This is a genomic window from Sphingobacterium siyangense (assembly GCF_023277505.1).
GTDB lineage: Bacteria > Bacteroidota > Bacteroidia > Sphingobacteriales > Sphingobacteriaceae > Sphingobacterium > Sphingobacterium siyangense.
Genome location: NZ_CP080574.1, coordinates 3,514,616 through 3,629,958 on the forward strand (window position 1 = coordinate 3,514,616; position 115,343 = coordinate 3,629,958).

99 protein-coding genes and 1 tRNA gene (2 of these 100 running past the window's edge) are annotated in these 115,343 nt (G+C 39.4%); 52 read left to right on the forward strand and 48 right to left on the reverse strand.

Features of this window, described 5'->3' with window-relative positions; translation table 11 throughout:
• Positions 1-452, reverse strand: the 5' end (the start) of a protein-coding gene (locus K2F45_RS14500) for an aminotransferase-like domain-containing protein (protein ID WP_248931748.1). Its footprint begins 967 nt before the window's first position; the window shows 452 of its 1,419 coding nt (coding positions 1-452); it begins with the start codon at positions 450-452; the stop codon falls past the left edge of the window.
• 73 nt (positions 453-525) lie between these two features.
• On the opposite strand from K2F45_RS14500, the gene dxs reads away from it, so the two are divergent.
• Both dxs and msrB read left to right on the forward strand, forming a co-directional pair.
• A complete protein-coding gene (dxs, locus tag K2F45_RS14505; RefSeq protein ID WP_248931749.1) occupies positions 526-2,478 on the forward strand; it encodes a 1-deoxy-D-xylulose-5-phosphate synthase in 1,953 nt (650 codons plus the stop codon).
• 401 nt (positions 2,479-2,879) lie between these two features.
• Complete coding sequence (msrB, locus tag K2F45_RS27565; RefSeq protein ID WP_232475538.1) at positions 2,880-3,875, forward strand: peptide-methionine (R)-S-oxide reductase MsrB; 996 nt, start codon at positions 2,880-2,882, stop codon at positions 3,873-3,875.
• Positions 3,876-3,934: 59 nt separating this feature from the next.
• Here the strand turns inward: msrB and K2F45_RS14515 are convergent, their stop codons facing one another.
• A complete protein-coding gene (locus tag K2F45_RS14515) occupies positions 3,935-4,690 on the reverse strand; it encodes a response regulator transcription factor (protein WP_075992811.1) in 756 nt (251 codons plus the stop codon).
• Positions 4,691-4,839: 149 nt separating this feature from the next.
• Here K2F45_RS14515 and K2F45_RS14520 point away from each other — a divergent pair, with 149 nt between their 5' ends.
• Positions 4,840-5,646 (forward strand): DUF5694 domain-containing protein, encoded by an 807-nt coding sequence (locus tag K2F45_RS14520; RefSeq protein ID WP_198385912.1) that lies wholly within the window; start codon positions 4,840-4,842, stop codon positions 5,644-5,646.
• 84 nt (positions 5,647-5,730) lie between these two features.
• Positions 5,731-6,462: a DUF3667 domain-containing protein gene (locus K2F45_RS14525; protein ID WP_083663647.1), complete on the forward strand. Its 732-nt coding sequence runs from the start codon at positions 5,731-5,733 to the stop codon at positions 6,460-6,462.
• Between the two features lie 45 nt (positions 6,463-6,507).
• On the opposite strand, the gene K2F45_RS14530 is transcribed toward K2F45_RS14525, so the two are convergent.
• Both K2F45_RS14530 and K2F45_RS14535 read right to left on the reverse strand, forming a co-directional pair.
• Positions 6,508-8,223, reverse strand: a complete 1,716-nt coding sequence (locus K2F45_RS14530; RefSeq protein ID WP_075992812.1) for a M14 family metallopeptidase — start codon at positions 8,221-8,223, stop codon at positions 6,508-6,510.
• A gap of 139 nt (positions 8,224-8,362) precedes the next feature.
• On the reverse strand, positions 8,363-9,307 hold the full coding sequence (locus K2F45_RS14535) for an aldo/keto reductase (protein ID WP_248931750.1): 945 nt from the start codon (positions 9,305-9,307) through the stop codon (positions 8,363-8,365).
• A 322-nt stretch (positions 9,308-9,629) separates the two neighbouring features.
• Between K2F45_RS14535 and K2F45_RS14540 the strand changes: the two genes are divergently transcribed.
• On the forward strand, positions 9,630-10,097 hold the full coding sequence (locus K2F45_RS14540) for a GNAT family N-acetyltransferase (protein WP_216640363.1): 468 nt from the start codon (positions 9,630-9,632) through the stop codon (positions 10,095-10,097).
• Between the two features lie 16 nt (positions 10,098-10,113).
• On the opposite strand, the gene K2F45_RS14545 is transcribed toward K2F45_RS14540, so the two are convergent.
• Complete coding sequence (locus K2F45_RS14545; RefSeq protein WP_075992814.1) at positions 10,114-11,169, reverse strand: NAD(P)-dependent alcohol dehydrogenase; 1,056 nt, start codon at positions 11,167-11,169, stop codon at positions 10,114-10,116.
• A gap of 199 nt (positions 11,170-11,368) precedes the next feature.
• Here K2F45_RS14545 and K2F45_RS14550 point away from each other — a divergent pair, with 199 nt between their 5' ends.
• Together K2F45_RS14550 and K2F45_RS14555 are read left to right on the forward strand one after the other, a co-directional pair.
• Positions 11,369-11,935: a YceI family protein gene (locus tag K2F45_RS14550; RefSeq protein ID WP_075992815.1), complete on the forward strand. Its 567-nt coding sequence runs from the start codon at positions 11,369-11,371 to the stop codon at positions 11,933-11,935.
• A gap of 324 nt (positions 11,936-12,259) precedes the next feature.
• Positions 12,260-12,844, forward strand: a complete 585-nt coding sequence (locus tag K2F45_RS14555) for a hypothetical protein (protein ID WP_075992816.1) — start codon at positions 12,260-12,262, stop codon at positions 12,842-12,844.
• Positions 12,845-12,876: 32 nt separating this feature from the next.
• On the opposite strand, the gene arr is transcribed toward K2F45_RS14555, so the two are convergent.
• The gene (arr, locus tag K2F45_RS14560) at positions 12,877-13,620 is read right to left on the reverse strand and encodes an NAD(+)--rifampin ADP-ribosyltransferase (protein WP_075992817.1); all 744 of its coding nucleotides are present in this window, start codon (positions 13,618-13,620) and stop codon (positions 12,877-12,879) included.
• A 225-nt stretch (positions 13,621-13,845) separates the two neighbouring features.
• Positions 13,846-15,057 carry an amidohydrolase gene (locus K2F45_RS14565; RefSeq protein WP_075992818.1) on the reverse strand — a complete coding sequence of 404 codons (1,212 nt, stop codon included), beginning with the start codon at positions 15,055-15,057 and terminating at the stop codon, positions 13,846-13,848.
• A 407-nt stretch (positions 15,058-15,464) separates the two neighbouring features.
• Between K2F45_RS14565 and K2F45_RS14570 the strand changes: the two genes are divergently transcribed.
• Together K2F45_RS14570 and K2F45_RS14575 are read left to right on the forward strand one after the other, a co-directional pair.
• Positions 15,465-16,115 (forward strand): ankyrin repeat domain-containing protein, encoded by a 651-nt coding sequence (locus K2F45_RS14570; protein WP_198385914.1) that lies wholly within the window; start codon positions 15,465-15,467, stop codon positions 16,113-16,115.
• Between the two features lie 99 nt (positions 16,116-16,214).
• Positions 16,215-16,619, forward strand: coding sequence for an NUDIX hydrolase (locus K2F45_RS14575; protein ID WP_075992819.1), 405 nt, complete (start codon positions 16,215-16,217; stop codon positions 16,617-16,619).
• Positions 16,620-16,654: 35 nt separating this feature from the next.
• Here the strand turns inward: K2F45_RS14575 and K2F45_RS14580 are convergent, their stop codons facing one another.
• A complete protein-coding gene (locus K2F45_RS14580) occupies positions 16,655-17,839 on the reverse strand; it encodes a metallophosphoesterase (RefSeq protein WP_088161732.1) in 1,185 nt (394 codons plus the stop codon).
• A gap of 209 nt (positions 17,840-18,048) precedes the next feature.
• A complete protein-coding gene (locus K2F45_RS14585) occupies positions 18,049-19,254 on the reverse strand; it encodes an aminotransferase class I/II-fold pyridoxal phosphate-dependent enzyme (protein WP_075992820.1) in 1,206 nt (401 codons plus the stop codon).
• A 144-nt stretch (positions 19,255-19,398) separates the two neighbouring features.
• Between K2F45_RS14585 and K2F45_RS14590 the strand changes: the two genes are divergently transcribed.
• Entirely contained in the window at positions 19,399-19,857 is a 459-nt protein-coding gene (locus tag K2F45_RS14590; RefSeq protein ID WP_201668223.1) for an Lrp/AsnC family transcriptional regulator, read from the forward strand.
• 6 nt (positions 19,858-19,863) lie between these two features.
• Here the strand turns inward: K2F45_RS14590 and K2F45_RS14595 are convergent, their stop codons facing one another.
• The gene (locus K2F45_RS14595) at positions 19,864-20,886 is read right to left on the reverse strand and encodes a bestrophin family protein (RefSeq protein ID WP_075992821.1); all 1,023 of its coding nucleotides are present in this window, start codon (positions 20,884-20,886) and stop codon (positions 19,864-19,866) included.
• A 247-nt stretch (positions 20,887-21,133) separates the two neighbouring features.
• On the opposite strand from K2F45_RS14595, the gene K2F45_RS14600 reads away from it, so the two are divergent.
• The 4 genes from K2F45_RS14600 to K2F45_RS14615 all read left to right on the forward strand — a co-directional run bounded on the left by K2F45_RS14600 (position 21,134) and on the right by K2F45_RS14615 (position 26,160).
• Positions 21,134-23,536, forward strand: a complete 2,403-nt coding sequence (locus K2F45_RS14600; RefSeq protein ID WP_075992822.1) for an outer membrane beta-barrel protein — start codon at positions 21,134-21,136, stop codon at positions 23,534-23,536.
• Between the two features lie 408 nt (positions 23,537-23,944).
• A complete protein-coding gene (locus K2F45_RS14605) occupies positions 23,945-24,775 on the forward strand; it encodes a sensor histidine kinase (RefSeq protein ID WP_172840697.1) in 831 nt (276 codons plus the stop codon).
• Complete coding sequence (locus K2F45_RS14610; protein WP_198385915.1) at positions 24,768-25,478, forward strand: LytR/AlgR family response regulator transcription factor; 711 nt, start codon at positions 24,768-24,770, stop codon at positions 25,476-25,478. The genes K2F45_RS14605 and K2F45_RS14610 overlap by 8 nt, the downstream gene beginning before the upstream one ends.
• Before the next feature lie 142 nt (positions 25,479-25,620).
• The gene (locus K2F45_RS14615; protein WP_145326854.1) at positions 25,621-26,160 is read left to right on the forward strand and encodes a hypothetical protein; all 540 of its coding nucleotides are present in this window, start codon (positions 25,621-25,623) and stop codon (positions 26,158-26,160) included.
• Positions 26,161-26,189: 29 nt separating this feature from the next.
• Here K2F45_RS14615 and K2F45_RS14620 read toward each other — a convergent pair whose 3' ends face one another.
• Together K2F45_RS14620 and K2F45_RS14625 are read right to left on the reverse strand one after the other, a co-directional pair.
• Positions 26,190-26,759, reverse strand: a complete 570-nt coding sequence (locus tag K2F45_RS14620) for a gluconate 2-dehydrogenase subunit 3 family protein (protein WP_075992825.1) — start codon at positions 26,757-26,759, stop codon at positions 26,190-26,192.
• A 20-nt stretch (positions 26,760-26,779) separates the two neighbouring features.
• Positions 26,780-28,468: a GMC oxidoreductase gene (locus K2F45_RS14625; protein WP_075992826.1), complete on the reverse strand. Its 1,689-nt coding sequence runs from the start codon at positions 28,466-28,468 to the stop codon at positions 26,780-26,782.
• Positions 28,469-28,815: 347 nt separating this feature from the next.
• Between K2F45_RS14625 and K2F45_RS14630 the strand changes: the two genes are divergently transcribed.
• Entirely contained in the window at positions 28,816-29,868 is a 1,053-nt protein-coding gene (locus tag K2F45_RS14630; protein WP_075992828.1) for a sugar phosphate isomerase/epimerase family protein, read from the forward strand.
• Positions 29,869-29,902: 34 nt separating this feature from the next.
• On the forward strand, positions 29,903-31,060 hold the full coding sequence (locus tag K2F45_RS14635; RefSeq protein WP_075992829.1) for a Gfo/Idh/MocA family protein: 1,158 nt from the start codon (positions 29,903-29,905) through the stop codon (positions 31,058-31,060).
• Positions 31,061-31,125: 65 nt separating this feature from the next.
• Here K2F45_RS14635 and K2F45_RS14640 read toward each other — a convergent pair whose 3' ends face one another.
• The 6 genes from K2F45_RS14640 to K2F45_RS14665 form a co-directional block, all read right to left on the reverse strand.
• Entirely contained in the window at positions 31,126-32,349 is a 1,224-nt protein-coding gene (locus K2F45_RS14640) for a retropepsin-like aspartic protease (protein ID WP_157626109.1), read from the reverse strand.
• Positions 32,350-32,455: 106 nt separating this feature from the next.
• Positions 32,456-32,995 carry a helix-turn-helix domain-containing protein gene (locus K2F45_RS14645; protein WP_075992830.1) on the reverse strand — a complete coding sequence of 180 codons (540 nt, stop codon included), beginning with the start codon at positions 32,993-32,995 and terminating at the stop codon, positions 32,456-32,458.
• Between the two features lie 67 nt (positions 32,996-33,062).
• Positions 33,063-34,067, reverse strand: coding sequence for a YihY/virulence factor BrkB family protein (locus K2F45_RS14650; RefSeq protein ID WP_075992831.1), 1,005 nt, complete (start codon positions 34,065-34,067; stop codon positions 33,063-33,065).
• A gap of 66 nt (positions 34,068-34,133) precedes the next feature.
• Entirely contained in the window at positions 34,134-35,414 is a 1,281-nt protein-coding gene (locus K2F45_RS14655; protein ID WP_157626110.1) for a hypothetical protein, read from the reverse strand.
• Positions 35,415-35,748: 334 nt separating this feature from the next.
• Entirely contained in the window at positions 35,749-36,381 is a 633-nt protein-coding gene (locus K2F45_RS14660) for a response regulator (RefSeq protein WP_075992833.1), read from the reverse strand.
• Between the two features lie 11 nt (positions 36,382-36,392).
• Positions 36,393-38,588, reverse strand: a complete 2,196-nt coding sequence (locus K2F45_RS14665; protein WP_172840698.1) for a sensor histidine kinase — start codon at positions 38,586-38,588, stop codon at positions 36,393-36,395.
• 203 nt (positions 38,589-38,791) lie between these two features.
• Here K2F45_RS14665 and K2F45_RS14670 point away from each other — a divergent pair, with 203 nt between their 5' ends.
• Together K2F45_RS14670 and K2F45_RS14675 are read left to right on the forward strand one after the other, a co-directional pair.
• Positions 38,792-39,121, forward strand: coding sequence for a DMT family transporter (locus K2F45_RS14670; protein ID WP_075992835.1), 330 nt, complete (start codon positions 38,792-38,794; stop codon positions 39,119-39,121).
• 53 nt (positions 39,122-39,174) lie between these two features.
• Positions 39,175-40,476, forward strand: a complete 1,302-nt coding sequence (locus K2F45_RS14675; RefSeq protein WP_248931751.1) for a DEAD/DEAH box helicase — start codon at positions 39,175-39,177, stop codon at positions 40,474-40,476.
• A gap of 158 nt (positions 40,477-40,634) precedes the next feature.
• Here the strand turns inward: K2F45_RS14675 and K2F45_RS14680 are convergent, their stop codons facing one another.
• The 3 genes from K2F45_RS14680 to recQ form a co-directional block, all read right to left on the reverse strand.
• Entirely contained in the window at positions 40,635-41,729 is a 1,095-nt protein-coding gene (locus K2F45_RS14680; RefSeq protein WP_075992837.1) for an SGNH/GDSL hydrolase family protein, read from the reverse strand.
• A gap of 84 nt (positions 41,730-41,813) precedes the next feature.
• Positions 41,814-42,629: a 3-deoxy-8-phosphooctulonate synthase gene (gene kdsA / locus K2F45_RS14685; protein ID WP_075992838.1), complete on the reverse strand. Its 816-nt coding sequence runs from the start codon at positions 42,627-42,629 to the stop codon at positions 41,814-41,816.
• Positions 42,630-42,644: 15 nt separating this feature from the next.
• A complete protein-coding gene (recQ, locus tag K2F45_RS14690; RefSeq protein ID WP_075992839.1) occupies positions 42,645-44,834 on the reverse strand; it encodes a DNA helicase RecQ in 2,190 nt (729 codons plus the stop codon).
• 101 nt (positions 44,835-44,935) lie between these two features.
• Between recQ and K2F45_RS14695 the strand changes: the two genes are divergently transcribed.
• From K2F45_RS14695 to K2F45_RS14710, 4 genes are all read left to right on the forward strand, one after another.
• Positions 44,936-45,901 (forward strand): KpsF/GutQ family sugar-phosphate isomerase, encoded by a 966-nt coding sequence (locus K2F45_RS14695; RefSeq protein WP_075992840.1) that lies wholly within the window; start codon positions 44,936-44,938, stop codon positions 45,899-45,901.
• 98 nt (positions 45,902-45,999) lie between these two features.
• Positions 46,000-46,374, forward strand: coding sequence for a DUF1573 domain-containing protein (locus tag K2F45_RS14700; RefSeq protein ID WP_075992841.1), 375 nt, complete (start codon positions 46,000-46,002; stop codon positions 46,372-46,374).
• Positions 46,375-46,471: 97 nt separating this feature from the next.
• Positions 46,472-47,671 (forward strand): pyridoxal phosphate-dependent aminotransferase, encoded by a 1,200-nt coding sequence (locus tag K2F45_RS14705; RefSeq protein ID WP_075992842.1) that lies wholly within the window; start codon positions 46,472-46,474, stop codon positions 47,669-47,671.
• 162 nt (positions 47,672-47,833) lie between these two features.
• Entirely contained in the window at positions 47,834-48,127 is a 294-nt protein-coding gene (locus tag K2F45_RS14710; protein ID WP_075992843.1) for a hypothetical protein, read from the forward strand.
• 43 nt (positions 48,128-48,170) lie between these two features.
• Here K2F45_RS14710 and cmk read toward each other — a convergent pair whose 3' ends face one another.
• The 3 genes from cmk to topA are packed head-to-tail and all read right to left on the reverse strand — an operon-like array spanning position 48,171 to position 51,681.
• The gene (cmk, locus tag K2F45_RS14715) at positions 48,171-48,866 is read right to left on the reverse strand and encodes a (d)CMP kinase (protein ID WP_075992844.1); all 696 of its coding nucleotides are present in this window, start codon (positions 48,864-48,866) and stop codon (positions 48,171-48,173) included.
• Complete coding sequence (locus K2F45_RS14720; RefSeq protein WP_046672862.1) at positions 48,866-49,279, reverse strand: hypothetical protein; 414 nt, start codon at positions 49,277-49,279, stop codon at positions 48,866-48,868. The genes cmk and K2F45_RS14720 overlap by 1 nt, the downstream gene beginning before the upstream one ends.
• A 2-nt stretch (positions 49,280-49,281) precedes the next feature.
• The gene (topA, locus tag K2F45_RS14725; protein WP_088161746.1) at positions 49,282-51,681 is read right to left on the reverse strand and encodes a type I DNA topoisomerase; all 2,400 of its coding nucleotides are present in this window, start codon (positions 51,679-51,681) and stop codon (positions 49,282-49,284) included.
• Between the two features lie 378 nt (positions 51,682-52,059).
• Here topA and K2F45_RS14730 point away from each other — a divergent pair, with 378 nt between their 5' ends.
• The gene (locus tag K2F45_RS14730) at positions 52,060-52,974 is read left to right on the forward strand and encodes a glycerophosphodiester phosphodiesterase family protein (protein WP_075992845.1); all 915 of its coding nucleotides are present in this window, start codon (positions 52,060-52,062) and stop codon (positions 52,972-52,974) included.
• Positions 52,975-53,084: 110 nt separating this feature from the next.
• On the opposite strand, the gene K2F45_RS14735 is transcribed toward K2F45_RS14730, so the two are convergent.
• A complete protein-coding gene (locus K2F45_RS14735; protein WP_075992846.1) occupies positions 53,085-53,900 on the reverse strand; it encodes a patatin-like phospholipase family protein in 816 nt (271 codons plus the stop codon).
• A gap of 110 nt (positions 53,901-54,010) precedes the next feature.
• Between K2F45_RS14735 and K2F45_RS14740 the strand changes: the two genes are divergently transcribed.
• Positions 54,011-54,715 (forward strand): DsbA family oxidoreductase, encoded by a 705-nt coding sequence (locus K2F45_RS14740; protein WP_075992847.1) that lies wholly within the window; start codon positions 54,011-54,013, stop codon positions 54,713-54,715.
• A gap of 69 nt (positions 54,716-54,784) precedes the next feature.
• Positions 54,785-58,327: a chromosome segregation protein SMC gene (gene smc / locus K2F45_RS14745; RefSeq protein WP_075992848.1), complete on the forward strand. Its 3,543-nt coding sequence runs from the start codon at positions 54,785-54,787 to the stop codon at positions 58,325-58,327.
• Between the two features lie 197 nt (positions 58,328-58,524).
• Here smc and K2F45_RS14750 read toward each other — a convergent pair whose 3' ends face one another.
• The gene (locus tag K2F45_RS14750) at positions 58,525-59,640 is read right to left on the reverse strand and encodes an MFS transporter (protein ID WP_075992849.1); all 1,116 of its coding nucleotides are present in this window, start codon (positions 59,638-59,640) and stop codon (positions 58,525-58,527) included.
• A gap of 555 nt (positions 59,641-60,195) precedes the next feature.
• Between K2F45_RS14750 and ppk2 the strand changes: the two genes are divergently transcribed.
• Positions 60,196-61,005, forward strand: a complete 810-nt coding sequence (gene ppk2, locus K2F45_RS14755) for a polyphosphate kinase 2 (protein ID WP_075992850.1) — start codon at positions 60,196-60,198, stop codon at positions 61,003-61,005.
• 82 nt (positions 61,006-61,087) lie between these two features.
• On the opposite strand, the gene pckA is transcribed toward ppk2, so the two are convergent.
• Positions 61,088-62,707, reverse strand: a complete 1,620-nt coding sequence (gene pckA, locus K2F45_RS14760) for a phosphoenolpyruvate carboxykinase (ATP) (RefSeq protein WP_075994830.1) — start codon at positions 62,705-62,707, stop codon at positions 61,088-61,090.
• A gap of 473 nt (positions 62,708-63,180) precedes the next feature.
• Here pckA and K2F45_RS14765 point away from each other — a divergent pair, with 473 nt between their 5' ends.
• The gene (locus K2F45_RS14765) at positions 63,181-64,017 is read left to right on the forward strand and encodes an MBL fold metallo-hydrolase (protein ID WP_075992851.1); all 837 of its coding nucleotides are present in this window, start codon (positions 63,181-63,183) and stop codon (positions 64,015-64,017) included.
• Positions 64,018-64,110: 93 nt separating this feature from the next.
• Here K2F45_RS14765 and K2F45_RS14770 read toward each other — a convergent pair whose 3' ends face one another.
• The 4 genes from K2F45_RS14770 to rpe form a co-directional block, all read right to left on the reverse strand.
• On the reverse strand, positions 64,111-64,983 hold the full coding sequence (locus tag K2F45_RS14770) for a hypothetical protein (protein ID WP_046672928.1): 873 nt from the start codon (positions 64,981-64,983) through the stop codon (positions 64,111-64,113).
• Between the two features lie 174 nt (positions 64,984-65,157).
• A complete protein-coding gene (locus K2F45_RS14775) occupies positions 65,158-67,422 on the reverse strand; it encodes an aconitate hydratase (RefSeq protein ID WP_075992852.1) in 2,265 nt (754 codons plus the stop codon).
• A 50-nt stretch (positions 67,423-67,472) separates the two neighbouring features.
• A complete protein-coding gene (locus K2F45_RS14780) occupies positions 67,473-70,235 on the reverse strand; it encodes a bifunctional aconitate hydratase 2/2-methylisocitrate dehydratase (protein ID WP_248931752.1) in 2,763 nt (920 codons plus the stop codon).
• A gap of 358 nt (positions 70,236-70,593) precedes the next feature.
• Positions 70,594-71,274 carry a ribulose-phosphate 3-epimerase gene (gene rpe / locus K2F45_RS14785; protein WP_075992854.1) on the reverse strand — a complete coding sequence of 227 codons (681 nt, stop codon included), beginning with the start codon at positions 71,272-71,274 and terminating at the stop codon, positions 70,594-70,596.
• Between the two features lie 148 nt (positions 71,275-71,422).
• Here rpe and K2F45_RS14790 point away from each other — a divergent pair, with 148 nt between their 5' ends.
• A complete protein-coding gene (locus K2F45_RS14790) occupies positions 71,423-73,540 on the forward strand; it encodes an HD family phosphohydrolase (protein ID WP_088161752.1) in 2,118 nt (705 codons plus the stop codon).
• A gap of 127 nt (positions 73,541-73,667) precedes the next feature.
• A tRNA-Ser gene (locus K2F45_RS14795) sits at positions 73,668-73,757 on the forward strand.
• 1,167 nt (positions 73,758-74,924) lie between these two features.
• Here K2F45_RS14795 and K2F45_RS14800 read toward each other — a convergent pair.
• The 3 genes from K2F45_RS14800 to K2F45_RS14810 all read right to left on the reverse strand — a co-directional run bounded on the left by K2F45_RS14800 (position 74,925) and on the right by K2F45_RS14810 (position 78,422).
• A complete protein-coding gene (locus K2F45_RS14800; RefSeq protein WP_088161753.1) occupies positions 74,925-75,278 on the reverse strand; it encodes a hypothetical protein in 354 nt (117 codons plus the stop codon).
• A gap of 435 nt (positions 75,279-75,713) precedes the next feature.
• Positions 75,714-77,498, reverse strand: a complete 1,785-nt coding sequence (locus K2F45_RS14805) for a DUF885 domain-containing protein (RefSeq protein ID WP_075994831.1) — start codon at positions 77,496-77,498, stop codon at positions 75,714-75,716.
• A 111-nt stretch (positions 77,499-77,609) separates the two neighbouring features.
• Entirely contained in the window at positions 77,610-78,422 is an 813-nt protein-coding gene (locus K2F45_RS14810) for a helix-turn-helix domain-containing protein (RefSeq protein ID WP_237241690.1), read from the reverse strand.
• A 268-nt stretch (positions 78,423-78,690) separates the two neighbouring features.
• On the opposite strand from K2F45_RS14810, the gene K2F45_RS14815 reads away from it, so the two are divergent.
• The 9 genes from K2F45_RS14815 (at position 78,691) to K2F45_RS14855 (ending at position 88,498) form a co-directional block, all read left to right on the forward strand.
• Positions 78,691-79,563, forward strand: coding sequence for an SH3 domain-containing protein (locus K2F45_RS14815; RefSeq protein WP_145326880.1), 873 nt, complete (start codon positions 78,691-78,693; stop codon positions 79,561-79,563).
• 47 nt (positions 79,564-79,610) lie between these two features.
• Positions 79,611-81,989 carry a hypothetical protein gene (locus K2F45_RS14820; protein ID WP_145326881.1) on the forward strand — a complete coding sequence of 793 codons (2,379 nt, stop codon included), beginning with the start codon at positions 79,611-79,613 and terminating at the stop codon, positions 81,987-81,989.
• 607 nt (positions 81,990-82,596) lie between these two features.
• Positions 82,597-83,430, forward strand: coding sequence for a DUF3347 domain-containing protein (locus K2F45_RS14825; protein ID WP_075992859.1), 834 nt, complete (start codon positions 82,597-82,599; stop codon positions 83,428-83,430).
• A 176-nt stretch (positions 83,431-83,606) separates the two neighbouring features.
• On the forward strand, positions 83,607-84,539 hold the full coding sequence (locus K2F45_RS14830; protein WP_075992860.1) for a TIGR01777 family oxidoreductase: 933 nt from the start codon (positions 83,607-83,609) through the stop codon (positions 84,537-84,539).
• 58 nt (positions 84,540-84,597) lie between these two features.
• Positions 84,598-85,458 (forward strand): fumarylacetoacetate hydrolase family protein, encoded by an 861-nt coding sequence (locus K2F45_RS14835; protein WP_075992861.1) that lies wholly within the window; start codon positions 84,598-84,600, stop codon positions 85,456-85,458.
• A gap of 149 nt (positions 85,459-85,607) precedes the next feature.
• A complete protein-coding gene (locus K2F45_RS14840) occupies positions 85,608-86,627 on the forward strand; it encodes a methionine ABC transporter ATP-binding protein (RefSeq protein WP_075992862.1) in 1,020 nt (339 codons plus the stop codon).
• Positions 86,620-87,273 (forward strand): methionine ABC transporter permease MetI, encoded by a 654-nt coding sequence (gene metI / locus K2F45_RS14845; RefSeq protein WP_075992863.1) that lies wholly within the window; start codon positions 86,620-86,622, stop codon positions 87,271-87,273. The genes K2F45_RS14840 and metI overlap by 8 nt, the downstream gene beginning before the upstream one ends.
• A 15-nt stretch (positions 87,274-87,288) precedes the next feature.
• Positions 87,289-88,101: a methionine ABC transporter substrate-binding lipoprotein MetQ gene (metQ, locus tag K2F45_RS14850; protein WP_075992864.1), complete on the forward strand. Its 813-nt coding sequence runs from the start codon at positions 87,289-87,291 to the stop codon at positions 88,099-88,101.
• On the forward strand, positions 88,079-88,498 hold the full coding sequence (locus K2F45_RS14855) for a YchJ family protein (RefSeq protein ID WP_075992865.1): 420 nt from the start codon (positions 88,079-88,081) through the stop codon (positions 88,496-88,498). Before metQ ends, K2F45_RS14855 begins: the two co-directional genes overlap by 23 nt.
• 70 nt (positions 88,499-88,568) lie before the next feature.
• On the opposite strand, the gene K2F45_RS14860 is transcribed toward K2F45_RS14855, so the two are convergent.
• The 3 genes from K2F45_RS14860 to K2F45_RS14870 all read right to left on the reverse strand — a co-directional run bounded on the left by K2F45_RS14860 (position 88,569) and on the right by K2F45_RS14870 (position 91,624).
• Positions 88,569-89,204 (reverse strand): alpha/beta fold hydrolase, encoded by a 636-nt coding sequence (locus K2F45_RS14860; RefSeq protein WP_257787028.1) that lies wholly within the window; start codon positions 89,202-89,204, stop codon positions 88,569-88,571.
• Positions 89,205-89,661: 457 nt separating this feature from the next.
• Positions 89,662-91,098: a dicarboxylate/amino acid:cation symporter gene (locus tag K2F45_RS14865; RefSeq protein ID WP_075992868.1), complete on the reverse strand. Its 1,437-nt coding sequence runs from the start codon at positions 91,096-91,098 to the stop codon at positions 89,662-89,664.
• 175 nt (positions 91,099-91,273) lie between these two features.
• Complete coding sequence (locus K2F45_RS14870; RefSeq protein ID WP_046672889.1) at positions 91,274-91,624, reverse strand: 4Fe-4S dicluster domain-containing protein; 351 nt, start codon at positions 91,622-91,624, stop codon at positions 91,274-91,276.
• Positions 91,625-91,780: 156 nt separating this feature from the next.
• Here K2F45_RS14870 and K2F45_RS14875 point away from each other — a divergent pair, with 156 nt between their 5' ends.
• The 6 genes from K2F45_RS14875 (at position 91,781) to K2F45_RS14900 (ending at position 96,508) form a co-directional block, all read left to right on the forward strand.
• Positions 91,781-92,794 carry an acyl-CoA reductase gene (locus K2F45_RS14875; RefSeq protein ID WP_075992869.1) on the forward strand — a complete coding sequence of 338 codons (1,014 nt, stop codon included), beginning with the start codon at positions 91,781-91,783 and terminating at the stop codon, positions 92,792-92,794.
• 55 nt (positions 92,795-92,849) lie between these two features.
• Positions 92,850-93,053: a fructose-6-phosphate aldolase gene (locus tag K2F45_RS14880; protein WP_070561119.1), complete on the forward strand. Its 204-nt coding sequence runs from the start codon at positions 92,850-92,852 to the stop codon at positions 93,051-93,053.
• Between the two features lie 5 nt (positions 93,054-93,058).
• Positions 93,059-93,739, forward strand: a complete 681-nt coding sequence (locus K2F45_RS14885; RefSeq protein ID WP_070561120.1) for a cell division ATP-binding protein FtsE — start codon at positions 93,059-93,061, stop codon at positions 93,737-93,739.
• Positions 93,740-93,891: 152 nt separating this feature from the next.
• Entirely contained in the window at positions 93,892-94,443 is a 552-nt protein-coding gene (locus tag K2F45_RS14890) for a nucleotide exchange factor GrpE (protein ID WP_075992870.1), read from the forward strand.
• Positions 94,444-94,453: 10 nt separating this feature from the next.
• A complete protein-coding gene (gene dnaJ, locus K2F45_RS14895) occupies positions 94,454-95,608 on the forward strand; it encodes a molecular chaperone DnaJ (RefSeq protein WP_046672894.1) in 1,155 nt (384 codons plus the stop codon).
• 312 nt (positions 95,609-95,920) lie between these two features.
• Complete coding sequence (locus K2F45_RS14900) at positions 95,921-96,508, forward strand: porin family protein (protein ID WP_075992871.1); 588 nt, start codon at positions 95,921-95,923, stop codon at positions 96,506-96,508.
• A gap of 68 nt (positions 96,509-96,576) precedes the next feature.
• Here the strand turns inward: K2F45_RS14900 and K2F45_RS14905 are convergent, their stop codons facing one another.
• Entirely contained in the window at positions 96,577-97,350 is a 774-nt protein-coding gene (locus K2F45_RS14905; protein WP_075992872.1) for a C40 family peptidase, read from the reverse strand.
• A gap of 73 nt (positions 97,351-97,423) precedes the next feature.
• Here K2F45_RS14905 and K2F45_RS14910 point away from each other — a divergent pair, with 73 nt between their 5' ends.
• Positions 97,424-97,897, forward strand: coding sequence for a universal stress protein (locus K2F45_RS14910; protein ID WP_075992873.1), 474 nt, complete (start codon positions 97,424-97,426; stop codon positions 97,895-97,897).
• A gap of 81 nt (positions 97,898-97,978) precedes the next feature.
• Here K2F45_RS14910 and K2F45_RS14915 read toward each other — a convergent pair whose 3' ends face one another.
• Genes K2F45_RS14915 through K2F45_RS14940 form a run of 6 tightly spaced genes read right to left on the reverse strand, consistent with a single transcriptional unit; the run spans position 97,979 to position 104,205 of the window.
• A complete protein-coding gene (locus tag K2F45_RS14915; protein WP_075992874.1) occupies positions 97,979-99,154 on the reverse strand; it encodes an RsmB/NOP family class I SAM-dependent RNA methyltransferase in 1,176 nt (391 codons plus the stop codon).
• A gap of 7 nt (positions 99,155-99,161) precedes the next feature.
• Positions 99,162-100,445: an ABC transporter substrate-binding protein gene (locus tag K2F45_RS14920; RefSeq protein ID WP_083663650.1), complete on the reverse strand. Its 1,284-nt coding sequence runs from the start codon at positions 100,443-100,445 to the stop codon at positions 99,162-99,164.
• Positions 100,402-101,952 carry a glutamine-hydrolyzing GMP synthase gene (guaA, locus tag K2F45_RS14925; protein ID WP_075992875.1) on the reverse strand — a complete coding sequence of 517 codons (1,551 nt, stop codon included), beginning with the start codon at positions 101,950-101,952 and terminating at the stop codon, positions 100,402-100,404. The genes K2F45_RS14920 and guaA overlap by 44 nt, the downstream gene beginning before the upstream one ends.
• Positions 101,953-101,994: 42 nt before the next feature.
• The gene (pyrF, locus tag K2F45_RS14930) at positions 101,995-102,831 is read right to left on the reverse strand and encodes an orotidine-5'-phosphate decarboxylase (RefSeq protein ID WP_088161767.1); all 837 of its coding nucleotides are present in this window, start codon (positions 102,829-102,831) and stop codon (positions 101,995-101,997) included.
• 22 nt (positions 102,832-102,853) lie between these two features.
• Positions 102,854-103,447, reverse strand: coding sequence for a TlpA family protein disulfide reductase (locus K2F45_RS14935; RefSeq protein WP_075992876.1), 594 nt, complete (start codon positions 103,445-103,447; stop codon positions 102,854-102,856).
• 14 nt (positions 103,448-103,461) lie between these two features.
• Positions 103,462-104,205 carry an RluA family pseudouridine synthase gene (locus K2F45_RS14940; RefSeq protein WP_088161769.1) on the reverse strand — a complete coding sequence of 248 codons (744 nt, stop codon included), beginning with the start codon at positions 104,203-104,205 and terminating at the stop codon, positions 103,462-103,464.
• An 83-nt stretch (positions 104,206-104,288) separates the two neighbouring features.
• Between K2F45_RS14940 and panB the strand changes: the two genes are divergently transcribed.
• The 6 genes from panB (at position 104,289) to K2F45_RS14970 (ending at position 111,600) form a co-directional block, all read left to right on the forward strand.
• Positions 104,289-105,104 (forward strand): 3-methyl-2-oxobutanoate hydroxymethyltransferase, encoded by an 816-nt coding sequence (gene panB / locus K2F45_RS14945; protein WP_088161770.1) that lies wholly within the window; start codon positions 104,289-104,291, stop codon positions 105,102-105,104.
• Between the two features lie 9 nt (positions 105,105-105,113).
• Entirely contained in the window at positions 105,114-105,716 is a 603-nt protein-coding gene (locus tag K2F45_RS14950) for a hypothetical protein (protein WP_157698466.1), read from the forward strand.
• Between the two features lie 83 nt (positions 105,717-105,799).
• A complete protein-coding gene (locus tag K2F45_RS14955) occupies positions 105,800-105,952 on the forward strand; it encodes a 30S ribosomal protein THX (RefSeq protein ID WP_075992880.1) in 153 nt (50 codons plus the stop codon).
• 187 nt (positions 105,953-106,139) lie between these two features.
• Entirely contained in the window at positions 106,140-107,201 is a 1,062-nt protein-coding gene (locus K2F45_RS14960) for an efflux RND transporter periplasmic adaptor subunit (protein ID WP_075992881.1), read from the forward strand.
• A gap of 6 nt (positions 107,202-107,207) precedes the next feature.
• A complete protein-coding gene (locus K2F45_RS14965; protein ID WP_075992882.1) occupies positions 107,208-110,291 on the forward strand; it encodes an efflux RND transporter permease subunit in 3,084 nt (1,027 codons plus the stop codon).
• Between the two features lie 7 nt (positions 110,292-110,298).
• The gene (locus tag K2F45_RS14970) at positions 110,299-111,600 is read left to right on the forward strand and encodes a TolC family protein (RefSeq protein ID WP_088161772.1); all 1,302 of its coding nucleotides are present in this window, start codon (positions 110,299-110,301) and stop codon (positions 111,598-111,600) included.
• Between the two features lie 121 nt (positions 111,601-111,721).
• On the opposite strand, the gene K2F45_RS14975 is transcribed toward K2F45_RS14970, so the two are convergent.
• On the reverse strand, positions 111,722-111,988 hold the full coding sequence (locus K2F45_RS14975; RefSeq protein WP_172840699.1) for a hypothetical protein: 267 nt from the start codon (positions 111,986-111,988) through the stop codon (positions 111,722-111,724).
• Positions 111,989-112,312: 324 nt separating this feature from the next.
• Between K2F45_RS14975 and K2F45_RS14980 the strand changes: the two genes are divergently transcribed.
• Positions 112,313-113,038: an acyl-[acyl-carrier-protein] thioesterase gene (locus K2F45_RS14980; RefSeq protein WP_075992885.1), complete on the forward strand. Its 726-nt coding sequence runs from the start codon at positions 112,313-112,315 to the stop codon at positions 113,036-113,038.
• Positions 113,039-113,083: 45 nt separating this feature from the next.
• Here the strand turns inward: K2F45_RS14980 and K2F45_RS14985 are convergent, their stop codons facing one another.
• The 3 genes in view from K2F45_RS14985 to K2F45_RS14995 are tightly spaced (at most 19 nt apart) and all read right to left on the reverse strand, a layout consistent with a single transcriptional unit that may run on beyond the window.
• Positions 113,084-113,713 (reverse strand): gluconate 2-dehydrogenase subunit 3 family protein, encoded by a 630-nt coding sequence (locus tag K2F45_RS14985; protein ID WP_075992886.1) that lies wholly within the window; start codon positions 113,711-113,713, stop codon positions 113,084-113,086.
• Between the two features lie 19 nt (positions 113,714-113,732).
• The gene (locus K2F45_RS14990) at positions 113,733-115,166 is read right to left on the reverse strand and encodes a Gfo/Idh/MocA family protein (RefSeq protein WP_075992887.1); all 1,434 of its coding nucleotides are present in this window, start codon (positions 115,164-115,166) and stop codon (positions 113,733-113,735) included.
• A gap of 19 nt (positions 115,167-115,185) precedes the next feature.
• On the reverse strand, positions 115,186-115,343 hold the 3' end of the coding sequence (locus tag K2F45_RS14995; RefSeq protein WP_075992888.1) for a GMC oxidoreductase. 1,528 nt of this gene lie beyond the right edge of the window; only the last 158 of its 1,686 coding nucleotides appear in the window; the start codon falls outside the window, past its right edge; the stop codon is at positions 115,186-115,188.

Genomic DNA, 115,343 nt, shown 5'->3' on the forward strand with positions numbered 1-115,343 from the left:
ACCGAACCGTTAGATGGATAATAGCGTAGTAACCCCGCCCCTTGTTCCCGAATGACCTGCTGCATGGTCCGAAGTAAAAGTTTTTGCGGAACAAGAAGGTCCCCCGGGGCAGCAACATTAAATTCCGAAAAACCCCGCCCCACAGGTGACGCTGTTGTCAGACCAAGCCCTTGCTCAAAGACAGCATCCCTTACTACCGGTGGACGTCGACGCCCTTCCGGTTCTGCCAGCATTTCATTCTTCGCACTGACATAATAGCCAGATTTCGGAACGCTCTCCACCAAACCAATAATCATAAGATACTCATAACCTGACTGAACAGTACTCATACTTAAACCGTAGTAATCTTTAAACTCGCGTACTGAAGGCAGCTTTTGCCCCGGTTTATAGACTCCTGATTTTATATTTTTCTCAATTGCTTGTGTAAAAATTTCAAATTTATAGCTCTTCATCTGTATTGATCACTTTTACCTATACTGTACCTGTATCGCAAATCTAATCAATCTAAATTTGTCTAAAAAAGAAATGACAGGTAATTATCAAATCAATAGCCCTAGCGAATTACGTGCTCTTCCACAGGAGGTATTACCCGAATTAAGTCAGGAACTAAGAAACTTCCTCATTGACCATATTGCTACACATGGCGGTCATTTTAGTTCAAGCCTTGGTGTTGTAGAACTTACTATAGCAGTTCATTATGTATTTAACACCCCTAAGGATAAATTGATCTGGGACGTTGGTCATCAGGCTTATATCCATAAACTACTCACAGGGAGAGCGGCTCGCTTCCATTCGAACAGACTTCTAGGCGGCATAAGCGGATTTCCTGTTATGGAAGAAAATAACTTTGACGCCTTTGGTACAGGTCATTCTTCCACATCCCTATCAGCAATTCTGGGTATGGCCTGCGCAGCCAGGTATAAGGGTGATAACAGCCGTCAACACATCGCTGTTATCGGCGACGGCGCCATGACTGCCGGTCTAGCATTCGAAGCTTTAAATAATATAGGTTTCGAACAGCCTAACCTATTGATTATATTAAATGATAACGATATGTCTATTGATGCCGGTACGGGAGCCCTACAAAACTATCTGACCGACCTGACCTCGGGGCAAGCCTATAATCAGTTCAAATCACAGATCAAAAAGCTGCTGTCATCCCATAAAGATCGGACACAATGGTCAATTGCTGCGATTAGAAAAATAGAGAAATTGATAAAAACAGGGCTATTTGCTTCGAGCAATATTTTCGAGGCCTTAGGAATACGTTATTTTGGACCACTGGATGGTCATAACCTCCACAAGCTTATCAAAATATTTGAACAGTTGAAGCATATCCCCGGGCCCAAAATAGTGCATTGTGTAACACAAAAAGGAAAAGGTTTTACACCAGCCATGTTAAACAAGGCGGAATGGCATGCCACAGGGAAATTCGACAAACTGACAGGTATACGGTTAGAAAACCAACTACCGCAACTCTACAAGGAAACTTTTCAGCAAGTGCTGGGCGAAACGCTGATACAGCTCGCCCAACATAATAGCCGTATTATCGCTATAAGCCCAGCTATGCTTTCCGGCAGCAGGCTGACGGCAATGAAACAGCAGATGCCTAACCGCGTTTTTGATGTTGGTATCTGCGAGCAGCATGCCATTACTTTCTCCGCAGGCCTTGCTGCTGATGGGCTACTTCCTTTCTGTGTGATCTATTCGACATTCTTACAACGCGCCTATGATCAACTAATCCACGACGTCGCTTTACAGAAATTACCGGTCGTGTTCTGTATCGACAGGGCCGGCGTTGTCGGCCCCGATGGCCCCACCCATCAGGGGGCATTCGACATTGCTTTTCTTCGCTGTATACCCAACATCGCAGGCGCTTCGCCCATGACGCTCACAGACTTTAAAAATTTGTTGTTCACGGCTCAGGACATCACTCTTGACGGACCGCTTGCAATCCGCTACCCAAAAGGCCCAGGTGGTCGAGAGAAGCAATCAGACAAATTTATAAGACTTGAAATTGGAAAAGGAAGAAGGCTTTGTTCAGGGCAAGACATTGCCATACTCTCTCTTGGGCCCGTTGGTCAATATGCACAGGACGCATGCAACGAACTGCTCCGGGAAGGCATGCAGGTTGGGCACTATGATCTACGGTTCTTTAAACCGCTCGACGAAGCGTTATTACATGAAGTATTCCAATCATATTCCTATATCATCACTGTTGAAGATGGATGTATAGCTGGTGGAGTAGGAACTGCAGTACTGGAATTTATGACCGAACATGGCTACTCAGCGACCTTGAAGCGACTTGGCTTGCCCGATACTTTTGCAGTACAGGGTACACAGCAACAGCTTCACCAACTTTATTACTACAATAAGCAGGCTATTATCGTCACGGTGAGACAGCTATACACGGGCCCGCTCGAATCGGCAGGCTCAGGGTGTAGCCTTAAGCCGAACGAGTCTTCCCCAAACAGTTAACTTAGTCACAATAGTAGTGCTTAAACAATATAGATTAAACTATCATTTGGTCTGATCATAGGATCTAAACAGCAAAGGGCCGACCCTGTCAGACATTCAGCTTGCGAAGCTTTCCTAAAAGGTCTTTTTGTCAGGACATGCCTTTCATAGATTTACTTCGTCTTTCAATTGTAAAAAGAATCTATAAGAACCAAAACTGCTTATATCTTCTAAGACAAACATCCAGAAAGGTACGGTGTTTGTGGCTTACATGAAAGAAACAATGTTGTTTCTTTCATGTAGCAATTCATACCATGAAACACTTATTCGTCCTCCTTGCTATAGCGACAGGCTTATTTCTGATCAGCAAGGTTTGCTTTTCACAAAAAGGGAAAGATTCAAAACCGTCAATACAAAATACTATGAATACTATAAATCAAAAAGATCATGTTGTCTATTTTGCCGGAGGATGCTTCTGGGGAACTGAGCATTTCTTTAAACAAGTCCGCGGGGTCACGGCAACCGAAGTTGGCTATGCCAATGGAAACCTTCAGCACCCTTCATACGCACAAGTTTCGACAGGAACCTCAGGTTTTGCCGAAACGGTAAAGGTAACCTTCGACCCGGAGCTTGTCGATCTAAAGCTTCTCGTAGACCTTTTCTTCAAAACAATTGATCCAACTTCATTAAATAAACAAGGCAACGATATCGGTACACAATACCGTACAGGAATCTATTATACCAATGCGGATGATGCCGCTGTTATCAAAGAACAGATAGCTGCTTTAGCAAGTCAATACAACAGCAAAATCGTGGTGGAAATAGAACCTTTACAGAATTATTATAATGCTGAAGCTTATCATCAAAAATACCTGGACAAAAACCCTGGCGGTTATTGCCATATAAGCCCTGATTTATTTAAACTTGCGCGAAATGCCAACCCCGAAAAAGCGAAAGCGGACGTTAAAAACACGTATAAAAAAGCAGATAAGGAGACCTTGAAGAAAGAGTTGACTACATTGCAATACGATGTTACACAAAACAGTGCAACGGAGCGCGCGTTTGACAATGCCTATAATGATGAATTTAGGGAAGGTATTTATGTCGATATCACAACCGGAGAACCCTTATTTGTTTCTACAGATAAATTTGAATCGGGATGTGGGTGGCCCAGTTTTTCCAAACCGATTAGCGATAGCCTGATTCAAGAACACTCCGACAATTCGTACGGGATGCGCAGAACGGAAGTACGCAGCAAAACTGGTGATGCACACCTTGGCCACGTTTTTAACGATGGACCGGCAGATAAAGGTGGTCTGCGCTATTGTATAAACAGTGCTTCACTTCGATTTATTCCAAAAGACAAGATGAAAGCACAGGGTTACGAAAAGTATTTGCCATTATTGGTAAAAAAATAGGCTGCAGCGCCTCATTGGAGGCGCTTGCTCTGAACATTTCAGAATCCTTCAGGCTACCCTTATAATAACCTATTATTCAATGCAAAAACCAATGCTTCATTCATGTTGCTTACCCCTAGCTTTTCAAATAATTTTCGCCGATGAAATTTCACCGTATCAATGGAAACGAAAATTTTCTCCGAAGTTTCATGAATGGTCAGACCTCGATGATAAAAACGTAAAATCTCTATTTCACGTTCGGTAAGATTAATCTTTTTTTGGGAGTTCCATTTCCCAGTCAACAGATCCAATTCCCATACTAAGTTGGAGTGCAACTTTTCGATAGTCACGTTACCTGAAGATATATTAGTGGATAAAGACACGATACAAATTGCTTTCCATATTTTCCCCTCTTCTGTCAAAAAAACAGGTGTCAGTTTATGATTAATTAAAATAAACTTGTTGTGTGCATTTTGTATCTGAAAATCATACGATATAACATAAAGCTTCCGTTCCTCAATGGGTATTTTTTCATAAAAGCTAAACCCCGCTTCGTTAATCGTAATGAGCATCTGGAAATCATCAGATGGAACATATTTTTGATAAAAGCCATAGCCCATTTCCATCACCTCTTTGGCTGTTAAACCAGCTAGAAACAGCGGGTTGTCTGAAACAAACTCAAAACTTTTAGCTTGGTAATCGATTAGGTAAATACTCTGATAAGTAATCCGTGAGAAGGCTTTGACGAGCTCAATATAGCCGTGGGTCTGCTGGATGTCCTTTTCTGAAAGACGATCAACAGTATTTTTTTGTGAAAATAGCGCGTTAAAATCCATAACGAAATTCTAAATGTCGAAGTTAATTAAAACTACACTCAAGTGTAGCTTTTATTTGGACAAACTGTAATACTTTTGGACAAAACAGCTAAGAAATATAGCTAACTGAACGAAAAGCCGGAAAAAACATAAAACCACTTCTTACACAAATGCTTATTAACACTATTCAAATTCGAAATATTGGAATCGCTATCGGGATCTTATTTTTTGGAAACAGCTATGCACAGCAGAAAATTGAGGTTCTAAATTTTGGGACATTTCACATGAGCTATACGCCTGATGCACATAAAGTGGAATTTGACGAAAAAGATCAAAAAAACAGAAAAGAAACATACCAAGTAGCCAAACTATTGGCAGACTTTAAACCAACTATCATCTGCGTGGAAATCATTCCTGAAAAAAACGAAGAATTGAACGGCGATTACAGCTCTTTTATTAAAGATAAAGGATATAAAGCTAAGTTCGGTGGTGAAATAGCCATAATTGCATATGAAGTTGGCAAACTTGCAGGGGTAAAAAAAATTTATGGAATTGATGAACAACAAACTGCTGCTTATAATTACAACATTGCAAATGAGTTGGAGAATCAGGTAGACAGTGTAACCTATAAAAGCTACATGGGAAAAATTATGCAGGAATTCACCCATATTGATAAACTCTCCATTTTAGAAAAATTAAAGGTATTTAATCAAAAAGAGACCTTGCAAAAGTTTATCAATGTAAACGCCGATATCTTAACCTACAGCAGTACAAAAGGTAATTTTGAAGGAGCAGATGAAGCCAGTAAATTCTACCGAAGAAATCTACGGATATTCTCCAATTTAAATCAGATCCCAGTCACTGGGCAGGATCGAATTTTGCTAATCACGGGCGCTACTCACGCAGCTTTCCTTGGTGAACTTTTGCAACGGAGCCCCAAATACAAACTCGTAGAGGTTGCCGAATACCTTCAATAAAACCATCGGTAAGCAAAGACTCTTTTGGCGACTTTCGAATGAAACAGATTAACAAACCTTAATTACTTAAAGAAACACTTCAACATGATAACATGCAGAAACTGTGGCACGGGCATTACATCAAAATTCTGTCCCGATTGTGGCCAACCTGCGACGCTAAAAAGGATAGACGCTCATTACATCACCCACGAAATAGAACATGTGCTTCACTTTGAACGCGGTATTCTCTATACCATTCGAGAATTGGTGACAGCTCCAGGTAAGAATGTGCAAAACTACATTTCTGAAAATCGCAGCCGACTGGTCAAACCTATTATTTTCGTTATTGTCACATCTTTAGTGTATTCTATTATTGCCCACTTTTTCCATACTGAAGAGCGCTATCTGCAATCAATCGACAGCCATGGTATTGAAAGTAAACTCGTCATCACAACTAACATCTTTCGATGGCTACAAGGTCATTATGGTTATGCTAACATTATTATGGGGTTCTTTATTGCCCTTTGGACTAAATTATTTTTTAAAAAATACGGTTATAATCTTTTTGAAATCATCATCTTATTATGTTTTATTATGGGGATGACAATGTTAATTTATGCACTTTTTGCAATAATTGACGGTATCACGCACCAAAGTTTAATCCTATATGCAACTTTAGTAATTTGTATATATTACTCCTGGGCCATAGGACAGTTTTTTGATAAAGCTAAAAAGATCAACTATTTTAAAGCATTTGCCGCTTCAATAATAGGTTTTTTCTCCTATTTGATCGTCATACTTTTCATTGGTATTACATTGGATGTACTTATAAAATAGCATTTTTTTGACTGATGCAGACATGTATCTATGAAGCCACCATCATCAATTGATGCGATAAATGGGATAAAGAAGATGTGACTCTTCATAATAAGGTGAATGTTTGTATATCCAATCCAGCTGCGCACTACTACTTGCAGCAAGTTTAGGGTTGTTCATCTTTTCGCGTTCAAAGGCAGATCTTAAATCTTTATTCTCTTTTAGAAGCTTGGCTGCTGTATCTTCAAAAACATAAGCTGAATAGTATTCTTTCTGTCCTAAGATCGCATCAAAGAAATTCCAATTAAAATAAGAGTCTATTGCTTCAGGTTCCAAGGTTTCCAGCAGAAACTTCACACCGTCCTGATTCAAAGGGACCAAAAAGTCACCGGCACTGAAGTTTACCTTGTTAGAGTCCCTAAGGAGGCTGGTGTCAAAATGTAAATAATGTCCTTCATATGGACTTGAAGTTGTCTTGAAATCCTTAATCCTATACTGTTCCACCGCAATAACAGAATCTTGTTTAAGCGGAATCATCTTGATTTGATTGAGTGTCAACAATTCAATAACTTTCCATTCAGACTGCGGAATGACATAATACGATGGAATCGTCACTTCTTTTGTCGGAACATATGTATTATATAACTTAACTTGTTTTGAAAACTTAGCGTTTCTATCATACCACAACCTATCTTTCGAAGAAACGTCACTTGGTTTATATTTTGCCTCGAAGCCCTTAAATTCCAGCGATTCATATTTTGATGAATCAAGCTTCCATGCTATGGCATATTTATCCCCTATTTGATATTGCTTTAGGTTTTCAGCTCTTTTTTGTTTAATCACCTTATAATTCTGTTCGATAAAATCCAGGTTACAACGCATATAGTCATAAGTCGCTTTGACACGTTCTTGATAAGGTTTCAACATATGTGTTTCCACAACAGTTCCGATTACATTAAATAGACTGGTGTAGCCTGTTGCGTATCTTGGCGAATCCATAAAGGTTGGAAAACCACCATCGGGCACATCGTTGTGGATGTTGACATAGGGAACAGACATAAATCCTTTCTTTTGGAGATCCTTGAGTAAGTTCTTTTGCATGTGGCTGTTAAAATAATTTCCCAAAAGGTTTCCTAAACGTTCTTTGTTTGTTGAGATATAGGTGAAGGTGTACTGATAATCGGCTCCATTGCTGACATGATTATCTATAAAAACATCTGGTTTGACCCATTGGAAAATCCGCTGAAAGCTCCGCGAGTTTTTAGTATCTGTCTTAATAAAATCCCTATTTAAGTCATAGTGTCTTGCATTTCCACGAAAACCATACTCTTCAGGGCCATTTTGATTAGCTCTGGAAAAGCTCCCACGATTTAACATCCCACTCACATTATAACTCGCCAGCGCAACAACAATAACATTTTGAGGTGCCTTTATCTTTCCTGTCGCCAAATCGCGCATCAGCATCATAGTCGCATCAATACCGTCTGGCTCTCCAGGATGAATACCATTGTTGACCAATAAAACGCACTTCTCTTCCCTAGCCACTTCCAGTGTCTTTCCAAACGGATTAAATACAACAACATCTATTGGTTTATTGTTATCGTCTTCTCCCCGTGTTTCATAGTGAATTGTTGTATATTTCCGTGCCAATTCCTGATAATATGCCCGCATTTCCTCAAAAGTTGCCGATTGATTGCCATTACCCCGTTCATAAGGTGTAAGTATTTGCGCATAACTTCTGCCAAAAAGCATGAAAGAAAATAATATCAGGAACTGTTTCATACGATCAATTTAGGCTCCAATTTACGATAAACTTGTTAAAATGCGTAAGCAATTTCTACCTTCTATTAGGAACGGCTTCCCAATAAAAACAAAATCCCTAAGAAATGTAGGGATTTTGTTTTTACGCTTTATCACTATTTCATTTGCTGACCTCATTTAATAATTCAATATCTTCCGTATCTAATTTAAGAGTCGGCGCCGCACATAGCGTATCCAATTGACTCTCACTTGTAGCACTTACAATGGGAGCGGTAATTAGCGGTTTAGCCAACAACCATGCTAATGCTACAGTAGCCTGTTTTGTCCCGTGTTTCTCGGAGATAACATCGAGCGCTTTTAGGACAGCTTTACCTTTAGCATCAAAATATTTTTTGATCCCACCCCCCCTAGCCGTTTTATCAAAGTCAGCTTCAGTACGGTATTTACCGGTCAAGAAACCTGCAGCAAGGGACCAATATGGAAATACACTCAAACCGTACTTCTCGACCAATCCCGCATAATCTGTTTCAAAACCTGCACGCTCTACCAAATTGTAATGCGGTTGCAATGCAATATATTTAGGAAGACCATTTTTCTCCGCAACATCAAAGCTTTCCGTTAACCGCATCGGCGATAGATTAGAAGCGGCAATATAACGTACCTTGCCTGCTTTTATTAAGTCAGCATAAGCCGACAATGTCTCTTCCACAGGTGTTACGTTATCGTCAAAGTGGGTATAGTATAAATCAATATGATCTACTCCCAATCGTCGCAACGATTCATCAGCAGATTTCAAAATATGTTTTCTTGAGATATCATACCCGTGCTCCTTAATCTCGGATCCAACTTTTGTTGCGATTACTATATTTTGACGGTTGCCACGGCTTTTTAACCATTTCCCAATAATTTCTTCGGACTGCCCGCCGGTTCCATTCACCCACCAAGAATACGTATCTGCCGTATCGATAAAATTAAATCCTGCTCCTACAAATTTATCTAGCATTTCAAACGATTTTTGCTCATCTAATGTCCAGCCAAAAACATTCCCGCCAAAATTAATTGGAGCTATCTGCAAATCTGTGTGTTGTATTTCTACCTTTTTCATTGAAATTATCTGTTTATTGTTCCTTTAAATAAAAAATCGCTATGCAAGTACAGCTATAAAGCTAAAGTTACGGTATTCATCTTGAGCCACGCCAGCATTCTTCACATCTAAATGTCAAAAAGAGTAAAGTACGCTATTGCAATTTAGTACGCAGTTACTATGATTATACTAAATTGCAGCCGACTTTCGATCAGATCATTGTGCTCATAGTTAAAAATCTTATCTTCGTACTCATGGCCCATATCAATCTGACCTTCTTTGAGCATGTCAGATAAAGCCTTCGATAGATTGAACAGATTACATTGATAAAACCCAATCATCTATGATCCCAATAGTATATAGACCAGCAATGGAAAGTGATTTGACTTTTCTTTTAGATCTACGATTAAAGACAATGACCCAACATTTTATAGCCGCTGCTTTACCCACAACGAGGGATTCACATCTACAAAGAATTAAATACAAATTTGAACATGCTGCTATCATTGAATACAACCATATCCCTATCGGACTTTTGAAAACCGAGAAAGGACGGGCTCATATCGAGTTGATTCAAATACAGATCGATCCCCGATACCAAGGGAAAGGGCTAGGAAAAAAGATATTAAAAGATCTTATAGATGAAGCAATTTACGAAGGGAAGTCGATTTCATTACATGTATTAAAAACCAATAAAGCGCAAAAGCTCTACTTTAGTCTTGGTTTCGAAATTATCGGAGAAGATGAGCATTCATATCATATGAAGTACTCAGACAAGGATAAGATTTTAAAAAACAGGTCGGCTCTTTAACCGACCTGTTTTTTCATTACTTTTCAATAGACGACATATCGATTACAAAACGATATTTCACATCACTATCCAATACTCTTTGATACGCCTCATTTACATAATCGATATCAATCATTTCTGTTTCGGGTAGAATATTATGTTCAGCACAAAAATCGAGCATATCCTGCGTTTCCTGTATTCCCCCGATGCTGGAAGCCGTTAGGATCTTATTTCCCCCCATGATTGAGCGTCCATTAATTTCCATGGGTGCAGCTGGAATCCCCACGCAAATATAAACTCCTTTTGTTTTCAATAATGCAAGATAGAGATTATAGTCATGTGGTGCCGATACGGTATCAATAATAAAATCAAAATACGAGGAGAATTCCTTTATTTCATCAGCCTCATGGGTGTTTAAGAATTTGTGTGCTCCAAGTAGCGCGGCATCGTCCTTTTTGCGTGGTGAATGGCTTATCATTGTGACTTCTGCCCCCATTGCCACTGCAATTTTAACAGCCATATGTCCCAATCCGCCTAAGCCCAACACGCCAACTTTATGCCCCTTACTAATATTCCATCTTTTTAATGGCGAATAGGTGGTGATTCCAGCACAGAGTAGCGGTGCCACCTTTTTAATATCCAAAGATTCAGGCACATGCAGAACAAAGTCTGCATCCGCAACAATATTATTGCTATAACCACCAAAAGTAAAGCTGTGATCATGCATCACATCTTTACTGTTGTACGTCCAGACGGTCTTTTTTTCTGAACAGAACTGTTGTTGGTCTGACTTACAGTTATCGCATTCGCCACAAGAAGCAACCATACAACCGACACCCGCCAGGTCACCTTTTTTGAACTTAGTCACCCCAGGACCAACTGCACTTATCCGACCAACAATTTCGTGCCCAGGAACAATTGGGTATTGTGTTCCACCCCACTCATCATGTACTTGATGAATATCAGAGTGACAGATCCCGCTGTACAAGATATCTATTAAAACATCGTTTGCACCAAGCTCTCTCCTTTCAAACTCCCAGTATTCAAGTGGAGAACTACTGTCTTTCGCCGCATAACCTTTCGACTTAATCATATTATCTTTTTTTATAGACCACAATTTGGATACGAAGATATCTTCGATCCCCTATTTACGCTGTACTAAGTTAGCGGGTATCGATGACGAATAAAGAAAGGCAGGCACAATATTGACACTGCGCAAACAAAAAAACAAGTTTAAACATAGAACTATCCGCACAAGACCATGTATATTTGAGTTCATATAAATCACTTCAATGAAAAGAACCAGTCTAACGCTAGCAATTATTTGCTTAACATCAATGGCCTTCGCCCAAAAGATAAGCTACAAAGTGAACACGCAAAATTCGACAATCAAATGGAATGCGAAAAAAGTTGTCGGGGGACATGTGGGAACAATCAATATACAAGATGGAACGGTACAGACAGAAAAGGGGAAAATTACCGGCGGTGGTTTTACCATAGATATGAATTCCATGGCTTGTACTGATGCTCCTAAATTGACCGGGCACCTAAAAAATGAAGATTTCTTCAATGTGCCTACCTACCCCAGCAGTAAATTTGTCATCAGTAAAGTTGATAATAGCAAAGGTAATCCAATCATAACGGGTAATCTGACGATTAAGAATAAAACAAAATCGATCTCCTTTCCAGCAAAAGTCACCACAACTGCAGACGGACTTTCTGCTGAAGCTATAGGAGTTAAGGTAAATCGACTGGACTTTGATATACAGTATCGTTCAGCAAGCTTTTTCTCCGACTTAGGCAATCGCGCCATCGATGATGAATTCACCTTAGATATCGTGCTTAAGGCTGTAAAATAAAAACCTCATAAGAGCCCTCTGTTAATACAGGCGGCTCTTCCTTCATTGAATAATCGCACCGAGAATCGACATAATTTACTCGAGCTGCTTTTACACACAGACTACTTAAGGCTGTGATGTCACCTCATACCGGCACGGAAAATCCAACAGTGTGGCACTTATTCTTCCTCAGAAATAGCGCATTAGCGCTGTGCTACAACACTAAACAAAGACTCTGTTAAATTAGATTTGATTCAAATTGCACTTAGCAAGCGATAAGATTGATGAAAGTAAAGTTTTAAAATTATCTTTAAACTCGCTAAAGTAAGGTTAGACAAATTATATATGGAGAAAATAAAAACTTTTCAACAACACGAGCTTAATAGAATTAGAAAAAATTGGAGTGAAAGTGACCTCGCATTTGAAAAGTTGGGAAGATCTTCTAATATATCCGATTATTCGGATCGGGAGATCAATGAAATGCTGCTCGGTGTATATAAAGACAGTAAACACCTTATGGTCGATGAAGGCTACTTTATTGATCTCTCGAAAGCGCATAAAGCCAGTTGTATTTTGGTTGATGTATCCTATTCAAGACGTATCAAACCTGCTCCAAATAGCATACTTAATCTTCAGGATATCCGTAATTTTTACATTGAAGATTATTTTATAGAGACGAAAGAAGCATTCTCCAACAAAAATAAACATAAGATAACGGGTTATCTCAAAAAGATCGGCGGTATCAGTTTGGGTAAAGGGCAATACAATTATCTGTATTCTATTCCGAACGATTTCAAAACGTTTTTCGGTGATACACCGTCCGATCTGTTCTATCCTATACAACGTTATATCAACGGGTTATTTTTTGACGACGATTATCGAATTTCAGATTTTGAAGTCATCAGTAAGATTGTTATCAGTAAGACATAATTCCAATTGCCGGAGCAACCGCTCCAGGTTTCTTAATTGATAATCTCGCCACCATTCTGATCTAGTTTATCACGAAATTTTTCAAGTTCCTGAACACCTGGTTTTACCCATTCAGCAACCTCACCTATAATTTTTAATGGAAATTCAGATCTATAGGAACGTGTCGGATTTCCGGGAAACTTCTGGTCCGTCAGATTAGGGTCATGCTCATAATCACCGGTAGGTTCAACAATAAATACCCGCTCGCTGCGCTCACCTTTTGCCAGGGCCGCTGCAAGTCCGGCCCCATTCATCATACCTGTAAAATAAATATGATTCATTTTGAAGCCGGCTTGATAGTTAGAATTGAAGCCTGGAACCAATAAGTCGCCGATTTGTGCATCTGCTTTTGTACCGTGATAAAAAGGTCCCTTATCAAAGGGAATGTTCTTATAAGAAGAGGCCAACCTAGCATATTCACTTGCCATTGCTTCTTCTCCTAAACTTGTGTAACAGGCACAAATCTTCAAATACATTCTGGGCAATGCACTGGTAGTCCGATCATCACTGATTACCAATGCGTGATCTAAGGCTATGTGCAGCCATTTCAGACGATCCGACACCGTTTTCTGCTGCCGGGATACAAAATAGGCTGCAATAAACTTCTCATGGTCATCGCTTGCCTCCCGATAACCCTCTGCAAAAAAGGACAGCGCTTCATCGTGTCTACCGTTTTCTTCCAATTGTATGCCTTTTAGGCAAAGTTTGACAACCCCGTTAAATGGTGAAAATTCCATCGTATAAATTATTATCTATTCAACCGAATATTATCCTCGCTGTAGTTATAAGTGAACACCCTTAGTAACATCAGGACTTAAGCAAGGCTATGTATGTAAAAAGCCAGTTATTAAGAATAACCGGCTCTTCAACAAAATTGTTCTCTTATTTTCAATATTTCTCGCTGGAATCCTGAAAACAGTTGGCCTCCAGAGAGCAGCTAAATTATCCGATAGATGGTCTCCTTAGAATACAATATTGCCTTTGTGTATCAAGGAAGTCACCGGTGAAATACGAGAAACTGCTTCAGCGGAACAACTTGCATCAACAAAAACCATGCTTGCTTCATCACCCACTTTCGGCCATTGTTGATTTCCATTATTGTCCAAAGGCAATTTGTAGCGTGTCGCGAAAGCAAGTGTTCTAGATAAGCCGAATTCTGTTCCATAACCATAAAGCTCAGCAATAAGATTCGCTTTCTGCAGCATGTTTCCCGAGCCAAACGTATTCCAGTGATCCTGAATATTGTCATTTCCAATCAAAACCTCCACCCCATATTTCCGAAGTGTCGGAATAGGCATAATCATATTGCCAAAGGGCACAGAGGACACGATTCCCACCCCCGCTTCTGCGAGACGTGCCGCAATTTTTTCAGCGTCGACATTTGTGAGACGACTAAGTGCAAAAGCATGGCTAACAAAAGCTTTCCCTTTTAATTGGGGGTTTTCCAATGTACGGTCGATCAAAAACTCGATTGTCTTCATACCACTTTCTCCCATTTCATGGAGGTGTATGTCAATTCCCTTATTGTTATCAAGCGCCAACTGTGTAATCTGCTCCATACTTTTTTCGATACTTCCGTCCAAAGAGTACGGATCTACTCCACCTATGAAACTAACAGCATCCAGTTTTGCAACATCCTTCAAAATGGGTAAAGTATCCGTATAATAGAGGCCATGCTGTGGAAAAGCAACCAGCTCCGCTTCTACCGTGTGTTTTTTCGATGCCAGTGCCTTTTCCAAATTTGTTAACGATTTTAGTCCAGATGTTGGATCAACATTGAAATGTGAACGAATAAAATCAGTTCCGTATGCCTGCAGAAAATTCAGCATTTTGCCCGTTCTTTCGACTGAGGTGCTTAACCATTCTGGGATCATCTTCTGCTCATACGCGATCATATCTTTTACGGTATGCCGTGTTGGCGATACAGCTTCCCATGGCAGACCAAACAACATTTTATCCAAATGGGCATGCATATCCTTAAAAGCCGGCAACATCAAATGTCCTTTTGCATCGATCGCATTAGCATTTGCAGTATTTGGTTTGATTCCTTTGATCTTACCCTCTTCAACTTCTACACAGAATAAAGCCGTATTTGTGCTTATAACTTCCTTTCCATCAAACTCGAATCCTGTCTCAAGCCGTACGTTTTTTAAAATATATGTTTTAGCTTTCATATTTATTTTGATAATATTCTTTTTCTCTAAAAATTACCGGACAATAGAAACGGTATTATTTTTCCACTTTTATTATTCAGTATCACCAAAACAAAGGTCGCAATGATTCTCCCAGATCTTTTGCAGAATACATCTCGATACTTGAACAATTTATCACAGCGCCGACTTTTGCTCAACAGTATGCATAAGGTGAAACTACAACGAATGTGCTTTCAGCCAGCATGAGACCAATGAGAACGACACTTAAAATACACTGTAGTAATAAATTGTCCAACAGATGGAATGAAAACCACATTGTAAAAACAGCCTTAGCTACTATTTTTGTATTAAACAGCGAAGCTTCTTCGGCTTTATCGAAAAAATTACAGCACAATAAAATGATGAAAACAACTTTAATACTCCTGATAATGATGAGCATAACAAATTCGTGCCGATCGGCATTAACAGAAAACTCATATACTGAAAATCCGTCCCAGGAAGAGATTATTAAATTGGTCACCAAAAATGACTTACAGGGAGTGAAAAAAGCGCTAGAAAATAATGCCAACGTGAATAGTGAAGATACGAATAAACGTTCTATTCTACTTATCGCGACAAACAACGGAAATATTGAAATGGCTAAATTATTGGTAGAGTATGGTGCCGATGTCAACCTTCAGGCCGACAATATGGACAGCCCATTTTTATACGCAGGAGCAAGTGGGCAAGTTGAACTCGTCAAACTTTTCTTATATCACGGCGCTCGCTTTGATTTATTTAATCGATATAATGGCACAGCTTTAATCCCGGCTTGTGAACGTGGATATGTAGAAACGGTAAGATTATTGGCCAATACCAAAAATTTCCCATTGGACCATGTCAATCGTTTAGGATGGACTGCTTTGATGGAAGCAGTTGTACTCGGTGACGGAAGTAAAAAATATCAGGAAATTATTCAGATTCTAAAAGATGCTGGGGCAAAATTGGATATTCCTGACTTCAATGGCACAAGCCCTTTGCAACACGCAAAACAAAGAGGCTTCAAAGAAATTGTTAAGATACTAACATCAGAAATATAAAGGTTCATCTTCCTTTAAATAACTTAAATTTGAATAAAATTTCAAGCAGTATCTCACTATGCTATCTGATTTTTCATTCTCAATGGCTAGTTTTGCAATATGCAGCATAAAATAATAGACAAAGTTGCTTTAATTAGCATTAAAGATAGGAAAATCCTGAGCACACGTTCCAAGACTAAAACAAAATTTTACTTTCCTGGTGGTAAACGAGAGAATAATGAATCCGATATTACCTGTTTAAAAAGAGAAATACTGGAGGAGCTTTCTGTGCACATCGTCGAAGAATCAATGCGCCTTTTGGGCACCTTTGAAGCAATCGCCGATGGACGAAATCAAGGTACGCTCGTAAGAATGATCTGCTACTTTTCTGATTTCGAAGGAGTATTGCATCCAGCGAATGAAATCGAGACATTTGAATGGTTAACCTATAAGGACAAACATAGGACTTCTGCCGTAGATCAGATTATCTTTAGCCGATTAAAGGAAATGAATCTTATCGATTGATAGAACAGATGAGCGTTGTTTCTCATACCAAAATATCAGACAACGCTTTTCCGTAATGTAATAACCGTAATTTCAGGCCAAACACCTATCCGACCTTTTAGGCCGTGAAAACCAAAACCGCGGTTGACATAAAGATATTTTCCTTGTTTTTGATAGAGTCCAGCCCACTGTTTATAAAAATATTGAATTGGACTCCATTTTAACCCAAATAGTTCTATCCCAAACTGCATACCATGCGTATGTCCTGCCAGCGTCAGATGGACATGTTGGTCATAGTCCAAAGTAACATGATCCCAATGTGAAGGATCATGAGACATCAAAATTTTGAAGGTATCCGCGTCCAATCCAAGGGTTGCTTTAGCAAGATCACCATATTGATGAAACCCTCCTTTCCCCCAATTCTCAACTCCAATTAACGAAATACGCTCACCTTGCTTTTCTATTGCTATCGATTCATTTAGCAGCAATTTAAATCCCATTTCATGATGAATTTCCTTAAGCCTATTCAAATTTAAGGCTTTTGATTCAACACTTTCCCATTGTACGTAGTCCCCATAATCGTGATTTCCAAGGACTGAAAACTTGCCCGAAGGAGCTTCTAATCGGTTGAAGTCCGAAACCCAGGGTTCCATTTCGGAAGCTTTATTATTGACTAAATCACCCGTAAACAATACCAGATCACTGTTTTGTGCATTTGCCAATTCGATACCTTTACGTACCCTTTTGATATCAGATAAACTACCAGAATGAATATCCGATAGCTGCGTAATTTTAAAACCGTCAAACGCCGTAGGTAGATCAGGAAAACTCAATACTTCCTCTCTCACTTTATAAAAATAACGACCTTTCGTTAAACCGAAAAAAATAACCAATAACATGGCCCCCGCCAAAAACAATACAATCTCACTCAAAAATATACTACGTGGAGGAAAGGAACGAAAAATACGCATCAGATCTTCAACAAATAAAAAGGGAACAGCAAGCAATTTTGGTATGAAAACAATTAAAAATGCTGTAATCAGACTTGTTGCTGTCTCCTGGACATCATAACCCGCTCTCCGCAAAAAAATTAATGTAAAAACACCAAAAAACAACAGGATATCAATCCCCCAATACATGTTCTGCCAAATCGAACCACGAATAACTGTACTGAAAGCCTGAAAAAAATAGATATCACCCAAAACAAATAAGAATAATATCAGTAAAAGTCTCTTTGCCATATTAACTAAAATATTGATTTTAAATTGCTAATGATATGCCAAAAGAGATTTTTGAGCAATTACAGCCCCTTTCATCGTAAATAGTGATGTCTATGTGACAATTGAAACTTTTTGCACTCCAATCAATCAGAAAACTATCCATAGTTTCCTCCAAAACATGTCAAGATGTCTGATTATCCCATAAATGAACCCAACCGAGATACTGCTTATTACTCCAAAATTCCAGTCTTTTGCATACATGCTCTCATTTTTTGGTAGGTACGCTCAATGTCTTGATCTAGACCAATGGAAAACCTGATCAATCCATCGGAAATACCCATCTTCAAACGATCTTCCTCAGGAATTTCTGACGACGTAGAGCTACCCGAACAGGAGAATAGGGTCTTATAGAATCCTAGGCTGACAGCTAAATACCCTAAATTTTCAGCCTGCATCAGTTCCATTAGTTCATTGGCTTTTTCGGTTGTTTCCACATCAACTGTCATTAAGCCACCAAAACCATAGGTTTCATGCATCATGTTTTTCATTAGTTCATGATCTCGATGCGACTGCAAGCCCGGATAAGATACCTTTAATCCATCTTTCTCAAACCGTTCGGCAAGATACATTGCATTATAACTATGTTGTTTCATCCGTATATGAAGTGTTCTTAAATTCTTCAATATACTTGCCGAACGTAAGCTGTCCATCGTTGGCCCCAATAACATACAGGCACCTGTGTTCACATTTTTCGTTTCATTAATAAACTCCTGACTTCCACAATAAACCCCACCGACTGTGTCACTGCTGCCATTGATAAATTTCGTTAAACTATGAATGACAATGTCCGCTCCCAAAAGTGTTGGTGAGATGGATAATGGAGAAAACGTATTGTCGACAATCAGTTTTAGCTTGTGTTTTTTACAGATGGCCGAAAGTTTTCTTAAATCTGCCACATGCAATAAAGGGTTGCTCACACTTTCACAATACAACACTTTTGTATTAGGTCTTATCGATTTTTCGAGTTCTTCGACATCATTAATATCCAAAAATGTCGTCTCAATCTGGAAAGGCGGGAGAAAATTTTTAAGAAAGGCATAAGTTCCACCGTAGATTGTCCTACTTGAAATGATATGGTCACCACTTTTACATAGTTGTAAAAGAACTGTTGTAATCGCTCCCATCCCCGAAGATGTTACATTGGCCGCAGCGGTATCCTCCATTTTTGCTAAGGCTTGTGCCAAATACAAATTCATCGGCGACGAATGCCTTGAATAGAGATAACAGCCTTCCGCATTCCCTTCAAATGTGTCGAACATTTTTTTAGCGGAAAGAAAAGTATAGGTAGAGCTATCTGAAATTGACGGGTTCACACCTCCAAACTCACCAAAGTATTGCAAATCTTGAATTTCATTTGCTGCATTAAAATTTTCCATGTTTTTATCTTTAAAATTGAGATATTTCAAATTATATTACAAGTAATTTTACTTATCTTAGAATATAAATCTATTATACAAACAATAATTAGTTAAAACATCTAGCTGATTTAAAACGAGCTAGTAAAAACCAAAAAAAAATCTATGCAATTTGACGAGATTGACCGTAAGCTATTGCGTTTTCTACAGGAAGATGCCAAACAAACGACCAAAGAACTCTCCTACAAACTGAGCTTGTCTGTAACAGCGGTCTATGAAAGAGTCCGTAAACTCGAAAATACTGGAATTATCGCGGGCTATGTCGCCATACTTGACAAAAAGAAAATAGCAAAAGACTTCCTTGTATTATGCCACGTAAAATTAACACAGCACAAAAAGGAGTATATTTTACAATTTGAAAAAGAGGTCATGAACCTTCAGGAGGTAACCGAGTGTTTCCACGTGAGTGGCGACTACGACTATATCCTAAAGATTTGTGTCCAGGATATGGCAGATTATCGCAGTTTTATGTTAACGAAATTAACGAGCTTACAGCATATTGCAAGCACCCATAGCTCATTTATGATCGCTGAGGTGAAAAATACGATTGCAATTGATCTGTAAGAAAATTTAAACCAAAACACCATTTTTTGATGCTATTGCTTCCGGAAGATCCTCATCTCCCACCATTTGCAACACATCAATTTCTATGGTTCGACAAATCGAAAGCATAGGCACATCAAACATGAGTCCTCCAAAAGGATTTTCGGTATAATCGCCGACCAATTCCATCACAATATAAATCCATCCAATTACCACACAAAAAGGAATACTCGTCCATATCCCCCAGTCGCCCAATTTCGCAAATTCATTTACTAGGCCCAATGGGAGCAGAATGATGAGAATAACATTAAAGACAAATGCTGTACTGGCAAACTGTCTCGGTGAAGGAAATTTTTTGATTCTTTCTGCCTGACCTTGATAGTCGTAAAATTGATTCAGGCAATTCTGCAGTTGCGTTTGGTTAAAATCCGAAATGATTTGATCATTTTTCAATGCATTAACTTCCTTTGCTTGTTTAGAAATCAAATACGTTGCAAAATTTTTATAGGTACTCTGCAACTTAAACTCATCTGTAGAAAGGTATTTGCGCAAAAAAATCGATGTTCTACTGTAATCAGGAAAGCCAGCCTTTATCAGCCTGTTCCGTTTAACATTCATTGAACCAAAGTGTTTTTTCAAACTGACATGCTCCCATTCTGTCGGGATCAACAACTGCTCACGAAAAGTATATAACCAAGCGATATGGCGATAGGCAATCCTTTTCCTCCGCTCCTCCAAATCGGTATGATCACCATCTTGAGTATCAAAGGCATATAACATTGCAGTGAAAGAGCGACTTGAATTGACAATCCCTCCCCAGATTTTCCGGGCTTCCCAAAGTCTATCATAGGCCTGATTATTCTTAAACCCGACATAAAAAGCCTCAGCGGTTCCAATCAAAGCCAATGGCACCCAAGGAATTATCATCCACTGCCAATTAAAAAAATAATAGATGACCGCCACCAGAGAGCACCAAAGCGTCAGCCATATTAAATGTGCGCCCGCTAAATTAAATATTTGTCGATGGTTAAAATACTTGGTTGTGATCATAAAAATTAAATATCTTCCTTTATTAAAAACGTTATGAAAGTACAATTTAAATTGTAACTGTCCAATACGCTAAATTGTTTTCGACACGATGATATTTTATTCCGCTCATTTTTATAACACTAAACCTCGTCGCTTTTAATGGCTTATCCTTAAATTTACGGCTTCCATCCCTAAAAGGTTTCCTTATATCCAAAAAAATTGAAATAAGCCACCAGCGAAACTAGTTTTGAATAATTATTCAAAATTTATGATCAAATTAATTACTTTCAGTCTCATCACCTTTCTTCTTAACAACTTCCTGTTCGCCCAAACCGCCATTGTTGGTAAAGTCTCGGATCAATATGGCGCGTCGATCCCCTATGCTTCATTAGCCTTTCGTGCACTAGATGTAAAGAAAGATTCTCTCATTGAAAAAATAACAGATGAACATGGAAATTTTCAGTTAACGCTTACCGAAAAAGGGACTTACCTCGTTTCGATTCGCGTGGAAAATGTACTCAAAATGCAACAAAAAATTGAAATTAACGACCTTAAAGCCCCGCTAGCGTTCATTGTCCCAAAATCACTACTATCCAACCTCATGTTAGATGAAGTAACAGTAAATAAGCGCAAACCAACAATACAGCGAAAAATTGACCGCATCATTATGAACGTAGCACAAACCGCCAATGCTTCTGGAAAATCAGCTTTGGAATTATTTAAAATGGCTCCCGGGGTATTCGTTAACAATGGTCAAATCTCCATTAATGGAGTTGTAGGAACACGTATTCTTGTCGATGGCAAAAGTATTAACCTCGCGGGAAATGATCTCAGGAACTACCTTCAAACCTTGCGTTCCAACGACATCCAATCCATTGAGATTATCGCACATCCCTCGGCAGAGTTCGATGCAGAAGGCAGTGGTGGTATCATCAATATTGTGCTAAAAAAGCAAGATAAACAGGGACTCAATGGTTATATTGGCAATGACTATGCAATTGGGCTTGGAAAATATGTAACGTACACTCCTTATGCAGGTTTGAATTATCAACTAGGTAAAGTTGGTTTAATGGCAAGTTATTCCCATAGTCGTGCAAAGTCATACGAGGAACTAAAACAACGACGAGATTTTCCAAATCAGGGATTATATCAGCAAGAAACGGAAAACACTCAGACCAACAAAAACGACCGTATACGGCTTGGTGCGACCTATGATTTCACGGGGAAACAATTTCTAGGCTTTTCCTACACCGGTCAATACAGCAGTTTCCTTGGACCATCCATGGCGCATTCGACAATTACCTATCCCGATGCGGCAAAAAACATCCGCTCGCAAGGTAGCTTCCCATCTGAATCAAAATCTAACTACCAAAATCTCGGTTTAAATTATGTTTTGGAAACAGACAGTTTACATTCGAAATTCAGCCTTGCCATCGATTATACACACAATCAACGAAGCGGAAATAGTATCAGCAATAGTGTCGATTTCGATGCGAATGGTAACATACGCAGTGATACTTTGTTCAGATTGGATTATCCCAGCGAAGCAAAAATTTTTACTGGCGACGCAAAGTATAATTGGATAACTAAATCTGGAAGCAATTTATCAATTGGTGTAAAAGCGACCGCAACGGATATCATGAATACCAATCGATACCAGGTCTTTCATCAGGCCTGGATGCCAATGCCTGCCCTTGATTTCCAGTTCGATTACAAAGAACGAATTTATGCTACCTATGCAAATTATACGGGAAAATGGGCCCAAATAGATTATCAATTGGGATTAAGAGGCGAGAAATCCAATATTCAAGGACAACTTTTGAGCGAGCAAAGGGACAAACTCGCACAAGGCTATTTCAATTTGTTCCCAAGTTTTTTTTTAAAGAAGAATTTAAACTCGCAGGGAAGCAATTATGTATCACTTACCTACAATAGAAGAATTAAACGGCCCTCATATTTTGATTTAAACCCTTATAAATATTATATAGATAATTATTCCGTACAGACAGGAAATCCCTTTCTGAAACCGCAGTTCACAAATTCGTTCGAAATTAGTGGATTATGGAAAGAAAAATATTATACTGCTTTGAACTATTCCCATACCAAAAATGCGATCTCGCAAATTATACGCAACCAGGCAGAAGAAGAACTGTTAACGATTATTAAAGACAACGTGGGGACTCAAGGAGTATGGACGGCCACTCTGAGCGCTCCCATTTCATTGCTACCCTGCTGGTCAAGTACGAACACGATTTTATTCACTCATACACGTTCAACTTCCCCCTATTTTAATCTAAAGAAAGCTTCTTTTATATTACAGACAGAACAAGAAATTTCCTTTGGCAAAGGATATAGTATAAATCTGAATGCTTTTTACACCCCCCAAATGTTACTTGGAAATATTGTAACTAAAGCCATCGGCTCCGTTGATCTAGGGATTCAGAAAAAATTAATCAAAGATCAATTGGTTGCCAAGGCAAATATTAGCGACATCTTTTTTACCAATAATTATCGGGCGACAAGTTATTTTAACAATACTAAAATCTGGATAATGCACAAGGAGCAATCGCGTGTATGCTCCATTTCTTTACTATATAACTTCAAAACCGGCACTACCTTTAAAGCAAAACGAATGGAATCAAGCAGTATGGAGGAGAAAGGAAGATTATAAATGTACCACTATTTTTTATCTTTGCGGCTCATTGAGCCGCAAAACTGAACTATCTAAGGATTTATGAAACAATCTCGACTTAATCAATACATCACTAAAGCAGATACATTTTTCAGGAAGCAAGATTTCGATACTTTTTATACAACGAATGTACGTATCCTACTTCATTTTGGAATGTGGTTTACATTTACCCTGCTCCTGTTCAGCAACTACTATTATGTAACTGGAATATCCTCAAACCAATCAATATTTTTGTCATCGCGTGTTTTATTGTCTTCTCTTGTTGTGTTTTACTTATTTTTCTACTTGGTTATACCTTACGCGAGGAACTTAAATTTATGGATATTACCTTTCTTAACTGCGCCAGTATGTATTTTTATTTGGTTATTTATCAATAATTTGTTTTATGTGCTAGCTTACAAATATGATTTTGATATTTCTAATTTGTATCCATTAATGGGTAAGGAAAAGGATTTCATTCCCAACCTGTGGTCCGTATTCAGCTTTAAAGCGGTGCTATTAAATGCATTGTCGGTTATCTATTCATTGTCTCCTTTTTTCTTTACCAAAATATTAATAGACATCAGAAGAATAAATAAAGACCGAATGCGAATCCTAGAGCAGAAGTCAAAATTGTTATTGGAAAATATTAGCGTAGAGAAGGCTTTTTTAAAAGCGCAACTCAATCCACATTTTTTGTTCAACACGCTCAACAACCTCTATCGTTTGACGCTAAAAAAAGACGACACAGCACCTGAGGTCGTATTAAATTTATCCGAAATTATGGGATATACACTATACGATTCGGATGCAGAATACGTCTCCTTAGCTAAAGAGCTGGATTTTATAGAGAATTACTTTTCATTGGAAAAAATGCGTTACCCAAAATCATATCAGATTGAACTAAATATAGAGGGGCGAGCGCATGCTCACGCCTTAACGATTGCTCCTTTATTGACCTTCACCCTTATCGAAAATGCATTTAAATATGGGCTAAAAAACGAAGAAGCATCCTTTGTCATACTTACTATTCACATCAGCAAAGATCAGGTTGCCTTTAAAATAAAAAATGACAAAGATGTATTCAATACCGTGAAAACACCTAGCTTTACGGGTATCGGTATTAAAAATTTACAAAAGCGTTTACAATTGATTTACCCAAACCAAAGCGACCTTCACATCATAGATAGCTCCAATGAATTTAGCGTTGCATTGAATATCGCATTACCACATGATTGAAAAATATAGTTGCATCATCATCGATGATGAACCTTTAGGCATTGAACTTATTACGGATTTCGTCGAACAAGTACCTTTTTTGGAATTAAAAAAGACCTTCAGTAAGCCACTGGAGGCAATGGCTTTCCTGCAGGAAAATCCGATCGATATTGTGTTTAGCGATATTGAGATGCCCCGCTTAACTGGTTTAGATCTGTTGGAAACGCTGGCCCAAAAACCTTACTTTATTTTTATAACTGCCCATCGACATTTCGCCATTGACGGATTTGAAAAAGGTGCCGTAGATTACCTTATTAAACCCATTCGATTTGAACGCTTTTTGAAAGCTGCAAATAGAGTAAAGGAACAAATATCACCCTTTAACAAACTAAATAACCACCCAATAAAAACAGAACGAATTTTTATAAAAAGTGAAAATAAATTTATAAAGATTATGCTTAATGATGTTCTATATATTGAAGCTCAGGGAAACTATTTGAATATTGTCACACATAACAGTGCACATCAAACCCTATCTACCCTTAAGGCGATGGAAGAAATTTTACATAACACCAGTTTCTTTCGAATTCATAGAGCATTCATTGTCAATACAGATAGCATACAATCTTTAAATGGAAATATAGTCCAGCTTTCAAATGGAAAAACTATCCCCATTGCGAGCAATAAAAAAGATCTCTTATATGCGCTTTTAGGATTAAATTAGATCGATTATAGGCGATACGCATGCTGAAAACTTTGGTTGATCCCGCTATCAAAACAAGTATAAAGCACTATTGTATATTGTTACTCGTTTGATTAATTTTAATCTAACGGACATAAACAACTGCCAAACATATAACAAGGATATGATGAAGATAAAAGCATTTACATTAAATATAGGCCTTTTCCTTTTTGCTGCAACGACTTTCGCGCAGAACAAAGCGGAGTTAAAATCATTGCTAAATAAAAACAGTGAATTTGTATTTCCCCAGACAATAGATAAAATAGCGGCTACATTAAACGTAAAAACAGTCTTCTATGAAGATGCCAACGAAGAAAAGTATGCAAAATGGATCACAAAATCCGGCTTGGAACTTTATAGCAATTATGGGGCTGATAAATCCGTCAATGAACTATTTTTTGATATCCCTGAAGACAAGTTTCTGGTTGTCGAAGGGTTGCCTTTTGATCTTGCGATCAATAAAACAACAGTCAAAGAGGCGCTCTCAAAATTCAGCCGACACAATGTTAAAAAGGAAAAACTTGATGCTGGAAGCTCTTTTCCGGGTGGTACCAGACTAACAATGAAAACAGGGACACATTTTACCACTTTACTTTTCGATAGCAAAAATCTTTTAAAGTTCATAGGCTTGACAACCTCTTTAATTGACCCCGCTGCCAATTAAAGACAAGGGGTCAATATACAATTTATTAGCTAGGTTGCCCAAGCATGATCACCCTTTTGATAAGGGAAATCGCCGTTATATTTCCCTGGGATTTTCACATAACGGAACACTTCCGTAGCGCCTAATTTTGAGCTAAAAAAAGTAAGCAGTGTAAGCTGTTTAAACAGCGTAAAAAAATGGGGCAGTTCATTAGCTGCTTTCTTTTCATCGTAATCTTGTGCTTCCTTGTCCAAAATATCAACAAAAGCAGTTTGGTCTTTTTTGTCGAGTTGCTGAAATTTACGTCCAAATTCTTTCTTGGCACGTTCGTCAATTCCGGCTGTTCCAGTCAAAAAAACCTGCTGTTCTTCAAGTTTATAGCAGTCTCGCACGAGAACAGGAATTTCAGAACCTACCCCAGCTTCTTTCGCCCCTGGGGTAGTAGTTTTAGGAAGAATCGCCTCCGCAAGATCTCCAAAAAAATCGATTGATTTTGGACCAAAGAGCATTTCTATATCTTTCGAAGCAGACCTCTGGCATCCTTCCAAAAATAACGAAGCACCAATAACTGTTCCTCCCATGAGCATGGCTACACGTTGTATTGCTTCTCGTCTATTCATAATTATTGCATCATAAAATATTAAAGATTCCCTTTTTTTAATTCATTAACAGCAAAATCTACGGCCCTTGCAGTAAATGCCATATAGGTAAGCGATGGATTCACACAGGAAGACGAAGTCATAAAGGCCCCATCTGTCACAAAAACATTTTTAGCATCCCATACTTGGTTAAATTTGTTTAATACCGAGGTTTTCGGATCATTGCCCATCCGTGCCGTGCCCATTTCATGAATTCCCTGTCCCATACTAAACCCGTTGTCGTAGGTTGTTACGTCTTTGACACCGATAGATTCCAACATTTCCTTCATTTCATTGCTTGCATCAACCCGTATTTTTCGCTCATTATCCTTAATCTCTGCATCTATAGCCAATACAGGAAGCCCCCACTTATCTTTTACAGATGAATCCAATACGACTTTATTTTCGTGATATGGAAGTATTTCGCCAAATGAAGTAAAACCTACTCCCCAGCTTCCGGGCTCAGCGATAGCATCTTTCCAAGCCCCACCCACGCTCTTATTATCGACCTTACCTGACCATTGTCCCCTTGAAGCTCCGCCCTGATAGCCAAAACCACGTATGTAATCTCTCTTCTTGGTATCGCCGGCAATATTGGCAAATCGGGGTACATATAATCCATTGGCGCGTCGCCCAAAAATATATTTATCCTCAAATCCTTCAACTCTTCCCCCAGCTCCACTATTTAACATGTGATCCATCAGATTATGTCCCAGTTCACCACTGCTGCTCCCAAGACCACCTTCCCATACATCAGTAGCTGAATTCATTAACACCCAGGTGGAATTTAAAGTCGAAGCACATACAAAAACAATCTTAGCAAAATACTCGTAGGTTTGATTCGTCTCCGCATCAACAATTTCGACTCCTTTAGCTTTCTGCGTATCGCGATTGTAAATAATGCTTTTTACAATTGAAAGTGGTCTTAGGGTAAGTTTTCCAGTCTTCACTGCTGCGGGCAATGTTGCAGACTGTGTGCTAAAATAAGCGCCGAAATTGCAACCCAGCCAGCATTTGTTCTGGTATTGGCAATTAACACGGCCGTGATGGGGCACTGTTATGTTGGCTACCCGGCCAATTATAAAGTGTCTTTTTCCCTGATAACGCGATTTCAAGCGCGCAGCAAGATCTTTTTCCACAATATTCATATCCATTGGCGGCATAAATTCGCCATCGGGCAGCACCGCTATACCGTCTCTATTACCTGAAATACCCGCAAATTTCTCAACGTGACTATACCAAGGTGCTATATCTTTATAACGTACCGGCCAGTCAATACCATGCCCGTCTTTGCTATTTGCCTCAAAATCAACATCCGACCATCGATAACTCTGCCGCCCCCACATAAGCGAGCGACCGCCAACGTGATAGCCCCTGAACCAATTAAAGGGCTTTATTTCCTTATATGGACTTTCTGTCTCATTAGTCCAAAAGTCGATGTTCCCTTCGTTCATCCATTGATTTTTAATTCCAAAAGGTAAGTAGTGCTGTGCTCGATCCAAAGGTACCCGACCCCGATGCGGAAATTCCCAAGGATCTTTGTTTGGTGATGGGTAATCTTTGATATGCTCAATATTGCGTCCTCTTTCTAACATGATGGTTTTCAATCCACGTTCCGTTAGTTCCTTGGCTGCCCAGCCACCTGTGATCCCAGACCCGATGACAATTGCATCATAAACATTATTTGCCATTTATTTATAATTGGTTTATTTGGTTATTACTCAAAGGGAAGTTTCCCTTTAAAATAAAGTCTCCTCCACAATCAAGCGCTGCAAAGATGCCTGACAGTTATACCTAGTTTAGACGCTCCATTCTTATATTTTGGAAAGTGTAAGCATGAATCGTCTAAACAAGTTTAAGGTTTTTTTTTGATTTTATTGCAACCGGTTGCAAATTTTTGTAATATTGTATTAAACAAGCAGGTAGCTTGGATAACCAAATTATAAAGTATAAACGACAGACTGAGCCATTTCTTCCATCGCATTGGAATATTGATCTGTTTTGTACGTAATATAGTCTTTTTCAAAACACAATACATATGACAACAATTAAAGGTCCTGCCATCTTTCTCGCACAGTTTATCGGTGATGAAGCTCCGTTCAACTCTTTGGACTCAATCTGCCAGTGGGCAGCAGCCCTTGGCTATAAGGGTATACAACTACCAACTTTGGATGCCCGTTTTATCGATCTAGAAAAAGCAGCGCTCGATAAAAGCTATGCACTTGATCTAAAAGCTAAAGTACAGTCATTTGGATTGGAAATCACCGAACTTTCAACCCATCTCCAAGGGCAATTGGTGGCTGTGAATCCAAGTTTCGATGATCTATTTGATGCCTTCGCACCACAGCATTTACATGGTAACCCTCAAGCAAGACAACAGTGGGCGATCCAGCAATTAAAATATGCCGTACAAGCTTCCAACAACCTCGGACTTAAAGCGCTAGCAACCTTTAGTGGCGCCTTTCTATGGCCATTTATATACCCTTGGCCACAAAGACCAGCTAACCTTATCGAAACGGGTTTTGCTGAACTTGCAAAATTATGGTTACCCATTCTCGATGAATGTGACTTGTATGATGTCGACCTATGTTATGAATTACACCCTGGAGAAGATCTCCATGACGGTGCTACTTTTGACTTATTTCTCGAAAATGTAAATTACCACAAGCGGGCAAACATTCTCTATGATCCCTCCCATTTTGTTCTTCAATGTCTTGACTATCTTCAATTCATCGACATTTACCATGAGCGAATTAAAATGTTTCATGTTAAAGACGCTGAGTTCAATCCTTCTGGTCGTCAGGGTGTCTATGGTGGCTTCCAGAGCTGGCAGTCAAGAGCCGGTCGTTTTAGATCAATTGGTGATGGCCAAGTGGATTTCAAATCTATATTTACCAAACTCACACAATATGATTATCAAGGCTGGGCTGTACTGGAATGGGAATGTGCATTCAAGAATGCTGAAGATGGTGCGCGGGAAGGCGCGCTGCATATTAAAGACTATATTATCCGTGTTACTGACAAGGCATTCGATAATTTTGCTGCCGTCGAAACCAATGATAGCCTTAACCGTAAACTATTGGGTTTATAATTACAAAAGATATCGGCATTAAAAATTCAACTTTATGCACAATACAAAACTAAAAATGGGCATGGTCGGCGGTGGAAAAAATGCATTTATTGGGGCTGTACATCGTATGGCTGCAGGAATTGATGGTCAGATTGAATTATGTTGCGGCGCACTGAGCGCTGATCCCCTCGTTGCAAAAGAATCCGCCGCGCTTTTAGGTCTTCCAGAGGAAAGGAGCTATGGAAGTTATCAGGAAATGATTGTCAAGGAAAGTAAGCGCCCAGCGGATGACCGCATGAACTTTGTCAGTATAGTCACGCCGAATTTTGCTCATTTTGAACCAGCAATGATGGCGCTGGAACATGGATTCCATGTCGTGCTTGAAAAGCCGATGACGCTGACAACAGAACAGGCCGTATTGCTCCAACAAAAGGTAGCTGAAACAGGATTGATACTCTGTGTTACATACACCTACTCGGCCTATCCGATGGTAAAACAAGCTCGTCATCTTGTCAAAGGGGGCCAATTAGGTTCGATTAGAAAGATTATGGTAGAATATCCGCAGGGTTGGCTCAGTAAGATGATCGAAAATGGTCTTTCTTTGGCCTTTTGGCGAACAGATCCCGAAAAGAGTGGGAAAAGTGGTTGTATGGGCGATATTGGAACACATGCTGCCCATCTAGCAGAATATATTTCAGGTTTAAAAATCACTAAAATGTGCGCCGATCTTCAAACATTTGTGACCGGAAGAAAACTTGAAGATGACGGCAATATATTACTTGGATTCGAAAATGGAGCCACAGGCGTACTATCGGCATCTCAAGTTGCCGCAGGAGAAGAAAACGCATTAAAAATTAGAGTATATGGTGAACTTGGGGGATTGGAATGGAACCAGCAGGATGCAAATACACTCATCTTTAAACAGCTCGATGCGCCGACCCAGCTATTTCGTGCAGGTCAACAGTACCTTTCACCAATCGCCAAACATAACATCCGTCTACCAGCCGGTCACCCCGAAGGATATATAGAAGCATTTGCCAATATTTATAGAAATTTTGCAGCCACGCTATTGGCATCTATGCAAGGTATAGAGCCGCGAGAAGAAGATACAGATTTTCCTACCGTAGCTGATGGTCTGCGTGGCATGAAGTTCCTAGAAACTGTGATTGCCTCGGGAAAATCAACACAAAAATGGACCGATTTTATTCGTTAGATATATACTTACCATAAGTGGCCAATGTCATTTGCTACCTGAACAAACGACATTGGCTGCACACTTTAATTTTTCTGTATTGACTGAGACATCTGGTTCAAATATCCCTCATAGTTTGAATAAGGTTCCTTGATCCTACCATTTGGTTTCAGATAAAGAAATCCTTCCTGATTATCCAAAATGACATTAAAATGGTTCAGAATCTGATTTCCAAATAAACTTGGTCTGCCATTACGCTTGGCCGGATCAGCGGCATTCGTCACAATATCTTTAAATTCAACACCAGCTATTGAAGCATTCAAACGGATAATCTTCCGGTTACTGATCATGGTAAGTGGCTCTAGATCGTCCCAATTGTGTCCTATACTGGTAAAATCTTCACCTAACAACATCGTGCCATCACGACCTGTATCAAAAAGGAACCAAAAATCAAATTGCCGTTGATTATGTCTAAAAGCAGCTTTAAACTTTGGTCGATTTTGTTCGTAAAATATCGGAAGCTTTGTATACTCCTTTGCTTTGGTGGGGAGATCGCGATGAATTACCAATTCCATTTTGTCATAATCGATTTCAATAATGTGATTTCGAAAGAAACTGTTACCTATAATAAGATCTTCAAAGGACTTCATATTGCCGACCTCTGTCATTGATACATTTTTCCATACCATAGACCCAATACGCAATTGATTGCCTAGGCTTGTCCGCTCGCTATTGACCCCGTCGGTATTCGAAACTGTCGTAAACGATGAAAATGATAAATCCAGCTGCTTCGAGTTATTTCTATTAACAACACCTGTTCCTGCTCCTAAATCAAACTGTATCGCGACATTTTTCTTGTTAATTGTTCCATTCAGGAAAATCCTTGAGCCAATAAGACGAAAAGGTATTGGCATAGGAAACGGATCATTTTGATCCAATACAGGTAGATCAGGTGGTAGTTGAGCATTTATACGAATGTGACAAGAATCCGTACCATTCAATAGTACGATGAAATCATACATTGCTCCAGGTTTAGTCATAACAGTTAATTCCTCCTGATCTGTTTTAAAAACGACTGTGCTTTCTTTCGTTGGAATATTCACGAAATAGACATCAGGGTTTGCTTTAGGATCTAATTTCCAGTCGACATGGCAATAGGCGCCGTCTTTAATACGGACTTTCTCAGATGAAGCTTTGATCAAAGGTATCTTATTTTGTGGAAAGACGTTCGTCATCGTAAAAAGAGAAAGAAAAATAACAAAGGTAGCCAAGGCCATATGGCTTTTCCTTTTTTCATAGTGTGTTTTCATAATTTTGTATTTTTTTCAAAATCAAAGAAAAAAAATACCAGACGAAGAGTACACTTTTGCATCCCGACAATGTCCCGACAGCTACCCGACAATTGTATAACAGTCGCTATAAAATACTAATATCGGGCAAAATCCGTGCATTCTCACCTTTATTTAATCCGATCGCATTTCGCAGTATAACGATAATATTCATAAGGATCCAACATAGCGGAATAAGCAATTTCACATTGCTTTTAACACCTAGCCAATCGTTGAGCATAAAAATAACAAGCATCAGTAACACCGCGATTAAGGTAGATACGATTTGTATTGAGATTAACTGACGAACCTTATACGAATGCTGTTTTTTTAACAGCATGATTGCAATGGGCACCAAAACATTTAATGGAGGCAATATAGAAAAGGGTAAGGAAGAAAGGTTGATAATCTTGATCCATGTGAGATTTTCGGATTCAGCAGGCATATCATATGCAGAAAACTCCGATTCGTCCACATTCAATGCCTGTGCAAGTGCACGAAGGGTGTAGCCCTTTGGTGGCTGCCCCGCTTCAATCCGCTGAATTGTTCTTACTGAAATACTTGATTTTTGTGCTAGTTCCTCTTGGGTTAAATTGAGTTTCTCACGTAATGATTGTAATTTGTTCATAAACAATAGATCGATCTTACGACCAAATTTACAGAATTTGGCCGTAAAAATTCATCAAATCTAACGTTTATGGTTTCTTGGGAAAGTTAGCATCCTCTTCGGTAACCGTCTGCTCCTCAAGCGTTAAAGGAGCTGGAGGTATTTCGGTTACATTACGCTCAATTTCCTGCGTTTCAACGTGCACAGCATATTGCGAGGGTTCAATAGGAATTCCCATTACAGTGGCATACTCCCTTGTGTAGATTGCACCAAAATATAAAATGGCTGCTGTGTAATAGACCCAGAGAAGGATCAGCACAAATGAACCTGCCGCTCCATACGTATCTTGGGTTGCAGAATGCTCCAGGTAGACTCCAATTAAATAACGTCCCAATACAAATAAAATTGAAGTAAATAAGGCGCCCGCACGTACTGTCCGCCAATGTATATTGACATCCGGAAGCGCTTTAAATATGACACTAAATAACAAGAATATAATTCCGAAGGACAATGCAAAGTTAATCCCATCCATTAACATCACCGTTATGTCCGGGAAATAATGCTGGAGCTGATCTGTCAATGCTAATATTACACCATTTACAATCAATGTAACAACTAACAAGAACCCCAATCCAATTACCAAAGATGAAGACAATAATCTATCCTGTATCAATTTTAACCAGCCTTTTTTCGGCTTCGCCCTTACATGCCAAATCTTATTGATCGAATTCTGTATATCCCCAAAAACAGTCGTTGCTCCTAAAATCAATGTAATACCACTGACAAGCAATGCCAGGTTTGATTTTCCAGAAAGTTGCAAATTCTGAATAACCTCTTGAATCTGTCTTGCGGCACTGCTTCCCACCAATCCACGGAGTTCCAAGAATACTTTCCCTTCAATTGCATCCTCACCATAAAAAATTCCGGCTAAGGCAATCATTAAAACCAATATTGGACCAATAGAGAAAACAGTATAATAGGATAATGAAGCACTATACTTCATCGAATCCTCATTCAAAAATCCCGAGACCGTACTTTTTAAAATTCGCCAATAGGTTTTCACCTTACTTCTACTTTTAGTTCGTTTATCCATGTTCTTGTACTTTGTACTCAAGAACAAAACCATTGAGAAGCGAAGAAAGTTTGTAATTAGTATGTTTTAATGCGAGTAGTCCGCTATAGTTCCCTGGAGAACCAAGCGATTGTGGTCTACAACTTTCAGACTCAGCGTAATATCTGAAGCGATGGTTTTCAATAATAGAATCGGTGATATTTTAGCTTCATTTGGCCAATCTACCAAATGAACTGCAACATGGGATAGCTCAGCTGTCTTATTGTAGGCCACATTAAGTTTATCAATATCCTTTGACGTGGTCAGCAAGCTAAACTCCTTATCTTGTTTTTGAAACCATTGATAAAATAATTTACTGGGGAGGAACCTGCGCATGTCGTTATCTCCACGCATGGCTAATCTTACTTCGGGAACTTTCGTTTCGTAGGGTGTTTTCTCTTCGATCGTTTCGAAATTTTCGTCAACCGCATAATTAATAATGGTATCTGTTTGAATGACCTTGTTTTTCAAAATTTCAATATCGACGTAATTTCCATCCAAATGTGCTATAATAGAATCAGCGGCTATAGGAAGTTCGCTAACTAATTGCTTTAGCTGATTTTTAAGTTGACTATTGGGGATATTGATCCAAGCTTTACCAATGTATTTTGAAGAAACAAGTTCTCTAACAAGATATTCCTTCGGAAAGCTCCAATCTGTTGAGAAAAATTCGCCAGACACATCGAGATGGTCTCCTTTCAAATCAAGCTCGATAAAATTATCCGTTGAAATATCACTATAACGCAGTGATTTACCTGTCAATGTACTTGGACGGTTGATAAATTGTTCGATGGTAACCCGGTCTTCTTTTGATTGAATTAACTGCAGCATTTCTTCTTTCTTTGTATCAAGATCAAAACCTAGACTTAGCAGCAGGTCATCCCCTTTCCAGATAAATGCGATTTTGCTCGGTTGATGATAGGCATAGCTCACATCAGGGGCTAGATTACTTTCCACTGCACCAACCTGTATCACATCTTTTAGAAAGGTCAAAAATTGTTGCTTATCCTTTAGCTGAAAAAAAGCATAAAAGTTTTTGGGGTGGGGCTCCAAAGCAAAAAGAAATACATTCGCTTTGATATCAATTCCATTGTCTTTGAGTTTACTTAGTTTTTGACCAAAATCTTGCCCCTCTTTCGGCGCTGACTGCCATTTATTAAAAAACTGATTCAAAAGAATATCATCTAATGATACGGTCAACAAAGCCTTACTTTTTTTATGGACCAATGATTTGTAGGATTCTTGCTGTCGTAGTATGTAACCGCCCCAGGCAACGATCGCCAAAAGTACGAGGACAGCTATCGTCCAAAGTATTATTTTTTTAATCATAACAATTGAATCATTAATTTTTGGTTGTTTATCTCCTAAAAGCTCCCCTGAAAGGTCCCTCAAGCTGAAAAAGTTATATTTTGCAGTATTAGGCGCTCTAAGAAAGACCTAGATTTGAAATTTTGTTCTGAAACAGATTCTATTTAAAATAAACCGATGAATCTTAAAATAGAGCAATGAATCGAAGACCGAAACAATGTCTTCTTTTGAAATAGCGCAAAATACTAGTTTTCAACAATGCACTTGATACCTCCTATTTTAAATCAGTAATAGCAAAAGTATCAAATGCCTGGAGATCTTTTCATCCCTGAAATCAGGGAATTGGGGAATTTAATTAGGTTTCCCGAATTAATCCGTATTCAATAGCCGATTTTACTGCAGCAGTAACACTTTTGGTTTGAAATTTCTCCATTAGATTCTTGCGATGGCTTTCTACCGTATGTGAACTGATAAACAATGAATCTGCAATTTGGTTTGTTGTCATTCCTTGCGCTACGAAAGTAAGCACTTCTTTCTCACGACGTGTTAATTTTGGCACTTGCTTAAGCCCCATTTCAACTTTCTTATTCAAGATAGCCTGAGTTTTTTCACAAAGATATCTTCTTCCAACAAGAACAGCGGAAATGGCAGCAAGTATTTCATCACCATTCGCATTTTTCTGTAAATAGGCATTTGCCCCCTCATTTAAAATGCTGTTGATCACTGCAAATTCATTGTGGACACTAAACGCAATAATTTTTAAATCCTTATTACTATCCTTCAGGTCTTTAACCAAATCGATACCGTTAGCATCTGGTAGATTGATATCAAGTAGCAATACCAATGGCATATCAGTGGCAATACGATGGAACAGTTCAGTTGCACTGGAATACATACCCACTACTTCAAAATCCTCATGCGCATTTATAATGTTTTTCAATCCCTCAAGTAGCAAAGGGTGATCGTCTGTAATCGCTATTTTTATCATTTTCCAAAAATTTAAATCATGGGTAATTCCAATTCAATGGTTGTACCCGCTCCATTCTCCGACATAACCTTCATTTCCCCGTTTAGAAACGAAAGTCTTGATCGCACATTATGCATTCCTGCAGAATGCTGCAAATCGACACTTTCCATATCAAAACCCTTGCCATCATCTTCAATTGTAATGTGTAAACGTTTATTATGTGAAGAAAGCTGTATTAAAATGTTGGTCGCATTGGCATGCTTCAACGCGTTATTCACCAATTCTTGAATAATTCTATACAAAGAAATCTCCTGTTCCGTACTTAGGCTTGATTCAAATTGTAAAAATTCACATTCAACTTGACATGTAGATTGACTCATTCGGCTTGCATAGTCTCTTAAAGTTTCTTTCAAACCATATTTTACAATTAAATCGGGCATAAGATTATGCGCAAGACGGCGAAGTTCATCGACAGCCCCGTCTAGCAAATCAATGCTTCGATCGATTCCTGCTTTCATGGTGTCTTGCTCCAAAGCATTTTTATTGATGGCTGATAATCCCAATTTGGTACTTGACAGTAAACCTCCCAATCCATCATGAAGGTCGCGAGCAAGACGGGTACGCTCTTTCTCTTCCCCAGCCAACATCGCAGTCAGGTTTTTAATGGCATGTTGTTGATTATTCTTTTCTATCTCAAGCTCATGCAAATGTTCCTTTTGTTTCAATGCCTTTGAACGCTGCCAATAGGCGTAAAATAACAATACGATCACAATCAAACAACTGATAAATAACCAGATATAGATCGAATTCATCCGTGATTTGAAAGCAATCTGTTTTTTGGAAACATCAAGCTCCTGTAAGCGTTGTTCATTTTCCAGCCGGCTTAATTGCAGATCCTGCTCCTTCTTATCCCGTTCGAGCTGCAATACTTTAAGTTGCTGGGTTCGATTCAGTTCATTTAATTTCAAATTCTCCACCAGTTGATGCTGCCTATCATTCAAGGCTTTCATCAACTTGATTTGCTGTTCCTTTTTCTCCCCTTCCAATCGAAGCCGCATTAACTTTTGGTTTTGCAGTTCACGCTCATACTTCAGCTCCAGTTGCTTCGTCTTATCGAGTTTATCCGAATTAAATGCTTTTTCAAATACATCTATGTAGCTTTTTTGATAATTGAAAGCCTCTTCATATTTACCTTCTTCAACACTTACTTCAGCCAGTCTACTAAATAGGCTTAGCCCCACTTGATAATCGTAATGGGCCTCTCTTTGAAGATTGTACAGTGCCTGCTGCAGATATTTTTTCCCTTCCTCGCGATGCCCCACTTTGAAAGACTCATCAGCGAGGATACCATAAGCAGGTATTGTAATGGCATATTGCCCCGTTTCAGCAGCAATATCTAAAGCCTGTTTGGCGTAGGATATCGCTTTCTTACCGCCATTATCAGGATAAAACTCATGGTACAGATTCGCTAGATTAACTGAAACATACGCTAGATCAGTCGGATTAACCAGATGCTTCTCATTGTTATTGATCAAATTATAAGCCTCAAGATAGTGTTGTTCAGCTTTCCTCAATAGATCACGATCTGCATTATTTGATCTATACTCCTCTTCAAATAGATAACCAGCCTGCATGTAGGCGTCAAATAGGCTATTGACATTCTTCCCTTCTTTAGCCGTTTCTAACAAAAGAGAGGTATACTTTTCTTGAAAATCATAATTGCGTTGGTTTGCATATATTGCTGTCAGTTCCTTATAGACGGCTAGTTTTCGAGCGATATTTGCGTCAGTCTGTGAAGCTTTCTCTAAAAATGAAATTGCTTTATGAAATTGAGAAACGGCTTCATCCTCCTTATTCTGCCGTGTCATAACCCATCCATCACAATAATATACATAGCCTTTAATTCCATTATCGCGGACAATCGGTAGCACAGATTTAGCATGTTCTAAATAATACCGTGATTTTTCATATGCATGATCGTTAAAGCTGTTCATTGCTGCAATACAATTCAAATAAGCATAATATTGCTTGTCAGGATAATTTCTTGCCAACTGAATATTATCATTAAGCAGTTGACTGGCCAGTACTTTTTCATTATTAAAATATAAGGCCTGCGCATATTTTCCAGTCAATACAAACCGCTCCTTGCTTCCTAAAGCAAGACTGTAATATGATTTCTTTAACTCTTGCAGCTGTTCTTGGGCAAGAATATCACTACAAAGGCACAAAAAAACAAAAAATATTAGTACCGATCTCCAAAAATTTTGAATATGCCCCATAAAAAAATAATTGTTCTAGCTATGTGAATTGGCCAAACTTAGATAAATTTGCCCTTATACGCAATTCATTCACTCGAAAAAAACTTAACTTCTCGCTGTTATTGACCTAATTAACCGAACCTTACCGAACAAAAAATTGTACCTTTGTAACAATGAAATACATTTATCTATTTCTTGCTATAGCCGCTGAGATATTTGCAACCACTTTTCTAAAGAAGTCTGCAGGTTTTACCCTTATAAAGCCTACTCTCATCTGTATTGTAGGTTATATCATTGCCTTCTATTTTTTAAGCATCACACTTAAATACCTACCCGTCGGGATATCCTATGCAATTTGGTCTGGGGTTGGTATTGTAGCCATTACGCTGATTGGTATGTTCTTATTCAAACAGATCCCCGATACAGCAGCCATTATCGGCATGGTCTTGATTGTCGTTGGAGTCATTATTATTAATCTCTTTTCAAAAATGGGCGCACATTAGCTGATCTAAGATCTAAATTTGTACTTTTGTAACTTACATAAATAAAAGGATACGTGTCGTTAGAGAAACTAAAACTTAGCAAAAGATTGACTGCTACGATGACCGAACTCGGTTACTTAGCTCCAAAGGAAATTCAAAGTAGATGCATTTCCAGAATTCTTGGTGGACAGGATGTGATTGCCATCGCTCCGGAAGGTGCTGGCAAAACCACAACTTATGTCTTATCTACCTTGATGAAGTTGAAATTCACAACAGATGAAGCTCCGAAGTTTTTGATCTTGGCGCCTAATGAAGAACGTATCGACGAAATTGTTGAGAGATTCTACCAATTAAGCAAAAATAAAGGTCTTCGCATCATTGGATTACGGGCTTCAGGTAGCATGGAAGAAGAAATCGAAGAACTGGTTGATGGAAAAGATATTGTTGTCGCTACTCCAAATCGTGCAAGAGCGATCTATCTTAAATTGGCCTTGAATCTCAACCGTATTCAGACACTAATTATTGATGATGCTGAAGAGATTATCAAACAAGGAATGCAAAATACAGTAAGGGAATTAGCCGAAAGCTGTGGAAAGGTACAACATTTGGTTTTCAGTACTGTTGAACACCAAAAACTTTATGACATGATCGACAATTTCATGAATGAAAATTGTGCCTCAGTCGAAATAGATGAACTTGAAAATGACACTGTCGACACCCTAGATCTATTATTATATCATGTTCCTAATTTCACAACAAAGATCAATTTATTAAATCTTCTGTTGCAGGATAAAGAAGTATTTCAAAAAATAGTCGTCTTTGTAAACTCGAAACTTACTGCCCAAAAGTTGGCCAGCAGTTTGTTCAGTAGCAATAAAGAAGAAATTGCTATCCTCAATCCATTGTTCTACGACGATTTCGGCTACGAAACCATGGAAGATTTCAAGGAAAATAATCAATCTCGTGTCTTGATTATTGCACGGGAAAATACAAACGATGTGGACCTTTCCGCTATTCCATTCATTTTTCAATTTGAGTTACCAAATGAAAAGGAGGAATTCTTAAATCATCTTGTTAAAAATGACGATAATGAAGAATCGGTCGTGTTGACTTTCACAACAGATCTGGAATTACCAATGGTCAAAAAAATAGAACAGGCCGTCGGTAAAAGAATGGATGTTTTGGAATTACCTGAGGATCTTGCAATCTATAATCCCATCACCGACAAAAAGAAAAAGTCGAGCAAGGAGGAAGATAATAAAGAAGATCTTTCCCGTGGCGGGGCTTTTCACCAAAAGAAAGAAAGCAATGCCAAGACCTTTAATTATGGAGGCGGCGAAAAGGCAAAAATGACGATGAAAATGAAAAAGAAATAAAAATAGAAAAGGGAAGTTTAAAACTTCCCTTTTCTATTTTTATTTCTTGTGCTGACGGATGTATGCTAATCCAATAAACCTGTTTCATATACGATGCCCTATTATTGATTCAGTGAATTCCGGACGCTGATACCGTGAAGTCGCTGTTAACTGTAAGCCTACTTTAGAATTTTCTTCAACAATTTAATATACGCATTTGCGATTCTTTCCATACCTTGATCATTTGGATGAGCATAGTCTACAGTCGAATTCAGATCCAGATTAAGCTCTTGGCTCGACAATAAGAAAAGCTGGCGAACTCCTTTCGATTGTAATTTTTCAAACGCAGCTTTCAATACCCGGCTGCTTTGCTGATACTCTGCATTTTTATCTTCATTAAAGACTTCTGCTATACTCCCCGAGCTATGCTGGGTCAAAATGATAGGCGTTGCGGGATGTTCTTTTCTTAAAAATGTCACCGCATGGACCAACAAAGAATCCAATTTTGTTTCTGTTAACGTTTTCGAAATAGCCAGATTGGGAATACAATCGAGAATATAGCAGGCGGCATCTTCTTGGTTCATCATATTTAAAATAGGTTGCTCGAGCCGGCCATTTCCAGAGAAACATAAATTGATCACCTCGTGATTAAATGCCCTTCCTACCTGACTGGTCCAAGCCAAACCAGGACGGCTTGTACAGGCCCCCTGTCCAATCGAAGTTCCATAGACAACAATAGGTTTTTCCGTTGTAGTAGGAGTATATGTTAATTTAGCCGTATTTGGCACACCAATCTTTAACCACTTAACAGTATTGTAGAGCGGAAGATATAAACGGTAATTAAATTTTTCATTGCGCCCGATATTCTTCCACGTATAAGAAATAGTATCGGAAAAATCATAACTGCCATAAGCCCACTTCCATTCTTTCTTTGCCGTATCATAAGCATAAAGATCCAGCCCACTAACACCTGTTGTTGGCATATGGGGCATATTTAAGCCTCCGACAACTTGGTATTGAACTGTAATCTCAGGCGAAGAAGTTTGAAAGTCAATATAGAATCCTGCGCTATTCTTACCTAGCTCCCATACTGGTTTACGTACCTGACTTTCCAATTCATCGGGAAGTCTGTTGAAGGCTGAAAGCTTCTGATTCTCCAACCTACCTTCTACATGTTTATCTTCTAGTGGAGAAAACCAACTATAATTCTCCTGCGCTTTAATGGCAGAAAAAGACAACAGAAAAAACGCTGTCAACGCAACTTTTGATAACATATAATAATTTAGCTTTAAGTTTGATATAATTGATTATAAAAAAGGAGCCTATTGGCTCCTTTTTATTGTGATTTATTTATTATACTATAAAATAGCTTGTCTAACTCGTACCAGTTTTTCCATCAAGCCTTCAAGTAAATCCAAATTTAACATATTGGCGCCATCAGATTTCGCATTTGCCGGATCAGGATGTGTTTCTATAAACAGACCGTCAGCTCCCACGGCGATAGCTGCTTTCGCGATCGTTTCAATTAAAGCTGGTTTTCCTCCTGTTACGCCAGAAGTCTGATTTGGTTGTTGCAAGGAATGTGTACAGTCCATCACTGTTGGGACGTTAAAAGCACGCATTTCGGGAATCCCTCGATAATCTACAATGAGATCCTGATAGCCGAATGTATTGCCACGATCAGTTAAAAAAACCTTTTCATTTCCAGATTCCACGATCTTATCTACTGCAAATTTCATAGATCCAGCGCTCAAAAACTGGCCTTTTTTTACATTGACCACCTTATTCGTTTTTGCCGCCGCAACCAATAAATCAGTCTGTCTGCACAAAAATGCTGGAATTTGAAGAACGTCAACGTATGCAGCTGCCATTTCTGCTTCGTGGCTCTCATGGATATCTGTCACCGTCGGTACACCAAAAGTTTTTCCAACTTTTTCTAAAATCTTCAGCGCCTTTTCATCACCTATTCCCATAAATGAATCTAGGCGGGACCGATTGGCCTTACGGTAGGATCCCTTGAAAATGTAAGGAATATTAAGTTTATCTGTAATCGTAACAATCTTTTCAGCAATACGCAAAGCGATTTCTTCTCCCTCAATTGCACACGGCCCCGCCATTAAAAAGAAATTCTGCGATGTCCCATTCTTTATTTCGGGAATGTATTTGTTAATCATATAATTATAAAAATATTAATTGCCAAGCTCTGATAAAAATTTGATTCGCATCAATTGGAGATCTTCATAACTGTAATCATCCCCTCCAAGTTCTTTAAGCGCATCATTAATTGAATCAGTCTCGGCTGTCTTAAAATAGTCGTATACCTCATCCTGGCGATCCTCATCAATAATCTCGTCAATAAAATAATTGATATTGATTTTTGTGCCCGCATTTACAATCGTTTCTATTTCCTTCAATATTTCCTCGTAAGTTATCCCCTTAGCTGAAGCAATATCATCCAATGCTATTTTACGATCGATATTTTGAATAATAGACACCTTTAATGCCGATTTATTAGCTGTACTTTTAATGACAAGATCTACAGGTCTATCGATTTCATTTTCCTCAACGTAATCTTTGATCAAGGCAATAAACGGTGCGCCAAATTTAATCGCTTTACCATTCCCTACTCCCTGGATCTGTTTCAACTCATCGATGGCAATTGGATAATGTGTACACATTTCTTCCAGCGAAGGATCTTGAAAGATGACAAACGGAGGCAATGACTTCCCTTTTGCAATTTTCTTGCGTAGGTCTTTAAGCATACCCAACAAGACGGTATCTAAGGCTCCTGTGCCTTGCCCTGTATCTTCCGAATTTGTGCTATCTCCCCCCTCAATTGGACGATTCAAAACAAATTTTAGTTGATAAGGGTTATCCAAATAATGACGGCCAATATCTGTCAATTTTAAAAGGCCATAGTGATCAATATCTTTTTCGATAAAGTTATCAAGCACTGCCTGTCTAAGTAAAGATTTCCAATAGATAACACCTTTCTCTTTACCCGTTCCGAAAAGACGATGTTCATCATGTTTATAGGAAGATACAGGTTGATTATTTTGACCCATCATGACGTTGATCACGTGATGATCATCAAATTTCTCGCCCTGCTCCTGAATGAAGCCCAGTACATTTTTCAGGGAGTCCTCGGCCTCAAAATATTCTTTCTCCGAGCGGCAGTTATCGCACATGTTACTGCAGCCCTGCTCGTCAAAATTTTCTCCAAAATAATGAAGAATTTGTTTACGACGACATACTGCAGACTCCGAATAATCAATAACCTCTTTTAAGATCTGTGTACCGATCTCGCGTTCGGCCACAGGTTTATCTTTCATAAATTTGGTCAGCTTTTCAACATCTTTTTCCGAGTAAAAAGCCAAACAATAACCATCTCCGCCATCACGTCCAGCACGTCCAGTTTCCTGATAGTATCCTTCCATAGATTTTGGTATATCATGGTGAATGACATAACGAACGTCAGGTTTGTCTATTCCCATACCGAAAGCGATGGTAGCCACAATAACTTCGACGTCTTCCATCAAAAATTTATCCTGTGTATCAGCTCTCGTTTTCGCATCTAGACCAGCATGATAAGGTAACGCTTTAATGCCATTTAGGTTCAAAACCTCACTGATCTCTTCTACCTTTTTACGGCTCAAACAATAGACAATACCAGTCTTTCCCGATTTGGTTTTGATAAAACGAACAATCTCCTTAACAACATCCTTTTTTGGCCGCACCTCATAATACAGATTGCTCCGATTAAATGATGATTTAAATAAAACAGCATCATTCATCTGTAAATTTTTACGGATATCCGACTGAACTTTGGGAGTAGCAGTTGCCGTAAGAGCGATAATAGGGATATTGGCACCTATTTCGTTGATTACCTGGCGTATTTTACGATATTCTGGTCTGAAATCGTGCCCCCATTCCGAAATACAATGCGCTTCGTCAACCGCTACGAAAGACACGGTAATCTGATGTAAGAATTCCAAATTATCTTGCTTGGCAAGGGATTCTGGAGCTACATACAGCAATTTGGTCTTCCCGGCGAGTACATCATCCTTAACCTTTGTAATTTCGCTCTTATTCAATGATGAATTTAAAAAATGAGCGATACTATCTTCGCCACCGAATGCACGAAGCTGATCTACCTGGTTTTTCATTAAAGCAATCAGCGGAGAAATAACAATTGCAGTTCCCTCACTCATAAGAGCAGGAAGCTGGTAGCAAATTGATTTTCCTCCTCCGGTTGGCATTATTACAAAAGTATCTCTTCGTTGAAGAATACTAGTTATAATTGCCTCTTGATCCCCTTTAAAAGTATCAAAACCAAAAAAATCTTGTAAATTGTCGAAAAGTGATTTTTCTATTTCCATTGCGCCTTGGGCAAAAATAAGATAGATAAATGAAGAAATAATCTTGAAAAATAATCTATTTTTGCAATCTATTCTAATACATAAAAGTAAGAGTATTTTTTGTGAAAAACAACTACGAGATAAAAAATATAGCTATTCAAGCTATTCAAGAAGAAGCCAAGGCGGTAGCTGCTTTAGCTCAATATATTGATGATGATTTTGTTACCGTTGTCGATCGTATTCTAAATTTACAGGGCCGCGTCATTGTAACTGGAATCGGCAAAAGTGCCATTATCGCTCAAAAGATAGTTGCAACGCTAAATTCGACAGGCACACCATCGATCTTTATGCATGCAGCTGACGCTATCCACGGAGACCTTGGTATTATCCAACAAAATGATTTAATTATTGCGATCTCTAAAAGTGGTAATACACCTGAGATTAAAGTACTTGTCCCCTTTTTAAAACAGACAAAGAATGTTTTGGTTGCTTTGGTCGGAAATACGGAATCCTATCTCGCTAAAAATGCAGACTATATTTTAAATACCACCGTTGAGAAAGAAGCTTGTCCTAACAACCTTGCGCCGACTTCCAGTACAACTGCTCAGCTAGCCATGGGCGATGCGCTTGCTGTCGTTTTACAAGAGTGCCGCGATTTCACGGATAAAGATTTTGCAAAATACCATCCAGGAGGAGCATTAGGAAAAAAACTGTACTTAAGAGTCGGCGATCTATCCGATCAGAACGGCAAACCTAGTGTCCAACCGCAAGCCACTGTAAGTGATATCATCATCACCATAACAAAGTTTAGACTGGGAGCTGTAGCGGTGTTGGATGCTGACCACATACTCGGCATCATCACAGACGGTGATATCCGTCGTATGCTGGAGAAACACACCAATTTAGCGGCAATTACTGCCGCCGATATCATGGGAAAATCACCAAAAATCATCGACAAAAATGAATTGGCAGCCAATGCTCTCCATATTATGCGTGAAAATAACATCACACAACTACTGGTTTCCGACAAAGGGAATTATGCTGGTGTTATCCACATACAGGATCTATTGAAAGAAGGTATAATATAACTGTAATAAAGTTGTTAGATGTACAATAAATTGGCAATAAATATTAAATTTGGCATATCAGTTGTACTATTTTAATCGTAAAGTAATATTTTAGAAGCATGAAAAAGTATATAACAATCTTAGCAGTGATCATTTCCTTTATAGGTTTTTCTTCGATGCAGACAGGACAAGGGGAATTTAAATTCGAAAAAGAAACCCATGATTTTGGCAAAATTCCGGCCGGTACGCCCGTTTCGTATAATTTCAAGTTTTCAAACACAGGCAGTGAGCCAATTATCATTTCAAATGTTGTGCCTACCTGCGGATGTTCTGTAGCAGAATTTACGAAAACACCAATTAAACCAGGCGAAAGCGGAACGATCAAAGTAACTTACAATGCGGCGGCAAAAGCTCCATTCACAAAGAGTTTCACGGTACAGTCGAACACCAAGACTCCTGTAAAAACGCTATATATTAAGGGTATTGTAGAATAACAATGCTCGTAAATAAAACGAAAAAAGCCACATAATCATGTGGCTTTTTTCGTTTTATTTTGGTTAGCTTTGCACTACTAATTTTAAAAAAACTATAATGCCAGTAATATCAGAAAAAGGGCTGAATATGCCTGCGTCGCCTATTAGAAAGTTGACGCCATATGCTGATCAAGCAAAAAAAGAAGGTAAAAAGATATACCACCTCAATATCGGACAACCTGATATCCAAACACCTGAAGTGATGCTTAATGCTTTGAAAAATATACAGTTCAAAGTGTGGGCCTACACACCTTCTGAAGGTACAGCCTCTTATCGAAATAAGTTAGCAGAATATTATAATAAGCTAAATTATAATATTGCGCCAACAGATATATTAGTAACGAATGGCGGTTCAGAAGCGATTATGATCGCTATGCAAGCCTGTTTAAATGAAGGAGAAGAGATTATCATTCCAGAGCCATTTTATGCAAATTACAATGGTTTTGCGTGTTCCTCTGATGTTGTAATCAAACCAATCATGTCCTATATTGAAAATGGATTTGCATTACCTTCTATCGCTGAATTTGAAAAAGTAATTACCCCTAAAACCAAAGCGATCTGCATCTGTAATCCAAATAACCCGACGGGTTACCTTTATTCCAGAGAAGAACTCGACGCTCTTCGTGAACTTTGTCTAAAATATGATCTTTACCTTTTCTCAGATGAGGCCTACCGTGAATTTTGTTACGATGGCAGAGAGTTTATCTCACCAATGCATTTAGAAGGTCTCGAAAATAATGTGGTTATTTTTGATACAGTATCAAAACGTTACTCTGCTTGTGGTGCGCGTATTGGATGTATCATTACCAAAAATAAAGAACTATATCAGACTGCACTGAAATTTGCACAAGCTCGCTTAAGCCCATCGCTGGAAGGTCAAATCGCTGGTGAAGCTGCTGTTGATACACCAGACAGTTACTTTGAAGCAGTATCCAAAGAATACACCGCAAGAAGAGATACCCTCGTGAAAGGACTTAACGCCATTGAAGGAGTTTACTCGCCTAACCCAGGTGGTGCATTTTACGTCGTTGCCAAACTACCGATTGACAATGCTGATAAATTCTGCCAATGGATGTTGGAAGAGTTCTCTTACAATAACGAAACAGTAATGATGGCTCCCGCTACGGGTTTTTACAGTACGGAGGGCGCTGGTGTAAATGAAGTACGCCTTGCCTATGTGCTTAATCAAGATGATCTCAATAAAGCATTGGTTTGCCTAGAGAAAGCTCTTCAAGTGTATCCGGGACGTACAAGTTAATAACAAAATAACAGGACTTACGAAAGGCGGGACAGGCATGTTCCGCCTTTTTCTTTTTTATAGTTCCTTCCCATAAACTCCTTTTCTATTTGCATTTTAAAAAAAAACAAAACAAACTTTCGAGGCATCTTGTTCTTATTATAGTAACCAAAACGATTTCATATGGATAAATTGAAGAAATTCCAATTGATGGAAAAAATAGCAAGAGAATTAGAAGATGTCAGAAATAGTCAACAAGCTGTTTTGGAAAAAATAGGCAAAATCGAAGTTGATAACATTGAACTCGGCGATAAGAATATTGAAAAAACAATTCCCGATATCTATCAGCGTACAGCAGATAATTCAGATGCTATCAAAGCTCTTCTGGAGTCTTTTCAAGAGCAGACAGCAGAATTCGGAGAGAAAAACAACGTTGGAAAACTATTGGAACAGCAGCAGATCAATAGTGTAAAATAGCTAAAAAAAGGAGGCCGGCTAAATAGTCGGCCTTCTTTTTGTTTTATGATTGTGCTTTTGCAGCCCTAGCTTTTAAATATTCTTCTTCAACAAAATGAAGCTGTTGTTCTGGTGTCAGATTTGAATTGTCCAAAACAATAGCGTCTTCGGCTTGCCGTAATGGACTTTCCGCACGCGTACTGTCGATACGGTCACGTGTAGAAAGATTCTCCACGACTTCTTCTAAAGTCACGTCCTCTCCTTTTTCCGTCAACTCCAGATAACGCCTCGCGGCACGTACTTTAGGGTCTGCCGTCATAAAAATTTTCAGATCAGCATCTGGAAAAACAGTAGTACCAATATCACGGCCATCCATAATAATATTTCGTCTGCTACCCAATTTTTGCTGCTGGGCAACCATAGCAACCCGAACAGCTTTGATTGCACTCACATCGCTGACTTTATCAGAAATATACATCTGACGGATCTCTTCCGAGATATCCTCATCATTTAGATGAATTTCTGTTTTTATTGCATTTGGGATAAAATCAATGTGGATATCTTTCAGTGCATTTTCGATCGCTTCTTGATCATCCAGCGCTATCTCATGCCGGATAAAATAGAGTGTGACGGCCCTATACATAGCTCCACTGTCAATAAAGGCAAACTTCAGTTTTTTTGCCAAAGCCTTTGCCAGGGTACTTTTACCGCAGGAGGAAAAACCATCTATGGCGATAATAAAATTGTGACGTCCACTCATTATTCGTTTCCTCCTATGATTACACCGGGACGATTGACCAAAGGAACCTTAGTCAGGTTGCCATCCACAATGCTTTCGGGTAAAAAGATATATTTTTTATCGTAAATAATATTATCAATATAAAAACTCAACCAATATTCATTTGTCAACCCGAATACCTGTTCGTCAATCGCTTCAACACGATCGAAAGATTTAGCTTCTATATTTCCAATAAAATGACGCAAAGTCGTTGTTGTTACTTGCCGACCATCCTTTTCACCATAACCTTTTGAGCTGATCAGCACATTCTGAATGGCAATGTTCTTGTCATTGATCACATAGACAGTCCAATTTTTTGTCTCCACCGTCTCACCTTCCAAAACAACGGCGATCATAATGTCTTTGACAATATTTTCAGGCAAATCTGCTTTCATCCTTATTTAGACTTTGTAGTTTTTTTAGCTGGAGCCTTCTTTGCTGTAGCTTTTTTTGCTACAGTTTTCTTTTCTGTTGTTTTTGCTTTGGTCGCTTTTCCTTTCGGAGCATCCGCCTCAGCCCATTTCAACACATCCGCATACGTGATTTTTTCGATCTCAGTTCCTTTAGGGATTTTCAGATTTTGCTTACCAAAACGAATAAATGGCCCCCAGCGTCCCTGCTCGATTTGAGCGTCTGGATTTTCATCAAAAACCCGAATCACTTTCTCGATATCTTTCTGACGTTTGTCTTTGATAATCTGTATCGCCTCTTCTTCTGTTACGTCCAAAGGATCAACACCTTTTGGTAAGGAGTAAAACGATGAATTGTGACGTATATAAGGTCCAAATCGTCCCACCGCGACAGTCATTTCTTTATCTTCAAATAAACCGACTTTTTTCGGTAATTTGAACAATTCCATGGCATCCTCAAAAGTAATGGTTTCGATCATTTGTCCCTTCCGCAAGGAAGCAAAACGAGGTTTTTCCTCATCGTCAGGAGAACCAATCTGTACCAATGGGCCGAACTTACCAATACGAACCGAAACGGGCTTTCCGGAAACTGGATCGACACCGAGCTCACGCTCATTATTCGCACGATCTGCATTTACTAAAGTATCTTCTACTTCAGAATGAAAAGGCCCATAGAAATCATGCAACATTTTTGTCCATTCGGTCAGTCCATGCGCAATATCGTCAAATTCCTTTTCTACGTTGGCCGTAAAATGAAAATCCACAATACCGTTGAAGTGTTCAACCAAAAAGTCATTTACCACAACACCGATATCCGTTGGAAACATTTTTCCTTTTTCGGCACCGGTTATTTCGGTTTTTGTTACCGCTGTTAATTCGGCATCCTTTAGTGTCAGTACACGGTAATCGCGCGATTTACCTTCACGCTCTTCCTTTACAACATAACCGCGGTTTTGAATAGTTGAAATCGTAGGGGCGTAGGTTGAAGGACGGCCAATTCCCAATTCCTCCAATTTTTTCACTAAAGCAGCTTCCGTATACCGTGCTGGAGGTCGTGTAAAACGCTCCGTTGCCGACATGTTTTTCAAAGTCAATGGCATACCAATGGCTAACGGCGGAAGAATAGCATTGTCACTATCTTCGTCCATCGCGTTGTCTTGATCGTCATCCAAGGATTCCATGTAAACTTTCAAGAACCCATCAAATTTCATAACCTCTCCCGAAGCATTCAAATCTTCGGTACGGGTTGAGATGTCGATCTTTGCCAATGTACGTTCAAACTCCGCCTCACTCATTTGGGAAGCAATTGCTCTTTTCCAAATGAGCTCATATAATCTTTTTTCGGATGCATCACCATCAATGGTGTGCTCAGAGAAATAAGTAGGACGAATAGCTTCGTGTGCTTCTTGTGCACCCGATGTTTTTGTTTTATATTTTCTGAGTTTATGGTACTGGTTGCCGTAAGCCGATTTGATTTCCTTTTCAGCAGCCTCAATCGCCGTATCACTCAAATTAACAGAATCGGTACGCATATAGGTAATTCGTCCTGATTCATACAGCCTTTGCGCCACCTGCATGGTGCGGGCAACCGAAAATCCAAGCTTTCTACTTGCTTCCTGCTGTAATGTTGATGTCGTAAATGGCGCCGCTGGTGAACGCTTTGCAGGTTTTGTTTCTAGATTTTTTACTGAAAACAGCGCTGCTTTACAATCTTCCAAAAATTTGGTTGCCTCTACTTCTGTTGCAAAACGCTGCGGAAGTTCGGCTTTAAAACTGTCTTTAATTTTGCCCGTATGAAAAAAAGCAACGATCTTAAAAGCCGCTTCTGGTTCAAATTTATTGATTTCACGCTCACGATCTACAATCAGACGAACCGCAACAGACTGCACCCGACCAGCAGATAAGGAAGGCTTCACCTTTTTCCATAGAACCGGAGATAATTCAAAACCGACTAATCGATCTAGAACTCTTCGCGCTTGTTGTGCATTTACTAAGTTATAATCTATTTTACGCGGATTGTCAATAGCCTTCAGAATAGCTGGCTTCGTAATCTCATGAAACACAATCCTTTTTGTACTTTCATCTTTTAATCCCAAAGTCTCAAATAAGTGCCATGAAATAGCCTCTCCTTCGCGGTCCTCATCGGACGCTAACCAAACGGTTTCTGCAGCTTTAGCCAATTTCTTCAGTTCACTTACAACCGCCTTTTTGTCGGAGGGAACTTCATACTTTTGTTCAAAATTCTTTTCGGTATCAATTGCATCATCGGTTTTCACCAAGTCGCGAATATGTCCATAACTTGACTTGACCAAAAAATCCTTTCCTAAATACCCTTCTATCGTTTTCGCTTTCGCTGGAGACTCAACTATCAATAAATTTTTCGCCATCTAATTTGAGATTTGTGCAAATAAAGGGAATTCTGAAAGGAATGACAATAATTTCTTGCAAAAAAGACAAAAAAAATAGATTTCATGTCAACAATTAAGAAATTTATCCGAGAGCAAAGGACCGCGCAACGGAGTTGAGCTCGACACAGAAACGCTGTCAGATCCAGCAAATTTGCCACACTAACCACTTTGTTTCCGTCTATTTCAGACAGAAACAAATTCATTTAACTTTATTCTGTTTCGAATCCACCTTCATAAAGTTGCAAAACCAAATATTCGAAACAGTTAAAATACGTATAAGTAAAATATATATGTATATTCGCTTATTCAAAAGGGCAATATATAACAACTCCCCTATTTTGTTTAAATATTTTAATAATGAAAAGAAGTCTTCTCAGAATTGCCTTTTGGGGCACGTTATTACCATTTGTATCTTGTTCAGTTATGAAAGATTCAGCAAAATCAAATCCAGGCAATTTCCCTAAACTTAGTCTGGAAGCACATCGCGGTGGCCGCGGCCTATATCCTGAAGAGTCTATCGCTGCCATGAAAAATGCAATAGATCTGGCAAAGGTGACCACACTGGAAATGGATTGCCACATTACCAAAGATCGTAAGGTTGTGGTCTTTCACGACGATTATCTTAACCCAAAATTTGTACTGAAACCCAATGGCTCCGAAATTTCTGACAAAGATAAACCACTGAGAATTTATGATATGCTTTATAAAGAGCTGATTAAATACGATATCGGATCGAAATTTTATAAAGAGTTTCCTGAACAGAAAAAACAGGTTACGCGTATAGCAAAACTATCAGACCTTATTGACAGTACTGAAGCCTACGCAAGTGTAAAAAGGAAAGCGCCGATGTTTTATAATATCGAAGTGAAGAGTAAGGAAGATAAAGATGGTATTTTCCATCCAAGGGTAGAAGAATTTGTGGACCTTATGGTGCAGGTGATCACTGATAAGAAAATTGCTTCACGAACCGTCATCCAATCGTTTGACAGCAGAGCTATTAAATATCTGCACAAAGCATATCCTCAAATCAAAGTTTCTTATCTTATTGATGCAAACTATACCAAAAGCGTTGAGCAAACAATTGCAGCTTTGGGCTTTACACCTTTTATTATAAGTCCGCACTATAAAATAGCTACACGCGATTTTATTGCACAGTGTCACAAAGCGGATATCAAGGTTATTCCATGGACAGTCAATACAAAGGACGAGATAGAACAGCTGAAGGCTGTAAAGGTTGATGGAATCATTAGCGATTACCCCAATTTGTTTTAACAAACACCTTGCTTGTTTCGCTTAGAATAAAAAAAATTGAGTTCTAGTTCATCTCAATGCCAAGAGAAACCAAGCCACACCAAAGCAAAGCAGTTCGTTAATCGTCTCAACTACTTTGCTTTGGTTTTGTTTTTTAATGCCTTGTCAATATATTCCCGTCCCTTTTGAACCAAAAATTCAGAGCGGTGATAATCCCAAAGGTTACAGATATTATAGGGAATATCCACCACCACATCGGGATGGTATAAATCAACAATCATACGGCTCATTTTCCTGCGCATCACATAGTACGAGGCTTGTAGAATATCCAAGGAGTTCGAAGTCCTCGGATCCAGTTTTTTGATAACAGAATATTGTTTATCTGGTTTAGATTCCAGATTGACAGCAATGATTAAATTCTCTTTCTTGGTTACATGATTTATGGGCAATGGATTCAGTACACCACCGTCAACGTACACATGGTTCTCCTCTTCTACCGCCGTAAATACAGCTGGAATTGCAATCGAAGCCCGAATGGCATCATACATACTCCCAAAATCCAGCACAACCTCCTTTTCGTAGTTTAGATCTGTCGCAACGGCTTTAAACAAAATTGGAAAAGTCTCTATATTAGCATCGGGGATCACAGATTTCAAGGCGTTAAACACCTTGACCCCCTTCATCATTCCTAGTCCCTTCCAGCTAAAATCCATCATATTAAAGACCGATTTCTTCGTCAGGCGCTGCATCCAGTCTTCGAGAACATCCATCTTCCCCTGCGCATAAATACCACCGACAAGTGCTCCTATTGAACAACCTACCACCTCATCGATTTCAAAGCCCAGCTCTTCAAGCCGTCGAATAATACCAATATGCACAAGACCTCTTGCACCACCTCCGCCCAGGACAAGGGTAACTTTACGATTCAAAAAAGCTTTCTCCAACATAATTATACAAGTACATGAAACACTTGTTTACATCCAAGCAACAATGTAAACAGATAATCATCGTTATTATATGTATTTTTGATTACAATATACGCAGTAAAAAAAGAAATATGAAAATAGAAATTTGGTCGGACATTATTTGTCCATTTTGTTATATTGGCTTGACAAAGCTTGAATTGGCTCTTCAACAAACCGCAAGTAAGCCAGCCGCTGAAATCATCTGGAAATCGTATCAGCTTAACCCCGACTATCCCGAAGATGCTCCGGCAATGCCAACCTACGATTACCTCGTTCAAACGAAAGGCATGAGCATGGACGATGTTGTTGCAATGACTTCACAGCTCAGTGCGCAGGGAAAAGAGCTGGGTATTGACCTGAATTTTGAAAAAGCAATCGTTGTAAATACAAAAAAAGCTCATCGTCTGATCCATTTTGCCCAGGCGCAGCAAAAAGGCACTCAGATCAAAAAAGCCTTATTTAAGGCTCATTTCACCGATGGTCTCGATGTAAATAACAATGAGGTTCTCGTCACTATCGCAACGCAAGAGCAGCTTTCCGCTCAGGATGTAAAAAACTTATTGGAATCGGATGAATTTGCTTATGATGTTGCACAGGATATCCAAGAAGGTGTCAGCTTAGGACTCCGAGGTGTTCCTTTCTTTGTATTTGACAGAAAATACGCTATCCCCGGAGCACAGCCCATGGAAGTCTTTCACAATACAATAAATGAATGCCTGGCCGGTCAGCCTGCACCTCTTGAACGCAGAGGCGAAGAAGGCCCTTCATGTGATCCTGAAACAGGAAAATGTGAATAAAGAAAGAAAAAATTATTGTTTAATTTTACTATTTTCGCAAGCTTATAACGACAAACAAATTTGGTATAAATGCAGTTAACCAAACTAGAAATTAAAGGATTTAAGAGTTTCGGAGACAAGATCACGATCAACTTCAATGATGGTGTCACAGCGATTGTCGGTCCCAATGGATGCGGAAAGTCCAATGTGGTCGACGCCATACGCTGGGTACTGGGGGAACAAAGTACAAAGATGCTTCGCTCCGATAAAATGGAAAATATTATCTTCAATGGAACGAAAAATAGAAAGCCGGCAAACCTTGCAGAGGTTTCGCTGACCTTCAACAACAACAATAATATTTTACCAACGGAATTCTCTACAGTGACGGTCACCCGTAAGCTGTTTCGCAACGGCGATAGTGAATATCGATTGAATGATGTCAAATGTCGTTTAAAAGATATCACGGATCTGTTCCTGGATACCGGAGTTGGTGCCGACAGTTATTCGATCATCGAATTGAAAATGATTGATGAAATTATCAACAACAAAGATAATTCACGTCGCAACCTCTTTGAAGAAGCATCCGGAATCTCGAAGTATAAAGTTCGTAAAAAACAAACTTTAGCAAAGCTGAGAGATACTGAAGCCGATCTTTCCCGTGTGGATGACTTGCTTTACGAAATCACAAAGAATCTCAAATCATTAGAAAATCAAGCTAAAAAAGCTGAAAAATATACCTCCCTTAAAGCAGAATACCGCCAGAGCAGTATAGATTTGGCTTATTATAGAATTGCTGATTTTTCGACCGAATTAGAAAGACTTCAGACACAAGAATCCAAGGTTCAAAAAGATGCCGTCAATGCACAGCAAAATATTCTGAACGCGGAAACTGAACTCCAAATACTCCGCCAGACAAATTTGGAACAGGAAAAAAACCTTTCGGTACAGCAAAAGACAACACAGGAATTTGTCAATAAAATCCGAGGTTATGAATCGGAAAAGAAGATCAAAAACGAAAAAGTCAAAAATCTTCAAGATAAAGAAAACCGACTGAACCTCGATATCAACAGCGATAAACAACAGCTTAATCATGTCCTCTACACCATCAAACGACTGAATGAAGAATTGTTTGATGAGCAAAATAAACTCGATTCGTTAAAAACAAATCTTGAATCGGATAAAACCGAAGTCGACGAATTGAGAGGACAGCAACAATCTGCAAAGGGAAAGCTCGATATTTTTAATAAGAGCAATGCTGAATTACAGGCAAAAATATACAAATTAGAAAAAGATCTTGCGGTATTCACAATTCAGAAAGAAGCTCTTCTGCAAGAATCTGTTCGCAATAGTGTAGATACAGAAGCAAAAGAAGCCGAATTGCTGCAGTTCAATTCCTCTGTTATGGAATTGGAAGGCCGTGTAGAAGCACAGCAGCTACAGTACGATTCAGCAAACCAGCAGGAAGAAGAGCTCCAAGGACAGATTAATCAGTGCCAGGCAAACCTCGAGGAATTTAAGGCCCAGCTTGCCAAAGATCTCCGCCTGGTAGATGCCAAACAAAACGAATACAACCTCACGAAATCCCTTATTGATAATTTAGAAGGTTTCCCCGATTCCATTCGCTTCCTCAAGAAAAATGCAGGCTGGAAAAAGCAGCCCCCACTCCTATCAGATGTCCTTTTCTGTCAGGAAGATTACCGTGTGGCTATTGAGAACTACCTAGAGCCTATTATGAACCATTATGTTGTCGAAACACAACAAGATGCCGTTCAGGCTATCCAACTATTGAGCGATGCAGCAAAAGGAAGAGCTAATTTCTTTGTTTTAGATGCCATAGTAGATTCCCCAAGCGCTGCCCCCGCACCAAATGACAATTTGATGTCTGCGTTAGATGTGATTAACGTAGACGAAAAGTACAAGGCTTTATGTACGATGCTGCTCCAGCAAGTCTTCATCCTTAAACATGAAAATGAAAAGGAGCTGGATGAAAAGCTACCTGCTCTAGGACAGGTGATTCTACAAAAAAATGGACGTTATTCGAAACATCATTTAGGCCTTTCGGGTGGTTCAGTGGGATTATTTGAGGGCAAACGTATCGGAAGAGCGAAAAATCTGGAAGTGCTATCCCAAGAGATCAAAACCTTAAATCAGGAAATAGCAAAACTTGAAGATAAAATAACGGCCGAAACAGCTCGTTTGGATGCACTGCGTGGCAATTCACAGAAAGAGTTAATAGATGAGCTGCGCTTTCAGCTCAATAGACTGAATAATGAATTAATTACCGTCAAAACAAAGCAAGAGCAATACCAAGCCTTCATCAATAACTCCCAGGCCCGTAAAAAAGATATTCAGGAGAAAATTGAAGGTATAGAATCGGATTTAAAAATTGCGGAGCCACAGCTTCAGGAGCTCCGTCTGGAAAAAGAACAGAGTATAGCCGAATTATCGACTTTACAAGATCAGTTCCATGAAATATCTGAGGTACTTAACGAAAAATCAACCGCATACAATCAAGAGAATATCGCTTACCATCAACAGTTAAACAAAGTTTCCAATATCACAAAAGATCTCGAATTTAGAGAGACGCAGAAAGATGATCACGAAATCCGTGTGGAGCGAAACAGTGCAGAATTAGTTGAAGTGCAGGAAGCTTTAAGAACAACCATTCCATTTGAAGATGAAGAAGATCAGGATCTTATTGCCATGTATGAGCAGAAGATCGCCCTGGAAGATGGTCTCAAAGAATTGGAAGACGGCTACTATGCAGATAAGCAGAAAATCAATAACCTCGAAGATGCTCTGACACAGCAGCGTCGTTCAAAAGAACAGAGTGACTTTCTTGTTTCAGAGATCAAAGATAAAAAAACGGGTCTTCAGATCGACCTCAATGCCTTGAAAGAACGTCTTTCTGTTGAATTCAACGTTGAACTGAAAGACCTGATTGACCGTGAAGATGTGCCTGAGATCACAGAAGATCAGACGACATTGGCAACCAAATGCAGTAAACTCAAGAAACAGCTTGATGAATTTGGAACGATCAATCTAATGGCAAAAGAGGCTTTTGACGAGATGAATGAACGCTATGATTTCATTAACAAAGAGAAAGCTGATTTAATCGAAGCAAAAGGCTCATTGATGGCAACAATAAAAGAAATTGACGATACCGCTCAAGTTCAGTTTATGTTTACATTCGATGCCGTAAGGAATAATTTCGTCAAGGTATTCCGTTCGCTATTTAACGAAGAAGACAGCTGCGACCTGGTGCTCACAGACCCAAGCAATCCGCTGGATTCAGACATCGACATTATTGCAAGACCAAAAGGGAAAAGACCGCTGTCTATCAATCAGCTTTCGGGTGGTGAAAAGACCTTGACTTCAACAGCCTTGTTATTCTCACTCTATCTTTCTAAACCGGCACCTTTTTGTATATTCGATGAGGTGGACGCTCCGTTGGATGATACTAATATTGATAAATTCAATAATATTATCCGGGATTTTTCCAAGAATTCACAATTTATCGTGGTCTCACACAATAAAAAAACGATAGCAAGTACAGACATCATCTATGGCGTAACTATGGTTGAACAAGGTGTATCCCGTGTAGTTGCAGTAGATCTAAGAGAAGTTGCTTAGTGAGCAACGAAATACACAATAAATAAGACGGACTCAGGGGATCTACACCCGGTCCGTCTTATTTATACAGATCAATTTAATTTCCTCTCGCCTTTAATGAAATTCTTTGCTGCAACATGCTGTGAATTTCCGTAAGCTTATTTCCTGTTGCAGATCAATATAAGGATAGACAGCAGACAGCTGATTCCCCCAAATAATTAGACCGACTGATAACCAAACGAGCCCGCGATCATTCCCGCCAATGGTCCTGCCAGTCCCAGCGACAAATCCACAAACGCAACATAAGCTCCAAGTGATGTACCACGCATCTGCGGTGCAACTTTTTTTATGGCTAGCACACCCAAAGCCGGGAATACCAGGGAAAACCCTACACCTGTAAGTCCGCAGCCTATTATTGCAAGCATTTTGGATGTGGCAGTCCAGATCAGCGCTTGTCCCAGAACTTCGATAAACAATGATATCAAAGCTATTTTAAGACCGCCAAATCTATCTGGAAATGATGCAAAGAACACTCTGGTCAACACATAACATGTCCCAAAAACCATAAACGCCAATGAAGCCTCCCCCCAATTCATTGCCTTGAAGAACAAGGCAATGAAGGACGCAATACAGCCAAATGCCATGGAAGAGAATGCCAGGCTAAGCCCTTGTCCAGAAATCGCCCCTATCACCTTACAAAACGGTGTACGGATATGGTCTTTATCAATGGCTACGGCTGGCAGTTTTACCGTGGCTAGCCAGCTCATCATTGGCAATAATAACATAAGAAAACAGGCGGAGAGGTCTCCGGATACTCGTCCCAACCAAATACTTAGGGGGGCGCCGATAGCGATACCAGCATACATCGCAATACCGTTCCAGGTCATCACCTTTCCGGACTGCGCCGGTCCGACCAACCCGATCCCCCAAGTAAGCGCTCCTGTGACCAGAAAACTTTCTGCAATACCATGCATTACTCTGGCCAAAAGAAGCAATGCAAGCGCTGTACCGCTGCTAAATTGAAAAAAAACAGCTAAAACATAGGCTGATCCCGCTAAAACAGCTAAAATAGCGCCCGACATCTTGCTCTTCTTAGCCCCCTTCGTATCGGTAATTTTACCCGAGTAAGCGCGTGTAAGAAGTGTCGCGAGCGATTGCAAACCAATGACCAAACCAACAATAAAACTGTCGTATCCTAATTTCCCCTCAATAAACTTCGGAAGCAGCCCCAAAGCAATTCCAATAGTCAAATAGACTCCAAATACCGATACAATAATGGGAATTATGGCTTTGTAGAAGCCAATTGTTTGTCCTTTTTCTAAAATTACACTCATAAAATTTTTGTTTAACTATATTTCGAGTGCAAATATGCCGCGGATCAAAAAGCTAAACATTGACTCAAGTCAAAAAAAGAGTCTGCACGTCAAAAAAGGAGCTGAAAAATAAAAAGCCCAGAGTGGGGAACTCTGAGCTTTCGTTAGCCATATATTAACCTATTTTATGAAAAGTATTTGTAATGAAAACGCCACAATTTTGAATTCATTATAACAAGAATAGTCATTTAACATTTTTTAACGTTTAGAAGAGATTAATATTAAACTCTATTTGAGCGTGGCAAAAACCATAATTTTTCGTGTTCTTGTCAGGGATCCTCCGATCCTGTTCACAAAAAAAGCTCGAAGTGGGGAACTCCGAGCTAACCTAACCAATTATTAACCTAAATTTATGAAAAGTCTAATTTATACAAACAGCCTCTTTCGCTGTTTTGAATATTAAACGTAAACCATAAGCTTATTATTACGCAGCTCTTACGGATTTATGTGAAATTTGACATTTTTTAACAATTCAATAAGTAACTTTAGGAAAACGAACATATAAATAAATATCATATGGCAGAGTACGATTTAAATGAACTTCAGAAGATCCACGAAAACAAAGATGTTTTAAACTATCTGGAACAACATGGCATTCTGGAAATAAAAAAATTCAATGATGTTTACGATTATGAGAAAGAACTTTACGAGCTTCAAGTCAAGCTCTTAAAGCTTCAATATGAAATCATTGAAAAAGGAAAACGGGTCCTTATTATTTTTGAAGGTAGGGACGCTGCGGGTAAAGGTGGTACAATAGGCCGCATAACCCAATATCTAAATCCCAAAAAGGTACGCGTTGTTGCATTGCCCAAACCAACCGAAGAGGAAGCCGGGCAATGGTATTTTCAACGATATATCAAACAGCTCCCTAATGCCGGCGAAATTGTGATTTTTGACCGTAGCTGGTATAACAGAGCTGTTGTTGAACCTGTATTTGGATTTTGCTCCAAGGAGCAACATGAGCTGTTTATGAACCAGGTCCCTGAATTTGAGAAGCAGTTAATCGACGATGGCATCATCCTTATCAAATTATTCCTGAACGTCAGCAAAGAAGAGCAAGCCGAAAGGTTAAAAGAGCGAAAAGAAGATATCCTAAAACAATGGAAAATCGGTGTGCTAGACCAGCAGGCACAGGAGAAATGGGATGTATATACGGGCTATATTGAGGATTTATTTAAAAAGACAAGTACAAAAAAATCGCCTTGGCTAGAAATCGCGAAAGATAATAAGAAAAAGGCTCGCCTGGCGTCCTTCAAACTTATTATCAATGCTCTTGTTGGAAGTGAACAGGAAAAAATAGATTCTTTCGTCACAAAACACGATTAAAGGTCCGTCGATTAGGAAAGGTACAATTATAACAAACAGGAGGAAAAGTATTTCCTCCTGTTTGTTATAATGGCAGAACGAATTAGGACACCAGAACCGTAGTTTCTATTTTAGGTCCTGCTGCGTGCACCGAGGGTGGCATCTCATTATTGAATTTTTCAAAATTCGAAATAAACAGCTTCGCCAGGCGTTTTGCCTGCATGTCATAAGCCTCGTCATTGTTCCATAAGCCTCGCGCATCTAAAATTTGTGCAGGAACATGCTCTCCACAGCTCGTTGGATACTCCAGTCCAAAAATATTGTGCTTGTTGAAGTGAGACTCCAGCAGTGAACCATCTATTGCTGCTCGAATTAGCGATCGCGTATAATTTAGCTTAATACGTCTGCCTATTCCGTAAGGACCGGCAATCCAGCCCGTGTTCACTAACCAAACTTTGATATTGCGATTTTGCTCTAGTTTTGAACGCAGCAAAGCCGCATATTTTGAAGGATGAAGCGGCAAAAATGCCTGTCCAAAACAGGTTGAAAATGCTGCTGTAGGCTCCTTTACCCCTACCTCTGTACCCGCGACCTTTGCTGTATAACCACTAACGAAATGATATACTGCCTGATCGATGGTCAACAATGAAATGGGAGGAAGTACACCAAAAGCATCTGCCGTTAGGAAAAAAATATTTTCAGGTTCACGACCAATACCGCTCATTTCGGCATTTTCCATGAAATCTATTGGATAGGATACGCGGGTATTTTCCGTCTTGCTAATATCGTTGTAATCAGGTCGATCAAATTCATCCAAAACAACATTTTCAAGCAGAGACCCAAAACGAATTGCGTGAAAAATCTCAGGCTCTTTGTCCTCCGATAAACCTACACATTTGGCATAGCAGCCACCTTCGAAATTGAATATTCCCTTTTCGCTCCATCCATGCTCGTCATCACCGATCAACTTTCTATTTCTATCAGCTGACAAGGTCGTCTTCCCTGTACCCGAAAGTCCAAAAAACAAAGCAGTCTCCCCTTCTTTCGAAGTATTCGCCGAACAGTGCATAGAAAGCACATTATGCTGGAATGGCAAAATAAAGTTCAATATTGAAAAAATACTCTTTTTAATCTCCCCTGTATAACCGGTCCCTGCAATCAGTACTATCTTTTTTGTAAAATCAATCGCAACAAAATTTTCGTTGATAATGCCATATTGATGCGGCTCTTCGATAAGCAGCGTCGGGGCAGCTAAAATCGACCAAGCAGGCTGAGCATCCAAATTTGGTTCCGGACGCAGAAACAGGTTATTGGCAAATATACTTTGATAAGCTGTCTCCGTAACAACACGCAAATCTATTTGATAAGCTGGATCAGCCCCGGCAGCACAATCTCTTACATAGATGATTTTATCACTTAAGTGAGCAGCTACTTTCGAAAATAGTGCTTCAAAATTAGCCGGAGACATCCGTTGATTGATCTCTCCCCACCAAACGCTATCTTTTGTTAAAGAATCTTCGACCAGAAACCGATCTTTTGGCGATCTCCCAGTAAATTTTCCCGTATCAGCAGCGAGTGCCCCCGTATCAGAAAGCCGACCTTCGTGATTTGCTAAGGCATGTTCGACCAATTCAGAAACAGGCAATTGATAAAATACATTTTTTGTACTATCAATTTTTAAATATTTCAAATCAGGCGCGTTTCCAATGTTACCCTTTTTCATATTTTTTGTTTGTTTTAAAATGTGCCCAAATTTAAAGGCATTTTTCGCTAAAAACAAAACTTAATTATCTAAAAATCAAGCTTATTGTACAAAAAACACAAAAACAAACAACTCATTAACAACAACTTACGCTAGTAAAAAAAATTAAACTTTTTAGCATATTTTTTTAGCACATCAATTTATCACTATCAAAAAATATCACATATTTTTCGTAAATTGTTCCAACCTTTACAAATATTAATAAAGTAAAAAAACAGAAGATGTAACGTCCATCAGCCATTGATCCTTGAAAGTGGCAGCAATGTCCAGGCCGACGGACTAACATGAGTAAAGATAAAGAGATGAAATAGCTACAATTGTAGCACGAACACGGAAGAGCACAGGGTGGCTTTCATGCTATCTGACAAATAGTTGCTTGTGCTTAAAATAAACTGGATATGCTATATAACCATTAAACGACACATAATCTGCGAATGAAATTACATGCTATAGAAACGGGATTTTTTAAACTCGATGGCGGTGCAATGTTTGGTGTTGTTCCAAAGAGTATCTGGAACAAAACAAACCCGGCCGACTCAAACAATATGTGTACCTGGGGAAACCGCCTGCTCCTCATCGAGGACAGTAATCGATTAATGCTGGTCGATACAGGACTGGGAGACAAACAAAATGAAAAATTCTTCAGCTATTATTATCTTCACGGCGATGCAACGCTGGATAAATCATTAAAAAATATTGGATTTGACAGAAGCGATATCACCGATGTCATCCTTACACACCTACACTTTGACCATTGCGGCGGCGCTATAGTGCGCGAAGGTGAACAGCTGGTTCCGGCTTTTAAAAATGCTCATTTTTGGAGCAATAGTGACCATTGGTCTTGGGCGACCGATCCTAACCCGCGCGAAAAAGCTTCTTTCTTAAAAGAGAACATTTTACCGATACAGGAGAGCGGACAATTAAAATTTGTCGAAGATCATCAGAATCCTTTTGGAAACAATATCGCTATCCGTTATGCACACGGCCATACAGAAGCTATGATGTTGCCACAGATACAGTATAAGGGCAAAACAATCCTCTATATGGCGGATCTATTGCCTTCGGTGGGACATATTCCCATTCCTTATGTTATGGGTTATGATGTCAGACCCCTCGTGACCATGGAGGAACGCAACAGCTATTGGAATGAGATCGTCGATAATGAATACATCTTATTTTTCGAACACGATCCCATACATGAATGCTGTACACTTCAACGTACTGAAAAAGGTATCCGGGTAAAGGATATTTTCAAACTAGGCGAGATTTAGCTTGTCTTTTTAAAGAAGATCAAATAGGATATGAAAAAGGATAAACAAAAAAGGCTACTTTGAAAGTAGCCTTTTTTTGTTTCATGAATATGTTTAGAATCTAAAGCCCAAAGCCCAATAATTCTCAAAAAACCATATTTGTTGGGATGCTTTATCTACCCCTCTTCTTCCTGTTGTACGAATGTTTGTTAAATCAGTCCAGCCCGTTTTGAAGTTCCCCTGAAGATAGAGTCCTTTATAAAAACGGTAGTGCAAACCAACTTTTGCCGAAGCACCATAACCCGCAATGTTCCAAAAGTGGTTGGCCCCTTCGCCAAAAAGATGCACGTCGGAACGAGGAATCAATAGACCTACATCCACACCAGATTCCATTGTCAGCACCTGTTGACCTTTGCGATTATTGATGATGTCATCATAACGCTCCAGACCTACTGAGGCAAAGTTATAACCATCTGTATGCTCAAATGTCAGCATAGCAGAGTCTACAGTAATCAATTCACCGTTATATTGACCGGCGCGGTTTCCCGTCGGGATACCAGGATTAGAAATTTCTTCACCGATAAAACCGGAAATTTTCACCTGCTGCGGAATATCGACCACATATTTCATATGATCCCATCCCAATGAAATTGAATAATTATCTTTGATATAATAACCAAAGTGCAGATTAAATTGTGGAATAGTTAACCGGCTTGGATCAAAATACGTCGAACCAAATTTAGTTGGCCTATCACCCGCTTTTACATCATGGAGTATAAAGTCATAATTAGGACCCGTAAAATGAATATCTGATTTTGCGTAAGAAGAGAAGTTGTACCCCCAAAAGAAGAAGAATTTGCCCTTGTTACTTTCTGTTCTCAAATTTTTCGGTTTGAAAATGCTTTTTCCTATCTCAGGATTTTCTTGGGCAAATAAGGCAGAAACACTTAATGCAAGTGCTCCAATCGTTAAAAATATTTTTCTCATATCGGTGCTAAAAACGTTGGGCAAAAGTACCCGCATTCTATTTTATAAGCAAATAAAATCAATGGAAATTGGAAAAATATGACGAAGATCACAGAAATGTCATTCCACGCCAGAAACAAAAAAAGCTGCCTTCCAGGAAAGCAGCTTTTCATTTATTTTATTTCCAAGGAATTGTTACCCTTGATTTTTACGAATGATATTCAAAGCCCCACCAGCTTTAAACCATTCAATTTGTTGCGCATTGTAGGTATGGTTCGCCAAAATCTCTTCTTGCGTTCCGTCTGCATGATGTAATACAAGTGTTAAAGGTTTACCTGGTGCAAATGTTGTCAAGCCGAGAATATCAATGGTATCATTTTCCTGAATCTTGTTATAATCGTCTTTGTTTGCAAAAGTTAATCCCAACATACCTTGTTTTTTCAAGTTCGTTTCGTGAATACGTGCGAAAGATTTAACTAAAACAGCACGAACACCCAAATGACGAGGTTCCATCGCAGCATGCTCGCGGGAAGAACCTTCACCGTAGTTTTCATCACCGACTACAATTGAACCAATACCGTGTGCTTTATAGTCCCGCTGTGTTGCAGGAACAGGACCATATTCGCCTGTGAGTTGATTTTTAACGCTATCAGTCTTCTCATTGAAGAAATTCAAAGCGCCAATCAACATATTGTTTGAAATATTATCTAAGTGACCACGGTATTTTAACCAAGGACCAGCCATTGAAATATGGTCAGTAGTACATTTACCTTTTGCCTTAATCAATAATTTCAACCCTTTCAAATCCGTACCTTCCCATGGCGCAAAAGGCTCCAACAGTTGAAGACGATCAGAAGTAGGAGCTACATCAACCACCACCGAACTACCATCAGCCGCAGGTGCTTGATATCCAGGATCATCTACCGCAAAGCCTTTCGTTGGCAACTCATCCCCTACAGGCGGATCTAGCTTCACTTGTTCACCTTTATTGTTTATCAAGGTATCAGTTACCGGATTGAAACCCAAATCACCGGAAATCGCGATTGCAGCTACCAATTCTGGCGATGCAACAAATGCATAAGTATTTGGATTGCCATCTGCACGTTTTGCAAAGTTACGATTGAAAGAATGAACGATTGTATTTTTCTCTTGTTTATCGGCACCTACACGATCCCACATACCGATACAAGGACCACATGCATTGGTAAAAATTGTCGCATTGAGGTCTTCAAAAGTTTTCAGCAATCCATCACGATCAGCCGTAAAACGTACTTGCTCTGACCCTGGATTAATACCAAATTCAGCTTTTGTAATCAATCCTTTATCAACTGCTTGTTTTGCAATGGAGGCAGCACGGGATAAATCTTCATAAGAAGAGTTTGTACACGAACCGATCAATCCCCATTCCACTTGCAATGGCCAGCCATTCTTTTCAGCTTCTTCGCGCATGCGTGAAACTGGTGTATACAAATCTGGCGTAAAAGGACCATTTAGAGAAGGCTCCAGCTCAGATAGATTGATTTCTATTAACTGATCAAAATACTGCTCAGGATTAGCATAAACTTCGGCATCCGCTGTCAAGTGCTCTTTAATCACATTTGCCGCATCCGCCACTTCGGCACGACCGGTAGCACGTAAATAACGCTCCATGGATTCGTCGTACCCAAAAGTTGAGGTTGTCGCACCAATTTCAGCGCCCATGTTACAGATTGTTCCTTTTCCTGTACAAGATAAAGACTCCGCACCTTCGCCAAAATACTCAACGATAGCACCTGTCCCGCCTTTTACAGTCAAGATACCTGCAACTTTCAAGATCACGTCTTTTGCTGCAGCCCATCCGCTGAGCTTACCCGTCAATTTTACACCGATCAGCTTAGGAAATTTAAGCTCCCAAGGCAAACCTGCCATAACATCACAAGCATCAGCTCCACCCACACCGATCGCAACCATACCTAAACCGCCGGCGTTCACCGTATGCGAGTCTGTTCCGATCATCATACCGCCTGGAAAAGCATAGTTTTCCAAAACAACCTGGTGAATAATACCTGCTCCGGGTTTCCAGAAACCGATACCATACTTATTGGACACAGAACTCAAAAAGTTAAATACTTCAGAGCTTTCGTTTTTAGCTCGTGCTAAATCTTTGTCTGCTCCTTCTTTCGCCTGAATCAAGTGATCACAGTGTACAGTAGAAGGAACTGCTACCTTTGGACGACCAGCTTGCATAAATTGCAATAATGCCATCTGTGCAGTTGCATCCTGCATAGCAACGCGATCTGGAGCAAAGTCGACGTAAGAAACGCCACGTTTGTAATCTTCAGTAGCATTGCCATCCCAAAGGTGGGCATACAAAATTTTCTCAGATAAAGTCAAAGGTTTGTTAACCACTTGACGAGCCGCAGCAATGCGCTCGTCATATTGGCTATAGACCTTTTTAATCATATCTATATCAAAAGCCATATCTCTCTAATTTATGTTGTTTAATTAAGTTACTAAACCCTAATCACTCATTATTTTGTTGGAATAGGCGCAAACTTTGTTAAGTTAATGCCTTCCACAGCAGCTTTATATTCTTCGATATTCGGAATACGGCCCAAGATTGCTGAAAGAACAACAACTGGAGTTGATGCTAATAAAGACTCCCCTTTTTTACCATCCCTGTCTTCAACCACACGTCCTTGGAATAAGCGTGTTGAAGTAGCCATTACCGTGTCACCTTTAGCTGCTTTTTCCTGGTTACCCATACAAAGGTTACAACCAGGGCGTTCCAAGTACATAATATTCTCGTATTCAGTACGTGCAGTACTTTTTGGTAAAGCATCGCTAAATTCAAATCCAGAGTATTTTTGTAAGAATTCCCAATCGCCTTCAGCTTTCAGCTCATCAATGATATTGTACGTTGGCGCTGCAACGACCAAAGGAGCTTCAAACGTAACAACACCTTTTTGCTGTTCGATGTTTTTCAACATCTTCGATACGATTTTCAAATCGTCTTTGTGAACCATACAAGAACCGACGAAACCTAAGTCTACCTTTTTGTTGCCACCGTAGTACGAAAGGTCGCGAATTGTATCGTGTGTATAACGTTTGGAAACATCTGCATTATTCACATCCGGGTCAGCAATCATTGGTTCTTCGATGATATCCAGATCAATAACAACCTCAGCATAATATTTTGCATTGGTATCTGGAGTTAAAGCAGGCTTAGCGCCAGATTTAATTTCCTCAATACGTTTATTCGCCTTGTCAATTAAGCCTTGCAAAACATTGTTTTTGTTTTCCATGCCTTTATCGATCATAATCTGGATACGGTTTTTAGCGATCTCCAATGATTCGATCAACGTATTATCCTGCGAAATACAAATAGAAGCTTTCGCCTTCATTTCTGCTGTCCAGTCAGTAAAAGTAAATGCCTGATCGGCCAAAAGCGTTCCGATATGAACTTCAATAATTCTGCCTTGGAAAACGTTCTCGCCAGCAAATTGCTGCAGCATCTGTGCTTGTGTAGCATGAACCACATCACGGAAATCCATGTGTTCTTTCATACTGCCTTTAAACGTAACTTTTACCGATTCAGGGATTGGCATAGAAGCTTCACCTGTCGCTAAAGCTAGTGCAACCGTACCAGAGTCAGCACCAAAAGCAACGCCTTTAGACATACGGGTATGCGAGTCGCCTCCGATAATGATTGCCCACTCATCAATTGTAATATCATTTAATACCTTATGAATAACGTCTGTCATCGAATGATATACACCTTGAGGGTCACGTGCTGTGATCAATCCAAAGTCATTCATAAATTTCATCAGTTTTGGAATATTCGCTTGTGCTTTTTTATCCCAAACCGATGCCGTATGACAGCCCGATTGATAAGCGCCGTCTACAGTAGGTGCAATTACAGTCGCAGCCATTGCTTCAAGCTCTTGCGCTGTCATCAAACCTGTTGTATCCTGAGAACCAACAATATTTACTTTAACGCGAACGTCAGAACCGGCATGTAACACTTTACCTGGAGCTACACCAACCGCATTTTTATTAAAAATTTTCTCTACAGCAGTCAACCCTTGTCCTTCAATCGTGATTTCTTTTGATGGAGCAAACACTGTCGGCGCTTGAATGCCTAACGTTTCCGCTGCAAAAGTTTGGATTTTTTTACCAAAGACAATAGCATAAGAACCACCCGCTTTGATAAATTCCATTTTTTGTGGAGTCAAAGCTTTGGAAATATCGATCAGCTCCTGCTCGCCATTATATAATTTTTTAGTCTTGGTATTGATCGTTAAGACAGTACCTGTAGCGACAGAATAAGCTTCTTCAAGGATTGGCTCATTTTTCTCGTTACGGATTACGTTGCCATTTTCATCCACTTTCTTCACCCAGTTTTTAAGGTCTATACCGATACCTCCGGTCACATCCACTGTGGTCAAGAAAATAGGTGAGATACCATTTGTACCGCCTACAATTGGTGCGATGTTCACAAAAGGAACATAAGGACTCGCTTGTTTACCCGTCCATAATGCAACGTTGTTGACACCCGACATACGAGATGACCCCACACCCATTGTTCCTTTCTCAGCAATTAACATGACACTTTTACCAGGGTGTTGCGCCTGTAAGGCAACGATCTGTTGCTGTGCTTCAGGTGTGATCATACATTTTCCATGTAGTTCACGATCTGAACGCGAGTGCGCCTGGTTACCTGGCGACAATAAATCTGTCGAGATATCACCCTCACCAGCGATAAAAGTAATCACCTGAATTTCCTCAGCAACCTCAGGCAGTTTTGTAAAAAACTCTGCTTTTGCGTAGCTTTCTAAAATATCTTTTGCAACATCATTGCCTTGTTCAAAAGCTTCTTTCAAACGAGCGGTATCCGCGTCATATAGGAAAACTTGTGTTTTAAGAACCTCAGCTGCCTGTTTTGCAATAGCTAGGTCTGTACCCAAAGCCAGGTCCAATAAAACCTTGATTGAAGGACCACCCTTCATATGTGACAACAATTCAAAAGCGAAATCAGGTGTAATTTCAGCAACAACTGATTCACCCAAAACAATTTCCTTCAGAAATTGCGCTTTAACACCCGCTGCAGGCGTAGTACCCGGCAACGTGTTGTAAATAAACAATCTTAAAGATTCAGCTCTATTTTCATTGTTTAAATCTTTAATCTGAGCAATTACCTCACTTAGTAATTCTGCTCCGTCAATAGGCTTAGGATGTAATCCTTGGCCTTCTCGTTCTACAACCTCTTGTACGTAATCGTTGTAAATACTCATAGATATCTATCTTTCTATTTTATGGGCAGCCTAAAAACACATTGTCTTTCTATGCTACCATGTCTGTAATATAATTAAGCTAATACGCCATCTATCGGGTCCTCCCTGACAAATCACAAATTAGCCCTTCCACTTCATGTTTTGAAGCTGATCTATTTGTCGTAAATCAACTTGTATGACTAATTACAAAAATAGTGAAAATCCAACTTTAAACGCATGCATTCCATTTATTTAAATCAATTTGGAATTGTTCTAAACAGCATTTATGCAATCCTGCCATCTTTTTTTGAAATCCGCTATATTGTATTTATTTCTTTCAAAAAAAAGGTGATTTAAATTATTAAATCACCTTTTCGTTTTATATACTTTCTACAGTTATATCAATGTCTTTTAATGCTTTCACGGTTTCCAGAGGATCTGTCGCGTTGAATACAAATGAACCTGCCACCAGCACATCTGCTCCGGCTTTCAATAACTGTGCTGCATTCGCAGTCGTTACTCCCCCATCGATTTCAATCATCAGACCATCATTCACTCCCTGTGCCATGACCCTTAGTTCCTGTACCTTGGCATAGGTATTTGGAATAAATTTCTGACCGCCGAAACCTGGGTTAACCGACATGATACAAACCAAGTCCAGATCCGCAAGAACATCTTTTAAAAGTGCTACTGGCGTATGTGGATTCAATGCAACGCCTGCTTTACAGCCCAATTCTTTAATAGCAGCCAGTGTACGATGCAAATGTGTACAGGCCTCGTAATGCACGGTAATGATTGCTGCACCCGAGTCTTTACATACCTGCAGATAACGGTCTGGATCAACAATCATCAAATGTACATCCAAAGGTTTAGCAGCATGTTTTGCAATAGCCTGCATAACTGGAAATCCAAAAGAGATATTTGGAACGAAAACACCATCCATAATATCAATATGAAACCAATCTGCCTCACTGTTGTTTACCATGATGATATCATCGTATAATTTTGCAAAGTCTGCAGCAAGAACGGATGGTGCAATTAGATGTGATTTTGTTGACATGTTGTATTTTTTTGCAAAGATAACAAGTATTTTTGGTTCATCACAGCGTTTACCCGATTTAATACCTCTAAACGACAATTGGCTGAAGCTGCAGAAAATAATTATAATTACATTTGTATATTAACATGACAATAAAATACAGCTCACCGTGGGAAGACTAAAAATAAAATACAGAAGAGAATTAAATACAACGGAGAACCTCGTCCGAAAAATTGGATTAATACTTATCACCATTATTCTGATCTGTATATTCCTTCCCAAACAGCCTCGTTTTCGCTATGAATTCCAAAAGGGAAAAGTATGGAATCATGAGAATCTGATATCACCCTATAATTTTGCCATATTAAAAACGCAGGAGGAATTGAATGCGGACAAGAAAAGTATCTTAAACACGATTCAACCGATTTATAATGCCAATACGACAACAAGCAAAGAGCAAATTGATCAGTTCAACACGGATCTTGCCGAAAAGTGGCAAAGCAGCAAATTGGATACAACGCATGAAAATATAGTAGATTATAGAAATGCCGGTAATGCCATCTTAAGCCATCTCTATGGCAAAGGCATTCTGTCATTGAACAATCGGTTTCAGAACCGCAGCAATGACAAATCTCCAGCTTCCAAGCATTACAACTTTACACTGATCCAGGACAAAGTTGCCAGCCAAAAAAACACGGCCGACTGTTACACCATCGAAAGCTCTTATGGTTATATGGATGAAATTATGCCCAAATTGACCAAGATAAAGCAAAAGAGCTGGCTGGAGGAAACTTTAAAAAATTACATTACCATTAACTACATCTACAACGATCAACAAACAGAAGCTTTAGAACAAAATGCCATTGCAAACATATCGGCTACGCGCGGTGTGGTCCAAAAGGGAGAACTGATCGCTGAAAAGGAGAAAATCATATCCAATGAGACGTACCAGAAACTCGAGTCGCTTCGTAAGGTATATGAAGATGAAGGCAAGATCAGCGGAAATCAAAACTATGTGACCCTTGGGCAATTTCTGATTATCTCGCTTGCCCTGTCTATTTTGATGGTATTCCTTTTTCTTTTCCGTAAGGACATCTATTTTAACAATAGGTTGCTGGTCATTATCATGATTGTGATCATTGGTATGCTCGCTGTCCTATCTTGGGCGATCAAAATCAAAATCCCTAATCTCTATTACATCCCATTTTGCGCCGTCCCCATTATTATTCGTATCCTTTTTGATACGCGTGTAGCACTCAATATCCATCTGTTGATGGTTCTGCTAGCAGGTCTTTTTGTACCGAATAGTTTTGAGTTTGTCTTTTTACAATTTATGGCGGGGATAGTTGCGATATATAGTATTAAAACATTGGTCAAACGAGAGCAGCTGTTCATTTCCTCTGCTATTATCCTCGGTACCTATTGGATTGCTTACATTGGCTTGGTCGTCACGAGAAATGGATCTATAGACACCATTTACTGGTCCGACCTCCTTCCCTTTTTCGTAAGTGTCATGATTACCTTGTTGGCTTATCCAATGATCTATGCATTCGAAAAGTTATTTGGTATTGTATCTGATCTAACACTCATGGAGCTTACCAATAGTAACTCCAAGTTATTGCGGGAGCTCTCTTTTAAAGCTCCGGGAACATTTCAACACTCCTTACAGGTGGCTAATCTAGCGGAAGCCGCTATCTACAAAATTGGCGGGAATCCGCTGTTGGTCCGCGCCGGAGCCCTGTACCACGACATCGGGAAATTGACAAATCCCCAGTTTTTCATCGAGAATCAGAAGACAGAAAAAAACCCGCATGATGAGCTTTCACCGGAACAAAGTGCGCAGATTATTATATCACATGTCATCAAAGGCGTCGATATCGCCAAAAAACATCAATTGCCTGACGTGATCCTGGATTTTATCCGCACACACCACGGAACAACGCGTGTTGACTATTTTTATAACGTTTTTGTCAAGAACAACCCCGATAAACTGGTTGACGAGTCTTTATTTACCTACCCCGGACCTATTCCTTTTTCCAAGGAAACAGCTGTACTTATGATGGCGGATTCGGTCGAAGCCGCATCCCGTGCATTAAAAGAACCATCTGAAGAATCTATCAATAACCTTGTCGATAAAATTATCGAACATAAATTGATGCGGGGGCAGTTCAATAATAGTAACATTACGCTAAAAGATATCACCGAATCTGCAGTTATTTTTAAGGCAATGCTCAAAAGTATCTACCATGTTCGGGTAGATTATGATTTAAGCAAAAAAACAATGTAATTTTAATTGTCAAACAACAAATTGAATTTCAAACGCTTATTGCAACATTACATTTTTTTTGCATTTTTTTTAATATTTAGACTTTGCAGAATCAAATAATTGCCTTATGTTTGCAATGTCAAAACGAGGAAGGGTGCCTGAGTGGCCGAAAGGAACAGTTTGCTAAACTGTCGTACTGGAAACGGTACCGCGGGTTCGAATCCCGCCTCTTCCGCCAAGACAAAAAGGCTTTCTGAGAAATCAGAAAGCCTTTTTTTTGTTTTTGGAGCAGGGGCAGCACTTAAAGTATATCTACACTCGTATTAAATTCATTGTAAAAGCCACTTGCGTTATTTTCGCTTGCTGATCAGATTATCACCATCGTTGCGTTGCAGTTTGTCCCCCTCAATGACGACAGCGATTTTTATTTTTTACACAAGCGCAGCTTATTCTCTCGTACACTTTTTGGGTAGCAGCAAACGAAGATCAGGTGGTGGTCAGATTATCTCTTTCTACAGTGCTTGTTCAGTGCTTGTTCAGTGTTTGTTCAGTGATCACTCAGTATAGACTGTATAAGCAGTGACTAATCACTGTCTAAAGATTGATTGAATATTGTTATTACCTACCGCTTGGTATTAGAATGTTTCCGTTTTATTTTTGTTCTTGATTAGCTACCAACCTAATCAGGCAATTATGAGTCATCAAAAATGGTGTTCATGAAACTGTTTTCTGGAAGGCAGACTGCCTTACTGCGCAGGGAGATCTTATTATATTGGAAATAGTAGTAAGATACGGCATTCTTATTATTACAATTAATTACATATACACCAACAGCTGCTGCTTCTATTAGGAATTTGCATCTTAAATTAAAATGATCAAACCCGAATTTGAAATTTGGATATAAGATCGTCTTGATTTTTCGAAGAGCGAAAATCCTGAAATTGCTCAATCTAGCATCGATTTAATACGAAAAACACTTCTAGGTATTAAGGTTAAATTGCAGCTGTTTGAACCGGGCGACCAACTATTTTCCTGCGTTCATACAGAATCAACAGCGGCGCATACCCCGGACATATCATCTATACCATAAAATCCGGCAATAGCGCAATTACAAATCTCGTCGATCTGATACATTCACCTATCCTAGTTTCCCAGCCTCATTGGGGAACCCAATGGGATATTGATTTCAATCGTGCTGTGGACACACGGATAAAAATACTTGATCGTTCAAGTTTACCTTTTTTTCTTACGTTTTAATTTCCCAAAAACTTCTCGGTTGAACATTAATGCTATAATCCTAAATTTGAAAAAATAATCAACTTCATCCCCTGCTTGAACGCAAGCTCTCGATCAATTCCCCTAAACTCTCTCAACATCACTTGAAAAATCCGAGTCGAAAGGTTCATCACAGGATTCTTTTTACAATATTCAATCGGATAAATAAAGAAATTCTCAAATGCTTAAAAAGTCGCCCGGAAACAAATACGGTATGTGATTTCGTGCCTGCCCAAATATCCCAGTGATGAAGCTGGCCAGGAAAGACTATGTGTAACTGCTTACCGTTTATTTCATAGGCAACCCCATCGATAGTATGCGTGCCACCACCTCTTTCAAACAACAAAAACGAAAAAAAATCAAGTCCGATAGGCTCATTTCTAAACATCTGCCGCTCAGTCTTGAAATATAGAATCTCTTCTTTTGTCGCCCTCAATTCCTGAAAATATTCGAAATGCTCTATATCATAATTTTTGTTTTTCATCCTATCCAATTATTTGCAACAAATGACGCCATCAACATCTTTGACATGATCAGAACGCCATCCATATGATTCTAGGGAACCTGTCCCATATGTGTGAGAAAATTTATCCATTCTCCCTCAACAGAAAATAATATCGAATTAAAATAACATTGAATTTATCGATTCTCAAAACGTAAGCAGCAAAATGAATGATTTGATAAAGCATATAGATGAATTTTATAAACGATTTTTCATTTCACCTACTACCAAGAAGAAATGATTACATTAAAACAGGCCCCTATTCACAAAAAATAGATTAGTAGTGCAGCACTCTTCCCACTGATATACTTGTTGGCCAAATAGCTCTTTTAATCCCTAATAACAGCGACATGCCTAAGGTCATAAAATGTTGTTTGTGGACCAATGAGAAGATCAAACCAGATAATATTCCAAATTTTAATTGGAAATTTTAGCATTCCAGTCATCCAGGAAATTTTCAAGAACATCCAATGGCAAACAACCATATTTTAACACTGCGGCATGAAAAGCCTGAAAACTAAATTTCTCGCCCTGTAAGTTTTGGTATTTTTTTCTCAATTCTTTGATTTTTAGCTCCCCGATTTTATAAGAAAGTGCTTGTCCTGGCCAAGCCATATATCTTTCAACTTCTGCCTTTGCGATATTTTCGCTTATTGATTCATGATCCATCATATATACAATTGCCTGTTGTTCAGTCAGCCTTCCGGTATGAATACCAACATCAATTACTAAACGTATTGCACGGTGGATCTCATTATTTAGCGCACCCATCTTTTGATATGGATCTGTATAGCATCCCAATTGTTCACCCAAGGATTCGCAATACAGTGCCCAACCTTCCATGTAAGCATATAGGGCATTTTGTTGTTGGAAAGTAGGAAGTTCGCTATACTCCTGCTGTAATGCAATCTGATAGTGATGCCCAGGTATTGCCTCATGTATAAATGTGCATTCTAGGCCATAAAAAACTGTATTTATCTTAGTCGGGTCAGGTATCGGAACGAAAAAAATGCCAGCTCTCTTTTCTTTTAAGTTTCCTTTAATATAATAAGGACCTCCTTGTGACGCCTCTTGGTAAGGATCTACGCGTTTTATAACAAATTTCGTTTTGGGCTCCACTAAAAACATATCTTTTAAATGAGGCTGAATTTTATTATATATTTTTTGATAGGCGTCTAGCACCTGTTCTGGGGTTTTAAATGGCCTAAACCTTTGATCTGTGCGCAAAAATCTAAAATAATCTTTTAAAGAGCCTTTAAAGCCATTGAGAACCATATTTTGTTCCATTTCATGGGTTATACGGTCCACCTCTTTAAGCCCGATCTGATAAATCTGGTCGGGACTAAGTGTAGAGCTGGTCGTATATAACTTGATGTAGTACTGGTACATTTTATCCCCGTCAGGAAGACTATTCAAGCCCGATTGTAAAGATGCAAAAGGCATATAATCGTATTGTAAATAACTTGCTAACTTCGCATAGGAATTCAAGACATAATTAGGAATAACCTCGTTGTATAGCATTGTCAATTTTTTCCTTTCCTCATGGGAAAAGTTTTCCGGAAATTGTTGCAATGGCCTGTAAAAAACACTTTTTAAAGTATCTCTTTCGCCGAGCGCGATCAATTGTGGAATCATACGGCCAACCAGAGACCTTGGTAGAACAACTCCCGCTTTCTTCCCTTTCTCGAAATTTGCGATAGCAGTATCTGCCCAGGCCTTAAAAGAGATCATCCTTTTAGACCAATTTGTATAATCTTCAATGGTATGAAATGGCTGGGGACCATTGGTCGAACCAAATAGTGCAAGGTCTGTTGGAACCGAAGCTGTAAACTGATTAAAAGGAATATATTCAAAATGCATAGAGAGCCCCTCTAAACCCGTTTTTAACGTATAATCCAATACATCATAGGAAATACGATCTGCCTCTGTCAAGTTTTGCCTATCGAATTGCTGTAATTCGTTTAAACATGACTGATAGAAATTTTTCTTAGCGACTAAAAAATCAAAAGAACCCTCGTTCTGAAGCAAGTCATCGTAGACATGAATACCATCCGCTGTTGCTTGGAGCGGATTGAAATAGCACTCTTTTTCATAGTATTTTTCAAATAGCCTATGTAAAGCACTTAAATGCTGTCCCATAGATTTTCTCGAGTACAAGATAGAGGAGAGCAACAATACAGTTGTTAAAATTTTCTTTTTCATTGGAATTAAAGCTTTAATCATAAATAATCCATCTGGACCATTTTCCTTATGATCAAAGTTAAAATCAACGCGCTAGACAAAATTGTACCCAATTAGCCTCAACTTTTTTTTCTACATCCGTTGATACTGACTCGGCGTGATCCCCATAAACCTTTTGTAGGTTTTAATAAAATGAGCCTGATCAGCAAAGCCACAATTGAATGCTATTTCTGTGAGTGATAGCTTCTTTAATCTGATCATGGGTAATGCCTTTTCAATTTTAATCCGCCGAAGATAATCTCCAATTGTACAACCAAAATATTGAGGAAAATATCGAGAGATTGTAACCGGATGCAAATTCATTTCTTCAGAAATATAACTTAACGATAATGGAATATCCCAATGATCATACAAAAAATCTTTGATACGGAAAATCCACGCTGGCCCTATACGCTTAATGGGAGTGGTACATGTCAAAAGCAGGACGGAAAGTTGCTCCATTGCCAATAAACTTTGTTGGTCGTCTAAATAATGTTCCCCCATTATCTTTACTAAACCGCTTGTGCCCCATTGAATACCATTCGAAAACATACAGGATTCATCTGGTATATTTAAATCATATTTAGTTAGAAAATCTTCGGTAAATTCAAGATTAAAGATTCTTGTCCCTTTTATATAACCAATATTCTGGTGGATAATACCGGGATAGTAATATAGAGAAGTACCCTGTTGCTGCCGATTTTTCTCATTCTGCCTGATTTCAACACTTCCACCATTCAAAATATGTGAAAAATGTGGATTCTGATGACAATGCCAATCAGAGATAATACCAGCCTCGTAATAAATATCAGAAGTAATGATACCAGCAAAAGAACTTTGGCTAACTTCGTTCCCAATATACTTACCAGCTTCTAATACGAGCAGCTTATTGTTTTCATTTTCCACAGCTTTCCCCCTATTTTAAATGTAATTTCATATTTCCGCAATGATAAATATAATTAAAATTCATGTGCTAAAAAGATCGACCCGACTAGCCCTATCACTTATCTAAAGATTCCAACATACTTTCTCTCGAACGAAAGTCCAGCCTTTTTATTTTACAACTTCCTCGCAAGCTATTTCTTCGTTCGGGACACTCCACAAAAAATACCTGAAACCAGTGATAAGGGTTATGGACCAATTCGTCTATTTTTGCAGGAAAGGAGAGTGAAAAATGAGAAAACTAATGGGATGCTATTTAATCATCTTTGTCATCGGACCATTTTGTTCAAAGGCGCAGGAAAACTTAAAATTTGACGATAATTTCAACCTATGGAACATACAAAAGGGTCAGTCGGCAACTGTTTTTGCCACAAAAGCTTATGTGCGTGCTCAACCTAGTCTTAAGGCAGCAATCGTAGATTCTTTATCGGTAGGAAATGTCGTTACGATCACCAGCGCGCCTTTCAAAGGAAATACGCTGAAAAATTTTTATGCACCTTGGCACCAAATAAGCTATTTCGAAGGCAGTATCAAAAAAAGTGGATTTATTTGGCTCGGATTATTAGCGCTCGGAAAACAAACCGCTTCGGACGGCTCGCAATATATTTACGGTTTTGAACGTTTTACCAAAAGTATCAACGAACAGGAACAGGATCATTTTTCAACAGTGGTAAAACTTCTCGACGCAAAAGGAAATTTTCTAGCTGAACACACCTTCCCTTTCGCCTATTCAGAACAAACCTTCTCTCAGAGTAAATTGCTGCCGGCCATGGGGCTGCAAAATGTCAAACAAATCATACGCATCGAATTTCTGGGGGAAGCCTGTGGTATACCTTCTGAGTACAACTATGTGGCCTGGACAGGACAACGACTTGTAGATCTTCCCAGCAGGTATTCTGTTAGTGATGCTGGTGTGTTCTATTACGATGAAAAGATTCTTTTCCCTTCCGAACACGGAAAAAATAATCAGATTATCTATAAATACATCGAAGAGGGAGAAGCTATTGACGACGATGCAGAAAATCCGAATTTCAAGATCACAAAAAAAAGTGAAGAATTTCTATGGAACGGTAATAGCTTTGAAAAGCTTTCAACGGCTAAATAGTATTTTCCACAGATTTTAACATACTGGATACATATAAAAATTAATAAATGGAAGAAAAGAATATATATGATTTGTTCTACAGCGGACAACTAGACTTATTTATCATTGAAGGAGAAAACCAACTGCGACAAAACGATCAAGATGTTACGCTTTGGACACACCTAGCCATCGCCTATCATGATCAGGCATTCTATGAAGGCCACGAAGCTATTTTCGATGTTATTCAGGAAAAAATGATCCCCTATTTTCAAAAAGCATTGGCCATCGAACCTGATAATGAAACGACCCTATATCATATACTGAATTATGTTTTGGACAATCAAGCGACATTAGCACAAATTGGTCGTCCAAAATTTCATATTACTGAAGGCAATAAAGGTCTATTCATCGAATACGCAAAAAAACTAATCGCTTCCCCAAATATGTCCGGATATGGGCACAACTATTTAACCAATATCTACGAAGGGCTCCAGGACGATACAGCGATGCTTCCAGTTTTGGAGGCGAGCATTGATTTCGTTAAAGAAACATTCAAGGATGAACGGGAAACCTTGGATCATAATTTTTCCATCTTTTGGATAAAGAAAATATACCTGCTTGACCGTACCAAACAGATCAATGAGTCTAATATTTTAGCTTTAATGGAAGCTGATTTTAAGCATTTCATCAGCAGCAATGAAATGAATTATGTGGATCTCGCTGAAATTGCTTACGAAAATAAAGCAATCGACCTAGCACTGCAAATTTTACTTAAGCTTATCAAAGGGGAAAACTCAGCCCTGCATATCCATCAGGAGTTGGTCAAATGGCATACTCGTTTTGAGGAATTGATTGCCGAGGGGTATGAGCACCCTGAGGTCTTCTACTATCAGCTTATCATTGAGCGCAATTACTCAGAAGAAATCGGAATCCCGCTTGACTATTATTATCTCCATGCACTCAAATTGGTCGATGCCTATCCTGATTCTTATGTCGGTTACCATTTTGCGGCAGCCTATCTCTATGACGAGGGGCAGTATGCCGCGGCTATTCCGCATCTAACAATGGTAGGTGAACGAAAATGGAATGCAACATCCTGGCGACGCCTAGTTGAATGCACCTTTAAAGCTAATGGAACAGTTTACGATCAGGTTCCTACTTTCCATGACCTTCCCCGTGAATGTTATAATGAAGCTGTCACGCTATCTGATTTTATTCACGCTCAGGACAACTTAACCACAGTTGATCAATCTGCACTACAATTGCTCGTCCTCGAACTTTATCGTCAAGCCTACGACGCTTTCAACGAGTATTTTGAACAGAATAAATATGAAAGTGACTACTTTGGGGGCTCCCACAACAGAGCTATGAATTGTAATAATCTAGCGTTAGCGTATAAGGCAGCAGGAGAACTGGAAATCTGTTATGCTATCGCCACCGAAGGATTAAGCTATTCCGACTTTGAAGAACTTCATTTCACCCGAGCCGATGCCTTGTCAGCATTGGAAGATTACGCACGTCTGGAGGAGGTACTTCAACAATACTTTGACACCTATCAGATCTCGCTGGAAGCCACCCTGGAGCAGCAAGCATTTACCTCCGAAGAAGATGAAGAAGCTGAAGATATGGAGTCTGTTGTATTTCCTCCCTGTTACCGCATGCTTATGCATCAAATCGATGTTGAATACCAGCTAGGTCGATCAGCGAATATTCAATCCCGGGCCCAACAGCTCCTCGAGTTTATTTACAAATTCTATATTGATCATCCCAATTTAGACGACTACCAGTATCGTGATTTTGAGGCATCAAAGAATGGGATCGAACATATTATCTATCAGATAATCGAGCCGGATAATTTTGAGCAACGTGTCTCCTATTACGAAAATATGGCACAACGGTACCCACATGAAGCACAGCCTCAATATGTGTTGATGCAGCTATATAATGAAAAGAGCAATTACAAGTCCATGAACCTCGCTGCACAGAAATACCTTAAAAATAAACGGGAATTTATCATCGATAATTTCGATAAAGCAAAGACGCTCTATCTCATTGTTAAAAGCCATTACTATCTTACGGAATTTAGCGCAGGTATAGAAACATTCCAAACGTATGACAACTGGGTACAGTCTGTCATGGAGCCTAATGATTATGTCCTTTGGTTAAAATTTGGAATTGAACTTTTGGCCGAAAACGGAGATATAGATGAAGTAAATAAATACGTCAGTGTTTTCAACGGTATTTATCAGCAATGTGATTGGGGCTACGACGATGATGTCGAATCGGTTAAATTAGCAGAGGCATATGCAAACTATAAAACAGGGAATCTGAAAAAAGCACACAATTTGCTTGATGAAGTGCTCGCCTATTCGGATCATTCTCCTTTAGCTGATGAATATAAACGTACCTGGAAAAAGCCCGGCTTTTTTTCTGGTTTTAAGTTTTAAGTATTTCTTTGCTTTCCGAAAAAAGAATTCCAAACGTCGCTCCATGTTATCTGGTCCTCCCAAACTCAAATAACATGGAGCGTATAAAAAAGTCCATAATGCCAAAAAAAGTTAAAAGTGGAAGCAAATTCTACCCAAAACAACTATATTTGAGCTGATATGGTACTTAAGCGACTTATACTACTATTTTTAACCTTCGGTTTCCTTTTAAGTGCACCCGACGCTTTCGCCTGCCATAAAATGAATGCACACAGTAGTCACACACAAGGTAATACTACCACTGACAAAAAGAACCATTGTTGTTCAAAATTTAAATCTTTCCAAAAAAAGGCTTTCTGTAAACATCACAAACCATGTAAAAATTGCAATTGTCAATGCACGTATAGTGGTACATTTTTGGCAATTTCCAATCCCCTTGAACAAGGTCATGAACTTTGCTGTATAGCAATCAAAAAAAATTATAAACCCATAGCGCCAACGTTTATTTCTGAGGGATATTTTTGTCCTTGGGTCCCGCCAAAAATAAGTTAATCCATACAATCCATACATTGATCATTTATCAATCATTTTTGATTACTTATTTTTATTTATTTTTTCATCCAATCATATGAAAATCAAACATTATATTATAACAGGGGCTTTAGTACTATCCTCTTTGACAAACTATGCACAAAACAACACCGTGAACACCACTGTTAAAATTGCTGGAAACTGCGGTATGTGTAAAAAAACAATAGAAAATGCAGGAGCCGCCGCTCAGGCTAAAGTTGAATGGAACGAAGACAACCAAACAGCGACAATAGCCTATGACGGAAAGAAAACTTCCTTAGATGCTGTATTGAAAAGTATCGCAGGAGCAGGCTATGACAATGAAAAATACCTTGCCGCGGAAGATAATTATGCTAAACTACATGCTTGCTGCCAATACGAAAGAAATTTAGCTCCTCCAGCTTCAGATAGCCCACAAGACAAAAGCATTGAGCCGGTAGCTTCAGTAGATTACATCAGCAACGCAAGCAATTTTCAAAAGATCTATGACCAATACTTTCTGCTTAAAGATGCACTTGTAGCTGCGGATAGTAAACAAGCTACAGGCCTAGCAAACGATCTTGCCGATGCAATCGCTAAAATACAAACTGCTGATCTAACGAAAGCGGAACAGGAGGTCTGGAAAACCAAAACAACATCACTCAAAGCGACAGTGAAGAGCCTACAACAGGCAACGGATATCAGTAAACAACGAGAAGCCTTCGCGCTACTGTCAGAAGATATCTATAGTTTGTCCAAAAACTCGAAACCGTCTTCCTCTGTTTATTACCAAAAGTGTCCAATGTTCAACAAAGGCAAAGGTGCGACTTGGTTAAGCCGACATAAAGAAATCAAAAATCCATACTACGGCGCACAGATGCTAACATGCGGCAGCACAATTCAAACGCTTTAACAAATAACGTCGTTTAATCGACTCTTAAAAGGTTTATCTCCCCACGAGATAAACCTTTTTTTGTAATTGCTGCCGCAATGGTCGATTTTTATAAACCAAAATAGTATATTTAGTATCAACAGAAATTGGTTCGCTTAAATAACAACAGGCGTATATTATAAAACAAGGTTCAATTCATGGAAAAAGTAATTATTACAGGTGGTGCTGGAGCTATAGGTCTTCATTTAACAAAGCTATTGGTTGCCAATTTCTATGAAGTTATTATTTTTACCAGAAATCCGAAGTCCCATCCCGTACAAAACAATGTCCGATATGTACATTGGGATCCCAGTAAGCAGGAGATTGACGTCAAATCAATTCAGGAAGCCGACTATATCATTAACCTGGCGGGTGCAAACCTCAATTCGAAACGCTGGACAAAATCCTATCAGCAAGAAATTATTGCCAGCAGGGTTGAAAGTGGGCAACTGCTCTATCAAAGTCTAAAACAAATACCAAATCAAGTAAAAGCAGTCATATCTGCCTCCGCTATAGGTTGGTATGGAGCAGACGATCAGTACCAAAACAAACCTTTTGAAGAAGGAGATCCACAAGGCGGAAATTTTCTCTCCTGGGTATGTAACCTCTGGGAAGGAAGCGTGAAACCTATCGAAACATTGGGAAAAAGACTCATTGTTTTCCGTTTTGGGGTAGTTATCAGCAAAGATCAGGGCCTACTCAAAGAAATCAACCGTTTCCTACCCTTTCGGTCAATTCCGGTATTAGGCTCTGGAAAACAGATACTCAGTTGGATCCATATGGATGATCTCTGTCGGATGCTGCTCTTTGGCATACAAAATGATACCATAGCCGGAATTTATAATGCCTGTTCATCCGAACCACTTCCCCTCGCGGAGTTTGCAAAAAGAATAGCCAAACGTAAATACGGTCCATTCTATATTCCCCTACCCGTCCCGTCATTTTTGATTAAATTTATGCTTGGAAAAAAAGGGCAGGAAATGGTGCTCAATGGTACTTGGGTAAGCAACAAAAAGATAATACATGAAAAATTCCCTTTTAAATATCCCCTTTTGGACAATAATTGTATAGATAATTTACATATTGATTAATTGTTAATTCGCGTTAATTTCTGCCCTTTTTAGGACAAAATCCGTATATTTGCGGCTTATGAAGATTTTTAGATATGGCGCAAAGGGCTCCGAAAAAGCGGGAGTCATTTTAAACGAAAAGAAATATGATGTTTCAGAGGGAAATTTTCAATACAACCGCGATTTCTTTGCGGATATTGCAAATTTAGAAAGGCTTCAAACATATATAAATGAAAAAGGCGACACGCTTAAAGAGATAGCCGACGACGAGCGTATCGGTACACCATTGGAAGCTCCGTCCAAAATACTTTGTGTAGGGCTTAATTTCGATGATCACGTCAAAGAAACCAAATTGCAACAAGCTTCAGAGCCTATCGTATTTATGAAATCTGTATCTGCATTCAATGGCCCTTTTGATGGAATCACCCTTCCGAAGTTCTCTGTAAAATCTGATTGGGAAACCGAATTTGCCATTGTAATTGGGAAAAAAGCTTCTTATGTTACTGAAGAAGAAGCTTTGGACCATGTGTTTGGCTATGTGCTACACAATGACGTTACAGAGCGTGAATTTCAAATCGAGCGTGGCGGAACATGGGATAAAGGTAAAGGATGTGATACTTTCGCTCCTATTGGCCCATTTATAGCAACCAAAGATGAATTCACAGATATTGATAATTTAAAAATATGGCTTAAACTCAATGGTGAGCTTATGCAAGATGGCAATACAAGTGATTTTATCTATCGTGTGCCCAAATTGATTTCTTATTTAAGCCATTTTATGAGCTTACTTCCAGGCGACATCATTTCCACAGGATCACCTGCAGGATCTGGCATGGGCAAATCCCCACAAAGATTCCTGAAAGATGGCGATATCATCGAATATGGCATCGATGGACTCGGATCTGCAAAACAAGTGATTTCGGCTTATCAAGCGTTGTAAAAAACATATATCTGGGTTCTTTCATTCTTTTTCCGTATGAAAGAACCCATTTTCTTTCACTTGATTTTATTTTATCCCTGGCATTTGTGTACATTTATATCAACATCATCCATTTGTCCAACTAAAATTGCTAAATCCCTACAGGGTCAATGATTCAACTAAACAACATATCCAAATCTTTTGAGGTAAAAGCGACACGTATTGATGCCTTAAAAGACATCTCACTGTCTATTGAAAAAGGTGAAATTTTTGGTGTAATAGGCGCTTCCGGAGCCGGCAAAAGTACTTTGATCCGTTGCGTCAACCTTTTGGAAAGACCAGACAGTGGTCAAGTAATTATAGAAAATGACGACTTGATGTCGCTATCTTCCACTGGTCTTATGTTGAAAAGAAGAAAAATTGGTATGATTTTCCAGCACTTCAACTTACTATCATCAAGAACAGTGTATGAAAATATATCCTTTCCGCTCGAGCTTGAAGGCAAATCGAAAGAATTTATCAGCCAAAAAGTGTTGGAACTATTGCGTTTGGTCGGGTTGGAAGATAAAGCCGACGTGTACCCTGCAAATCTCTCCGGAGGCCAGAAACAACGTGTTGCTATCGCGCGAGCATTAGCCAATGATCCTTACATTCTACTTTGCGATGAGGCCACAAGTGCCTTAGACCCCGCAACTACAAAATCCATCCTTAAACTGCTAAAAAAAATCAATAAGCAGCTTGACCTTACGATATTGTTGATTACCCATGAGATGGATGTTATAAAAAGTATTTGCGATCAGGTTGCCGTATTAGACCACGGAGAATTAATTGAAACCGGCCCGGTAGAATCAATATTCGCCAATCCTCAGCAAACAACAACTAAAAACTTTATTCAGTCTTCACTTGAAGTTGAAATTCCACTAAGTTTTCAGGAACGCTTAAAAAGCGCTGGAAACCCACTCGTAGAGATCTATCTAACTTCAAATGAAGAATCCATCCCATTTATACAGCATTTGGAACAACAATATCAAGTCAAGACAAATATCATTACCGCTCAAATAGATTATATTGGCGAAATGAAATTTGGTGTTATATTGGCCGAACTATCGGGTGAAAAAGAAAATGTAACGCGTAGTCTATCTTTCTTAAAAGAAAAGCATTCACAAACTAAAATATTAGGCTATGTCTGATCAGGTATTTAATCTTCTGCTATCGGGTACTTTAGAAACCCTAACCATGACTTTCCTATCAGGCTTCTTTGGTTTTGTCCTAGGTCTCCCACTCGGGATATACCTGTTCTTGACCCGAAAACATCAACTGCTCGAAAACAAAGCCATGCACCAACTTGTTTCATTGCTGGTGAATGTGTTTAGGTCTATCCCCTTTATCATACTTATCGTATGGATGATTCCGTTTACACGCAACGTTGTCGGAACATCAATCGGTATGGCCGCAGCATTGGTCCCCCTGAGTATAGGCGCGGCCCCATTTATAGCAAGACTTGTGGAAAATAGTCTTCTGGAAATTCCAAATGGCCTGATTGAAGCCTCAAGAGCAATGGGTGCAAATGCACAACAGGTAATTTTCAAAGTTTTACTTCCGGAGGCTCTCCCCTCACTAGTAAACAATGCGACAATTACCTTGATAACACTTGTTGGTTACTCCGCCATGGGCGGTGCTGTAGGTGCCGGTGGACTTGGACAGATTGGCTATCAGTATGGTTATGTCGGATATGATACTTTTATCATGAATTCTGTTCTAATTTTATTAATTTTAATAGTATTCCTGTTACAGTATACAGGAGATTACATCTCAAAAAAAGTAAACCATCGTTAACATAAATTATATCATATGAAAAAATTGAACTATGCATTTGCAATCTTAGCCTTCAGTCTCGTATCGATTGTAGCATGCAATAACAGAGAAAAGAAAGAGAATATCCTCAAAGTCGGTGTTGTGTCCGGCCCAGAAAAGGAGCTTGCGGAGACGGCTAAGAAAGTTGCAAAGGAAAAGTTCAATCTTGACGTTGAATTAGTGGCTTTCAACGACTATGTCGTACCCAATGAAGCCTTAAATCAGGGTGATATCGATGTAAACGTATTTCAGCATCAGCCCTATCTACAAGAGCAATCCAAACAACGCGGTTTCACGAAATTAACCATTGTCGGAAACACGTTTGTATTCCCCATTGTTGCCTATTCAAAGAAAATAAAAACAATCACAGAGTTACAACCGGGAGCCGTTATTGCTATTCCTAATGACCCTACAAATGGTGGACGCTCTCTTTTACTTCTCCAGCGCGAGGGAATTATCGGTCTAAAAGAAAATGTAGGTATCCAACCTAAAGTAACAGATATAGTAAGCAATCCTAAACAGGTTAACATCATCGAGATGGAGGCTCCACAGCTACCTCGCGTCCTAGATGATCCTCAGGTTACAATTGCCATCATCAACAATAGTTTCGCCTCTCAAGCTGGTTTAGATCCCGAAAAACAAGGCTTATTCACAGAAGATAAAGAATCGCCTTATGTTAATCTAATTGTTGCCCGCTCAGATAATAAAAACGATGAGAAGGTGCAGCAGTTTATCCAGGCGTATCAGTCACCAGAAGTCGAAGCGACCGCAAAAAAAGTGTTCAAAAATGGCGCCATTAAAGGCTGGTAAAATTTTAAACAGACAAGTGATAGAATCAGGCCAATTATGCCCTTGTGGCTCTGGCAATACCTATGGGGAATGCTGCCAGCAAATTCATCGTCTTCATGCCAAAGCAACCACAGCAGAGGCATTGATGCGCGCACGTTATAGCGCCTTTGCGACACAACAGATCGATTTCCTATACGATACGTTCCATCCCTCAACACGACGGTTCCAAAATAAACAGGCAATCGGACAATGGGCAAGGGAGAATAAATGGATGCAACTCTCTATCCTTAAAGCTAGATTACACACAGTCGAGTTTGAAGCACATTACCTGGATCCGCAAATGGAAGTTCAAATTCACCATGAAAAGTCAACTTTCAAAAAACAAGGTGATTTATGGTACTACGTGGACGGACGTTGATATAACATATTTCGCTTGCAAGCTATTGTAAAGGATCCCAGGCCGCCAACAACAGCTTGCAAGCAGCTTTTTATTTTATAAAAGAAAATATAGCATCAACAAAGGCTTTATTTTGCTCGTAATACAAGACATGCCCACCTTCGATGAGCACAGTTCTTTGGTGCGGAAATTGAAACTTTCGGTAATGATTCACCCCAATAGCATAATCCTTTTTACCCGCAATGACCAAAACTGGCACTTTAATCTTTTTTGTTTCTGGCCTAAAATCTTCGCAATAGATTTTATAATCCCATACATGTTTCCCAAAATCATAAGTTCGTTCAGGACTCTCATCGATATGATCTAGCTTATCGACCGTTTTCTTATCGTCAGAGAGCATTTTATAGCTCAAGTCCTTCGCTGAAAGTGCACGCCTCGCCAATGAAAAAGTTGTTAAGATAGAATCTCTGGCTGTAACCTTGAAGTTACTATGGATCAATTGGTTAACATACCCTATCTGATCTTCCAATGAACTATTGAGGTCTAAAGTCGAATTTGCCAATATTAAACCAAACAAATGATCTGGATATTTTTTCGCATAATTTACAGCGATTATCCCACCAAAGGAATGTGCCAATAGATAGATTCTTTCTACCCCTAGGGCATGACGAATAGCTTCAATGTCTTCTACCATGCGATCTAACGAATAATTTCCACTAGTCGACACCTCAGTCTTCCACAACCTCGCTGGTCCAAATACACCATCTTTAGCCGTTTTTCAAGAGCTCGACCTCCCATCTCCTCAAACGACTTACTCCAGGCTCCAGGCCCTCCATGTACGAAAATACAAACCGGACCATTTCCAGCAGACTTCGCAAAAAGTTTGACCCCATCCTGGGTTTCAATATAAACGGATGAATCACGATCCAAAGCAGTCGTCTTTGTTTGAGCAAATGCCATATTGATCGTAATCATTAAACAAAAAAAATAAAATATAGATCGTCTCATTTCCCCGTACGGATTTGGTTTAAAGTTCTATTTGGTTTAAAGAACGGTAGTTATTGCGCTAAATATAATAAATAGGCGCAGCAAAATCATCAACATGAGTTAAAGACAATAAAAAAGCAGTCTCAACGAAATGTCAAGACTGCTTTTCTTCAACGATTATTCGTCAGTTATTTCTATTAGATTGCCTCTTCAGTATCTTCGCGGTAAGGAGCTTCTTCATCAAACTCGCCCTCCCATTTAGCAACAACAACGGTTGCCAAACAATTTCCGATTACATTGACAGAGGTACGCGCCATATCCATGAGTTCATCGATACCTAAAATTGCAGCAATGACAAATGTTGGTAAACCAAACTGATCCGCTGTCGCAATCAAAATAATTAATGAAGCCCTTGGGACAGCAGCGACACCTTTAGAGGTGATCATCAATGTAAATGCAATCATTAATTGATGTCCAAACGACAAATGGATACCAGCCGCCTGAGCGACAAAGATCGCAGCCAATGATAAATAAAGTGAAGTACCATCCAAGTTAAAACTATATCCTGTCGGAATTACAAACGAAACAATCTTACGTGGTACACCAAATTTCTCCATCGCGCTCATTGCTTTCGGTAATGCCGCATCTGAGCTTGTAGTGGCAAATGCAATCGAAACAGGTTCCTTAATCGCATTAATAAAACGTTTCACAGGTATTTTCAGATAAAGTGCTACCGGAAGAAGAACCAGACATAAAAAGCACACTAAAGCAAAATACAGCGTCGCCAAAAGCATGAAAAGATTCTTTAGGATATCGACACCGAGATGCCCCACCGTGTAGGCCATAGCGGCACCAACCCCAATAGGCGCAAAGTACATAATCATGTTCGTAAACTTAAACATCGTTTCAGACATACTCTCGGTAAAATCAACCAAGGGTTTACGCTTTTTCTCATCTACCATTGCCAATCCAATCCCAAACAAAATTGAAAATACAACAATCTGTAAAACTTGATTATCCGCTACAGATTTGACGATATTTTCAGGAAACAAGTCGCGTATAAAAGAAGTGAACTTGTATACAGGATGCACATGGTCCGGAAGCGTTTTGAGGATATGCTCATCCATACTTTCCTTTGCTACAGGGAGTTCTTCATGTGGCATATGTGCAACATCAACGCCCACTCCTGCTCGAGTCAGATTTATAGCACCTAAACCAATAAAAATAGCACATGTCGTTGCGCAAAAGAAATAAAGCATAGATTTCCATGCCATACGTCCCACCTGTTTCAAATCAGAATGGCCTGCAATTCCATAAACAAGCGTAGAAAAAAGAATCGGTCCCACAATCGTCTTGACTAACTTGATAAAACCTTTACTCAAAGGTTGCAGGGAAATCGCTAAATTTGGAAAATCCAACCCGACAAATATCCCCATAATCATACAGGTCAAAATCCAGGTCGTCAAATTTTTCTTAAAGAGCGCATTTACAACCAAAACGGTAGCAACTATCCAACGGACAGCCATTAGAAATTCATGCGAAAAGCCTACAACATCAAATTCGTATAATACAGCAATGATACAAGCTAATGTAACTGTGATCAGGGTAATCAACCCTATTTTGGTTTTTAACATTTAAAAGATTTTAATGGTCAAAAGAACAAAAATAAAAAAATACTATGCTTTTGCAAATATTATTATTCCAAATAGCCAAGTTTCGCAACAAAATATCGATTTCGCCAAAATAGAAAGACACAAAAAAGGCAGGAAAATTTCTTATCCTGCCTTATATTTTAACGGAGTACTAAATTTATTCCGCGTGTAACCAAGCTTTTTTCGCTAATAGCTCATCGTTCGATTCACGTACATCTTCGTCATCCACACAACAATCCACAGGGCAAACCGCTGCACATTGAGGCTCATCGTGAAAACCTACACATTCTGTACATTTATCTGAAACAATATAATAGACTTCATTAGAGATTGCTTCTTGAGACTCGTTGGCATCTAGTGTAACACCATCGCCAAAATCGATAACCCCATCCAAAGCCGTCCCGTCTGAGAATTTCCAAGTTACACCAGCATCGTATATTGCATTATTTGGGCATTCCGGTTCGCAAGCACCACAGTTAATGCATTCGTCTGTAATTTTAATCGCCATTTATAACCTCACAATTATGATAAATAAACTATTTTTGCATTATCAATATGAAACAACGTCTGATTGAACAATAAGGCTAGTTGATTCACGTTGATTAATGTTAACAGCACAAATATAATACAAATTTGTGTATTCATCTTTTAAAATTTTAATATTTTGACAAAACAACAACGAATAAATGCATTTGTAAAATTAGGCGAACAGCTGCAAAAGCGCCCTGAAGATTTGATTCAAATCATTCAATTCGCCCAACATAAAAACCCTTGGTATACCCCTCAAAATGTTGAACGCGCCATTCAAGCCATTGCTGCCAATTTGACGATAGAAAAGCTGAATCACTGGTTGGCGCCTTATCCAGATCTTCATTCAACGAAAATTGTAGGTTTAATTCTGGCCGGCAATATTCCGTTGGTTGGCTTCCATGATATCCTATCGGTACTGATCAGCGGCTTTACAGCAAAAATCAAAGTCTCATCGGACGATGCAGGATTGACAAGCTATGTGCTCAACCTGCTTAAACAAATTGACCCATACTTTAATGATGCCTTTGAAATTGTTGACATTCTAAAAGATTTCGATCTGGTTATTGCAACAGGCTCTAACAATAGCTCCCGTTACTTTGATTACTATTTTGGCACCAAACCACATATTATTCGTCGCAATAGAAATAGTATTGCCGTTGTCGGTGGCCAAGAATCTCCTAACCAGTTGGAATCACTGGGACACGACATCTTTGATTATTTTGGGTTGGGCTGTCGCTCTGTATCAAAGCTATTTATTCCAAAAGATTACCCAATAGCACACTTCTTTGAAGGTATCGCTGCTTTTAACAGCATAACAGAGCATTTTAAATACAATAACAATTACGACTATAACAAATCCATCTATCTGATCAATGGCGACAAGCATTTTGACAATGGATTTTTATTGCTCAAAGAAGATGAGCGCACGGCTTCTCCCCTTGCTGTGGTTTATTACGAAACATACGAAACACTGGCTGAAGTTGAAAATAAGCTCAAACTAGCGCAAGAAAATATCCAATGTATTGTTTCAGAAATAGCATTAAATGTGCCGTCGCCGGTATTTCATTTTGGAGAAAGCCAATGCCCTGCTTTAGATGATTTTGCTGATGGCGTGAATACACTGGATTTTTTATTCGCAAACCAATAAGCTTCCTTTAAATTCATAGTAAATAAATTGCATTAAAAATACTAACTTTGAAATCATGTATATCATTAAAGTAAAAGGTGTCGCCAAAATCCCTGATTATGTTCAATTAAGAGATGATGCCTTCACCTTGCTGGCATATTTTAGAGTCGACCGCCCAGATAAATCACTCGATAAGATTGGATTAGGAGAAAAGGCAGAATATATCATGCAACTGGTTAAAGAAATGCCTTTTGGGCAAATTAAAAAATTAGAATTTTAGCTTCCATGATTGAAAATAAAGTAATTACATTAAAAAACGTTGATATCTTCCAACAAAAACATTTGGTATTGTCCAATGTCAATTTAAACATTGGTAAAGGAGAGTTTATTTATCTTATCGGCCAGTCCGGTAGTGGAAAAAGTAGTTTACTAAAAATCATTTACGGCGATTTATACATCGGCAATGGTGAGGGAATGATTGCGGGCTTTGATCTTAAGAAGCTGCACGAAAATGATGTTCCCTACCTGCGTAGAAAATTGGGTATTGTATTTCAGGATTTTCATCTTTTATCCGATAGAAGCATCGAGAAAAACCTCGAATTTGCACTGAAAGCAACAGGCTGGAAAGATAAGAAAATGATCGATAGCCGTATATTGGATGTACTGGAAAAAGTTGGGCTTCGTTCCAAACTTAAGAAAATGCCGCATGAACTTTCTGGCGGTGAACAACAGCGTATTGTAATTGCCCGCGCATTACTAAATAACCCCGAAATCATTCTGGCAGATGAGCCTACCGGTAACTTGGATCCTGCTACATCAGAAGAAATCGTCTTATTATTACGTGACATTGCCAATTCGGGAACAGCTATTTTAATGGCAACACACGATTATACCATTATCCGTAATATGCCATCCCGCATCATCAAAACCACCGATGGGGTATTACAGGACAATGTCAGTATCTAGACGGAAAACTGACATATAAAAAATGAGATTCCGACAAATTGTTAGGCTTTTTTAATAAAATCTGACAAGCTGTCGGAATTTTATTGTTTGGCAAAAACTTTGACAAACGAAGCATAGAGTAAATTTTTGAATCTAATTTTAGCATTGAAGATATGAATGAGCAAGATAATTATTACGATGAAGGTCAAGATCCAGTAGAAACAAATTCTTCTGAACAACAAGAACAGCCTGCTGATAATATAGCAGATGAACTGTCTACTGAAGAGAAATTGGCTGCAGAATTGGCAGAGGCAAAGGATAAATACATTCGTCTTTCTGCTGAATTTGACAATTATAGAAAACGTACAAGCAAAGAACGTGTTGAATTGATTCAATCAGCGGGAAAAGATGTCATTAGTAAGCTATTACCTACATTAGATGATTTTGACAGAGCATTAACAGCCATGGAAACTGCGACAGATGTTGAATCTGTAAAAACAGGAATGGATATTGTTAACAACAAATTCAGACAAACGTTGTCGCAATTGGGGTTAAAGGAAATGGAAGCTACAGGCCAAGCCTTCGATCCTGAATTACAAGAAGCTATCACGGCAATTCCTGCACCCACAGCAGAATTAAAGAATAAAGTAGTGGACGTGATCGAAAAGGGGTACTACTTAGGTGACAAAGTGATCCGTCACGCAAAGGTAGTTATAGGTCAATAATATTAAGACGATGTCAAAAAGAGATTATTACGATATACTTGGTGTCTCGCGATCAGCGGACGAGAAGGAGATTAAATCAGCATATCGCAAATTGGCGATAAAGTACCACCCGGATAAAAATCCTGGTGATCATGAAGCTGAGGAACAGTTTAAGGAAGCTGCTGAGGCATACGATATCTTGAGCAATCCACAAAAACGTCAACGTTATGACCAATTTGGCCATGCCGGTAATTCGGCAAGTGGTGGCTTTGGCGGTGGCGGCGGCATGAATATGGAAGACATATTCAGCCAATTTGGTGATATCTTTGGTGGAGGACATCCATTTGAAAGTTTCTTTGGCGGCGGTGGTGGCCAGCGTGGTGGCCGTCGGGTAGCTCGTGGAAGCAACTTACGCATAAAAGTTAAATTAACACTCGAAGAAATTGCCAAAGGCGTCGAGAAAAAGGTAAAGGTTAACAAACAAGTGGTCTGTCATTCTTGTGACGGATCTGGTGCTAAAGATAAATCTTCTTTCCATACCTGTAAAACCTGTGGGGGATCCGGATCAGTTAGAAGAGTAACAAATACCATCTTAGGACAAATGCAAACAACAAGCACTTGCCCTACTTGTAATGGTGAAGGCGTTGAAATTACAGCAAAATGTACAACTTGTAGAGGTGAAGGACTCGAACGCGGTGAGGAAACAATCGCAATCAATATTCCTGCAGGAGTAAGTGAAGGCATGCAACTTTCCATGAGTGGAAAAGGAAATGCTGCTCCGCGTGGTGGTGTACCAGGAGATTTAATTATCCTGATCGAAGAAGTACCACACGAAAGTTTAAAACGTGACGGACTAAATGTGATCTATGACCTATACATTAATTTCGTAGATGCGACCTTAGGCACAAGCGTTGAAGTCCCTACAATAGATGGAAAAGCGAAGATCAAAATTGAGCCCGGCACACAAGGTGGTAAAATTTTACGGTTAAAAGGAAAAGGTATTCCTGAAGTCAACTCTTATCACAAAGGGGATCAACTTGTATACGTTAATATATGGACACCAAAAGCCGTATCTAACGAAGAAAAAGAATTATTGAACAAACTGAAAGAATCGCCAAACTTTAAACCTCAACCAGGTAAAAGTGAAAAATCATTCTTCGAGCGAATCAAAGAATATTTCGATTAAAACCGGTCTTTCAAATACAAAAAAAAGCCATTTGTCCGCTGTTGACAAATGGCTTTTTTTTATCTTCTTACTTGAAATTGACAATTAAAAACAAAAAGTCAGCCTAATATCATTATTGTTAAATAGAAACGATAAAAATAAAAATACATCAAATTTTAATCAATTGAACCACTATAATTTACAATAATAACAAAACATCTAGACAATCCAGTGACAAAAAATTAAAATAAGATTTCGATATTTGACTAACAAATTTAAAAAGTCAGGAAGTAATTACTGGCAAATTAAAACAAACTATTAAATAAAAAAGACATGAAAAAAGTTTTACTAACATTGACTGCCATTGCAGGTTTAACAATAGCAGCACAAGCTCAAACTGAACAAGGAAAAATTATGGTTGGTGGTCAACTTGGCTTCGAAACATCAAAAGTGAAAGATACTGACCATAAAAATAATTCATTCTCAATCAACCCAACAGTTGGTTACTTTGTAAGTGACAACTTGGCAATTGGTACTGGAATTGGTTATAACTGGGGAAAAACTGAAACAAGTAAAGATAATAGTATTAAAAACGATGCTTTCCAGGTATCACCTTTCGCTAGAAAGTACTCTGCAAACGGCCCGGTAAGATTCTTTGCTCAATTATCAGTTCCAATGGCATGGGGTACAACTACAACTGAAGTAAATAACGTAGAGACAAAAAATAAATTCGAATCATATGGTGTGGAACTAGCTCCGGGTTTAGCTTACTTCCCGACAAGCAAAATCGGTATCGAATTAAAAGTCAGAGGTCTATACTACAACTACAATAAAGATAAAACGAATGACGTTGCAGTAAATACATTTGGTTTGAATGTTAACTCATTAGCGCCAACTTTAGGTGTACAATTCCACTTCTAGTCAATAAGGCGTTTGACAATAGAAAAGGCTATAATTACTTATAGCCTTTTTTTATATGTCCACCTTTATCAATTATACCGTTTAACAATCCGGAGTTTGTGTGTATAACGATTCTGTTCAGCATTAAAAATACCTTCCGTATCCATCCGATCAACACGGACTTTCGCTGAGGCGTGGATAATCGTATCGCGATCCAGCATAATTCCTACATGAGTAATCCTTCCTTCGGCATTGTCAAAAAAAGCCAAATCCCCTACCCGTATTTCCGAAACAAAATCCACAGTTTGCCCCATCTCTGCCTGCTGATAAGCATCACGAGGCAAGGAAAGATCAAAACAGCTATAAATCAATTGGGAGAAACCGGAACAATCGATTCCCCATTGTGAACGCCCACCCCATAGATAAGGAGTGTCCTTATAACTCAAAGCCAATCGCGACACCTCAGTTTCAAATTGATTTCTGGTAAACGGATTGATACTACCTTGATAAGTTAATCTCAATGGAGATAAATTGACAGTATTTGCTGCATCTAGGTAAAGCTTGGTTCCATGACAGAGCTGAAACTGTGCGGTATCAGTAAAAAGAACTCCCCCCTCCCTTCCAACGATAATTGGTGTTCCGGTCAGATAATGTTGCATATCCAAGTCGTTTAGTTCCTGAAACTGCCAGTTTTGAATCCAGCCTAAATAGTCCGTTTCCAACAGACGTATTGATGTCCAATCGGCCTGTTCATCAAGGATCTCAAAAAGTTCCCCAAACAATACCTGAGAAACCATCTCACTACGGTGTGCCTGTTCTAAACGTAACGGAACGAGAGCTAGTGTACAAATACCATATTTCATGTGCTAAACAAAACAAAATCGTCAAAAATGTGATTATATATTATATGACTAAGATAAATTAATTATAGTAGAAATGGAGAATACAAATTCAAAATTCAAAAGGATACTCGTCGCTGTTGACGACGAACCATGCTCAGAAAAGGCTATACTATATGCCAAAGAAATGGCCGCGGTATTTGGAGCCTCCATAGCGCTTGTCACTGTTGTTCCCCCTACTTCTCCGGCCAGCTTTGGTGCGGACCCGCTATTAGGTCAGCAACCCATCATCGTTCCAGAAGTATCAGAAATGGAACAGGATAATGCACAAAAATATCTTGAGAAAATGAGCCGCGAATTTACAGGCGCAGGCGAAGTATATCTTTTTAATCGAATCGGATCCATTAAAGAAGAAATTCTGGCGGCATCCCATGAGTGGTCTGCAGATCTTATTATTATGGGGACCAATGGACGGACGGGCTTTGATCACTTTATTTCCGGCTCTGTATCCGAATCAGTCATTCGTAAATCTACCTGCCCTGTACTCGTTGTTCCAAGTAAATGTGACTGATATTAAACGGTCCATATGTATAAAAAAAGGCTATTTTTTCATTGGAAAAAATAGCCTTTTTGCTTGTATTATATATATAAATTACTTTTTAATCAATCTCGCCACAAACATACTATCCGCTTTCTCTTCATAACCTTTCAAATAGTCCATACGTTCTATTTCAAAACCAAAATTATCTACAATGTAATTGACAACATCTTCGTTTTCTGCTTTAAAAATAGAGCAGGTTATATAAATCAAAGGCTTGCCCGCTTTAACATGCCCCACCACATTACTTGCAATATTCTTTTGTAGTGCATTGAATTCGGCAATCTTAGCGGCCCGAAACTGTCTAACCATTTCTGGTGTGCGCCCCCAAGTCCCCGATCCAGTACAAGGCGCATCCAATAACACCCCGTCAAATCGTTCGCTCCCAAGAATTGCGAAGCTATCCTTGGTAAGATCGAGTATTTTTTTTCGGTAATGCTTTATTCCGGCACGGTCAAAACGTTCATCGAGATTTCGGAGAATACTCATGCGAACATCAGAAACCAAAAGATTAACAGATGGACAAGCATCCATCAACAAGAGCGATTTCCCACCCGAAGCCGCACATGCATCCCACCAGGATTCTCTTTCAGCGGGTTCCATATAATCCAAAGTGCGCTGCGAAGACAGATCCTGCACTTCTATGATCCCATCCAAGACATCAAATCGCTGCAAGGATGTTCCATTATTCAAGGCGATAGTCTGATCGCCAATCATGGAATAAGGAATCTGATTGTTATCCAAAATAGCGCACACGACCTTTGTCTTCCCGCGTTTCACCCGAATATATAAGTTGGGCTGGATCAACTGGCTCTCTAAAAATTGCACCAAGTCAACCTCTTCAGAAATATAATCCGCAAAAGGAAAGAGGTCATTAAGTTTAAAAATACCCTCAGACGCTAGAAATGCAATTTTGTCTTTCAGCGGCAGATGGAGTTTATCGCTATAGGAAGGCTCAAAAAGGGCCACCAAGGGACTTTCCTGTTCACATAGAAATTCCGCAAGCACCAATCTACGCTGTTGCGACAACTGCGAAGCCGCCATTCCCAAACGAAAATAATTATAACATAAACGGGAGGTAGACTTCCGGTCGGAAGATCCCATTTGCTTGTTCAACTTAAAAAAAGTAGTCAAATAACGCGAAAATGGTTGATCAGCTTCAAAACCATCCATTGCCCGCTCAAAATTACGTATTTGCTGATGAACACGTCTTTCACTGAATTCAGCCATTCAAAGATTATTTTCTTTCAAATTTTTTGTTGTGATAAACCATTATACCCAAAGCTCTATTAGCATAGCCCCATTTTGGATAAAACTCAAATTTGTAATCGCTATTCAATCCCGAAAACTTATCTTGCGTCATTCGGCTAACATAATCCACGCCATATTTATGAATCAATCGACCGAAATACAATGCCGCATCATAACCTTTATAAGAAAACTCAGACGGGTCTACTTTATAAGCCGATTTATAATTTCCAATAAATTTCCGGGTATCACTATCACCCTCATTCACCAAGTTGGAAGAGGTAATAGTAAGTCCATAGAAATCCATATTTTCGAAATTCTCAAACGAAAGCTTAGCCATATTTGGATGTCCATACAACTTAAACTGGTTACCTGGATTCAAAAAGCGTTCGTCCATAGCATCCAAAAGCCCCTTTACCAAATTCTTATTGGCCGTACCAGAAATGACATGATTAGTTCCAGTCAACACAAGGCTATTGTTGAGCTCGTTGACGCTCATAACAGTTTTTACTTTTGCCTGTGCATTAGCCTTTGAAATTTCGCTAACAAAATTGACTAGAAACTGTTTGCTTTCATCGTCACCGGCATCGTATACCAGAATCTGATCACCCGTATAATACTGATCAGCAACATATTTTGCTAATGTTTCCGAGTGTGTACGAATAGATGGTGTGATGGAAACCAAATTAGGTAAGCTAAATTCAGAAGCCATAGTCGCCGCCAACGGAGAAACTTGTAACACATTCTTATTTGCAAATGTTTGCCCAAAGCTTTTTATCTCACGCGGATATACCGGACCGACCACAAGTACGGCATCTTTGACATTCGCCGAAGTCCCTAAAGTCGCATTGTAGGCAACATTGTCTCGAGAATCAATTACCTGTAGATCAAATAAAGCACCCTCTTTGGCAATTTTGTCAAGGCCCAATTGAAATCCCTGATAAAAATCAAGTGCCAAGGAAGAACGTTCCACATCTTCTTTTGTAATCGTCCCCGCAATACCACTTAACTCGAATGGTAATAGCAAGGCGATGCGATTATTTTTCACAGCATGGCCGTTGACATCCTGGATATCCCCCACTTTGGCAACGATCTTATCTTTGTCAACTGCCGGTTTAGTCACAGCAGTTTGCTGTTCGCCTTGACCAGAGGAAGGCGAACGCAATACTGTGCTTTTTTTCGTTGTGCAGCTTGCAAGACATAATGCTACAAGTGCCGCAACCCATATTTTATTCCCACTCAATTGTAGCGGGCGGTTTTGAACTGATATCATATACAACTCTGTTTATTCCTTTCACATGGTTGATAATTTCATTTGAAATTTTTGCCAACAGGTCATATGGTAAATGTATCCAATCCGCAGTCATTCCATCAAGAGAACCAACTGCACGTAAGCTAACAACATGCTCGTAAGTACGCTCGTCACCCATTACGCCTACAGAACGCACTGGCAAGAAAATTGTACCAGCTTGCCATACTTTATCGTACCAGCCAGCTTCCTTCAGATTATTGATAAAGATCGCATCAGCCTCTTGTACAATACGTACACGCTCAGGTGTAATATCACCTAAAATACGAATTGCCAAACCTGGTCCAGGGAAGGGATGTCTGCCTAAAATTGCCTGATCCACTTCTAAAGCTTTTCCTACTCTTCTTACTTCATCTTTAAACAACGTTTTAAGTGGTTCTACGACTTTCAATTTCATGAAATCAGGTAAACCACCAACGTTATGGTGCGATTTGATTGTTGCTGAAGGTCCTTTCACTGAAACCGACTCGATAATATCTGGGTAAATTGTTCCTTGTCCCAACCATTTCGCTTCAATTCCTTCAGGTAATTCCTTTTGGATTTCTTTTGCAGCTTCATCAAAAACATCAATAAATGAATTACCAATGATTTTACGTTTCTCTTCTGGTTCAGAAACCCCAGCTAATCTACCATAAAATAAATCCTTGGCATTTATTCCTTTAATATTTAACCCCATATTTTTGTAAGAATCCAATACCTGCTCGTATTCATCTTTACGAAGCAGACCATGATCTACGAAAATACAATGTAAATTTTTTCCGATTGCTTGGTGCAACAATACTGCTGCTACTGTTGAATCTACTCCTCCTGACAAAGCCATGATAACGTGATCGTCACCCAATTGCGCTTTCAAAGAGGATACTGTTGTTTCAACAAATGCGTCTGGTGTCCAATCCTGTGCACAACCACAAATGTCTACAACGAAGTTTTTCAATAAGATAGCCCCATCAGTACTATGTGTTACTTCCGGGTGGAATTGTATACCATAGGTACGGGTGCCTTTTACTTGATAAGCAGCAACGCGAACTTTATCCGTACTTGCTATAATATCAAAATTTGCAGGAACTTCTTTGATAGTGTCTCCATGAGACATCCATACCTGCGATTGAGTTGGTACTCCTGCCAATAATTCATTCTCACTATTGACAAACTGCAGATTTGCACGACCATATTCGCGGATTTCAGAAGGTAACACTTCACCACCTGATTTTTGAGCAATGTATTGTGCTCCGTAACAAACTCCTAAAAGTGGGAAACGATCCTGAATAGCGACAAAATCAATTTGCGGTGCATCTTCTTGTCTAACAGAATAAGGACTTCCTGAAAAGATAACACCTTTTACGGAGTCATCAAAATCTGGCAATTTATTGAACGGGTGTATCTCACAATACACATTTAGTTCTCTGACACGTCTAGCGATCAACTGTGTGTACTGAGACCCGAAGTCTAGAATTATAATTTTTTCTGGCATGCTGCAAAGGTAAGTATTACGAATGAATTATTAAATGTCAAATCAGGAAATAATGCCTGCTTTTAACAGTTCTACTTCCATTTCTTTCTGTAGAATTAGGGCTTCCTCTCGTGCTCTTTCAGCGAAATCACGTCCTTTTGAAGCATAGATAATTCCTCTTGTGCTGTTTACTAAAAGCCCACAATCTTTGTTCATACCAAATTTACAAACATCTTCAAGCGAACCTCCTTGCGCCCCCACTCCTGGAACCAATAAAAAATGGTATGGTGCATGTTCCCTAATTTTGATAAAGCCCTCTCCGCGTGTTGCTCCGACAACATACATCAAATTGTCAGGTGTCCCCCAGGTATTGACTTTATCGATCACCTGTTCGAACAATTGCAGCCCTTCTTTGTTTTCAAAATTTTGAAAGTCCAAGCTACCCTCATTCGATGTCAAAGCAAGTACGATTGCCCATTTATCGTTAAAATCCAAAAATGGAGTCACCGAGTCCTTCCCCATATAAGGTGCGATTGTAATACTATCAAAGCCAAGACCAGACGTCTTTTCATCAAAAAATGCCATCGCATAACGTCCCGACGTATTGCCAATATCCCCCCTTTTTGCGTCAGCAATACTGAAACAATCCTTTGGTAACGCAGCCCAGGTTTTTTGAAGCGATTGCCAGCCTTTGATTCCATAACATTCATAAAACGCAATATTGGGCTTATAGGCAACACACAAATCAGCCGTTGCATCTATGATAGCCTTATTGAAGCTATAGATCGGATCCTCATCATCCAAGAGATGCTCCGGGATTTTCGTGAGGTCTGTGTCTAATCCGACACATAAAAATGAGCGTTTCGCTTTTATTTGATGAATAAGTTCTGCTCTTGTCATGCTATATTTAGAGATCTTAAAATTATTTATTGATTAAATCTTGAATAAATTTACCTACATCAGGGCTTGAATAATCCGCCATACCTTCATGCCGTGTCGCTACATTACCCGCTTTGTCCAATATCACCGTTGAAGGAATAGATCCCGAGAGCCACTCCTTTGGAATATCGCTGTCTGGAAAACTAATCGGCAAAGTCAGCTGCTGTTCCTTCATAAAAGCCTCTGCTTTTGCTTTCCTGCCTTCTATCTCCACAATCAAAAACACCATATTTGCGTTATCTTTATAGCGATTATAGAGTACATTGATCGAAGGCATTTCTGCGCGACAAGGTGCACACCACGTTGCCCAAAAATTAATAAACACCACTTTTCCCTTCAGATCCGCCACCTTGACTGTTTCTCCCAGCGAATTGACAAAGGAGACATGACTGAATGCGCCCCCTGGAGCCACCCTATCGGATTCTTTAGAAGCTGAATTAAGCTCCAGTTTAGGTTTGAAAAAACCCATTTTCATTAAAAATTGCTGAAAATAACTTCTACTTGTTGGCCAGATCAACAAACCGATGAGCAGTACAAATACAACGTTTCCGATTATCTTTTTTGTCTTCGGACTCATAGGTAATCCCGCTATTAAGAATCAAACTTATCCAACAGCTTCAACAAGGTCGCAAAATCCTTTGGATAAGGTGCCTCAAAAGCCATCTTAACTCCGTTCAACTCAAATTCAACATGTTTTGAATGTAGTGCAAAACGCTTCATAATGGGTTGTTCCTCTTCATCTTTGGATAATGTATATCCCCTTTTCTTGATTTGGGACAAATACACAGGTTTACCGCGATACATGTCATCCCCCACAATAGCGGCATGTTGTGTCGCTAGGTGAATACGGATTTGGTGCATGCGTCCTGTAATGGGTTTACATTCCACTAAGGTATAGTTCTTGTAGTATTTGATCGAATTAAAGATGGTCTCTGCCGGTTTGCCGTTTGCACGATCAATAGATACATTTTTATTGCCTTGGTTCAAGATGGGCAAATCGACAAGCAAATCCTGAAAAGTATGTGTACCACCTATGATTGCATGATAAATCTTATTCACTTTTCTTTTTTCAAATGCAATGGAAATTGTACGGTATGTTTCTGGATTTTTTGCAATTAATAAAATACCCGAGGTCTCTTTATCCAGGCGGTGGCATACCTGTGCATCAGGATGATATTTCTTCGCCAAGCGAAGAATATTGACCTCCCCACCCTCACGTTCATCTAAAGAAGCGACAAACGGCGGTTTATTGATAACAATCAAATTTTCATCCTCATGGATGATTAATTCTGAAAATTTGGGAAATTTAAATAGACGATTCTCATTTTGTATCATTTTGCAAAAATACAAAACACAAGGCAGAATATTGGTCAATGTATGATAAAAAGCTTACTTTTGAACACACAATATAAGTTAAGATGTCTGTAAACAAAGAAATGAAACGAGTAAGCACAGCAATGCTGCAAGCCATGAAAGAACGTCAGGAAAAGATTTCTATGCTTACAAGCTATGATTACTCCATGGCCAAAATGGTAGATCAAGCTGGTGTTGACGTTATTTTGATTGGAGATTCCGCTGCCAACGTATTTGCTGGCTACGAAACAACCTTGCCTATCACCCTAGATAATATGATCTACCATGCCGCTGCCGTTGCTCGGGGTACCGAGCGTGCCATGGTATTAGCAGATTTGCCATTTGGATCTTATCAGGGCTCTGCCAATGAAGCTTACAATGCAGCTGTACGCATGATGAAAGAATCAGGTGCGCACGCATTAAAACTCGAGGGAGGACTTGAAATCATCGAAAACATCAAAAAAATCATTGCCGGAGGAATCCCTGTATGTGGACACCTGGGCTTGACTCCCCAATCCATCAATAAATTTGGAAATTTTGGTGTGCGGGCAAAAGAAGAGCAAGAAGCCGCTAAATTAATAGAAGATGCACTCGCTTTGCAGGAGGCGGGCTGTTTTGCAATTGTTCTGGAAAAGATACCGGCAAAATTAGCTAAAACAGTAACCGAAAAACTAGCGATTCCAACAGTTGGTATTGGGGCTGGGCCGGATTGCGATGGACAAGTCCTTGTGATTAACGACATGCTTGGAATGAATGCCGATTTCAAACCAAAATTTATGCGTCATTTCGCTAATTTGCACGAACAAATCACAACAGCAGTAGCAAATTATGTGGCCGAAGTAAAAGCAGTACAATACCCGAACGAAGACGAACAATACTAGAAGAAAAATATGCGGTTTTTGATCATTGGGCTTATTGTTCTTATTGCTTATCTGATGATACGCAAAAAATTCAATCTATTTGGGTTTACCGAGGATATGTCCAGAAATTTAAAATCAGGTTTTCAGTTGATTGAAGCTTCATCTCCAGTCATCCAGGCAAATCTAAAGAAGAGTGTTTCCAATGCCGTTATGGGGATTATCCTCATTTTGATCACCGTGTTGCTGTTCATGAAGATAAAAATTGTCCTGTTCCTGCTTCCGATTGCCTTTTTCTTGTTGGGCTATCTCTTTCTGTTCAACAACCACTTTAGTAAGCTCAAAAGCCAACAAATATGGTACAATGCCAAAACCAATGAGGTTTTTATTGAACAGCTAAAAGGAGAAAATTATGCTTTTAACATTTTTAAGGACATAGAAGCCGTTCAGAAAATCGAATCAATTCAAACGACCAAAGGGTTATTATACGGCTACTACCGTATCAAGTTAAAGAACAAAATATTGGAAATCCCCTATTTAGTCGCTGAAAACAGGCTCGTCAATAATTTATTTTTCGACACGATTAACCAAAACTTCAATGTAGCTATTCAAAAACGTATTTTTCCAATTATTTAAAAATGAACAGGTTGAACATCCGAAAAGAAAGTGTTATATTTAGGTAATCAATATAATTTGTTAAAACCAAAATATTTTACACTATGGGAAAAGGTGATATCAAGACCAGAAGAGGAAAAATATCAAATGGTTCTTTTGGAAAAAGAAGACCACATGTATCGAAAGCTGCCATCAAGCCAAAAGTAAAAAATGGGGCTTCAAAAGAAGTGGAACAAAAAGCAAAATCAAAAAAATAGTAGTCAATAAAGCTAGAAACTTATTTCTGGCTTTTTTTATTTCCAATCGTTCCCAATACGCCCATTTCGATGTCCATTTGCAAAGTTTTGGTCCTATTGTAAAATCCTTTTGACAACTGATATCCTCATAATAATAAACCTATATTTACCCGTTAAATGTAAAAAGTACATAAGAGACTATATCCGTATGAATAAAAAATCGATCATTTACCTCCTTTTGGCTTGTGCTGTGTTTGGAGGTGGATACTTTCTGATAACTGCTAAAAAAGACAAAAAAGAAGCTGATAAGCCCAATGGGAAAAAAGATATGCCAGTCCCCGCACAGGCTATCATTGCCAAATCTTCCGTCGCCGATCGATCCATTAATCTCTCAGGAAGCATTGACGCAGAAGAGCAGGTTGAAATCAGAAGTGAAGTAAGTGGTCGAATCACCAAAATCTATTTCTCCGAAGGGCAGCGCATCAAACAGGGCGAACCCTTGATCAAGATTGATGATATTGAACTTCAGGCACAATTAAGACAAGCACAAACAACAAACCAGCTGAATGCCGAAAATGAACGTCGGGCCAAACTGCTGCTGCAAAAAGGAGCAATCAGTCAGGAGGAGTTTGATATAGCCAGTGCAGCTTTAAAAACCTCCTTAGCACAGATCCAGTTGATTCAGGCACAAATATCCAAAACAACCATCCGCGCCCCTTTTAGTGGCATGATTGGACTTCGGAATATTTCCGTAGGAGCCATTGTCTCATCCAGTACCCTGATTACAAACTTAGTGAAGGACAATCTTGTCAAAATTACCTTTGCAGTTCCCGAAAAATACAGCAATATTGTTAAAATAAACATGCCCATTGAGTTCAGCGTAGCCAACGACCCAACCATCATAAAAGCAAACATTTACGCCGTTGAACCGCAAGTATCACTTAACACCAGAACACTCACCGTCCGCGCCAGAGCAACGAACGATCAGGGTAAATTGAAAGTCGGATCCTTTGTCAATGTGATTGTGCCGATCGAAGTGGAAAACGATGCGATATCCATTCCAACAGAAGCCATTGTTCCCGTACAGGATGGAAAAAAGGTCTTTGTATTACAGCATGGCCTTGCCAAGGAAGTGAAGGTTGAAACAGGTGCGCGTACCGACAAAGACATCGTCATTCTATCTGGCATCAGTGCCGGTGACACCGTTTTAACCACGGGCGTTCTGTCGTTAAAAGATGGAGCAAAAGTTAAGGTATCATTAGCTAACTAGTTGTACATGAATTTATCTGCAGTTTTTATTAAACGTCCTGTTTTAACTATTGTCGTCAATATTACCATCATATTGTTTGGCTATATTGGTTTTAGTTTTCTAGGCGTACGCGAATACCCCTCTATTGACCCAGCGATTGTTTCCGTCAGAACAAACTATGCCGGTGCCAATCCAGATATCATTGAATCTCAGATTACCGAGCCGCTAGAAAAGGCCATAAACTCGATCGATGGTATCCGCAACATCTCTTCTTCGAGCAATCAAGGATCCAGTAATATCACCATTGAGTTTGACTTAAAAAAGAACCTTGAGGAAGCCGCAAATGATGTCCGGGATAAAGTATCCCAAGCCGTGCGAAGCCTACCACAGGATATTGATGCCCCACCAGTGGTATCCAAAGCCGATGCGGACTCCGATCCTATTATTACATTGACATTGCAAAGTGAGACGCGCGATAAACTTTCGCTGAGCGACTACGCCGAAAATGTGATTTCCGAAAGGTTGCAAACCATCCCCGGTGTCAGCAGCACACAGATCTATGGTCAAAAACGTTACGCCATGCGTCTATGGCTCAACCCCGACCGTATGGCTGCCTATGGTATCACAGCTTCGGATATTCGTACGGCATTGAATAGCCAGAATGTTGAATTACCTTCGGGGAAAATTGTCGGAAACACAACCGAGCTCACCGTAAAAACCGTCGGCAACCTGTCTACTCCTGAGCAATTCAATAACATCATTTTAAAGGCCGATAGCAGCCGTATCGTCAAGTTTATCGATATTGGCCGGGCAGAAATAGATGCTGAAAATCTCGAAACAAAAATGGTCAGTAACGGTAAACAGCTGGTCGGTATTGCCATTATTCCGCAGCCAGGAACAAATTACCTCGATATTGCCAACAATTTCTATAAAATGCTCGATCAGATCAAAGAAGATCTGCCGCAGGATATTATACTCAACATCGCTTCTGATAATACGACATTCATCAAAAAATCTGTTGAGGAGGTCGCCGAGACACTCCTGATTTCGATCATTCTGGTCACCCTAATTATCTATTTTTTCTTCCGCGACTGGGGTATCGCACTACGTCCTTTATTGGACATTCCCGTATCCTTGATCGCGACATTTTTTATTATGTATATTTTCGGATTTTCTATCAATGTACTGACACTGCTCGCTATTGTACTCGCGACGGGGCTTGTTGTCGACGATGGTATCGTTGTTACCGAAAATATCTTCAAGAAAGTTGAAGAAGGAATGTCCCCTATTGAGGCGGCCCTGAAAGGGTCGAAGGAAATATTCTTCGCTGTTATTTCCATTTCAATCACACTTGCAGCCGTATTCTTACCCGTTATATTTCTTCAGGGATTTGTGGGACGGCTTTTCCGGGAGTTTGGTGTCGTCATCGCCTCGGCCGTATTGGTTTCCGCATTTGTTTCCCTCACCCTCACGCCGATGCTCAATGCCTATCTAATCAAAGGTGGTGGACACAAGAAGACGAAATTTTACGATTGGACCGAACCAATGTTCGTCAAAATGAATAAAGGTTATGCCAATGCACTGGAGAAATTCATGAAATTCAAATGGATCAGCTTTCCAATCCTGATCCTATGTTTTGTCATTATTGGCATCCTTTTCTCCTCCATTAAAAAAGAAACGGCGCCTTATGATGACAGAAGTAATATCTCCGTCAATGTGACAGGCCCGGAAGGTGCTACCTATGAATACATGGACCGATACATGCAGGAATTGGACAAATTGGTCTACGATTCCATTCCTGAGAACAAAATCAGTTTAAACATTACCTCTCCGGGTTTCGGCGCAAGCTCAGTCAACTCCGGACGTATACGGATGACTCTCGTTGATCCAAGTGAGCGTAAAAAATCACAGGACGATATTGCCAAAGAGCTCACTAAATGGACAAAAAAATACGATGGTGTCCGCGTCAATGTTTCGCAAACGCCGACGATATCCATGAATCGCAGAGGTGGATTACCTGTTCAGTACATTATCCAGGCACAAAATTTTGAAAAACTTCAGGAAAAGATACCCGAATTTATGAATGAGGTCAACAGCGATCCCGCATTCTCCACAACGGACATCAACCTGAAGTTCAACAAACCCGAACTGCATGTCGAAATTGATCGTCTGAAAGCCCTCAGTCTGGGCGTTTCCGTACTTGACGTTTCGCAGTCCCTCCAATTATTACTAAGCGGCCAACGTTTCGCTTATTTTATGCGTGATGGCAAACAATATCAGGTCATAGGCCAGGTTGAAAACGACCGTAGAGCCACACCTACAGACCTTGCGTCAATTTACGTGCGAAATAACCTCGGACAGCTTATCCAGTTAGACAACGTTGTAAGCGTTAAGGAAGAGAGCAGTCCACCCCAACTCTACCACAATAACCGCTACATGTCGGCTACAGTTTCAGCCGGTTTGGCGCCGGGCATGAGTATGAGTGACGGCATTGCAGCAATGGATCGCATAAAAGAAAAGGTCCTCGATCAGAGTTTCACCACCGACCTCAGTGGCGAATCACGTGACTTCGTTGAAAGTAGTTCCAATACACTATTTGCCTTTGGCCTTGCTTTGTTGCTTATCTACCTGATCTTAGCGGCCCAATTTGAAAGCTTCCTCGACCCATTTATCATTATCCTTACGGTACCCATGGCCGTTGCCGGAGCACTGATAAGTCTATGGTTATTTGATCAAACCTGGAATATATTCAGCCAAATTGGAACGATTATGCTAATTGGTCTCGTGACCAAAAATGGTATCTTGATTGTTGAGTTTGCCAACCAGATGCGCGAAGAGGGAATGGAAAAATTTGAAGCAATTATGCACTCTGCCGAATCACGCCTCAGACCGATCTTAATGACAAGTCTAGCCATTGCCTTGGGCGCATTACCGATTGCCATGTCACTTGGAGCTGCTTCAACGAGTAGAATTGGTATGGGGGTTGTTATCGTTGGTGGTACAATATTCTCCCTTATCCTAACCTTGTTCATTATCCCGGCAATCTATTACATGTGGTCAAGACAAAAAAAGCATAGACCTGAATTTGATAACATTAAAAGCTACGAATAATAAAGACATGAAGAGAAATTTCATCCTACTAGTATTACTTTACTCCCTCATGTTTCAAGCTCGTGCACAAGAGATACTGACCTTGGAAGATGCGCTAAAAACAACGTTGAGCAATAACTTCAATATTCTTTTGGCTAAAAATGACAATAACATCGATATGGAGAATACCAGTCTGGGAAGCGCCGGTATGCTTCCAGCGGTAAGTGGAACGTTCAATAGAAGCAACTCCATCCAGAATTCAAGGCAGGTCAGAGCAGATGGTCAAATACAGCAGATTTCCAATGCCAAAAATGATAACATGTCTTATGGAGTTAACCTAAACTGGACGATATTCGATGGATTGGGCATGTTCGCCCGTCGCGACCGCTTCAAAGAAATACAACGTCAAGGGGAAGCGGAGATTAAATATCAAGTGATTACCCAGCTCAGCGAAGTCATGGCTACCTACTACAATCTGGTGCAACAAAAGCGCCTGATAAATGCCCTAGATACAACCATCACCTTATCGAAATACCGTGTCACGCTTGCCGAAAATCGCCTGGAGATCGGGAAAGGCTCCAAGCTTGACCTCCTGAATGCAAAAGTCGATTTAAATACCGATCAGACAAACTTACTCAGACAACAGGAAAGCTTCAAAAATACCAAGACTTACCTCAATCAGCTGATGACGCGCGACTTGAGCCTAGATTTTCAAATTGAAGACGACATGAAACTTGATACGGATCTTAAACTTGGTAATCTGATCGAAATTGCCGATCGACAAAATCCGCAAATTCAGCTTGCCATCATCAACAATCGGGTGGCCGAGCTCAACTTAAAAGCAGTTAAGGCCGAACGTTATCCCAAAATTGGCTTAAATAGTGGGTACAACTGGAACGAATCCCACTCCTCCCTCGGATTCTCGACAGAAAACAAAAATAGAGGTCTTACCTACGGCGTATCGGCTTCCCTTAATATTTTCAATGGATTTCTGCAAAATAGAAACGAACGGATTGCCAAATTTCAGATTAAAGGCTCCGAGCTACAGATACAGCAACAAAAACAGGATATCCAGGCTCAGGTCAGAACCCTATTCCAAACCTACATCACCAATATGGAGCTGGCTAATGTAGAACGGAAAAATGAGGAGCTGGCAAAAGAAAATTTAAACATCACCATGGATAAATTCCGTATCGGTACCATCACAACCTTAGAAGTAAGAACAGCGCAGTTAAACTACATCAATGTAATGACACGTAGCTATACAGCGCAATATGATGCGAAGGTATCCGAGATACGCCTAAAAGAATTAACAGGCGAAACGTATTAGAAATTTCTTTTTGCAAGAGGTCCTCTTAGAAAGGAACACAATACTGATACGCTTCTTAACAGCATCTATCATTAAAAGCGAAAGGCTCCTTAACTAAATGAGGAGCCTTTCGTTTGTCTATTTAATAGTCAATCGCTATAATAGATCTCAGCGGTATTAAAACGCCACTTTTAATCTGAATATATCTATCGGTTAACGACCATACAGTGGTCTCGATACGCTTTGGTCCGGAATCAGTCTCAAAGGCGATTTCAGTTTTGGATTTAAACTCATTTCCCAACCGAAGTGCCCCTTTCAATTTATCCATAAAAGTCGCTGTCTTATCTTCACTCGCCGGGATAAATTTAAATTGAGGAATTTCCTCTTTAGCTATTAGTTCTCCAACCATAATACTAGCATTTAATGTGTAAATTATTGTTTTGCGCTATGCTACTTTTATAACGCTTTAAAGCCAATCTTATTTTATCTCTTTCTGCCATTGGCTTATTTAAATCTACCGATTCCCATGATAAAAATCAATAAAATCCTTGAAAACTATCATTTATTTTACAATAAAAAAACGATTGTACTTTAGACACACTGCATTACTTTGAGGGTCACTAGCAAGCCCAACAGGCATTTATAACGAGATATCTAAATATAGTGTCATTTCATTTTGAATTTATAGCCCAAATCATTCATATTGCCTATTTTTGATCAAAACAATATGTAAATGGAAAAATCTGTTTTTGAAAAAGAGTGGGAAATTTATTTCACACAATGCTATTCTAACGGCCGTATTCGTTTCTCCGATTTATCCAATATCCTGCAGCTTACCGCGGGAGAACATGCCAATGCTGTCGGATTCGGTTTTAAAGAAATGGCCAAACATAACCAAACCTGGGTTCTTAGCCGCATACGCATAGAGATTGCACGGTTGCCCAAATGGATGGATCATGTCAAGGTAAAAACTTGGGTTCAAGAATTAGAGGGCGCACGCTCAACGCGGAATTTTGAAATTACAGTCAATGGACAGATCTATGTTACTGCAACCAGTTATTGGGCTGTCATCAATACCGTGAAAAGGAACTCTGAAACACTCGCAATTTCCACCGAAGATTTTACCACCTATCCTGATCGCCCGGCAACACAACAGCCATTTTCAAAATTGGATATTTCCCAGACCGTCAAAAATATTGATGAATATAGCGTTAAGCTCTCTGACCTGGATATTGTCAATCACGCCAACAATGTAAAATACCTGGATTGGTGTATGGACAGATTGCCCATTGAGCTGGTATTGACCAATCAGATCAGATCCTTGGAGATGAATTACCTGCGTGAATTACGTTATAATGATACGGTAGAAATTAATGGTGATGCAACAGATCAAGGTTACTTTATGACGGTTACTAAACAGCAACGAATCCACTTTGCTTTGGCTATAGAAACAAAATAAAAAGGGAGGCTTTGGGCCTCCCTTTATTTTACATATAGCATCATGTTATGCAAATGCCTTATCTCCTTTTTTGTAAGGAAGGTTGCCATCAAATCTTCCTGGGATCTTCACAAAACGCAAAGCTTTTGTACAACCCAGTTCTGAGTTAAAGAAACCAGTCAATGTCAACTGTTTGAACATCGTAAACCAGTGTGGTGGATCGTTCTCAACATAATTGTACAATTGATTTTGTTTTTCTTTATTTTTCTCCAGAATATCTTTTTGATCTTCAGCTTGCTTTTTATTAAACTCGTTTGCTTCTTTATCCAAAGCAGCGGCAACAGCTGTTCTGTCTTCAGCAGAAAGCTCCAGGAATGGTTTTCCTTTCACCTCTTTTGCTTTATCATCTAAGCTCCCAAAACCCGTTAAAAATGCTTTTTGTTGCTTCTCCGTATAACAATCGCGAACCATGACCGGAATAAAACTTCCTACCCCTGCTTCTTTCGCGCCCGGAGTTGCGGTAGCTGGTAAAATTGCTTCAGCCAAGTCACCTAATAAATCAGTTGTCTTCGCTTCAAACAAGGCTTGTACATCTTTTGTTGCTGAGCGTGTACAACCTTCCAAAAATAAATTAGCGCCGATAACGGTACCTCCTAAAATTAAGGCAACTCGTTGTAATGCTTCTCTTCTATTCATACTACTAAATATCTTAATTTTAGAAATTATATTTCATTTCCCAACCTTCTCTGTAATTACGTTTTACATATTGATTGACGTTGTCAAAATTGGTGACACGCATGTTATCGTTATCCCACAACAATTTTAAGTTACGTCCAGGGTATTTACCATCAATACGTAAATCAGCCCCTCTGATCGCCAGGTTAGCCATTAATAAAGCTTCTGTCAACGGACCTGCTATTTCAAAAGGTGAGCTCACTTCTTTCTTGCCGTATCCAGCTTGACAAGCTTCAACCCATTGTGCATAGTGTCCGCCTTCTTGTCCTTGAACACGGGCATATTTCTGTGCCACTTGCTCTTTTCTCGAAGTAGGTAACAAGCGTGCATTTTGGCCGTAGGTATCAGCAAGGATTTTACCTTTTGTACCGACAAGTAAGATACCATTACCACCGTCACCAAAAATTTCGTTTGGACCTAATTCATCTGGACGGGCAGGCTGAATACCACCATCCATCCAATGTAAGGTAACAGGACCATTTGTACGTGGCGTTTTAGGGAAAGTTAATGTCGCATGGCTCGATGGAGGGCAGCTTTCAGGGAAATATCCGCGTTTGAACTCATCCACATACACCGATCCAACAGTTGCCTGTACATCTTGTACATAAGTCAATCCTAAAGTACTGAAAGGAACTTCCAACAAGTGGCAGCCCATATCGCCCAATGCGCCAGTACCATAATCCCACCAGCCACGCCAGTTGAAAGGCACCAATTTGTCAACATACTCTTTATGCGGCGCTGTACCTAACCAAAGGTCCCAATCCAATTCTTTTGGAATTTCAGCTTTACCTGTAGGCCATGCAATACCTGAAGGCCATACCGGACGATCTGTCCAACAATATACCGTATGTACATCACCGATCAGACCTGCTTCGTACCATTCACGTACAAAACGCGGTCCATCATTTGATGCACCTTGATTTCCCATTTGGGTAACAACCTTATATTTCTTAGCTGCATGCGTCAATGCTCTCGCTTCCCATACATCGTGAGTCAACGGTTTTTGAACGTACACGTGTTTACCCAATTGCATAGCTGCAAGCGCTTGAATCGCATGCTGATGATCTGGAGTTGATACAGAAACGGCTTCTATACGTTTGTGCTCCTTATCCAACATCTCACGGTAGTCTTTGTAATATTTTGCTTTCGGGTAACGTTTCAACGCACCAGCTGCACGACGGTCGTCCACATCACACAAGAAAGCTAGATCTGCTTTTCCTGAATCATGGAATGCGTTGATGTCACTAAAACCTTTACCCCCTACACCAATACCTGCTACTTGTAATTTGTCACTTGGAGCTGTAAAGCCATTTCCGCCCAATACATGGCGAGGGACGATCATAAAAGCCGCAGCAGCTGTTGCCGCGCTCTTTATAAAACCTCTTCTACTCGTCTTATTTGAGTTATTTTCCATTGTTATCAATCTTTAGCTATTAGATGTTACCTTTTTTCAATTCGCTCACTGCGAAATCAACCGCACGAGCAGTAAGCGCCATATACGTTAATGAAGGGTTGACACAACCTGCAGAAGTCATACATGCACCGTCCGTTACGAAAACATTCAATGCATCCCAAACTTGGTTGTTACCAT

Excerpts from the sequence above, each read along its gene's own strand:
- dxs (WP_248931749.1), top strand. The coding sequence starts at position 526 with ATGACAGGTAATTATCAAATCAATAGCCCTAGCGAATTACGTGCTCTT.
- msrB (WP_232475538.1), top strand. The coding sequence starts at position 2,880 with ATGAATACTATAAATCAAAAAGATCATGTTGTCTATTTTGCCGGAGGA.
- K2F45_RS14515 (WP_075992811.1), bottom strand. The coding sequence starts at position 4,690 with ATGGATTTTAACGCGCTATTTTCACAAAAAAATACTGTTGATCGTCTT.
- K2F45_RS14520 (WP_198385912.1), top strand. The coding sequence starts at position 4,840 with ATGCTTATTAACACTATTCAAATTCGAAATATTGGAATCGCTATCGGG.
- K2F45_RS14525 (WP_083663647.1), top strand. The coding sequence starts at position 5,731 with ATGATAACATGCAGAAACTGTGGCACGGGCATTACATCAAAATTCTGT.
- K2F45_RS14530 (WP_075992812.1), bottom strand. The coding sequence starts at position 8,223 with ATGAAACAGTTCCTGATATTATTTTCTTTCATGCTTTTTGGCAGAAGT.
- K2F45_RS14535 (WP_248931750.1), bottom strand. The coding sequence starts at position 9,307 with ATGAAAAAGGTAGAAATACAACACACAGATTTGCAGATAGCTCCAATT.
- K2F45_RS14540 (WP_216640363.1), top strand. The coding sequence starts at position 9,630 with ATGATCCCAATAGTATATAGACCAGCAATGGAAAGTGATTTGACTTTT.
- K2F45_RS14545 (WP_075992814.1), bottom strand. The coding sequence starts at position 11,169 with ATGATTAAGTCGAAAGGTTATGCGGCGAAAGACAGTAGTTCTCCACTT.
- K2F45_RS14550 (WP_075992815.1), top strand. The coding sequence starts at position 11,369 with ATGAAAAGAACCAGTCTAACGCTAGCAATTATTTGCTTAACATCAATG.
- K2F45_RS14555 (WP_075992816.1), top strand. The coding sequence starts at position 12,260 with ATGGAGAAAATAAAAACTTTTCAACAACACGAGCTTAATAGAATTAGA.
- arr (WP_075992817.1), bottom strand. The coding sequence starts at position 13,620 with ATGGAATTTTCACCATTTAACGGGGTTGTCAAACTTTGCCTAAAAGGC.
- K2F45_RS14565 (WP_075992818.1), bottom strand. The coding sequence starts at position 15,057 with ATGAAAGCTAAAACATATATTTTAAAAAACGTACGGCTTGAGACAGGA.
- K2F45_RS14570 (WP_198385914.1), top strand. The coding sequence starts at position 15,465 with ATGATGAGCATAACAAATTCGTGCCGATCGGCATTAACAGAAAACTCA.
- K2F45_RS14575 (WP_075992819.1), top strand. The coding sequence starts at position 16,215 with ATGCAGCATAAAATAATAGACAAAGTTGCTTTAATTAGCATTAAAGAT.
- K2F45_RS14580 (WP_088161732.1), bottom strand. The coding sequence starts at position 17,839 with ATGGCAAAGAGACTTTTACTGATATTATTCTTATTTGTTTTGGGTGAT.
- K2F45_RS14585 (WP_075992820.1), bottom strand. The coding sequence starts at position 19,254 with ATGGAAAATTTTAATGCAGCAAATGAAATTCAAGATTTGCAATACTTT.
- K2F45_RS14590 (WP_201668223.1), top strand. The coding sequence starts at position 19,399 with ATGCAATTTGACGAGATTGACCGTAAGCTATTGCGTTTTCTACAGGAA.
- K2F45_RS14595 (WP_075992821.1), bottom strand. The coding sequence starts at position 20,886 with ATGATCACAACCAAGTATTTTAACCATCGACAAATATTTAATTTAGCG.
- K2F45_RS14600 (WP_075992822.1), top strand. The coding sequence starts at position 21,134 with ATGATCAAATTAATTACTTTCAGTCTCATCACCTTTCTTCTTAACAAC.
- K2F45_RS14610 (WP_198385915.1), top strand. The coding sequence starts at position 24,768 with ATGATTGAAAAATATAGTTGCATCATCATCGATGATGAACCTTTAGGC.
- K2F45_RS14615 (WP_145326854.1), top strand. The coding sequence starts at position 25,621 with ATGATGAAGATAAAAGCATTTACATTAAATATAGGCCTTTTCCTTTTT.
- K2F45_RS14620 (WP_075992825.1), bottom strand. The coding sequence starts at position 26,759 with ATGAATAGACGAGAAGCAATACAACGTGTAGCCATGCTCATGGGAGGA.
- K2F45_RS14625 (WP_075992826.1), bottom strand. The coding sequence starts at position 28,468 with ATGGCAAATAATGTTTATGATGCAATTGTCATCGGGTCTGGGATCACA.
- K2F45_RS14630 (WP_075992828.1), top strand. The coding sequence starts at position 28,816 with ATGACAACAATTAAAGGTCCTGCCATCTTTCTCGCACAGTTTATCGGT.
- K2F45_RS14635 (WP_075992829.1), top strand. The coding sequence starts at position 29,903 with ATGCACAATACAAAACTAAAAATGGGCATGGTCGGCGGTGGAAAAAAT.
- K2F45_RS14640 (WP_157626109.1), bottom strand. The coding sequence starts at position 32,349 with ATGAAAACACACTATGAAAAAAGGAAAAGCCATATGGCCTTGGCTACC.
- K2F45_RS14645 (WP_075992830.1), bottom strand. The coding sequence starts at position 32,995 with ATGAACAAATTACAATCATTACGTGAGAAACTCAATTTAACCCAAGAG.
- K2F45_RS14650 (WP_075992831.1), bottom strand. The coding sequence starts at position 34,067 with ATGGATAAACGAACTAAAAGTAGAAGTAAGGTGAAAACCTATTGGCGA.
- K2F45_RS14655 (WP_157626110.1), bottom strand. The coding sequence starts at position 35,414 with ATGATTAAAAAAATAATACTTTGGACGATAGCTGTCCTCGTACTTTTG.
- K2F45_RS14660 (WP_075992833.1), bottom strand. The coding sequence starts at position 36,381 with ATGATAAAAATAGCGATTACAGACGATCACCCTTTGCTACTTGAGGGA.
- K2F45_RS14670 (WP_075992835.1), top strand. The coding sequence starts at position 38,792 with ATGAAATACATTTATCTATTTCTTGCTATAGCCGCTGAGATATTTGCA.
- K2F45_RS14680 (WP_075992837.1), bottom strand. The coding sequence starts at position 41,729 with ATGTTATCAAAAGTTGCGTTGACAGCGTTTTTTCTGTTGTCTTTTTCT.
- kdsA (WP_075992838.1), bottom strand. The coding sequence starts at position 42,629 with ATGATTAACAAATACATTCCCGAAATAAAGAATGGGACATCGCAGAAT.
- recQ (WP_075992839.1), bottom strand. The coding sequence starts at position 44,834 with ATGGAAATAGAAAAATCACTTTTCGACAATTTACAAGATTTTTTTGGT.
- K2F45_RS14700 (WP_075992841.1), top strand. The coding sequence starts at position 46,000 with ATGAAAAAGTATATAACAATCTTAGCAGTGATCATTTCCTTTATAGGT.
- K2F45_RS14705 (WP_075992842.1), top strand. The coding sequence starts at position 46,472 with ATGCCAGTAATATCAGAAAAAGGGCTGAATATGCCTGCGTCGCCTATT.
- K2F45_RS14710 (WP_075992843.1), top strand. The coding sequence starts at position 47,834 with ATGGATAAATTGAAGAAATTCCAATTGATGGAAAAAATAGCAAGAGAA.
- cmk (WP_075992844.1), bottom strand. The coding sequence starts at position 48,866 with ATGAGTGGACGTCACAATTTTATTATCGCCATAGATGGTTTTTCCTCC.
- K2F45_RS14720 (WP_046672862.1), bottom strand. The coding sequence starts at position 49,279 with ATGAAAGCAGATTTGCCTGAAAATATTGTCAAAGACATTATGATCGCC.
- topA (WP_088161746.1), bottom strand. The coding sequence starts at position 51,681 with ATGGCGAAAAATTTATTGATAGTTGAGTCTCCAGCGAAAGCGAAAACG.
- K2F45_RS14730 (WP_075992845.1), top strand. The coding sequence starts at position 52,060 with ATGAAAAGAAGTCTTCTCAGAATTGCCTTTTGGGGCACGTTATTACCA.
- K2F45_RS14735 (WP_075992846.1), bottom strand. The coding sequence starts at position 53,900 with ATGTTGGAGAAAGCTTTTTTGAATCGTAAAGTTACCCTTGTCCTGGGC.
- K2F45_RS14740 (WP_075992847.1), top strand. The coding sequence starts at position 54,011 with ATGAAAATAGAAATTTGGTCGGACATTATTTGTCCATTTTGTTATATT.
- smc (WP_075992848.1), top strand. The coding sequence starts at position 54,785 with ATGCAGTTAACCAAACTAGAAATTAAAGGATTTAAGAGTTTCGGAGAC.
- K2F45_RS14750 (WP_075992849.1), bottom strand. The coding sequence starts at position 59,640 with ATGAGTGTAATTTTAGAAAAAGGACAAACAATTGGCTTCTACAAAGCC.
- ppk2 (WP_075992850.1), top strand. The coding sequence starts at position 60,196 with ATGGCAGAGTACGATTTAAATGAACTTCAGAAGATCCACGAAAACAAA.
- pckA (WP_075994830.1), bottom strand. The coding sequence starts at position 62,707 with ATGAAAAAGGGTAACATTGGAAACGCGCCTGATTTGAAATATTTAAAA.
- K2F45_RS14765 (WP_075992851.1), top strand. The coding sequence starts at position 63,181 with ATGAAATTACATGCTATAGAAACGGGATTTTTTAAACTCGATGGCGGT.
- K2F45_RS14770 (WP_046672928.1), bottom strand. The coding sequence starts at position 64,983 with ATGAGAAAAATATTTTTAACGATTGGAGCACTTGCATTAAGTGTTTCT.
- K2F45_RS14775 (WP_075992852.1), bottom strand. The coding sequence starts at position 67,422 with ATGGCTTTTGATATAGATATGATTAAAAAGGTCTATAGCCAATATGAC.
- K2F45_RS14780 (WP_248931752.1), bottom strand. The coding sequence starts at position 70,235 with ATGAGTATTTACAACGATTACGTACAAGAGGTTGTAGAACGAGAAGGC.
- rpe (WP_075992854.1), bottom strand. The coding sequence starts at position 71,274 with ATGTCAACAAAATCACATCTAATTGCACCATCCGTTCTTGCTGCAGAC.
- K2F45_RS14800 (WP_088161753.1), bottom strand. The coding sequence starts at position 75,278 with ATGAAAAACAAAAATTATGATATAGAGCATTTCGAATATTTTCAGGAA.
- K2F45_RS14805 (WP_075994831.1), bottom strand. The coding sequence starts at position 77,498 with ATGAAAAAGAAAATTTTAACAACTGTATTGTTGCTCTCCTCTATCTTG.
- K2F45_RS14815 (WP_145326880.1), top strand. The coding sequence starts at position 78,691 with ATGAGAAAACTAATGGGATGCTATTTAATCATCTTTGTCATCGGACCA.
- K2F45_RS14820 (WP_145326881.1), top strand. The coding sequence starts at position 79,611 with ATGGAAGAAAAGAATATATATGATTTGTTCTACAGCGGACAACTAGAC.
- K2F45_RS14825 (WP_075992859.1), top strand. The coding sequence starts at position 82,597 with ATGAAAATCAAACATTATATTATAACAGGGGCTTTAGTACTATCCTCT.
- K2F45_RS14830 (WP_075992860.1), top strand. The coding sequence starts at position 83,607 with ATGGAAAAAGTAATTATTACAGGTGGTGCTGGAGCTATAGGTCTTCAT.
- K2F45_RS14835 (WP_075992861.1), top strand. The coding sequence starts at position 84,598 with ATGAAGATTTTTAGATATGGCGCAAAGGGCTCCGAAAAAGCGGGAGTC.
- K2F45_RS14840 (WP_075992862.1), top strand. The coding sequence starts at position 85,608 with ATGATTCAACTAAACAACATATCCAAATCTTTTGAGGTAAAAGCGACA.
- metI (WP_075992863.1), top strand. The coding sequence starts at position 86,620 with ATGTCTGATCAGGTATTTAATCTTCTGCTATCGGGTACTTTAGAAACC.
- metQ (WP_075992864.1), top strand. The coding sequence starts at position 87,289 with ATGAAAAAATTGAACTATGCATTTGCAATCTTAGCCTTCAGTCTCGTA.
- K2F45_RS14855 (WP_075992865.1), top strand. The coding sequence starts at position 88,079 with ATGGCGCCATTAAAGGCTGGTAAAATTTTAAACAGACAAGTGATAGAA.
- K2F45_RS14865 (WP_075992868.1), bottom strand. The coding sequence starts at position 91,098 with ATGTTAAAAACCAAAATAGGGTTGATTACCCTGATCACAGTTACATTA.
- K2F45_RS14870 (WP_046672889.1), bottom strand. The coding sequence starts at position 91,624 with ATGGCGATTAAAATTACAGACGAATGCATTAACTGTGGTGCTTGCGAA.
- K2F45_RS14880 (WP_070561119.1), top strand. The coding sequence starts at position 92,850 with ATGTATATCATTAAAGTAAAAGGTGTCGCCAAAATCCCTGATTATGTT.
- K2F45_RS14885 (WP_070561120.1), top strand. The coding sequence starts at position 93,059 with ATGATTGAAAATAAAGTAATTACATTAAAAAACGTTGATATCTTCCAA.
- K2F45_RS14890 (WP_075992870.1), top strand. The coding sequence starts at position 93,892 with ATGAATGAGCAAGATAATTATTACGATGAAGGTCAAGATCCAGTAGAA.
- dnaJ (WP_046672894.1), top strand. The coding sequence starts at position 94,454 with ATGTCAAAAAGAGATTATTACGATATACTTGGTGTCTCGCGATCAGCG.
- K2F45_RS14900 (WP_075992871.1), top strand. The coding sequence starts at position 95,921 with ATGAAAAAAGTTTTACTAACATTGACTGCCATTGCAGGTTTAACAATA.
- K2F45_RS14905 (WP_075992872.1), bottom strand. The coding sequence starts at position 97,350 with ATGAAATATGGTATTTGTACACTAGCTCTCGTTCCGTTACGTTTAGAA.
- K2F45_RS14910 (WP_075992873.1), top strand. The coding sequence starts at position 97,424 with ATGGAGAATACAAATTCAAAATTCAAAAGGATACTCGTCGCTGTTGAC.
- K2F45_RS14915 (WP_075992874.1), bottom strand. The coding sequence starts at position 99,154 with ATGGCTGAATTCAGTGAAAGACGTGTTCATCAGCAAATACGTAATTTT.
- K2F45_RS14920 (WP_083663650.1), bottom strand. The coding sequence starts at position 100,445 with ATGATATCAGTTCAAAACCGCCCGCTACAATTGAGTGGGAATAAAATA.
- guaA (WP_075992875.1), bottom strand. The coding sequence starts at position 101,952 with ATGCCAGAAAAAATTATAATTCTAGACTTCGGGTCTCAGTACACACAG.
- pyrF (WP_088161767.1), bottom strand. The coding sequence starts at position 102,831 with ATGACAAGAGCAGAACTTATTCATCAAATAAAAGCGAAACGCTCATTT.
- K2F45_RS14935 (WP_075992876.1), bottom strand. The coding sequence starts at position 103,447 with ATGAGTCCGAAGACAAAAAAGATAATCGGAAACGTTGTATTTGTACTG.
- K2F45_RS14940 (WP_088161769.1), bottom strand. The coding sequence starts at position 104,205 with ATGATACAAAATGAGAATCGTCTATTTAAATTTCCCAAATTTTCAGAA.
- panB (WP_088161770.1), top strand. The coding sequence starts at position 104,289 with ATGTCTGTAAACAAAGAAATGAAACGAGTAAGCACAGCAATGCTGCAA.
- K2F45_RS14950 (WP_157698466.1), top strand. The coding sequence starts at position 105,114 with ATGCGGTTTTTGATCATTGGGCTTATTGTTCTTATTGCTTATCTGATG.
- K2F45_RS14955 (WP_075992880.1), top strand. The coding sequence starts at position 105,800 with ATGGGAAAAGGTGATATCAAGACCAGAAGAGGAAAAATATCAAATGGT.
- K2F45_RS14960 (WP_075992881.1), top strand. The coding sequence starts at position 106,140 with ATGAATAAAAAATCGATCATTTACCTCCTTTTGGCTTGTGCTGTGTTT.
- K2F45_RS14965 (WP_075992882.1), top strand. The coding sequence starts at position 107,208 with ATGAATTTATCTGCAGTTTTTATTAAACGTCCTGTTTTAACTATTGTC.
- K2F45_RS14970 (WP_088161772.1), top strand. The coding sequence starts at position 110,299 with ATGAAGAGAAATTTCATCCTACTAGTATTACTTTACTCCCTCATGTTT.
- K2F45_RS14975 (WP_172840699.1), bottom strand. The coding sequence starts at position 111,988 with ATGGTTGGAGAACTAATAGCTAAAGAGGAAATTCCTCAATTTAAATTT.
- K2F45_RS14980 (WP_075992885.1), top strand. The coding sequence starts at position 112,313 with ATGGAAAAATCTGTTTTTGAAAAAGAGTGGGAAATTTATTTCACACAA.
- K2F45_RS14985 (WP_075992886.1), bottom strand. The coding sequence starts at position 113,713 with ATGAATAGAAGAGAAGCATTACAACGAGTTGCCTTAATTTTAGGAGGT.
- K2F45_RS14990 (WP_075992887.1), bottom strand. The coding sequence starts at position 115,166 with ATGGAAAATAACTCAAATAAGACGAGTAGAAGAGGTTTTATAAAGAGC.